Annotated in this window: 108 protein-coding genes, 1 tRNA gene, 4 pseudogenes and 1 riboswitch (2 of these 114 running past the window's edge); of the genes and pseudogenes, 52 read left to right on the forward strand and 61 right to left on the reverse strand. The window is 59.9% G+C overall.

Annotation, left to right across the window (positions count from 1 at the left end; all coding sequences use genetic code 11):
- The 5 genes from ACI2KS_RS03715 to ACI2KS_RS03735 all read right to left on the reverse strand — a co-directional run.
- Positions 1 to 115, reverse strand: the 5' end (the start) of a protein-coding gene (locus tag ACI2KS_RS03715) for a ribose-phosphate pyrophosphokinase (protein WP_404617336.1). It extends 815 nt beyond the left edge of the window; 115 of the gene's 930 nt are visible here — the first part of the coding sequence; its start codon is at positions 113 to 115; the stop codon falls past the left edge of the window.
- 47 nt (positions 116 to 162) lie between these two features.
- Positions 163 to 237: transfer RNA gene (locus ACI2KS_RS03720), tRNA-Gln, on the reverse strand.
- A 35-nt stretch (positions 238 to 272) separates the two neighbouring features.
- Positions 273 to 1124, reverse strand: coding sequence for a 4-(cytidine 5'-diphospho)-2-C-methyl-D-erythritol kinase (ispE, locus tag ACI2KS_RS03725; protein WP_404617338.1), 852 nt, complete (start codon positions 1122 to 1124; stop codon positions 273 to 275).
- Between the two features lie 2 nt (positions 1125 to 1126).
- Positions 1127 to 1744, reverse strand: a complete 618-nt coding sequence (gene lolB / locus ACI2KS_RS03730) for a lipoprotein insertase outer membrane protein LolB (RefSeq protein ID WP_404617340.1) — start codon at positions 1742 to 1744, stop codon at positions 1127 to 1129.
- 3 nt (positions 1745 to 1747) lie between these two features.
- On the reverse strand, positions 1748 to 3475 hold the full coding sequence (locus ACI2KS_RS03735) for a tetratricopeptide repeat protein (RefSeq protein ID WP_404617342.1): 1728 nt from the start codon (positions 3473 to 3475) through the stop codon (positions 1748 to 1750).
- Positions 3476 to 3733: 258 nt separating this feature from the next.
- Here ACI2KS_RS03735 and hemA point away from each other — a divergent pair, with 258 nt between their 5' ends.
- From hemA to ACI2KS_RS03765, 6 genes are all read left to right on the forward strand, one after another.
- On the forward strand, positions 3734 to 5011 hold the full coding sequence (gene hemA, locus ACI2KS_RS03740) for a glutamyl-tRNA reductase (RefSeq protein ID WP_404617344.1): 1278 nt from the start codon (positions 3734 to 3736) through the stop codon (positions 5009 to 5011).
- Positions 5008 to 6090 (forward strand): peptide chain release factor 1, encoded by a 1083-nt coding sequence (gene prfA, locus ACI2KS_RS03745; RefSeq protein WP_404617346.1) that lies wholly within the window; start codon positions 5008 to 5010, stop codon positions 6088 to 6090. Before hemA ends, prfA begins: the two co-directional genes overlap by 4 nt.
- Positions 6091 to 6924, forward strand: coding sequence for a peptide chain release factor N(5)-glutamine methyltransferase (gene prmC, locus ACI2KS_RS03750; protein WP_404617348.1), 834 nt, complete (start codon positions 6091 to 6093; stop codon positions 6922 to 6924).
- Positions 6918 to 7673, forward strand: coding sequence for a molybdopterin-synthase adenylyltransferase MoeB (locus tag ACI2KS_RS03755; RefSeq protein ID WP_404617350.1), 756 nt, complete (start codon positions 6918 to 6920; stop codon positions 7671 to 7673). The genes prmC and ACI2KS_RS03755 overlap by 7 nt, the downstream gene beginning before the upstream one ends.
- 11 nt (positions 7674 to 7684) lie before the next feature.
- Entirely contained in the window at positions 7685 to 8485 is an 801-nt protein-coding gene (gene murI, locus ACI2KS_RS03760; protein ID WP_404617352.1) for a glutamate racemase, read from the forward strand.
- Positions 8486 to 8598: 113 nt separating this feature from the next.
- Positions 8599 to 9117, forward strand: coding sequence for an acyloxyacyl hydrolase (locus tag ACI2KS_RS03765; protein WP_404617354.1), 519 nt, complete (start codon positions 8599 to 8601; stop codon positions 9115 to 9117).
- 94 nt (positions 9118 to 9211) lie between these two features.
- Here ACI2KS_RS03765 and ACI2KS_RS03770 read toward each other — a convergent pair whose 3' ends face one another.
- From ACI2KS_RS03770 to ACI2KS_RS03825, 12 genes are all read right to left on the reverse strand, one after another.
- Complete coding sequence (locus ACI2KS_RS03770; protein WP_404617356.1) at positions 9212 to 9529, reverse strand: YkgJ family cysteine cluster protein; 318 nt, start codon at positions 9527 to 9529, stop codon at positions 9212 to 9214.
- A 58-nt stretch (positions 9530 to 9587) separates the two neighbouring features.
- On the reverse strand, positions 9588 to 10103 hold the full coding sequence (locus tag ACI2KS_RS03775) for a DUF2878 domain-containing protein (RefSeq protein ID WP_404617358.1): 516 nt from the start codon (positions 10101 to 10103) through the stop codon (positions 9588 to 9590).
- Complete coding sequence (locus ACI2KS_RS03780) at positions 10096 to 11358, reverse strand: class I SAM-dependent methyltransferase (RefSeq protein ID WP_404617360.1); 1263 nt, start codon at positions 11356 to 11358, stop codon at positions 10096 to 10098. Before ACI2KS_RS03780 ends, ACI2KS_RS03775 begins: the two co-directional genes overlap by 8 nt.
- Positions 11345 to 12145 carry a DUF1365 domain-containing protein gene (locus ACI2KS_RS03785; protein WP_404617362.1) on the reverse strand — a complete coding sequence of 267 codons (801 nt, stop codon included), beginning with the start codon at positions 12143 to 12145 and terminating at the stop codon, positions 11345 to 11347. The genes ACI2KS_RS03780 and ACI2KS_RS03785 overlap by 14 nt, the downstream gene beginning before the upstream one ends.
- An 11-nt stretch (positions 12146 to 12156) precedes the next feature.
- Positions 12157 to 13404: an NAD(P)/FAD-dependent oxidoreductase gene (locus ACI2KS_RS03790; protein WP_404617364.1), complete on the reverse strand. Its 1248-nt coding sequence runs from the start codon at positions 13402 to 13404 to the stop codon at positions 12157 to 12159.
- Positions 13401 to 14177 carry an SDR family NAD(P)-dependent oxidoreductase gene (locus ACI2KS_RS03795; RefSeq protein ID WP_404617366.1) on the reverse strand — a complete coding sequence of 259 codons (777 nt, stop codon included), beginning with the start codon at positions 14175 to 14177 and terminating at the stop codon, positions 13401 to 13403. Before ACI2KS_RS03795 ends, ACI2KS_RS03790 begins: the two co-directional genes overlap by 4 nt.
- Positions 14174 to 14599, reverse strand: a complete 426-nt coding sequence (locus ACI2KS_RS03800) for a nuclear transport factor 2 family protein (protein ID WP_404617368.1) — start codon at positions 14597 to 14599, stop codon at positions 14174 to 14176. The genes ACI2KS_RS03795 and ACI2KS_RS03800 overlap by 4 nt, the downstream gene beginning before the upstream one ends.
- Positions 14592 to 16037: a deoxyribodipyrimidine photo-lyase gene (phrB, locus tag ACI2KS_RS03805; protein ID WP_404617370.1), complete on the reverse strand. Its 1446-nt coding sequence runs from the start codon at positions 16035 to 16037 to the stop codon at positions 14592 to 14594. The genes ACI2KS_RS03800 and phrB overlap by 8 nt, the downstream gene beginning before the upstream one ends.
- A 9-nt stretch (positions 16038 to 16046) precedes the next feature.
- Positions 16047 to 16985, reverse strand: a complete 939-nt coding sequence (locus tag ACI2KS_RS03810) for a MerR family transcriptional regulator (protein WP_404617372.1) — start codon at positions 16983 to 16985, stop codon at positions 16047 to 16049.
- A 2-nt stretch (positions 16986 to 16987) separates the two neighbouring features.
- Positions 16988 to 17962, reverse strand: coding sequence for a YbgA family protein (locus tag ACI2KS_RS03815; RefSeq protein ID WP_404618456.1), 975 nt, complete (start codon positions 17960 to 17962; stop codon positions 16988 to 16990).
- Positions 17963 to 18207: 245 nt separating this feature from the next.
- Positions 18208 to 18423, reverse strand: a complete 216-nt coding sequence (locus tag ACI2KS_RS03820; protein WP_404617374.1) for a TIGR02450 family Trp-rich protein — start codon at positions 18421 to 18423, stop codon at positions 18208 to 18210.
- Positions 18420 to 19406, reverse strand: a complete 987-nt coding sequence (locus ACI2KS_RS03825; RefSeq protein ID WP_404617376.1) for an NAD(P)/FAD-dependent oxidoreductase — start codon at positions 19404 to 19406, stop codon at positions 18420 to 18422. The genes ACI2KS_RS03820 and ACI2KS_RS03825 overlap by 4 nt, the downstream gene beginning before the upstream one ends.
- Before the next feature lie 299 nt (positions 19407 to 19705).
- Here ACI2KS_RS03825 and ACI2KS_RS03830 point away from each other — a divergent pair, with 299 nt between their 5' ends.
- A complete protein-coding gene (locus ACI2KS_RS03830; RefSeq protein WP_404617378.1) occupies positions 19706 to 20608 on the forward strand; it encodes a TIGR01777 family oxidoreductase in 903 nt (300 codons plus the stop codon).
- A 14-nt stretch (positions 20609 to 20622) separates the two neighbouring features.
- Positions 20623 to 21648, forward strand: coding sequence for a ferrochelatase (hemH, locus tag ACI2KS_RS03835; RefSeq protein WP_404617380.1), 1026 nt, complete (start codon positions 20623 to 20625; stop codon positions 21646 to 21648).
- Positions 21649 to 21739: 91 nt separating this feature from the next.
- On the opposite strand, the gene ACI2KS_RS03840 is transcribed toward hemH, so the two are convergent.
- Together ACI2KS_RS03840 and upp are read right to left on the reverse strand one after the other, a co-directional pair.
- Positions 21740 to 23020, reverse strand: coding sequence for a uracil-xanthine permease family protein (locus ACI2KS_RS03840; RefSeq protein ID WP_404617381.1), 1281 nt, complete (start codon positions 23018 to 23020; stop codon positions 21740 to 21742).
- Positions 23020 to 23658 (reverse strand): uracil phosphoribosyltransferase, encoded by a 639-nt coding sequence (gene upp / locus ACI2KS_RS03845; protein ID WP_404617383.1) that lies wholly within the window; start codon positions 23656 to 23658, stop codon positions 23020 to 23022. The genes ACI2KS_RS03840 and upp overlap by 1 nt, the downstream gene beginning before the upstream one ends.
- A gap of 198 nt (positions 23659 to 23856) precedes the next feature.
- On the opposite strand from upp, the gene ACI2KS_RS03850 reads away from it, so the two are divergent.
- From ACI2KS_RS03850 to ACI2KS_RS03860, 3 genes are all read left to right on the forward strand, one after another.
- Complete coding sequence (locus tag ACI2KS_RS03850; RefSeq protein WP_074753557.1) at positions 23857 to 24414, forward strand: hypoxanthine-guanine phosphoribosyltransferase; 558 nt, start codon at positions 23857 to 23859, stop codon at positions 24412 to 24414.
- A gap of 169 nt (positions 24415 to 24583) precedes the next feature.
- Positions 24584 to 25069: a hypothetical protein gene (locus ACI2KS_RS03855; RefSeq protein WP_404617385.1), complete on the forward strand. Its 486-nt coding sequence runs from the start codon at positions 24584 to 24586 to the stop codon at positions 25067 to 25069.
- A gap of 119 nt (positions 25070 to 25188) precedes the next feature.
- Complete coding sequence (locus tag ACI2KS_RS03860; protein ID WP_404618457.1) at positions 25189 to 25425, forward strand: PA4642 family protein; 237 nt, start codon at positions 25189 to 25191, stop codon at positions 25423 to 25425.
- 113 nt (positions 25426 to 25538) lie between these two features.
- Here ACI2KS_RS03860 and mqo read toward each other — a convergent pair whose 3' ends face one another.
- Together mqo and ACI2KS_RS03870 are read right to left on the reverse strand one after the other, a co-directional pair.
- Entirely contained in the window at positions 25539 to 27044 is a 1506-nt protein-coding gene (mqo, locus tag ACI2KS_RS03865) for a malate dehydrogenase (quinone) (RefSeq protein ID WP_404617387.1), read from the reverse strand.
- 732 nt (positions 27045 to 27776) lie between these two features.
- Positions 27777 to 28010 carry a hypothetical protein gene (locus tag ACI2KS_RS03870; protein WP_404617389.1) on the reverse strand — a complete coding sequence of 78 codons (234 nt, stop codon included), beginning with the start codon at positions 28008 to 28010 and terminating at the stop codon, positions 27777 to 27779.
- Between the two features lie 239 nt (positions 28011 to 28249).
- Here ACI2KS_RS03870 and ACI2KS_RS03875 point away from each other — a divergent pair, with 239 nt between their 5' ends.
- On the forward strand, positions 28250 to 28831 hold the full coding sequence (locus ACI2KS_RS03875) for a YajG family lipoprotein (RefSeq protein ID WP_404617391.1): 582 nt from the start codon (positions 28250 to 28252) through the stop codon (positions 28829 to 28831).
- 127 nt (positions 28832 to 28958) lie between these two features.
- On the opposite strand, the gene ACI2KS_RS03880 is transcribed toward ACI2KS_RS03875, so the two are convergent.
- A complete protein-coding gene (locus tag ACI2KS_RS03880; RefSeq protein WP_404617393.1) occupies positions 28959 to 29162 on the reverse strand; it encodes a hypothetical protein in 204 nt (67 codons plus the stop codon).
- A gap of 141 nt (positions 29163 to 29303) precedes the next feature.
- Here ACI2KS_RS03880 and ACI2KS_RS03885 point away from each other — a divergent pair, with 141 nt between their 5' ends.
- Positions 29304 to 29573 (forward strand): hypothetical protein, encoded by a 270-nt coding sequence (locus ACI2KS_RS03885; protein WP_404617395.1) that lies wholly within the window; start codon positions 29304 to 29306, stop codon positions 29571 to 29573.
- A gap of 257 nt (positions 29574 to 29830) precedes the next feature.
- Here the strand turns inward: ACI2KS_RS03885 and ACI2KS_RS03890 are convergent, their stop codons facing one another.
- Complete coding sequence (locus ACI2KS_RS03890; protein WP_404617397.1) at positions 29831 to 30994, reverse strand: 1-acyl-sn-glycerol-3-phosphate acyltransferase; 1164 nt, start codon at positions 30992 to 30994, stop codon at positions 29831 to 29833.
- Between the two features lie 116 nt (positions 30995 to 31110).
- Here ACI2KS_RS03890 and ACI2KS_RS03895 point away from each other — a divergent pair, with 116 nt between their 5' ends.
- The 3 genes from ACI2KS_RS03895 to ACI2KS_RS03905 are packed head-to-tail and all read left to right on the forward strand — an operon-like array spanning position 31111 to position 32241.
- Complete coding sequence (locus ACI2KS_RS03895; RefSeq protein WP_404617399.1) at positions 31111 to 31302, forward strand: CPXCG motif-containing cysteine-rich protein; 192 nt, start codon at positions 31111 to 31113, stop codon at positions 31300 to 31302.
- Positions 31302 to 31562, forward strand: coding sequence for a DUF2007 domain-containing protein (locus ACI2KS_RS03900; protein ID WP_404617401.1), 261 nt, complete (start codon positions 31302 to 31304; stop codon positions 31560 to 31562). The genes ACI2KS_RS03895 and ACI2KS_RS03900 overlap by 1 nt, the downstream gene beginning before the upstream one ends.
- Positions 31563 to 31611: 49 nt before the next feature.
- Positions 31612 to 32241, forward strand: coding sequence for an SOS response-associated peptidase (locus ACI2KS_RS03905; RefSeq protein WP_404617403.1), 630 nt, complete (start codon positions 31612 to 31614; stop codon positions 32239 to 32241).
- Between the two features lie 125 nt (positions 32242 to 32366).
- On the opposite strand, the gene ACI2KS_RS03910 is transcribed toward ACI2KS_RS03905, so the two are convergent.
- Entirely contained in the window at positions 32367 to 33209 is an 843-nt protein-coding gene (locus ACI2KS_RS03910) for a methyl-accepting chemotaxis protein (RefSeq protein WP_404618458.1), read from the reverse strand.
- Between the two features lie 15 nt (positions 33210 to 33224).
- Positions 33225 to 34508, reverse strand: a pseudogene (locus ACI2KS_RS03915) (HAMP domain-containing protein); the annotation flags it as partial.
- Between the two features lie 293 nt (positions 34509 to 34801).
- Here ACI2KS_RS03915 and ACI2KS_RS03920 point away from each other — a divergent pair.
- The gene (locus ACI2KS_RS03920; RefSeq protein ID WP_404617404.1) at positions 34802 to 35620 is read left to right on the forward strand and encodes a M48 family metallopeptidase; all 819 of its coding nucleotides are present in this window, start codon (positions 34802 to 34804) and stop codon (positions 35618 to 35620) included.
- Between the two features lie 135 nt (positions 35621 to 35755).
- Here the strand turns inward: ACI2KS_RS03920 and ACI2KS_RS03925 are convergent, their stop codons facing one another.
- The 3 genes from ACI2KS_RS03925 to ACI2KS_RS03935 all read right to left on the reverse strand — a co-directional run bounded on the left by ACI2KS_RS03925 (position 35756) and on the right by ACI2KS_RS03935 (position 38811).
- Complete coding sequence (locus ACI2KS_RS03925) at positions 35756 to 36340, reverse strand: TMEM165/GDT1 family protein (RefSeq protein WP_404617406.1); 585 nt, start codon at positions 36338 to 36340, stop codon at positions 35756 to 35758.
- 90 nt (positions 36341 to 36430) lie between these two features.
- A riboswitch (yybP-ykoY riboswitch) is annotated at positions 36431 to 36550 on the reverse strand.
- A gap of 40 nt (positions 36551 to 36590) precedes the next feature.
- A complete protein-coding gene (locus ACI2KS_RS03930) occupies positions 36591 to 37589 on the reverse strand; it encodes a methyltransferase (RefSeq protein WP_404617408.1) in 999 nt (332 codons plus the stop codon).
- A gap of 256 nt (positions 37590 to 37845) precedes the next feature.
- The gene (locus ACI2KS_RS03935) at positions 37846 to 38811 is read right to left on the reverse strand and encodes a 2-hydroxyacid dehydrogenase (RefSeq protein WP_404617410.1); all 966 of its coding nucleotides are present in this window, start codon (positions 38809 to 38811) and stop codon (positions 37846 to 37848) included.
- A gap of 87 nt (positions 38812 to 38898) precedes the next feature.
- Here ACI2KS_RS03935 and ACI2KS_RS03940 point away from each other — a divergent pair, with 87 nt between their 5' ends.
- From ACI2KS_RS03940 to ACI2KS_RS03960, 5 genes are all read left to right on the forward strand, one after another.
- Positions 38899 to 39528, forward strand: coding sequence for a LysE family translocator (locus ACI2KS_RS03940; RefSeq protein WP_404617412.1), 630 nt, complete (start codon positions 38899 to 38901; stop codon positions 39526 to 39528).
- A 244-nt stretch (positions 39529 to 39772) separates the two neighbouring features.
- Positions 39773 to 41449: a fatty acid--CoA ligase gene (locus ACI2KS_RS03945; protein WP_404617414.1), complete on the forward strand. Its 1677-nt coding sequence runs from the start codon at positions 39773 to 39775 to the stop codon at positions 41447 to 41449.
- A 367-nt stretch (positions 41450 to 41816) separates the two neighbouring features.
- Complete coding sequence (locus ACI2KS_RS03950; RefSeq protein WP_404617416.1) at positions 41817 to 43739, forward strand: DUF1302 domain-containing protein; 1923 nt, start codon at positions 41817 to 41819, stop codon at positions 43737 to 43739.
- Positions 43740 to 43754: 15 nt separating this feature from the next.
- Entirely contained in the window at positions 43755 to 45119 is a 1365-nt protein-coding gene (locus ACI2KS_RS03955; RefSeq protein WP_404618459.1) for a DUF1329 domain-containing protein, read from the forward strand.
- Positions 45120 to 45686: 567 nt separating this feature from the next.
- Positions 45687 to 48446: a LuxR C-terminal-related transcriptional regulator gene (locus ACI2KS_RS03960; protein WP_404617418.1), complete on the forward strand. Its 2760-nt coding sequence runs from the start codon at positions 45687 to 45689 to the stop codon at positions 48444 to 48446.
- A 52-nt stretch (positions 48447 to 48498) separates the two neighbouring features.
- Here ACI2KS_RS03960 and ACI2KS_RS03965 read toward each other — a convergent pair whose 3' ends face one another.
- Entirely contained in the window at positions 48499 to 49704 is a 1206-nt protein-coding gene (locus ACI2KS_RS03965) for an HD-GYP domain-containing protein (RefSeq protein ID WP_404617420.1), read from the reverse strand.
- A gap of 846 nt (positions 49705 to 50550) precedes the next feature.
- On the opposite strand from ACI2KS_RS03965, the pseudogene ACI2KS_RS03970 reads away from it, so the two are divergent.
- The 4 genes and pseudogenes from ACI2KS_RS03970 to ACI2KS_RS03985 all read left to right on the forward strand — a co-directional run.
- Positions 50551 to 50889: pseudogene (locus ACI2KS_RS03970) on the forward strand (methyl-accepting chemotaxis protein); the annotation flags it as partial.
- Positions 50890 to 50982: 93 nt separating this feature from the next.
- Complete coding sequence (locus tag ACI2KS_RS03975) at positions 50983 to 51306, forward strand: CZB domain-containing protein (protein ID WP_404618461.1); 324 nt, start codon at positions 50983 to 50985, stop codon at positions 51304 to 51306.
- Between the two features lie 217 nt (positions 51307 to 51523).
- Positions 51524 to 52168, forward strand: a complete 645-nt coding sequence (locus tag ACI2KS_RS03980; protein ID WP_404617422.1) for an MBL fold metallo-hydrolase — start codon at positions 51524 to 51526, stop codon at positions 52166 to 52168.
- A gap of 108 nt (positions 52169 to 52276) precedes the next feature.
- On the forward strand, positions 52277 to 52975 hold the full coding sequence (locus tag ACI2KS_RS03985) for an OmpA family protein (RefSeq protein ID WP_404617424.1): 699 nt from the start codon (positions 52277 to 52279) through the stop codon (positions 52973 to 52975).
- Positions 52976 to 53058: 83 nt separating this feature from the next.
- Here ACI2KS_RS03985 and ACI2KS_RS03990 read toward each other — a convergent pair whose 3' ends face one another.
- From ACI2KS_RS03990 to ACI2KS_RS04000, 3 genes and pseudogenes are all read right to left on the reverse strand, one after another.
- Positions 53059 to 53961, reverse strand: coding sequence for an acyltransferase (locus tag ACI2KS_RS03990; RefSeq protein ID WP_404617426.1), 903 nt, complete (start codon positions 53959 to 53961; stop codon positions 53059 to 53061).
- Positions 53962 to 54044: 83 nt separating this feature from the next.
- Positions 54045 to 56138: a phosphate acetyltransferase gene (pta, locus tag ACI2KS_RS03995; RefSeq protein ID WP_404617428.1), complete on the reverse strand. Its 2094-nt coding sequence runs from the start codon at positions 56136 to 56138 to the stop codon at positions 54045 to 54047.
- Between the two features lie 93 nt (positions 56139 to 56231).
- Positions 56232 to 56565 (reverse strand): annotated as a pseudogene (locus ACI2KS_RS04000) (DUF3565 domain-containing protein).
- Here ACI2KS_RS04000 and ACI2KS_RS04005 point away from each other — a divergent pair.
- The 3 genes from ACI2KS_RS04005 (at position 56564) to ACI2KS_RS04015 (ending at position 58980) form a co-directional block, all read left to right on the forward strand.
- Positions 56564 to 57049 carry a peptidylprolyl isomerase gene (locus tag ACI2KS_RS04005; protein ID WP_404617430.1) on the forward strand — a complete coding sequence of 162 codons (486 nt, stop codon included), beginning with the start codon at positions 56564 to 56566 and terminating at the stop codon, positions 57047 to 57049. The pseudogene ACI2KS_RS04000 and the gene ACI2KS_RS04005 overlap by 2 nt on opposite strands.
- A 119-nt stretch (positions 57050 to 57168) precedes the next feature.
- On the forward strand, positions 57169 to 57651 hold the full coding sequence (locus ACI2KS_RS04010; RefSeq protein WP_404617432.1) for a glutathione peroxidase: 483 nt from the start codon (positions 57169 to 57171) through the stop codon (positions 57649 to 57651).
- Between the two features lie 225 nt (positions 57652 to 57876).
- Entirely contained in the window at positions 57877 to 58980 is a 1104-nt protein-coding gene (locus tag ACI2KS_RS04015) for an NADH:flavin oxidoreductase (RefSeq protein ID WP_404617434.1), read from the forward strand.
- A gap of 164 nt (positions 58981 to 59144) precedes the next feature.
- Here the strand turns inward: ACI2KS_RS04015 and ACI2KS_RS04020 are convergent, their stop codons facing one another.
- Positions 59145 to 60311 (reverse strand): glycosyltransferase family 4 protein, encoded by a 1167-nt coding sequence (locus ACI2KS_RS04020; protein WP_404618463.1) that lies wholly within the window; start codon positions 60309 to 60311, stop codon positions 59145 to 59147.
- Positions 60312 to 60473: 162 nt separating this feature from the next.
- Positions 60474 to 60776, reverse strand: a complete 303-nt coding sequence (locus tag ACI2KS_RS04025) for a hypothetical protein (RefSeq protein WP_404617436.1) — start codon at positions 60774 to 60776, stop codon at positions 60474 to 60476.
- Between the two features lie 445 nt (positions 60777 to 61221).
- Here ACI2KS_RS04025 and ACI2KS_RS04030 point away from each other — a divergent pair, with 445 nt between their 5' ends.
- Positions 61222 to 61674: a hypothetical protein gene (locus tag ACI2KS_RS04030; RefSeq protein WP_404617438.1), complete on the forward strand. Its 453-nt coding sequence runs from the start codon at positions 61222 to 61224 to the stop codon at positions 61672 to 61674.
- A gap of 41 nt (positions 61675 to 61715) precedes the next feature.
- Here ACI2KS_RS04030 and ACI2KS_RS04035 read toward each other — a convergent pair whose 3' ends face one another.
- Entirely contained in the window at positions 61716 to 62225 is a 510-nt protein-coding gene (locus ACI2KS_RS04035) for a hypothetical protein (protein ID WP_404617439.1), read from the reverse strand.
- 266 nt (positions 62226 to 62491) lie between these two features.
- A complete protein-coding gene (gene cysZ / locus ACI2KS_RS04040) occupies positions 62492 to 63238 on the reverse strand; it encodes a sulfate transporter CysZ (RefSeq protein ID WP_404617441.1) in 747 nt (248 codons plus the stop codon).
- Positions 63239 to 63502: 264 nt separating this feature from the next.
- On the opposite strand from cysZ, the gene ACI2KS_RS04045 reads away from it, so the two are divergent.
- Together ACI2KS_RS04045 and trxB are read left to right on the forward strand one after the other, a co-directional pair.
- On the forward strand, positions 63503 to 64102 hold the full coding sequence (locus ACI2KS_RS04045) for a peroxiredoxin (RefSeq protein ID WP_404617443.1): 600 nt from the start codon (positions 63503 to 63505) through the stop codon (positions 64100 to 64102).
- A 156-nt stretch (positions 64103 to 64258) separates the two neighbouring features.
- Positions 64259 to 65221 carry a thioredoxin-disulfide reductase gene (gene trxB / locus ACI2KS_RS04050; RefSeq protein WP_404617445.1) on the forward strand — a complete coding sequence of 321 codons (963 nt, stop codon included), beginning with the start codon at positions 64259 to 64261 and terminating at the stop codon, positions 65219 to 65221.
- Positions 65222 to 65401: 180 nt separating this feature from the next.
- Here trxB and ACI2KS_RS04055 read toward each other — a convergent pair whose 3' ends face one another.
- From ACI2KS_RS04055 to ACI2KS_RS04080, 6 genes are all read right to left on the reverse strand, one after another.
- A complete protein-coding gene (locus ACI2KS_RS04055; RefSeq protein WP_404617447.1) occupies positions 65402 to 65743 on the reverse strand; it encodes a HopJ type III effector protein in 342 nt (113 codons plus the stop codon).
- Positions 65736 to 66032, reverse strand: coding sequence for a DUF1244 domain-containing protein (locus ACI2KS_RS04060; RefSeq protein WP_404617449.1), 297 nt, complete (start codon positions 66030 to 66032; stop codon positions 65736 to 65738). The genes ACI2KS_RS04055 and ACI2KS_RS04060 overlap by 8 nt, the downstream gene beginning before the upstream one ends.
- Before the next feature lie 171 nt (positions 66033 to 66203).
- Positions 66204 to 66575: a dihydroneopterin triphosphate 2'-epimerase gene (gene folX / locus ACI2KS_RS04065; RefSeq protein WP_062386812.1), complete on the reverse strand. Its 372-nt coding sequence runs from the start codon at positions 66573 to 66575 to the stop codon at positions 66204 to 66206.
- A 4-nt stretch (positions 66576 to 66579) separates the two neighbouring features.
- The gene (folE, locus tag ACI2KS_RS04070; protein ID WP_404617451.1) at positions 66580 to 67140 is read right to left on the reverse strand and encodes a GTP cyclohydrolase I FolE; all 561 of its coding nucleotides are present in this window, start codon (positions 67138 to 67140) and stop codon (positions 66580 to 66582) included.
- A 22-nt stretch (positions 67141 to 67162) separates the two neighbouring features.
- Complete coding sequence (gene folM / locus ACI2KS_RS04075) at positions 67163 to 67873, reverse strand: dihydromonapterin reductase (RefSeq protein WP_404617453.1); 711 nt, start codon at positions 67871 to 67873, stop codon at positions 67163 to 67165.
- 295 nt (positions 67874 to 68168) lie between these two features.
- Complete coding sequence (locus tag ACI2KS_RS04080; RefSeq protein WP_404617455.1) at positions 68169 to 68738, reverse strand: antibiotic biosynthesis monooxygenase; 570 nt, start codon at positions 68736 to 68738, stop codon at positions 68169 to 68171.
- A gap of 217 nt (positions 68739 to 68955) precedes the next feature.
- Here ACI2KS_RS04080 and ACI2KS_RS04085 point away from each other — a divergent pair, with 217 nt between their 5' ends.
- Entirely contained in the window at positions 68956 to 69906 is a 951-nt protein-coding gene (locus ACI2KS_RS04085) for a MerR family transcriptional regulator (RefSeq protein WP_404617457.1), read from the forward strand.
- 101 nt (positions 69907 to 70007) lie between these two features.
- On the opposite strand, the gene ACI2KS_RS04090 is transcribed toward ACI2KS_RS04085, so the two are convergent.
- Together ACI2KS_RS04090 and ACI2KS_RS04095 are read right to left on the reverse strand one after the other, a co-directional pair.
- Entirely contained in the window at positions 70008 to 70613 is a 606-nt protein-coding gene (locus tag ACI2KS_RS04090) for a hypothetical protein (RefSeq protein WP_404617459.1), read from the reverse strand.
- A 72-nt stretch (positions 70614 to 70685) separates the two neighbouring features.
- Positions 70686 to 71141: a PAS domain-containing protein gene (locus ACI2KS_RS04095; RefSeq protein WP_404617460.1), complete on the reverse strand. Its 456-nt coding sequence runs from the start codon at positions 71139 to 71141 to the stop codon at positions 70686 to 70688.
- Between the two features lie 99 nt (positions 71142 to 71240).
- Between ACI2KS_RS04095 and ACI2KS_RS04100 the strand changes: the two genes are divergently transcribed.
- Entirely contained in the window at positions 71241 to 71696 is a 456-nt protein-coding gene (locus tag ACI2KS_RS04100; protein ID WP_404617462.1) for a flavodoxin, read from the forward strand.
- A gap of 16 nt (positions 71697 to 71712) precedes the next feature.
- On the opposite strand, the gene ACI2KS_RS04105 is transcribed toward ACI2KS_RS04100, so the two are convergent.
- A complete protein-coding gene (locus tag ACI2KS_RS04105) occupies positions 71713 to 72585 on the reverse strand; it encodes a LysR family transcriptional regulator (RefSeq protein ID WP_404617464.1) in 873 nt (290 codons plus the stop codon).
- 141 nt (positions 72586 to 72726) lie between these two features.
- Between ACI2KS_RS04105 and ACI2KS_RS04110 the strand changes: the two genes are divergently transcribed.
- The 6 genes from ACI2KS_RS04110 (at position 72727) to ACI2KS_RS04135 (ending at position 77462) form a co-directional block, all read left to right on the forward strand.
- Positions 72727 to 73116 carry a CidA/LrgA family protein gene (locus ACI2KS_RS04110; protein WP_404617466.1) on the forward strand — a complete coding sequence of 130 codons (390 nt, stop codon included), beginning with the start codon at positions 72727 to 72729 and terminating at the stop codon, positions 73114 to 73116.
- Entirely contained in the window at positions 73113 to 73799 is a 687-nt protein-coding gene (locus tag ACI2KS_RS04115) for an LrgB family protein (RefSeq protein WP_404617468.1), read from the forward strand. Before ACI2KS_RS04110 ends, ACI2KS_RS04115 begins: the two co-directional genes overlap by 4 nt.
- 177 nt (positions 73800 to 73976) lie before the next feature.
- Positions 73977 to 74738 (forward strand): class II aldolase/adducin family protein, encoded by a 762-nt coding sequence (locus ACI2KS_RS04120; RefSeq protein ID WP_404618464.1) that lies wholly within the window; start codon positions 73977 to 73979, stop codon positions 74736 to 74738.
- Entirely contained in the window at positions 74738 to 75712 is a 975-nt protein-coding gene (locus ACI2KS_RS04125; RefSeq protein WP_404617470.1) for an alpha/beta fold hydrolase, read from the forward strand. Before ACI2KS_RS04120 ends, ACI2KS_RS04125 begins: the two co-directional genes overlap by 1 nt.
- A gap of 125 nt (positions 75713 to 75837) precedes the next feature.
- The gene (locus tag ACI2KS_RS04130; RefSeq protein ID WP_404617472.1) at positions 75838 to 76746 is read left to right on the forward strand and encodes an SDR family oxidoreductase; all 909 of its coding nucleotides are present in this window, start codon (positions 75838 to 75840) and stop codon (positions 76744 to 76746) included.
- A gap of 191 nt (positions 76747 to 76937) precedes the next feature.
- Positions 76938 to 77462 carry a hypothetical protein gene (locus ACI2KS_RS04135; RefSeq protein WP_404617474.1) on the forward strand — a complete coding sequence of 175 codons (525 nt, stop codon included), beginning with the start codon at positions 76938 to 76940 and terminating at the stop codon, positions 77460 to 77462.
- A gap of 58 nt (positions 77463 to 77520) precedes the next feature.
- On the opposite strand, the gene ACI2KS_RS04140 is transcribed toward ACI2KS_RS04135, so the two are convergent.
- Positions 77521 to 77919, reverse strand: a complete 399-nt coding sequence (locus ACI2KS_RS04140) for a hypothetical protein (protein WP_404617476.1) — start codon at positions 77917 to 77919, stop codon at positions 77521 to 77523.
- 862 nt (positions 77920 to 78781) lie between these two features.
- Here ACI2KS_RS04140 and ACI2KS_RS04145 point away from each other — a divergent pair.
- Positions 78782 to 81991: a dermonecrotic toxin domain-containing protein gene (locus ACI2KS_RS04145; protein WP_404617478.1), complete on the forward strand. Its 3210-nt coding sequence runs from the start codon at positions 78782 to 78784 to the stop codon at positions 81989 to 81991.
- Here the strand turns inward: ACI2KS_RS04145 and ACI2KS_RS04150 are convergent.
- Positions 81988 to 82791, reverse strand: a complete 804-nt coding sequence (locus ACI2KS_RS04150) for a SirB1 family protein (protein ID WP_404617480.1) — start codon at positions 82789 to 82791, stop codon at positions 81988 to 81990. The two genes, ACI2KS_RS04145 and ACI2KS_RS04150, sit on opposite strands and share 4 nt — an antisense overlap.
- 205 nt (positions 82792 to 82996) lie before the next feature.
- Between ACI2KS_RS04150 and ACI2KS_RS04155 the strand changes: the two genes are divergently transcribed.
- The 4 genes from ACI2KS_RS04155 to ACI2KS_RS04170 all read left to right on the forward strand — a co-directional run bounded on the left by ACI2KS_RS04155 (position 82997) and on the right by ACI2KS_RS04170 (position 87326).
- The gene (locus ACI2KS_RS04155) at positions 82997 to 84019 is read left to right on the forward strand and encodes a Glu/Leu/Phe/Val dehydrogenase dimerization domain-containing protein (protein ID WP_404617482.1); all 1023 of its coding nucleotides are present in this window, start codon (positions 82997 to 82999) and stop codon (positions 84017 to 84019) included.
- A gap of 90 nt (positions 84020 to 84109) precedes the next feature.
- Positions 84110 to 85210: a pyruvate dehydrogenase (acetyl-transferring) E1 component subunit alpha gene (gene pdhA / locus ACI2KS_RS04160; RefSeq protein WP_404617484.1), complete on the forward strand. Its 1101-nt coding sequence runs from the start codon at positions 84110 to 84112 to the stop codon at positions 85208 to 85210.
- Positions 85200 to 86201: an alpha-ketoacid dehydrogenase subunit beta gene (locus ACI2KS_RS04165; RefSeq protein WP_404617486.1), complete on the forward strand. Its 1002-nt coding sequence runs from the start codon at positions 85200 to 85202 to the stop codon at positions 86199 to 86201. The genes pdhA and ACI2KS_RS04165 overlap by 11 nt, the downstream gene beginning before the upstream one ends.
- 18 nt (positions 86202 to 86219) lie before the next feature.
- Positions 86220 to 87326 (forward strand): dihydrolipoamide acetyltransferase family protein, encoded by a 1107-nt coding sequence (locus ACI2KS_RS04170; protein WP_404617488.1) that lies wholly within the window; start codon positions 86220 to 86222, stop codon positions 87324 to 87326.
- 88 nt (positions 87327 to 87414) lie between these two features.
- On the opposite strand, the gene ACI2KS_RS04175 is transcribed toward ACI2KS_RS04170, so the two are convergent.
- Entirely contained in the window at positions 87415 to 87678 is a 264-nt protein-coding gene (locus ACI2KS_RS04175) for a YebG family protein (protein ID WP_404617490.1), read from the reverse strand.
- 256 nt (positions 87679 to 87934) lie between these two features.
- On the opposite strand from ACI2KS_RS04175, the gene ACI2KS_RS04180 reads away from it, so the two are divergent.
- Positions 87935 to 88423: a phosphate-starvation-inducible protein PsiE gene (locus tag ACI2KS_RS04180; RefSeq protein ID WP_404617492.1), complete on the forward strand. Its 489-nt coding sequence runs from the start codon at positions 87935 to 87937 to the stop codon at positions 88421 to 88423.
- Positions 88424 to 88921: 498 nt separating this feature from the next.
- Here the strand turns inward: ACI2KS_RS04180 and ACI2KS_RS04185 are convergent, their stop codons facing one another.
- The 10 genes and pseudogenes from ACI2KS_RS04185 to ACI2KS_RS04230 form a co-directional block, all read right to left on the reverse strand.
- Positions 88922 to 89272, reverse strand: coding sequence for a hypothetical protein (locus tag ACI2KS_RS04185; protein ID WP_404617494.1), 351 nt, complete (start codon positions 89270 to 89272; stop codon positions 88922 to 88924).
- Complete coding sequence (locus tag ACI2KS_RS04190; RefSeq protein ID WP_404617496.1) at positions 89273 to 93631, reverse strand: RHS repeat-associated core domain-containing protein; 4359 nt, start codon at positions 93629 to 93631, stop codon at positions 89273 to 89275.
- Between the two features lie 165 nt (positions 93632 to 93796).
- Positions 93797 to 94141 (reverse strand): annotated as a pseudogene (locus ACI2KS_RS04195) (YXWGXW repeat-containing protein).
- Positions 94142 to 94411: 270 nt separating this feature from the next.
- Entirely contained in the window at positions 94412 to 95059 is a 648-nt protein-coding gene (dhaL, locus tag ACI2KS_RS04200; RefSeq protein ID WP_404617498.1) for a dihydroxyacetone kinase subunit DhaL, read from the reverse strand.
- Between the two features lie 3 nt (positions 95060 to 95062).
- Positions 95063 to 96064, reverse strand: a complete 1002-nt coding sequence (locus ACI2KS_RS04205) for a dihydroxyacetone kinase subunit DhaK (protein WP_404617500.1) — start codon at positions 96062 to 96064, stop codon at positions 95063 to 95065.
- Positions 96065 to 96108: 44 nt separating this feature from the next.
- Complete coding sequence (locus ACI2KS_RS04210; RefSeq protein WP_404617502.1) at positions 96109 to 97242, reverse strand: alcohol dehydrogenase catalytic domain-containing protein; 1134 nt, start codon at positions 97240 to 97242, stop codon at positions 96109 to 96111.
- A 39-nt stretch (positions 97243 to 97281) separates the two neighbouring features.
- On the reverse strand, positions 97282 to 98040 hold the full coding sequence (locus ACI2KS_RS04215) for an SDR family oxidoreductase (RefSeq protein ID WP_404617504.1): 759 nt from the start codon (positions 98038 to 98040) through the stop codon (positions 97282 to 97284).
- Between the two features lie 61 nt (positions 98041 to 98101).
- Positions 98102 to 99103 carry a substrate-binding domain-containing protein gene (locus ACI2KS_RS04220; RefSeq protein WP_404617506.1) on the reverse strand — a complete coding sequence of 334 codons (1002 nt, stop codon included), beginning with the start codon at positions 99101 to 99103 and terminating at the stop codon, positions 98102 to 98104.
- 50 nt (positions 99104 to 99153) lie between these two features.
- Entirely contained in the window at positions 99154 to 100134 is a 981-nt protein-coding gene (locus ACI2KS_RS04225; protein ID WP_404617508.1) for an ABC transporter permease, read from the reverse strand.
- The gene (locus ACI2KS_RS04230; protein WP_404617510.1) at positions 100131 to 101618 is read right to left on the reverse strand and encodes a sugar ABC transporter ATP-binding protein; all 1488 of its coding nucleotides are present in this window, start codon (positions 101616 to 101618) and stop codon (positions 100131 to 100133) included. Before ACI2KS_RS04230 ends, ACI2KS_RS04225 begins: the two co-directional genes overlap by 4 nt.
- Before the next feature lie 309 nt (positions 101619 to 101927).
- Between ACI2KS_RS04230 and rpiB the strand changes: the two genes are divergently transcribed.
- Together rpiB and ACI2KS_RS04240 are read left to right on the forward strand one after the other, a co-directional pair.
- Positions 101928 to 102386, forward strand: coding sequence for a ribose 5-phosphate isomerase B (rpiB, locus tag ACI2KS_RS04235; protein WP_404617512.1), 459 nt, complete (start codon positions 101928 to 101930; stop codon positions 102384 to 102386).
- An 86-nt stretch (positions 102387 to 102472) separates the two neighbouring features.
- Positions 102473 to 103462 carry a sugar-binding transcriptional regulator gene (locus tag ACI2KS_RS04240; protein ID WP_404617514.1) on the forward strand — a complete coding sequence of 330 codons (990 nt, stop codon included), beginning with the start codon at positions 102473 to 102475 and terminating at the stop codon, positions 103460 to 103462.
- Between the two features lie 57 nt (positions 103463 to 103519).
- Here the strand turns inward: ACI2KS_RS04240 and ACI2KS_RS04245 are convergent, their stop codons facing one another.
- A complete protein-coding gene (locus ACI2KS_RS04245) occupies positions 103520 to 103849 on the reverse strand; it encodes a DUF3509 domain-containing protein (RefSeq protein ID WP_404617516.1) in 330 nt (109 codons plus the stop codon).
- Between the two features lie 606 nt (positions 103850 to 104455).
- Positions 104456 to 104875 carry an HPF/RaiA family ribosome-associated protein gene (locus ACI2KS_RS04250; protein WP_404617518.1) on the reverse strand — a complete coding sequence of 140 codons (420 nt, stop codon included), beginning with the start codon at positions 104873 to 104875 and terminating at the stop codon, positions 104456 to 104458.
- A gap of 554 nt (positions 104876 to 105429) precedes the next feature.
- Between ACI2KS_RS04250 and ACI2KS_RS04255 the strand changes: the two genes are divergently transcribed.
- The 3 genes from ACI2KS_RS04255 (at position 105430) to ACI2KS_RS04265 (ending at position 109472) form a co-directional block, all read left to right on the forward strand.
- A complete protein-coding gene (locus ACI2KS_RS04255; protein ID WP_404617520.1) occupies positions 105430 to 106032 on the forward strand; it encodes an RNA polymerase sigma factor in 603 nt (200 codons plus the stop codon).
- Positions 106032 to 107027, forward strand: a complete 996-nt coding sequence (locus ACI2KS_RS04260) for a FecR family protein (RefSeq protein ID WP_404617522.1) — start codon at positions 106032 to 106034, stop codon at positions 107025 to 107027. The genes ACI2KS_RS04255 and ACI2KS_RS04260 overlap by 1 nt, the downstream gene beginning before the upstream one ends.
- Positions 107028 to 107111: 84 nt before the next feature.
- Complete coding sequence (locus ACI2KS_RS04265) at positions 107112 to 109472, forward strand: TonB-dependent siderophore receptor (protein WP_404617524.1); 2361 nt, start codon at positions 107112 to 107114, stop codon at positions 109470 to 109472.
- Between the two features lie 181 nt (positions 109473 to 109653).
- On the opposite strand, the gene ACI2KS_RS04270 is transcribed toward ACI2KS_RS04265, so the two are convergent.
- Positions 109654 to 110529, reverse strand: coding sequence for a helix-turn-helix domain-containing protein (locus ACI2KS_RS04270; protein ID WP_404617526.1), 876 nt, complete (start codon positions 110527 to 110529; stop codon positions 109654 to 109656).
- 266 nt (positions 110530 to 110795) lie between these two features.
- Between ACI2KS_RS04270 and ACI2KS_RS04275 the strand changes: the two genes are divergently transcribed.
- A protein-coding gene (locus ACI2KS_RS04275) for a DMT family transporter (RefSeq protein ID WP_404617528.1) crosses the window boundary here: on the forward strand, positions 110796 to 111472 show its 5' portion. Its footprint extends 223 nt past the window's final position; 677 of the gene's 900 nt are visible here — the first part of the coding sequence; it begins with the start codon at positions 110796 to 110798; its stop codon lies off the right edge, out of view.

The following is a 111472-nucleotide window of genomic DNA, read 5'->3' on the forward strand; positions in this document are numbered from 1 at the left end:
CGCCGTCGGAGAACTTACCGACAGAGATGTCACCGAGAGGGATATGCAGCTGACGTACGACACGTCGAGCCAGATCGGGGTTGGCGTTCCCCGTAAAGACCATCATCTTGGACACGCGCAGTACCTGGAGGCTTAGGGTATGCCTGGATGACTATAGGAAAATGGCAGGGGCGGCTGGATTCGAACCAACGCATGGCAGGATCAAAACCTGCTGCCTTACCGCTTGGCGACGCCCCTGTATCTGTTGCACGAGTGCCTGGCACTCGGTTCCTTTAGAGCAGTGCTTGTAACTTTCGGTGCAACATCGAGATGTTGCTGCCTTTTGCTACAAACCCTGTAAGGGTCTCTGTAAGAAGGGCCGAGACTTTATCAGCTTCAGCTTTGTTTGGGAAGGCCCCAAACACACAACTTCCAGTTCCGGTTAATTTTGCTTCGGTAAGTTTAGCTAACATATTCAAAGCGTTCCGAACATCTGGATAACGCCTCGCTAGAACCGGTAAGCAGTCATTTCGACTGTTTCCCTTGGGAACGGGGCGCACTTTAATGGGAGGAGTGTCACGTGTCAACAGTGGATCTGAAAAAATTTCTGCTGTACTTACAGATACTTGCGGGACAAGCACGACATACCACGGTTCTTCGGGGGTTACAGGGGTCAGGATTTCGCCCACACCCTCAGCAAAAGCGGCGTGTCCACGCACGAAGACCGGCACGTCAGCCCCCAGCTTGAGCCCTAGCGCAGCAAGGCGATCTTCGTCCCAATCGAGTTTCCAAAGATGATTGAGTCCAAGCAATGTAGTGGCAGCATCCGAGCTTCCGCCGCCGATGCCGCCGCCCATGGGCAGCACTTTCTTCAGCCAGATGTCGACGCCCAATGGGCAGCCGGATTGTTCCTTGAGCGCGCGCGCCGCCCTGACGATCAGATTGCTGTCATGAGGGACGTTGGCGATTTCAGTCTGCAGACGGACTTCTCCGTCTTCGCGAATGGCGAAACTGAGTTCATCGCCGTAGTCGAGAAACTGAAAGAGGGTCTGCAGCTCGTGATAGCCGTCAGCACGACGACCGAGAATATGCAGCATCAGGTTCAGCTTGGCGGGCGCGGGCAGGGTGAGGCGAGGCGCAGACATGTTCATTGCCCCAGCTTGCGCGGTTGCCAGTCCTTGATCACCAGCGTGACGTCGAGGTCCTGGCCGTGCAGTTTCATTCGCTCAGGCAGCCAGTAGCCATTTTGTTGGGTATAGCTCAGGTATTCGATCTGCCAGCCGTCCTGCTCGAGATTGGACAAGCGACTGTCGCTGTCCAGGGTCAGGCTGCTTTTGCTGTCAGGGGCGGGCAGGCCGCGGACCCACCAGACCAGATGCGAAACGGGCAGTTTCCAGCCCAGTTGGTCCTTGAGCAGGGTCTCTGGATCGGCGGCCTCGTAACGGCCCTGGTTGGCGACTTCCAGCGACACCGCGCCCGGACGCCCGGTCAAGCGCGCCGCACCACGGCCCAGCGGCCCGGAGAGGCGGATATCATAGTAATCCTGACGTTGCAGCCAGAACAGCGTGCCGCTGCCCGAATCCTTCGGTGCCCGGATGCCGACCTTGCCGTTGATCTGCCAGCCATCGAGACTGGCGAGTTGTTCCTTGTTGACTCGCCATTTGCTGGCGTCGCCCTTGCCCTGTACGGCTTCGTGAGAAGTGATGCCGGCGCAACCGGCGAGCAGGGCGATGAGGCTGAATGCGAATACGTGGCGCAATAACATAAATCAGAGGGTCTCGGAGCCGGTGAGGCGCTTTAAGGTGCTGCGCAGGACCGGGCTGTCAGGTTGCTGTTCAAGGGCCTTGCCCCACACTTTGCGAGCCTCACGCTGTTGACCCTTGGCCCACAGCACCTCGCCCAGATGCGCGGCGACTTCATGATCGGGGAAACGCTCGAGCGCCTCGCGCAGCAGGCGCTCGGCCTCGTCGAGGTTGCCCAGGCGGTAATTGACCCAGCCCAGGCTGTCGAGCACGGCCGGGTCTTCCGGATTGAGCTGATGCGCGCGCTCGATCAATTCCTTGGCTTCGGCATAGCGCGTGGTGCGGTCAGACAAGGTGTAACCCAAGGCATTGAGGGCCATCGCATTGTCTGGCTCGCGCTTGAGGATGGCCCGCAGATCGGTCTCCATCTGCTTCAGGTCGTCGCGTTTTTCCGCCAGCATGGCGCGGGTGTACAGCAGGTTCAGGTCGTCCGGGTACTGCTTGAGCGCCTGCGTCAGTACCTGCCAGCCACGGTCGCTCTGGTTGTTGTTGGTCAGGGTTTCAGCTTCGATCAGGTACAGCTGGATGGTGTAGTCCGGCTGCTCGGCACGCGCCTTGGCCAAGCGTTTGGAGGCCTCGGCGGTGTTGCCATTGCTCATCAGGATATCGGCCTGGCGCAACTGCGCCGGCAGGTAGTCGGAACCGGGGCCGACCTGCGCGTATTCGGCCAGAGCGTTCTGTGGGTCGCTACGCTCTTCATGGATACGGCCAAGATTCACGTGGGCCGAGTCGACGTGGCTGCCGCGGGCGACCAAGTCTTCAAGGTAACCCTGCGCTTCATCCCAGGCTTTGTTTTCCAGGCAGACCAACGCCAGCGAATAGCGCAATTCGTCGTCGTCCGGGTATTGCTGCACCAGGCTTGAGAACTGCACCTTGGCGTCTTCCATGCGGTTCTGTTCAACCAGCATGCGCGCGTAGGTCAGGCGCAGACGTTTGTCGTCCGGGTATTTCTTGATGCTTTTTTCCAGCAGCGGCAGCGCTTCCTTGCCGCGGTTCATGCTTTGCAGCAGTCGCGCGCGCAGCAGGATCGGGGCGACTTCGCCTTCACCCGGCGGGTTGTCTTCGAGCAGTTTCAGCGAGGCGGCACTGTCGCCTTCCTGTTGCAGCAACAGCGCCTTGCCGAAAATCAGCTGGCCGTTTTTCGGGTACTTGGCAAGCAGGCGGTCGAAACTGGCCAGCAGTCCCTTGCGCGTGCTGGAGTCGGTCTCTGCTGCCGAAAGCGCCAGGAAGTCGAAATGCGTGTCGCCCTGGCCCTGCAGGACCTTCTCCATATAACGCATGGAATCGTCATAGCGCCCGGCGCGTGCCAGCTGGATAGCAGCCGCACGTTGCGCTTCGAGATTGGTCGGGTCGTTCCTGGCCCAGATCATCGAGGTATCCAGTGCTGCCTGATCGGCGCCCAGGTACTCGGCAATCCGGAAAGCACGCTCGGAAATCCCCGGATCCTGGGTCTGGATCGCCTGGGTCACGTAGTTGTCCAGCGCAATGTCGAAGCGGTTGCGTTGCCCGGCAAGCTCGGCAGTCAGCAGGCTGACGACCGTATCCGGGGTGAACGAACCATATACCTGCGGCTTGGCTTCAGGTGCGGGCGTCGCTTCTTTCGCCGGAGCAGCAGGCTCCGTGGAAACGGGGGCCGCAGACTGGCAGCCACCTAGAACGACAAGGGCAAGGAACAACGCGGAGGATTTATTCATATAGAAGAGAGGGCGGCTTACCTGCGGTTTGAAAGCATCATGACACAAGGCAGGGAGCAAACCCACAGCCCGGACGAAAACTACAGAGCCGCCATTTACAGCCTGCGCCCGGACAATTTGTCGCAGGCGTATCGCCGTAAAGCGGATCTCTATAGGGACAATAGCCTGTCCCGGACGTTCTGAATGTATTGCGGTGGTTGTCCTGAATCTATTGAAGTAGGACAATTGCCGGCTTCACGTCACCATCAGCGACCTTGAATGGCCTTTCTTGCACTGGGTATCAACCATAAGACTGCTTCAGTGGATGTCCGCGAGCGCGTGGCATTTACGCCTGAGCAGCTGGTGGAGGCATTGCAGCAGCTATGTCGCCTGACCCAGAGCCGCGAGGCGGCGATCCTTTCGACGTGCAATCGCAGCGAACTCTATATAGAACAGGATCAGCTCACGTCCGAAGCGGTGCTCAGCTGGCTGGCCGGCTATCACCACCTCAACATCGAGGAATTGCGTGCCAGTGCCTACGTGCACGAGGACGATGCAGCCGTGCGCCATATGATGCGTGTGGCATCGGGGCTCGATTCGCTGGTGCTGGGCGAGCCGCAGATTCTGGGTCAGATGAAGTCTGCCTATGCCGTGGCGCGGGAGGCCGGAACCATCGGTCCATTACTGGGACGTCTGTTTCAGGCCACGTTCAGCGCTGCTAAACAGGTGCGTACCGACACCGCGATCGGCGAGAACCCGGTTTCAGTGGCGTTCGCCGCAGTCAGCCTGGCCAAGCAGATCTTCAGCGATCTGCAGCGCAGCCAGGCGTTGCTGATCGGGGCGGGCGAGACCATCACGCTGGTCGCCAGGCACCTGCACGATCTTGGGGTCAAGCGTATCGTTGTCGCCAACCGGACGCTGGAGCGCGCAAGCATCCTGGCTGAACAGTTCGGTGCCCACGCGGTGCTGCTGGCCGATATCCCGGCAGAACTGGTCAACAGTGACATCGTCATCAGTTCCACCGCCAGCCAGTTGCCGATTCTTGGCAAGGGCGCGGTTGAAAGCGCGCTGAAACTGCGCAAGCACAAACCCATCTTCATGGTCGACATCGCCGTACCGCGCGATATCGAACCCGAGGTCGGCGAGCTGGATGACGTCTATCTTTATACCGTCGATGATCTGCACGAAGTCGTCGAGGAAAACCTCAAGAGTCGCCAGGGCGCGGCCCATGCCGCCGAAGAGCTGGTCAGTCTGGGTGTTGACGATTTCATGTCACGCTTGCGCGAACTGGCAGCGGTCGATGTACTCAAGGCGTATCGTCAGCAAAGTGAACGCCTGCGCGATGAAGAGCTGCAAAAGGCTCAGCGCCTGCTCGCCAACGGCGGCAATGCCGAGGATGTATTGATGGCCCTGGCACGTGGCCTGACCAACAAATTGATGCATGCGCCAAGCGTGCAACTGAAAAAGCTGTCCGCCGAAGGCCGCGTCGACGCGCTGGCCATGGCCCAGGAACTCTTTGCCCTCAATGAGGGCTCCACGGATAAACCCCCGCAATGAAAGCTTCACTGCTCAATAAGCTGGACGTGCTCAGCGACCGTTTCGAGGAATTGACCGCGCTGCTTGGCGATGCCGAAGTCATTTCCGATCAGACCCGATTTCGCGCCTACTCCCGCGAGTACGCGGAAGTCGAGCCGGTGATCCAGGCCTACAGGCAACTGCAGAAAGTGCAGAATGATCTTGAAGGCGCCCAGGCACTGCTCAAGGACAGCGATCCGGACATGCGCGAAATGGCCGTCGAGGAAGTGCGTCAGGCCAAGGATCAGCTGGTGGTACTGGAAAGCGATCTGCAAAAGATGCTGCTGCCCAAAGACCCCAACGACGGGCGTAACGTGTTTCTGGAAATACGTGCCGGCACGGGCGGTGACGAAGCGGCGATTTTTTCCGGCGACCTGTTCCGCATGTATTCGCGCTACGCCGAACGTCGTGGCTGGCGGGTGGAAATCCTCTCTGAAAACGAAGGCGAACATGGCGGCTTCAAGGAAGTCATCGCCCGGGTCGAGGGCGATAACGTCTATGGCAAGCTGAAGTTCGAGTCCGGTGCGCACCGGGTGCAGCGTGTCCCTGAGACCGAATCCCAGGGCCGCATTCACACTTCGGCGTGCACGGTCGCCGTGTTGCCTGAACCCGATGAGCAGCAGACCATCGAGATCAACCCGGCGGACCTGCGCGTCGACACCTACCGTTCCTCCGGTGCCGGTGGTCAGCACGTCAACAAGACTGACTCGGCCATTCGTATCACGCACTTGCCCACCGGTATCGTCGTCGAGTGTCAGGAGGAGCGTTCGCAGCACAAGAACCGCGCCCGCGCCATGTCCTGGCTGTCGGCCAAGCTCAACGACCAGCAGACCGCTGCCGCCGCCAATGCGATCGCCAGTGAGCGTAAATTGCTGGTGGGATCGGGTGATCGCTCAGAGCGCATCCGTACCTACAATTTTCCACAGGGACGAGTGACGGACCATCGCGTGAACCTGACGCTCTATTCGCTGGATGAAGTTTTGGCGGGTGGGGTCGATGCAGTGATAGAGCCGTTGCTTGCCGAGTATCAGGCAGATCAACTTGCGGCACTGGGTGAGTAAATGACCATTATCGCCAGCTTGTTAAGAAGCGCTGAACTGCCGGACTCTCCGACAGCCCGTCTGGACGTCGAATTGCTGCTGGCGGCTGCCTTGGGCAAGCCGCGCAGCTTTTTGCACACCTGGCCCGAGCGTATTGTCAGCACCGAAGCCGCGCACACCTTCGATGGCTACCTGCAGCGTCGTCGCACCGGTGAACCGGTGGCCTATATTCTGGGCCAGCAAGGTTTCTGGAACATCGACCTGGAAGTCGCCACGCACACGCTGATTCCTCGTCCGGAAACGGAAATGCTGGTGGAGACCGCGCTGGAGCTGTTGCCTGGCGCAATCGCCCACCGTCTGCTCGATCTGGGCACCGGCACCGGCGCCATCGCCCTGTCGCTGGCCAAGGATCGTCCGCAATGGGCGGTCACGGCGGTGGATCGCGTGGCTGAAGCGGTCGGGCTCGCCGAACGTAACCGCCAGCGCCTGCATCTGGACAACGCCCAAGTGCTGCTCAGCCATTGGTTCAGTGCCGTGGAAGATCAGCGGTTTGACCTGATTCTCAGCAACCCGCCCTATATAGCCTCCAACGACCCGCATCTGGTCGAAGGCGACGTGCGCTTCGAGCCCAGCAGTGCGCTGGTCTCCGGCTCCGATGGCCTGGACGACTTGCGCGTGATCGTTTCCCAGGCGCCTGCCCACCTGGAAACCGGTGGCTGGTTGTTGCTTGAACACGGTTACGATCAGGGGCCGGCGGTGCGTGAGCTGCTCAGTGAGCATGGCTTCGAGCAGATCCAGACCCGCCGCGATCTGGGAGACCACGAGCGCATCACTTTCGGACGTGTACCGTGCTGACGGATGACGAGCTGCTGCGCTACAGCCGGCAGATCCTGGTTCAACAGGTAGACATCGAGGGTCAGTTGCGTCTCAAGCAGAGCCGCGTGCTGATCGTCGGTGTCGGTGGCCTCGGCTCGCCGGTGGCCTTGTATCTGGCCGCTGCCGGAGTTGGCGAGCTGCACCTGGCCGATTTCGACCGCGTTGACCTGACCAACCTGCAACGCCAGATCATCCATGACACCCAGAGCGTTGGCCTGAACAAGGTCGATTCGGCGATCACCCGCCTGACGGCGATCAACCCGCAGGTCAAACTGATCGCCCATCGCGTCGCACTGGACGCCGATTCGCTTGCCGCCGCGGTCGACGCCGTGGATCTGGTGCTCGATTGCTCGGACAACTTCTCCACCCGCGAGGCGGTCAATGCCGCTTGTGTGGCATCAGGCAAACCTCTGGTCAGCGGCGCTGCGATTCGTCTCGAAGGGCAATTGTCGGTTTTTGATCCCCGGCGCGCCGAAAGCCCCTGCTACCACTGCCTGTATGGTCACGGCAGCGAAGCCGAACTGACCTGCAGTGAGGCCGGGGTGATCGGCCCGCTGGTGGGCCTGGTGGGCAGCCTGCAAGCACTTGAAGCGCTGAAATTGTTGGCCGGGTTCGGCGAGCCATTGGTGGGCAGGCTGCTGCTGATCGATGCGCTGGGCACCCGGTTTCGTGAGCTGAAGGTCAAACGGGACCCCGGCTGCAGCGTCTGTGGAGCGGCCCATGAATAGAACGGTCGAGCATGGCTAGAGACAACGATGCGCCGATTGGCGTGTTCGATTCCGGTGTGGGCGGATTGTCGGTGCTGGGCGAGATCAATCGCCTGCTGCCCAATGAATCACTGCTGTATGTGGCCGACTGCGGTCATATTCCCTACGGTGAAAAGACCCCTGAGTTCATCCGCCAGCGCTGCGCGGTGATTGCGCAGTTTTTTCACGATCAGGGGGCCAAGGCGCTGGTTCTGGCCTGCAACACTGCCACCGTTGCCGGGGTGGCGGATCTGCGTGAGCGCTATCCCGACTGGCCGATTGTCGGCATGGAGCCAGCCGTCAAGCCCGCTGCCGCTGCAACCCGAAGCGGTGTAGTGGGCGTACTCGCCACCACCGGCACGTTACAAAGTGCCAAGTTCGCAGCACTGCTCGACCGCTTCGCCGGTGACGTGCAGGTCATCACCCAGCCGTGCCCCGGACTGGTCGAACTGATCGAAACCGGGGATCTGGTCAGCCCTGCCATCCGCCATCTGCTGCAAGGCTATGTCGAGCCGCTGCTGGCAGCGGGGTGCGACACCATCATATTGGGTTGCACTCACTATCCCTTTCTCAAGCCGCTGCTGCGAGAAATGATCCCGGCCTCCATCAGCCTGATTGACACCGGCGCCGCTGTAGCCCGCCAGTTACAGCGATTACTCAGTCACAAAGAGCTGCTCGCCAGTGGCCATCGCGTGAGCGCGCAATTCTGGACCAGCGGCGATCCAGAGAATTTCAGAAACATCCTACCGTTGCTATGGAAAAAATCTGACAGTGTGCGAAGCTTCGTCTCGTGAAAAAAACGTGAATAGCGCTGTTTATTGGCTGAACTAAAGTTCACCAGCAGATTTCTACAGCAGGTCTGTAGCTATAAAAATTTCTAACTGCACTCGAAAATGGGAAGTTTCAGATGAAGCGACTGTTTTGTTTGGCTGCGATTGCGGCCGCGTTAACGGGGCAAAGTGCAATTGCTCAAGCTGATGGAGTCGAATTTTCGGTGGGGCACACTGGCGAATCGACGATGACCTATCGTTTGGGCGCGCAATTTGATTGGGACAAGAGCTGGTGGCAAACCAGTGTCGGCCGTCTGACCGGCTACTGGAGCGGCGCCTACACTTACTGGGAAGGTGACAAGAGCGCCAGCAACAATAGTCTTTCGTTCTCCCCGGTATTCGTTTATGAGTTTTCCGGTGAAAGCGTAAAACCTTACATTGAAGCCGGTATCGGTGGTGCGGTGTTCCAGCGCACGGAAGTCGAAGGCAACAAACTGGGCAGCGCGTTCCAGTTCGAAGACCGTCTGGGATTCGGCCTGCGCTTTGCCGGTGGTCATGAAGTCGGCCTGCGCGCCACTCACTACTCTAACGGCGGCCTGACCAGCACCAACGACGGTATCGAAAGCTACGCGATTCACTACACGATGCCGTTCTAAGCGGACAGTTGTCGGCACCCGTCGGCACCTTCGCGAGCAAACCCGCTCCCACAGGAACCGCTACATGCCTGTGGGAGACTGCCCAATCGCCGAGTCACAGATACGCCGTGGCAATCCCTTCGCGCTCGGTAATGCACTCGGGTGCACCCATCTCGAATTCCCGGCATATCAACGGCCTTCTGTCGTAGATCGTGCACATCATCGTGTCGCGATCCAGCGCCGCGCACCAGCCGTCATCCAGGCGCAACATGACCTCGCCGCCCCAGTCGTCGGTATCGATGAAGCGTTCAGGCACGCCCGTATCGGTGATCAACATCACCTCCAGCTGGCAGCAGCACGCCGCGCAGGTCGTACAGGTGACGGCAGGTTCAGCCGCTTCTACGGGGAGTTGGAGCAGGGGGATGACAGTCATGGGCGGCAGTGTAAAGCAGTGCGAGGGTCGCAGGTGGCCGGGGTGACGGACGCAGCCCTCAGGCCGACGCCTCGCTCACAGGCGCTCGGCGAAAGTACAGGGCCAGCCAGTGCAACAGAGGAAATACCACGGCCCAGATCGCACCGAGCACCAGTACGCTAGGCCACAACCCCAGAGGCAGTTGGACGGAGGCCAGGTGCGATCCGGCGATATAAGACGCCGGTCCGCCGATCGCCCCCACGGCGCTCGCCAGCCACCAGGGCCTGGCCGACCACGCCAGACAGTGACCTAGAGTGGTCGCCAGCAACGGCCACAGCAATGCCAACCAAAGAGGAATGACGCGCCCGGCTTCAGCAAAATCGAAGACGCCGCTTTTGATCAGCGCGCTGTCGAGCACGCAGCCCAGCGCGAACACCGTCAGCAGCAGCTTGCCCTCGGTCTGCCAGGAGCCGATGAAGCGCAGGTGCACGAAAAAGATCGCCAGGCTGACCAGCAGCCAAGCGCTATTGCCGCCCAGCACGCAACTGAACCAGCCGAGCTGGAACAGCGCAGCGTTGGCCAGGTTCCTAAGCATCGAAACGGCCGAGCAATGGTTCAGGCATGGCCTTGGGCTTGGCCAGCAGCAGCTGCGCGGTGCCGATGGTGCGTTCGAGAAATCCCCCCTCGCAGTAGCACAGGTAGAACTCCCACAGGCGCAGAAAATAGTCGTCATAGCCAAGCTCGGTCAGGTAGCCGGTGGCGTGGCGGAAGTTGGCGTGCCACATGCGTAACGTCCGGGCGTAATGCAACCCGAAGTCTTCCATGTGCAGCAGGTTCATGTCGGTGTCGGTGCTGACGATTTCCAGCATCCGCGTCACCGAAGGCAGCGCGCCGCCCGGAAAGATATAGCGCTGGATGAAATCGACATTGTGTCTGGCCTGCTCATACCGTTGCTCGCGGATGGTGATCGCCTGCAGCAGCATCAGCCCGTTGTCCTTGAGCAACTGAGTGCATCGCTTGAAGTAAGTCGGCAGGAAGCGGTGGCCGACGGCTTCGATCATTTCGATGGACACCAGCTTGTCGAATTGCCCGGTCAGGTCGCGGTAGTCGCTGAGCAGCAAGGTGATGCGGTCCTGCAGCCCGAGTTCGGCAATGCGTTTTTCGGTGTAGGCAAACTGCTCTTTGGACAGGGTCGTGGTGGTGACCCGGCAGCCATGATGCTGTGCGGCGTAGATCGCCATACTGCCCCAGCCGGTGCCGATCTCCAGCAGATGATCGCTGGGTTTGAGCGACAGCTTCTGGCAGATGCGCTCCAGTTTGTTCAGCTGCGCCTGCTCCAGGGTGTCCTCAGGGGTGAGGAACTGCGCGGCCGAATACATCATGGTCGGGTCAAGGAACTGCTCGAACAGGTCGTTACCCAGATCATAATGGGCGGCGATGTTTTTCTGCGAGCCCTTGCGCGTATTGCGGTTGAGCCAGTGCAGGCTCTGCACCAATGGTCGACCCAGACGGGCCAGGCCACCTTCAAGCGCATCGAGCACTTGCAGATTGCTGACAAACACGCGGATCACCGCGGTCAGGTCCGGACTGGTCCAGTAGCCGTGAATGAATGCCTCGCCCGCGCCGATCGAGCCGTTGCTGGCCACCAGGCCCCAGATCGCAGGGTCCTGCACATGAATCTCGCCCTGGATCGTCGCGCCCGCTGCGCCAAAGATGTGTCGATCATCGCCTTCGTAGACAATCAGCTGGCCGTGCCGCAGGTGCGCCAGTTGCCGCAGCACGCCCTTTCGCAGCATGTTCGAGGTCAGGCTGTTGGTGCTCAGGCCGGCGGTGAAGCTACTGCTTTTCATGGCGTCGATCCTTGGGTTGGGCGTCGGCAACGCGGTAGGAGCCTTCGGCAGCCTGATGGGAAAAAATCGGAATACGTTTGGCGAAAAGCCGCAATGCTTGCCAATAGATCGCCAGGCAGGTCTTGGCGGTCATCCACGGAAAACTCAACAGGTGACGATGCAGGGCGGGGCGGCTCAACGGCTGGCGTTGCAGGTTGAGCGTGGCGTCGAAGACTTTCTCATCACCCTGCCAATCGGCCATGTGCACGCCCAGGCGCTCGCCCGGCTGGCTGAAACTCATCCGGTACTCCAGGTCCCTGGGCAGGAACGGCGACACGTGAAAGGCCTTGGCCACCGCGTAATGCTGATGGCCTTGGGCAGTGGCGGGCAGGACGTAGTGGTACCGTTCGCGCCACGGGGTGTTGGTGACTTCGCAAACGATCGCCGCCAGGCTGCCGTCGCGCTCGAAGCAGTAAAAGAAGCTCGCCGGGTTGAACGACAGGCCCCAGCTGCGCGCTTGCGTCAGCAGGCAGACGCGGCCCAGCGGCGCTCGGCCCAGCGACTTGCGGACGATGTCGCGTACCGCGCCGGTCAGGGAGATGCCGCGCCCTGTGTACTCGCGCAGGTAGTCTTGCGGACGAAACGAAAACGCTGCCAGACGGCTCGTCCCGGCAAAGGGCGAGAGGCTCATGACCGCGTCCTGCTCTTCCAGGTCCAGGTACAGCATGCCGATGCGATAGGTGAACGCATGGCCTTTGGGGGCGAAGCGCCGGTGGCTCACCCAGCCGCTGTACAGGGCGCTGTTCATGAGCGGGCGGTTCACAGGGACTCACCGAACGCCGAGGCCACACGCAAGGCGCTGACCACTCCGTCTTCGTGAAAGCCGTTGGCCCAGTAGGCGCCGCAGTAGTACGTGTGCCGGGCGCCGGCCAGTTCCTCCCAGCGCGCCTGGGCGGCAATCCCCTGAAGGCTGTATTGCGGATGGGCGTAGCGATAGCGCGCAAGAATCTTCGCCGGGTCGATGGCCGCTGTCTGGTTCAGACTGACGCAAAACGTCGTGTCGCTCTCGATTCCCTGCAGGATGTTCATCGCGTAGGTGACGGCGGCCGGTTGATCGCCCGCACCGCCAAGCCGGTAGTTCCAGCTGGCCCAGGCCAGGGGCCGTCTGGGCAACAGGCCTGTGTCGGTGTGCAGCACCACATCGTTATCGGCGTAGGGCAGGGCGCCGAGGATCTCCCGCTCATTGGCGCTCGGCTCGGCCAGCATGGCCAGGGCCTGATCGCTGTGACAGGCAAACACCACTTTGTCGAAGCGTTCACTGCCGCTGGCGCTGTGAACGGTCACGCCGTGCTCGTCACGTTCGACCCGGCTGACCGGGCACTGCAGGCGGATCTTGTCGCGAAACGAGGCAATCAGGGGTTCGATGTACTGGCTTGAGCCGCCCTCGATCACGCACCATTGTGGGCGGTTACTGACTGAGAGCAGGCCGTGATTCTTGAAGAAACGCACGAACAATTGCAGCGGGAAACCCAGCATGTCGGCCAGCGACATCGACCAGATCGCCGCGCCCATGGGCACGATGTAGTGATCGGTGAAGCGCCGCCCGTAACCTTCGGATTCGAGGTACGCGCCCAGGGTGGTATCAGCGGCGATGCGCTGGCTTTGCAGGTCGATCAACGCCTGTTTGTTGAAGCGCAGAATGTCCCGCAGCATGCCCCAGAAGGTCGGCGACAGCAGATTGCTGCGCTGCGCGAACAGGCTGTTGAGGTTGTTGCCGTTGTACTCGGTGCGGCTGTGCGGATCACACACTGAAAAGCTCATTTCAGTGGGCTTGAACGTTACCCCCAGCTGGCCCAGCAGCTTGATGAAATTGGGGTAGGTCCAGTCGTTGAAGACGATGAAGCCGGTGTCGATGGCGTGGCGTTTGCCGTTGACCGAGACATTGACGGTATGGGTATGGCCGCCGATACGCTGGTCGGCCTCGAACAGCGTGATGTCATGTGCTCGATTGAGCAGCCATGCGCTGGTGAGTCCGGAAATACCGCTGCCGATGATGGCGATTTTCATTGTGCGTCCCCGGTCTGGCCCGGGGCGCGCACCATCCGTTTGCCCAGCGCCAGTTGCAGCCGCTCAGGCAGCAAGGCGACGAGTTTCAGGGTCAGGATCAACGGCAGCGGAAAGCTGATGTCCAGAGGTCGCCGGGACTTGTGCAGGCGTTCGGCGATATGCAGCGCCGCTTTCGGCGCCGACCAGCGCATCGGCATGGCGAAGTCATTTTTGGCCGTCAGCGGCGTGTCGACGAAGCCTGGGCTGACCAATGTGACGTCGATGCCTTCGCGCGCCAGATCGATGCGCAGGGAGCGAAACAGGTAGCGCACCCCGGCCTTCGAGGCGCCGTAGGCTTCAGATCGCGTCAGCGGCAGAAACGCCACCGAACTGGCAACCCCCACCAAGTGCGGGCGCTGGCCCAGGCGCAAGAGGATCAGCGCCTCCTGAATGCAATAGGAAGTGGCGATCAGGTTGGTCCTGACCACCCGCTCGACCATGAGCGCATCGAACCGGCTGGCGTCGATGTATTCGCAGGTGCCGGCGTTGAGGATCGCCGTATCCAGTGCGCCCCAGACCTGAGCAATGCGCTCGCCGATGGCGGTCACCTGTTCAAGGTCGGTAATGTCTCCCGGGGCGAGCAGCACCTGGCGCGGGTAACGCAGGTCCAACGCTTCCAGAGGCTCGATGTTGCGTGCGGTCAGCGCAACCTGATGCCCGGCCTTGAGCAGCTCTTCGGCCAAGGCCAGACCTATTCCGCTGCTGGCGCCCGTCAGCCATATGCGTCGCCTCATGCCAGTCGCCCCTTGAGCCAGCGAATCAGCCTGCCGATCAACGGCAGGTGCTCATACAGCAGCGCCCCGGCATCGAAGAAATCCCGATGCTGGAACACTTTGTCTTCCCTCCACAGGAGGTGCGAGCAACCTTGCACCACAATCGGTTCACCCTGATTCAGCCGCGGATGCCGGTAAGTCATGGTCCAGCGCAAATAGCCCTTGCCCTCGCGCACCTGGTCGTAGGCGTCAAACTCGAACCGCAACTCGCGAACGTTGGCGTACAGCTGGGCGAAATATTGGCGCAGCGCCGGCAGGCCGTGGACTTCGTGCAGCGGGTCGGCGAAGGCGATGTCGTCGCTGTACAGCTCACCGAGAAGGTGCAGGTTGTGTTTGTCCAGGGCGGCGAAGCGCCGGGCATAGTCGCGCAGGAATTCACTCATGAGCCTGAGTCTCTGCTTGTCGATGTGGCAGGGATTTGAAAGCCGTCAGGGCGCGCTCACGGCTGGACTTGAGGTCGACGATCGGCGCCGGATAACCCTCGACAGCGAACAGCCCGCGCAACGCCGAGGGATTGTGGATATCACGCTTGTTCAGTTCGGCAAGTTCCGGAATCCAGGCCTTGATGAAGCGACCATCGGGATCGAAGCGCTCGGACTGACTGAGCGGGTTGAAAATCCGAAAGTAGGGTGATGAGTCGGTGCCGGTGGATGAGCTCCACTGCCAGCCGCCGTTGTTGGCCGACAAGTCACCGTCAATCAGGTGCTGCATGAAAAAGCGTTCGCCTTCACGCCAGTCGATCAGCAGATTCTTGGTCAAGTACATCGCCACGACCATGCGCAGGCGATTGTGCATCCAGCCGGTTTCCAGCAGTTGGCGCATGGCCGCGTCAATGATCGGCAACCCGGTACGACCTTGCTGCCAGGCCTTCAGGTCTTCGGGCGCGTGGCGCCATTTCAGTGCTTCGGTTTCCGGACGGAACGCCCGGTGCCGCGAAACCCTGGGGAAACCCACCAGTACGTGCTTGTAGAACTCGCGCCAGAGCAACTCGTTGATCCAGGTCACCGAACCGTTGTTGCCGGTTTCGAATTCGCCGTTGTTGCTGCGCAGTGCGGCGTGCAGGCATTGGCGCGGCGATACCACGCCAGCGGCCAGATAAGCCGACAGCTGGCTGGTCCCGGGCTTTGCCGGAAAGTCGCGCTCATCCAGGTAATAGTGAACCTGCTCGTCGGTGAACGACTCGAGGCGCCGACGGGCTTCGTCCTCACCTGCGGGCCAGAGCTTGCGCAGCGCGTCGGGCGGTGTGGCGAAGCCCGGCACGCTGTCGGGCACTTCATCGCTGTTGATACCCAGCGCCGATTGCTTGTGTGGCAAACGCACCAGCGCAGGCACCGAATAGTGCAGGCGCGCATAGCAGACCTTGCGAAACTGGGTGAATACCTTGAAATAGCCGCCGCTTTTGGTCAGCACACTGCCCGGCGTGAAAAACAGCTGGTCGAGATGGCGCTGCAAGCCGATGCCGTGCTTGTCCAGGGCAGCTTCAACGTCGCGGTCGCGGCGCTCTTCGTTGACGCCATATTCTTCGTTGACGTGGACCTGCTCGATCGAGTGGGTCTGGCACAGCTGCAGCAACGCCTTTGGCGCCGTGTCCCAAGTGTTGGCGTGGACAATCAACAGCGGCACGTTCAGGGCTTTGAGTTCGGCTTTGAGCTCGGCCAGGTTGCGCAGCCAGAAATCGACCTTGCAGGGCGCGTCGTCATGACTGTGCCACTGCGCAGGGCTGATCATGTACACGGCCAGCGTCGGTCCCTGCTCCATCGCGGCACTCAACGCGGTGTTGTCGTGGACGCGTAAATCGCTGCGCAGCCATATCAATTGCATGTTCATTCCTTAGATGAGGCCCAGCTGTTGCAGAGCGATCTGGGCGGTCAAAGGGTCTTCGGCCAGGGTGAGTCGGGCGATCTCACTGACAGATACGGATAACTCGGCCGAATGGATGCGCACCGTGGGACCAATAATCAGTTTCGGGCAGTCAATGTTGTTCAGCAGGCGTGGCAACTGGCTCAGATTCAGCGACTTGCTGGAGTACAACAGCACCGCTCGGGGCTTGAGGTATTCACAAGCCAGCGTCAGCTCACCCGGCGGCAGCGGCCAGTCGAAGACTTCCACCGGGCAATCGGCACTGCTGACCAGCCAGGCTGTCAGCCACAGATGCGGCTCCAACGGCACATCGGACTGGTTGATCAACAGCAGTGGCGCGCCGCTGACCTGCCGATTGTTGTGATACAGACGGGCGCCGAACTTGCTGCGCAGCCACGAATAGAAGAACACCCGCTCCAGCTGGGCGCCGAATTGCCCCTGCCAGCGTTGCTCCAGCGCGGCCAGCAGTGGCAGCAACAATTGCTCGCACAAGGTGCGTGGCGGGTAGAGCGACATGGCCTGATTGAGCGTCTCGTCCAGGCGTCGCTCGGCCAGGGTACTGATGGCGTGCTGCAGCGTCTGGCGCAGTTGATCCCAGTCGCTCTGCATGTCCGGCGGCGGTGCCTGTTGGTCATCGATCAACTGCTTGACCTGACTGACAGCCACCCCGCGATTGAGCCAGGTCAGGATCGTCAGCACCCGATCGACATGCGCGGTGCTGTACAGACGATGGCCCTTGGGCGTGCGGTGCGGGACGATCAGGCCGTAGCGGCGCTCCCAGGCACGCAAGGTGACAGCGTTGACACCGGTCAGGCGGGCGATCTCGCGGATGGGCAACCAGCCCTCTTCAAGCGCCTGGGCATACGCCTGCGGATCGTCGTCGAGCGGTTCAGGGGTAATGTTTTTCATGATTAGATCGCGTTGCGCAGGCTGAGGTTTTCCGGATGCGGTTGCAGGTAAACCTGTAACGCAATGTAGGGGTCCGGATGTTGGCGAAAGTGATGCTTGAGCAGGGTCAGCGGCACGACCAGGGGCACGATGCCCTGGTGGTACTGATGGATAACGTCCTGGATTTCCTGCTTGTCCGACGCGCTGAGGGTGTCGCGCAGGTAACCGCAGATATGCTGCAGGACGTTGGTGTGGGTGCGGCGAGTGGCGGGTTTCTTCAGCGCGCTCATCAGCTCGCTGAAATAGCGTGCGGCGATGTCGGCCGGATCGCTGCGGCCCATATTGCCCAATAGATTGCCTAGCGCCTTGTATTGCACCGGATCATTGGCCATCACCTGGTACTTGTAGCGCGAGTGGAACTCGGTCAGCGACCGGCGTGTGATGCCGCCCTTGAGCAATTGCTGCCAGGCGGCATAGGCATAAACCCGGGTAATGAAATTTTCCCGCAGCACCGGATCGTTCAAGCGGCCGTCTTCTTCCACCGGCAGGTCAGGGTGATGGGCGCAGAACGCCTGCGCGTAAATGCCGCGCCCGCCGCCGTCGAACGGAGCGCCGTTGTCGCGGTAGACCTTGACCCGCTCCAAGCCGCAGGAAGGCGATTTCTGCATGAAGATGTAGCCGCAGATGTCGTCCATTTGCCTGGCCATGTGCTCGCCATATTCGGCCAGTGGCTGGGTGACATTCATGTCGGTGTGTACAGTCCCCACCGCCTGAGGTTGCGCGGGATCGCCCACCAGGCGGATCGCCTCGCGGGGGATACCCATGCCGATGGCGACTTCCGGGCAGGCAGGGACGAAATCAAAATATTCGCTCAGCGCGCGGGTCAGCAGATGCGATTCCTTGTGCCCGCCGTTGTATCGAACCTCAACCCCCATCAGGCAGGCACTGACCCCTAGTTTGGGCTTGGGCGTTTGTTCCGTGGTGGGTGCCAGGGACATGGACATGGCAAATAACCTCGATGAACTTCTTGTACAGATTCGGGTGGCTGTACAACATTGGGTTCATCATAGGTTTGCAGTTGTACAAGTCAAATTATTTGTACAGCTTCTGATGGAGTGCGGAGCCTTTGTAGGCGTGAGCTGGCTCGCGATGGAGCGGGACAAGCGACAGGTTTCCATCGACTGACACGACCCATCGCGAGCAAGCTCACGCCTACAGGTGGGTGGGGCAATGGGGCAGGGGTTTATTTCCAGCCCATCGTCCAGATCTGCGCGTCCTGAAGCGTCTGCCAGGCCATTCGCTGAGCACGCTTGGTCAGCACCGCCTGCAATTCGATTTGCAGCACGGTGCCTTCCTCGTCGCAGAACAGCTCAGTCACCAGGAAGTGTTTTTCGCGATTCAGGGGGTGGGCTGCTGTCCATTTCGACAGCAGCAATTTGCGCGGATTCAAGCGGTTCACTTGAGGTGTTCGAGCAGGCGGCGTGCTGCCTCCTGGCCGCTGAGCCATGCGCCTTCGACCCGCCCCGAGAGGCACCAGTCGCCGCAGACGTACAAGCCCAGATCTGGATCGGACAAGGCGCCCACTTCACGCCCCCCTGCCGGTCGCGCATACAGCCAGCGGTGGGCAAGGGCGAACGCTGGCGCGGGCATTGCGCAGTTGATCATCTCGGCGAATGCGCCATGCAGATGATCGATCACCTGCTCTTTGGGCATATCCAGGTGCTGGCGACTCCAGGCGCTGGTGGCGTGCAGAATCCAGGTGTCCAGCTTGTCGTCGCGCCCTGGTTTGCTGCGGTTGCGGGCCAGCCAGTCGATGTCGCTGTCTTGCACGAAGCAGCCTTGCAGGGGCGTGTCCAGCGGCGTATCGAAAGCCAGGGCGACGGCCCAGGTCGGCTCCATTTTCACTCCGGCTACCACGCTTGCCAGCTTCGGCGCGGCTGCCAGCAACGCGGTCGCCTGCGGCGCGGGGATGGCGATCACCACCTGGCTGAACGGGCCATGATTACGGCCGTCGGCGTCGAGCAGATTCCAGTGCTGTTCGCCGTGGAAAACCTCGGTGATGCGGCACGAGAAAGTGACCGGCATGTCGCCCAGCATGGCGCGAGTGATGGCGCTCATGCGTGGCGTGCCAACCCAGCGTACCTGCTCGTCAGGCGACAGGCTCAATTGCCCGCCATGAAAGTTGTAGAGCTGCGGCGTCCATTCGGCGACGTGGCCGTCAGCCTGCCATTGCTGGACAGCAGAGGCGAATCGGCGATCGCGCGCGGTGAAATACTGCGCGCCCATGTCCAGAGCCCCCGCATCGCTGCGTTTGCTCGACATGCGCCCGCCGCTGCCGCGGCTCTTGTCGAAAAGGTGAATGCTATGCCCGGCCGCTTGCAACGCTCGAGCCGCTGAGAGTCCGGCGATACCGGTACCGATGATTGCGATGGGTACAGTCATAGGGGCCTCGTTACCTTGTCTGCACAGACTACGCCGTAGTTAAAACCTGTACAATGTTGTTTTTCGGTATAACTTATCGTCCCTCGACGTTCAGGACGCTGGCCTTTCTCCAAGGCTCAATATTGAGTCTGACGCTTCGCCCGAATCGTTCAACTGTCCGAACGGATAAATCAAGCCTGCATCAAAAACCTTTCTCTACAGCGTGGCCTATGGTTCAACTGTGCGCTTGGTGCACAAGCCGATTGTTGTGAAGAAATAGACTACCGATTTGCAACGAACGCTACGCGAGGAGCTTCCCCATGCATATCTTGCTGACCGGCGGTACAGGATTGATAGGCCGTCGCTTGTGCCAGTACTGGCTCAGCCAGGGCCATCAATTGACGGTCTGGAGTCGCCAGCCTGAGCAGGTTTCGCGCCTGTGCGGCGCCAGTGTTCGCGGTATCGCCCACCCGGATGACATGGGCAGTCAGCAGGTCGATGCCGTGATTAATCTGGCAGGCGCACCGATCGCCGACCGCCCCTGGACACGCAAGCGCAAGATGCTCCTGTGGGACAGTCGCATCACCCTCACCGAACAACTGATCACCTGGCTTGAACGGCGCGAGCAGAAGCCCGGCGTGTTGATCTCGGGGTCTGCGGTCGGCTGGTATGGTGACGGCGGTCAGCGCGAGCTGGACGAAGGCTCGGCACCGGTCAGCGAAGACTTCGCCAGCCGCCTGTGCATCGCCTGGGAAGAGACCGCGCAGCGAGCCGAGGCCTCGGGGATTCGTGTGGTCTTGCTGCGCACCGGGCTGGTGCTGGCCCGCGACGGCGGCATGATGCAGCGCCTGCTGCCACCCTTCAAACTGGGCATGGGTGGCCCCATCGGCAACGGACGCCAATGGATGCCGTGGGTTCACATCGATGATCAAATCGCTGCGATTGATTTTCTGTTGCGCCGGGAAGACGCCCGGGGTCCTTATAATCTCTGCGCGCCATCACCGGTGCATAATCGTGATTTCGCTAAAACCCTGGCCGCGATCCTTCATCGCCCGGCGTTCATGCCCATGCCTGCGGTCGCCTTGCGCCTGTTGATGGGCGAGTTGTCGATTCTGCTGCTGGGCGGCCAGCGCGCCCGACCGAGCCGATTGCTGGAAGCCGGTTTCACTTTCCGATTCACCGATCTGCACGCGGCCCTGGAAAATCTTCTGGGCCGCCACTGACATCAAGGTGTTGCATGACCGATCACGCGTTGCTGCTGGTAAACCTCGGTTCGCCGGCCTCCACCGAAGTTGCGGATGTACGCCGCTACCTCAATCAGTTTCTGATGGACCCTTACGTTATCGACTTGCCGTGGCCGGTGCGGCGCTTGCTGGTCTCACTGATCCTGATCAAGCGGCCGGAACAATCCGCTCACGCCTATGCGTCGATCTGGTGGGATGAAGGTTCACCGCTGGTGGTATTGAGCAAGCGTCTGCAGCAAGCGATGACGCGCGAGTGGACGCAGGGGCCGGTCGAGCTGGCGATGCGCTATGGCGAACCGTCCCTTGAAACCGTACTGACGCGACTGGCTGCTCAGGGCATCGACAAAGTCACCTTGGCACCGCTTTATCCACAGTTCGCCGACAGCACCGTGACCACGGTCATAGAAGAGGCCAAGCGAGTCGTCCGGGAGAAAAAGCTGGATCTGGACTTCGCCTTGCTGCCGCCTTTTTTCAATCAGCCGGAATACCTTCAGGCGCTGGTGGAAAATGTGCGGCCACATCTGGCGCAGGAGCATGACCATGTATTGTTGAGCTTCCATGGCCTGCCGGAACGCCACATCACAAAGCTCGATCCTACGGGCCAACATTGCTTCAAGAATGGCAACTGCTGTGAGCATGCGACGCCTGAAGTACTTGCCGTCTGCTACCGCGCTCAGTGCATGCGCTCGTCCGCCGAGTTCGCCAAGCTGATGGGCATACCCGACGGCAAATGGTCGGTGTCGTTTCAATCGCGTCTGGGTCGGGCCAAGTGGATCGAACCCTACACCGAAGCGCACCTGGCCGAACTGGCAGGGCAAGGCGTGAAGAAGCTGCTGGTGATGTGCCCGGCCTTCGTCGCCGACTGCATCGAGACCCTGGAGGAGATCGGGGATCGCGGAGCCGAGCAGTTCAAGGAGGCGGGCGGCGAGGAGCTGGTGCTGATTCCGTGCCTCAATGACGACCCGAACTGGGCGAAGGCGTTGAATACGCTGTGTGAGCGAGCGCCGGCGATGGTCTGAAAGATCATGGATAAAGCGTGAGGGCATGTCTTTTACGCGGACACAAAAAAGGGGGCCTGATGATGAGGCCCCCTTTTTCATGACGCTGCCATTACGGCAACTGATCATCCAGATGCTTGTTCTTCCAGGCATCGTTGCCCGGCAGGATCAGGTTCAGCACGATGGCGGTCACGGCACACAGTGCGATGCCCTTCATGCCGAAGTCGTCCGGGCCGTTGCCGGTGCCGATCAACACACCGCCGATGCCAAATACCAATGTCACCGAGACAATCACCAGGTTACGCGCCTCGGCCAGATCGACCTTGTGACGTATCAGGGTGTTCATACCTACGGCGGCGATCGAGCCGAACAGCAGGCACAGAATCCCGCCCATTACCGGCACGGGAATGCTCTGCAGCAGCGCACCGAACTTGCCGATGAAGGCCAGGGTGATGGCGAAGATCGCCGCCCAGGTCATGATCTTCGGGTTGTAGTTCTTGGTCAGCATTACCGCGCCGGTCACCTCGGCGTACGTGGTGTTGGGCGGGCCACCGAACGCGCCGGCAATGGTGGTCGCGATGCCGTCGCCGAGCAGGGTGCGGTGCAGGCCAGGCTTCTTCAGGTAGTCACGTCCGGTGACGCTGCCCACGGCAATCACACCACCGATGTGTTCGATGGCCGGTGCCAGCGCGACCGGGACGATGAACAGAATCGCCTGCCAGTTGAACTCCGGCGCGGTGAAGTGCGGAATGTCCAGCCAGGGCGCCGCCGCGATCTTCGCCACATCCACCACGCCAAAGTAGAACGACAGGGCAAAGCCCACCAGCACGCCGGAAATGATCGGCACCAGCCGGAAAATGCCTTTGCCGAACACGGCGACGATCAGGGTGGTCAGCAGCGCTGCCATCGAGATAATGATCGCGGTGTGGTAAGGAATCAGTTCCGCCGCGCCGTCACCGGTTCGGCCCATGGCCATGTTGGCGGCAATCGGCGCCATCGCCAGGCCGATGGAAATGATCACCGGGCCGATCACCACAGGTGGCAACAGGCGATCGATGAAACCGGTGCCCTTGATCTTCACCGCCAGGCCCAGGAAGGTGTAGACAAAACCTGCCGCCATCACGCCGCCCATGGTCGCGGCCAGGCCGAACTGGCCTTTGGCGAGAATGATCGGGGTAATGAAGGCAAAGCTCGATGCCAGGAATACCGGGACCTGACGGCCCGTTACCACCTGGAAGCACAAGGTGCCCAGACCTGCGGTAAACAGCGCGACGTTTGGATCGAGCCCGGTGATCAGCGGCATCAGCACCAACGCGCCGAAGGCCACGAACAGCATCTGCGCGCCCGAAAGGATGGTGCGCCACAGTGGATCGTTGAACTCATCCTGCTTCATCAGGCGTCCTTTTGCTTGGTGCCGAAAATCTTGTCACCGGCGTCGCCCAGACCCGGAATGATGTAGCCATGTTCGTTCAGGCGCTGGTCAATGGACGCGGTGTAGATATTCACGTCCGGGTGGGCCTTTTCGACGATGGCGATGCCTTCCGGCGCAGCCACCAGAACCATGGCGCGGATGTCGCGGCAACCGGCTTTTTTCAGCAGATCGATCGTGGCGACCATCGAGGCGCCGGTGGCCAGCATCGGGTCAATGATCAGCGCCAGGCGCTGGTCGATTTCCGGCGCGAGCTTTTCCAGGTAGGTGTGCGCCTCAAGGGTTTCCTCGTTGCGCGCAACGCCCACCGCACTCACTTTGGCGCCCGGGATCAGACTGAGCACGCCTTCGAGCATGCCGATGCCCGCGCGCAGGATCGGCACCACGGTAATTTTCTTGCCGGCGATTTTCTCGACTTGAACGGTACCGGCCCACCCTTGAATGTCGTAGGTCTCAAGTGGCAGGTCTTTGGTCGCTTCGTAGGTCAGCAATGCGCCGACTTCCTGAGCCAGTTCGCGAAAGTTCTTGGTGCTGATATCGGCTCGGCGCATGAGGCCGAGTTTGTGACGGATCAGCGGATGGCGGATCTCACGGATGGGCATAGGGGGACGGCTCCAGCGGGCGGGCAAAAAAAACGGCTTAGATTAATCTATTCAGCTGTAACTTGTCTTACCGGTTAGGTTCGGGTTTCTTACATTAATGGGACGCCAGTGCAACGTTAGTCCAGAAAAGCTTGCCCTGAGGTGGCCCGAAGCGTACCTTCGCCCGCTTTTCCTTACACAGCCCCCCTGGAGAGCGTCATGTCCGCTGATCTCGAGCATATCCGTCAAATCATGCGCGAGGCTGACTGCCTGTACACCGAGGCCGAAGTCGAGGCATCGATTGCCCGCGTCGGTCAGCAAATCAACAGCGTGCTGGCCGAACGCAACCCGGTCGTGTTTTGCGTAATGAATGGCGGGCTGATTTTCGCCGGCAAGCTGCTGACGCATCTGAACTTCCCGCTGGAAGCTTCCTACCTGCACGCCACCCGTTATCGCAACGAAACCAGCGGCGGCGAGCTGTTCTGGAAGGCCAAGCCGGAAGTGTCGTTCATCGACCGCGACGTGCTGATCATCGACGACATCCTCGATGAAGGTCATACCCTGGGCGCGATCATTGATTTCTGCAAACACGCCGGTGCCAGCGCCGTCCACACTGCAGTGCTGATCGACAAGGATCACGACCGCAAGGCACGCCCGGACCTGAAGGCCGATTTCGTCGGCTTGCCGTGCATCGACCGTTACATCTTCGGTTATGGCATGGATTACAAAGGTTACTGGCGCAACGCTGCCGGGATCTACGCCGTTAAAGGCATGTAAGCATTATCAGGAATCTGTTGTAGGAGTGAGCTTGCTCGCGATGATTAGTCAGCCGACCTGGTGTGTCGGATGTACCTGCCCTATGGCGAGCAAGCTCACTCCTGCAGTTTCTGCATGGAGACCGCATTGCACATGCTAGAGTGCCTTCCACTTTTTTCGGGAGGCATCCATGACGTTATCGTTTCGTAGTAAAGCGGCGCTGATGTTGCTCTTGAGCTTGCCGCTTCCCGCCCTCGCTGAACCCATGCACGCCCAATATCTGCCACCTGACGAATTGTCGGTGCGTGAGGGTGAGCCCGAGCAGCAGCAATTGCTGCAGATCACCGAGTATTGGGTGGTGGTCGGCAGTCAGCGTCAGTCCAATCAGCAACCGATTCCGGTCACCTCTCCTGTGACGCTGCGGCTCAAGGGCAAGCCGATGAACAAAGGCGCGACGATTTCCGACGTGCTGATTCATTTTGACGGCGAAAGCAAAAGCCTGAAAAAACCCACCTACGACGCAGCGAGTCGCACCTTGACGCTGTATTACCCCGCCACCCAATACCGCGTGGTGGTCGATCTGCTGCGCACCGAGAAGGTCTATTGTCAGTTTCTCAGTTACGCCAACGGCCATGTATGGGCCGACCTGCACACCGGCAGCGTACGTGCGCGTTGAGCCTGTGACCGGGGCAGGGGTAAACTGCCCGCCCGTGAAAATGTCCCGCAAGTCAGTTGGAGTCAGCAATGCGTAAAGATAAGAAGCAGGTGATTGGCGATGAGATCGGCGACGCTTAGATCAAACTGTTCCTGGATTTCGAACCGGTCGATGCCACCTCGCCGTCGCTGCATAAGCTGATCAAGGCCTATCGTGGTCTGCGAATCGACGATTTCAGCCGTTTTCTGGGCTTCTTCAAGGAAGCGGGTTACGACCTTGACGCAAAGGACGCGCACGGCAACGACTTCATCGCGGTGATCAAGGATCAGCGCAATGCCGAGGACTACATCGAGTTGATCAACAAGGCCCGAGGCTGATCGCAGGCGAACTGCGCAGTCGGTGGAGGGGGTCCGAGGGGTCGGCAAAACTGAAAACCCCGCTGCGTGGGCGGGGCTTTCAGTGATCTCACTGACTCAGAGCAGGCTCTGAATCAAGCGAAGCTTGCCGCCTGACTGCTTGGGACCAGATCCAGGCTCTCGTCGCTCTGGGCGCTGACACGCTGATACAGCTGCGCGTCGGTTTCCAGAACCTTTTCCCGAGCCGGGAAGATCTCATTGAGCTTGGCGGCCCATTCGGTCCGGGTCTTCTCCGGGAAACAACGTTCGATCAGGTCAAGCATGATCGACACCGTCACCGAAGCACCTGGCGAGGCACCCAGCAGCGCTGCAAGGGAACCATCCTTGGCCGAAACCAGTTCGGTACCAAATTGCAGGACACCGCCTTTCTTCGGATCTTTCTTGATGATCTGCACCCGCTGGCCGGCCACTTCCAGGCGCCAGTCTTCGGCCTTGGCCTGCGGATAGAAGCGACGCAGCGCATCGAGGCGCTGTTCCATGGACTGCCGCACTTCGCTGATCAAGTATTTGGTCAGGTCCATGTTGTCGCGGGCCACGGCCAGCATCGGTGCGATGTTGGCGGCGCGGATCGACAGTGGCAGGTCCATGAGCGAACCGTGCTTGAGGAACTTGGTGGTGAAGCCGGCATATGGGCCGAACAGCAGGGATGTCTTGCCGTCGACGACGCGGGTGTCCAGGTGCGGAACCGACATCGGCGGCGAACCCACGGCGGCCTGGCTGTAGACCTTGGCCTGGTGGTGCTTGACCACTTCAGGGTTGTCGCAACGCAGCCACTGGCCGCTCACCGGGAAGCCGCCGAAACCCTTGCCTTCCTCGATGCCCGACATCTGCAGCAGCGGCAAGGCCGCGCCACCGGCGCCGAGGAACACGAATTTGGCGTCGATCTCGCGCGTGCCGCCGCTGTTGACGTCCTTGATGGTCACGCTCCAGCCATTGCCTTTGCGGCTCAAACCGGTGACGCGCTTGCAATACTTGACCTGCGCATCGGGTGCGCTCGACAGGTGCTTGAGCAGCTGGTTGGTCAGGTTGCCGAAGTTGACGTCGGTACCGTGCATGACGCGGGTGGCGGCGATGGGCTCGTCGGCCGGGCGGCCGGGCATCATCAGCGGCATCCACTCGGCCAGTTTGGCTTTGTCCTCGGTGTACTCCATGGACGCAAAAGCGTGGTGCTTGCGCAGTGCCTCATAGCGTTTTTTCAGGTACGCCATGCCCTTTTCACCCTGTACGAAGCTCAGGTGCGGAACCGGCGTGATGAACGAACGCGAGGAACCGAAGGTGCCTTTGCGGGCCAGGTAGGCCCAGAACTGTTTCGAAACTTCGAACTGGGTATTGATGTGAATCGCTTTTTTGGTGTCGATGGAGCCATCGGCCGCTTCCGGCGTGTAATTCAGCTCGCACAGGCCCGCATGGCCGGTACCTGCGTTGTTCCATGGGTTGGAACTCTCCGCAGCACCGGAGTCCATCAGTTCGACGACCTCAAGCTTGAGGTTGGGGTCGAGCTCCTTGAGCAGCACGGCCAGGGTGGCACTCATGATGCCGGCCCCTACCAGTACTACATCGACTGCTTCGTTATGCGCCATTTAACGCGTCTCCAAAATCTGCAGCACCAAATTGACGGCATGCGTTCCCGAGGTCAGTTGCCAGGTGCGGGCGGCGCGGATTGCGCGCAGTGCCTCATGCCACCTGGCCGGGATCGCCATGTCCGATTCTTCGCAGTTTTTTGCATTTCAGCACACGTCTTGAACGGGCCGGGTCGATGCTTTTATAAGACAAGCATGAACGCATTTTTCGGCCCGGACAGCCATTCGACTATGGTCAAGACGTCCGGTCATGCAACCAAATCCGTAGTGGACAGGCCTCAGGCTCCGGTTGTGGAGGCTGCGCTGCAGTCGGTCCTTTGCAAGGGGGCTGGGTCAGACGCTAATGGTGTATTTACAAACGCGTAACTATTCATTTGCTCGCCACACTCTTGTGAAGTTGTGAAAACCCGTTTTTTTCACGCTCTTTTGAAGACGTGAACCTCAAAAAGGGCTGCGCGATGGCAGCTCTGGCAGATCAGGTTCAAGCACAGTGTGGGCATCGGGCGGCGGGAAAGGTTCGAGAGATTCGAGTTTTCGCGCCTGCACAAGCGGTCACACCGGACTGTACATGTCTGTGTGGAAGGCTCTCTGTGGGCGATACGGAGGAGCTAATACTGGGTATCAGCGATGCTGCGAGGCCCGATCAGGAGACGTCCTTATAATCGGGGGGAGATTATAGCGATGAAACGTGCAGAATTGATCCAGAAAAAATGACTTTTATTCGCCGCTCGGTCAGATGCTGAGCAATTGTCGGGCGGTAATCGCACGCGGCCGAGCGTTGACCCGGGCCGTGGCAGGCAGCGGCTGGTGCAGCCAGCTCAGTTTGGCTTCGTGAATTTCCACCCAGTCATGACCTTCGGGTGCCGAGGCACAGTGTCGGAACGACAGACAGACCCCCTGCGAGTCGAGGCGGGCGTAGTGGCGGTGACGGCTTTGCTGCGAGAACAGGGACCAGAGAAAGTCCATGGCAGAACTCCGGGTTGGGCGTTTGTGAAAAGTATCTCGTGCAGCGATGACAGGCCTGTGACGGTGTCGTTGCGCAACCGTGTCGCTGCCCGGCGAACAGGCTCTGGCAAGCTGCGCGACGCAAGCTGCGCAGGGGAACCGGGGCGATGGCACTTTGTCGTATCTTTACGCTAGTGAGCGACCTCGCGAGGTCGTTATACTGCGGCACAATTTGTGCCTTGGCCCATGGAGAAATGAGCATGTTGCGTCGTGTTTTGTTCGGTTTGCTTGCTGTAGGCAGTCTGACGCTGGTGGGATGCGCCCACAGCCCGCAATCACTTAGCCCGCAACCCAAGCTGAACAGCCAGCTGGCAGCCGTTGGGCATGGTCAGCAGGTGGTGGTGCGTGTGGTCGATGGTCGTCCATCACAGACCCTGGGAACCCGTGGCGGCCTGTACCCGGAAACCAGCTCGATCACCGTCAATGGTCAACAAGTGGTACCACAGCTCCAGGCTCAGGCCGAAGCGGCTGTACGCCTGTTGGGCTTCACCCCGGTGCAGGGCGGCAACGGTCCTCAGCTGACCGTCACCCTGGCGGAACTCAAGTATCAATCGCCCAAGGAAGGCCTCTATGTAACTGAGGCCAACATCAGCTCGACCTTCCGCGCCGATGTACAGAACAACGGTCACAGCTACAGCGGTCGCTACGCCGCTTCCCTGGACCAGCGCTTCGGCATGGCCCCGAACGAAGAAACCAACACCAAGCTGATCAGCGATGTGCTCAGCGACGCGCTGACCCGCTTGTTCCAGGATCAGACCATCGGCCGCGTGCTGGGTCAGTAACCCGCCCGATTGCCATGCAAAAGCCCCCGGTTTCGCGAGAAGCCGGGGGCTTTTTGTTTGATTGCTTTGCCTGACACGACGTCAACGCGAGCAAGCTCATTCCTACAGGTGAAGCGGCTGGCGAGCCTCAGGCCGCCTGGTAAAAATCCAGAAAGCTGAAGCCCGTCACCATGTCGACCTCGGGCAGGTCGTGATGCTGATGGCCTCCCAGCGCGCAGTAAACCAGCCAGTGGCGATCCTGGACGTTGAACGCGAAGCCATCGATCAAGGCTTGTTGCTCGTCGCTCTGGGCGATGAGGTAGAGGCGATCCTGATTGTGGGCATGCAGCATGACGGGCTCCGGCTCTGATTGGCACCTTTGAGGGGCTACACAGTGACCGGTTCAGGTGACGTTAAGGTGACAGACGATACCGTGTGCAGCAGATCCCACAGAATTCGCGGCGCCCCCTGATCTGGTGCCATCGAGGCCTCCATGTCGCTCCTTCAGCAATCCCCCGGGATCGTCCTCAATTTCTTTGCCTTGCTGGCGGCGGGTCCAGGCGCCTGGCTGTTGCAGACCACGCGTCGCCGTGAGCAGCGAGAGACCGCCCACCTGGACACCCTCACCGAGCAGGCCCCCATCGACGAGCCCATGCATCTGATGGACGTGCCGACCTTGCGCATGATTCGACTGAGCTATCGGATCGGCGCGGCATGCCTGGGGTTTGCCCTGCTGCTGTCGTGGGTGAGTACCCAGTACTGACTGCGAGGGTGCCTATCGCCTGGGTTTGCTGGCGCTTGGCGCTAGATCGTTGGCAAGGTGGAGCGTTATCCCGGCGGACTCCCACGCCCTCCGGGCAGAAGCGATCGACTTCTGTTGCGCCGCCTGCTTTTGATTCTGGCCAGAGGCCGTGGGAACCGGCTTGCTGACGAATGCAGCGGGTCAGTCAGCCTGTTCACCACTGACCGACCGCGTTCGCCAGCAAGCCGGCTGCCACAGGTAATACGTCGGCGGCCGGGTTACAGCGCCATACCCGCCTTGACCCGGTATTGATTGCGCACTGGGGTGGCGTATTGCAGCACCAGGTATGGACGATGCTCCTCGGGGCAACCTTGCAGACGACGTTGCCATTCTTCCTTCGCCCGCTCCAGCTCTTCAGCCGGGAAAACCTGCGCCGCGTCCGGCACGTTCAGCGCAGGGTCGGCGTCTGCCCATTGCGCGTACGCCAGGTAGTGCACGGGGAACAGGCGATAACCGGTGAGGATCTGCCTGTCCATCTCGATGGCCAACTGCTTGGTGTCTTCGAACAGCTGCGTGATCGGCGGGGCAAAGTTGACGTGTACCCGGCCCTTGTAGCCGGTGATGCCCAGGGCGATGCTGACGTCATCTTCGCCCGAGACCTTGGCGTAGCTGCCGGTCGTGGCGCGGATGTACAGCTCGCGAGCCTTGGCGTGATCGCAGGGGTCGTATTCGTAGCTGATCGACACCGGGGTCAGGTTCAGGGACTGGATGACTTCGCCAAATGGCTCATCCTTGCGGCTCATGTGGAACATCTTCAGGATCGCCGACTCGGTACGGTCGTCGCCGTCCTTGGCGCGACCTTCGGCCTGGGCGATCCAGATCGACTGGCAGTCATTGCGGATCGAGTGATTGATATAGGCCGACAGCAGCTGATAAGCCGCCATCTTCTCCCGACGTCCGGTTATGGAGCGGTGCACGATGAAGCTCTTGTTGAGGCGCATCAGGTCGCTGACGAAGGGCTTTTGCAACAGGTTGTCGCCAATGGCAATCCGCGGCGTCGGCAGGCCTGCGTGGTACACCGCATAGTTGACGAATGCCGGGTCCATCACGATATCGCGGTGGTTGGCCAGGAACAGATAAGCCACCCCGGACTTGAACTGCTCTACGCCGGTGTAGGTCACACCATCGGTGGCGCGTTCGATTGTATGGTCGACGTAATGCTCGACCTTGTCCTGCAAGGCGGCCACCGTATCGATACCGGCGAACTGACGACGCAGCTTGCGCGCGATGGCAGGCTGCAGGATCCAGCCAAGGGAGCCGGCCAGACGTGGAAAACGGAAATGCGTGAGGATCGCCAGGAACGCCTTGTCACCCAGCAGCCGGTTGAGTACGGCTTTTACTTCGGTATCGTCGTACGGTCGGATGGCATCGAATTCGCCCATCATGCTCTCTTGTTGGAAACGGCTAGGGTAAAGGTAGGTCGAGTCCAGATGCTGAGAAAAAGCTCGGCCTGCAAACAAGTCGGCGATTATACGCAAAACTGCCCCCGGAGACTGTGATGCACGAAATACAACCCGCGGCCCCTTATGAGTGCCCCTATTGCGGCGAGCCAGGAGAGACGACCCTGGATCTGTCCGAAGGCGATAATAATTTCATCGAAGATTGTCATGTGTGCTGCAGGCCCATCGAATTTCACCTGGAAACCGATGGCGAACAATGGGATCTGGACGTCCGTGCCGAGAACGATTGATGCGCAAAATCTATGAGCCGGAAAACATGATGGAAGGGGAGCTGTTGCAGGCCATGCTGGCCAGCGAGGGCATCGAATCGCACATTACCGGGCGGCATCTGCTGGGCGCTATTGGCGAGCTGCCGGTGTCCGGCCTGCTGGGGCTTGCGGTCGAGGATGGTCGGGCCGAGCAGGCGCGGCAGTTGATCACTGAGTACAATGGCGCCTTTCTCCTGGCAGGTGATGAACCTGACAGCTACCCCGATGTGTTGTTGTGCTGAGACCAGTCGACTGCGCTTGATCCGCTTTCAAAAGAGTTGCCCAAAGCCCATGTGTGGACGTTATGCGCTGTTTCGTTGGACGCCGGCCTTTGCCGCCTTGCCGGGGTTCCCGGCGGACCAGCAGGCGCAGTGGAACATTTCCCCGGCCGATACCGTGCTGATGGTGCGCGCCGGGCAAGGCGAGGAGGGGGCACGTGAAGTGGCCCGGGCACGCTGGGGGCTGACTCCGCCGTGGCTGACCGACATGTCGCGCACCCCGGCTCATGCTCGCGCCGAGACCGTGGCCGAGCAGCCGATGTTTCGCCAGGCCTTTCGCGAGCGCCGCTGTCTGCTGCCGGCCAATGGGTTTTACGAATGGCGCGGTACGGTGCGCAAACGACCGTTCTGGCTGACCCCGGGGGAAGGTTCAGCGCTGTATTTTGCGGCTATCTGGGAAGCATATCCGGTGCACGGCCACACCTATCTGAGTGTGGCCGTGGTGACGCAGTCAGCGATGAACCAGCGCCGGCCGCTGATCCTCGACGCTGAAGGCCAGGCTGCCTGGCTTGCCGCCGACAGCTCCCAGACCACCTTGCAATCGCTGCTCGCCGCGCCGCAGAAACAGCTGCGTGAGCGGCCGTTGGCCAACCTGGTGAATGATCCCAAGCTCAATGCGCCGGAGTGCCTGACACCGCTCTGAACTGTAGGAGTGAGCTTGCTCGCGATCTGCGGTATGCCTGACACCTTGGCGGTGCCTGACACTCTGCAATCGCGAGCAAGCTCGCTCCTACAAGGGTGACGAGGTGGGTCGGGCGCACCGCATGATCAAACCCTGAACTGGTTGATCAGTCGACGCTGCTGTTCGGCCAGTTTGGTCAGTTCGGCGCTGGCCTGGCTCGACTCATCGGCGCCTTCTGCCACCTCGTTGGCAACCTGGCCGATGTTGATCACGTTGCGGTTGATGTCCTCGGCAACCGCGCTTTGCTCTTCGGCGGCGCTGGCGATCTGGTTGTTCATGTCGTTGATCACCGACACCGCTCTGGTAATGCTTTCCAGCGCCTGAGCCGCTTGTGCCGCATGACCCACGCTTTCATCGGTCTTGGTCTGGCTGTCCTCCATGACCTTGACCACTTGCCGCGTGCCGGTCTGCAATTGCTGGATCATGCTCTGGATTTCTTCCGTCGCCTGCTGAGTCTTTTGCGCCAGGTTGCGCACTTCATCGGCGACCACCGCGAAGCCACGGCCCTGCTCTCCGGCGCGAGCGGCTTCAATCGCCGCGTTCAGCGCCAACAGATTGGTCTGTTCGGCAATCCCGCGAATGGCGGTCAGAATCGCGTTGATGTTTTCGCTGTCCTTGGCCAGGGTCTGCACCACGCCCACCGCGCGGCCGATCTCCACCGCCAGCGCACTGATGGAGTCCGACGTGTTGTGAACGATGCGCATGCCCTTGTTGGCGGCGTCATCTGCGTGGCTCGCAGCCTGGGCCGCCTGAGTTGCGTTGCGCGCTACGTCTTGCGCGGTGGCGGTCATTTCATGCACGGCGGTGGCGACCAGATCGATCTCGGCCATCTGCTTGTGCACGCCCTTGTTGGTGCGGATGGCGATGTCGGCCGTGTGCTCGGAGGAGTCGCTGACCTTCTGCACCGACGTCACCACCTGGCTGATCATGACCTGCAGTTTGCCCAGGAAGGTGTTGAACCCCGTGGCGATCGCGCCCAGTTCGTCGGCGCGATCGGTGTTCAAGCGGCGTGTCAGGTCGCCTTCGCCCTTGGCGATGTCGTCGAGCATGGTGACCATCTGCTTGAGCGGGCGAGCGATGCCGCGACCGACGAACCAGACGATCAGCAGCCCCAGTGCGGCAATCAGCAGGCCGACCATGGTCATGCCGAAGATGTCGGTCTCGCGCTGGTGAGCCAGATCGCTCTGCAGTTTCTGCAAATCAGCCATCACTGCGTTGACCGGCATGCGGATCATCAGGGTCCAGCGCGCATCGGTGTTGCCGATGCCGAAGGGCAGATACAACTCGATGTGGCCGTGCTCCTGGTCGATGTCGTAACGCACTTGGCCCTTGGTGATGTTGTTCAGATTGGCGATTTCATTGGCATCGAGGATGTCGCTGGCTTTTTCACCCAGCTTGCCGGCGTCCTTGGTATACGCCACCAGGCGGCCATTGGTGGCGATCAGGGCCAGGTCGCCGGCACCGTCATAGAGTTTTTTGTCGGCGCTTTCGAGCATGTCCTGAATGAAGTTCACCGACAGGTCGGCACCGACGATGCCCTGGAACTGCCCATCGAGCAGAATCGGTTCGATGAACGACGAGAGCATGACCATCTTGCCGCCAACCTTGTAGGGCGCCGGGTCGATCACGCAGGGTTTGCGGGTTTCCCGCGAGCACAGGTAGTACTCGCTGGAGCGAATGCCGGTGGAGAGCAGCTTCTGGTCCTCCAGACTCTCGAGCTTCTCCAGGTTGAGCGTGCCGTCTGGCTTGCGGTACCACCAAGGCATGAAGCGACCGTCTTTTGGATCGACGCCAGCAATCGGCGCCTCGGCATAGGCTGCATCGTTGTGATCCAGAGCGTTATGTTCCCAGCCGATGTAGGCACCGAGGATTTTCGGGTTGCGCGCCACCGTTTCACGCAGCACGTTGAGCAAGTGTTCACGGCTGATCTTTAACAGCGGCTCGCCCTTGGTGTCCTTCATGCCCAGTACGGCGTTGGTCGTGGCCAAACCTGCAGCGGTCTGCAGCGGCGCTTCCAGTTCGCGCTGAATCTCGCTGGCCTGAGTCCGGGCGATGGCGCTCAGGCGTTGCTCGATGGCTTGCTCGAATTGCGCGGTGGTGCGTTGCTCCACCAGTGCCTGGGTCCGTGCTCCGGAGAACAGCGCATAAAGAACGAGGGCTGCCACGACGCTGAGCACGATGGCACCGGCCAGCGCTGCAACGGAAAACTGGATCGACTTGAACTTCATAGGGGCTCCGGACGTGGAATTACGCCTAGAGGGGATATCGCCTCGACCCGGACTTGCATGAGATGAATGCGACGAAATGGCCGTTTTTGATCTGCATGGGTCGTTAATGGATACGTTGACGGCTACCCCGTTTCAAAAGCACGGTGGGCGTCTCGAAAGAGAGATGGGGATTGTTTCGTTTCTGTTACGCAGGTGCGGATTTCACCCGGCCGTCCGCATGGCAAACGGCTGCTATCTGGCACTGAGGCAGCGTAACGCCTAGGATGAGCGGCTTGTTTCCATGGAGATACAAAATGCGTCAGACCTTTGCTCTTTGTGCCATGAGCGCAGCTTTGCTGGTCGCAGGCTGTCAGGCCGTCAACACCACCAGCGGAGACTCGGTGGGCGTCGAGCGCAAGCAATATATGTTCAGCATGCTGTCGACCGACCAGGTCAATCAGATGTACGCCCAGTCCTACCAGCAGACGGTCACTGAAGCCACAACCAAAGGCGTGCTGGATAAAGACAGCGCCGAAGCCAAGCGCGTGCAGAACGTGGCCAGGCGTCTGATCGCCCAGGCGCCGAAATTACGGCCAGACGCTGCGCAGTGGCAGTGGGAAGTGAACCTGATCAAGAGCGATGAGCTCAACGCCAACTGCGGTCCTGGTGGCAAGATCATTGTCTATAGCGGGCTGATCGACACGTTGAAACTCAGTGACGACGAACTGGCGGCGGTCATGGGCCATGAAATTGCCCACGCCTTGCGTGAGCACGGGCGTGAGGCCATGTCCAAAGCGTATGGCATTCAAATGGCCAAGCAGGGTGCAGGGTCGTTATTGGGGTTGGGGCAGGACAGCCTGGCGCTGGCCGATACTGTGGTCAATTACAGCCTGACCCTGCCCAACAGCCGCGCCAACGAAAACGAGGCGGACCTGCTGGGCCTGGAACTGTCGGCCCGTGCCGGCTACAACCCCAATGCCGCCATCACGCTGTGGCAGAAGATGCAGGCGCAAGCCGGGGCTTCGCAGCCTGAGTTCATGAGCACTCACCCGGCTTCGACCAACCGGATCGCCTCGTTGCAGGCGGCGATTCCCAAGGTGATGCCGCTGTATGAGCAGGCGCCAAAATCCTGAGGTTGCAGCCAGAATTGACGGGGCTGCGCTGAGCCCCTGTGGCAGTCCGGCTTGCCTGCGGTAGCGATTTCGAGATCGTCACCGCCGGCAAGCCGGCCTGCTACAGGGGGGTGTGCGCTAGGTTCAGATGCGGATTTAAACCCAGCCGCTGACCTGCATTGCCTTGTACACCGCGACGATTGCCAGGATGAAGAACGCGCCCGCCGCCAGGCGTCGAATCAGCGTCAAGGGCAGTTTTTCCGCCGCGAAGTTACCCGCCAGGACCACCGGGACGTTGGCCAGCAGCATGCCCAGCGTCGTGCCGAGGATTACCAGCCACAGGTAGGAATACTGCGCTGCGAGCATCACCGTGGCGATCTGCGTCTTGTCACCGATTTCGGCGATGAAGAAGGCGATCAGGGTGGTCAGGAAAGGCCCGAACTTGCGTCCGGTGTTCGCTTCATCGTCGTCCATCTTGTCCGGCACCAGGGTCCACAGGGCCGTCGCCGTGAAACTTGCGGCGAGAATCCAGTGCAGCGTGGCGTCGGACAGGTAGCTGCTGAACCATGCGCCTACGGCACCGGCCGCCGCGTGGTTGGCCAAGGTGGCCGCGACAATACCGGCGATGATCGGCCAGGGCTTGCGAAAGCGGGCTGCGAGGATGAGCGCGAGGAGTTGGGTCTTGTCACCGATTTCGGCCAGAGCGACGACAGCGGTGGGGACCAACAGGGATTCCAGCATCAGGATTTTCCTAAGGGGCGGGTCAACACGGCTATGACACGTACAACCTCCCCGCCCCGGGTCAGGATGTTCGTGTCATAGGTCTTGTCAAACCACCGATCCGTCTGAGCGGATCTGGGGTCGCACGCACCATGGTCTGAGGACCAAGTATGTTGATACGTGCCGGACGAGCATGGCGCTCGTGGGAGACTACTCCCCTAGGACGGAGCGGATTCTGCCTAGCCCGATCGTGTTCGGCAAGCGTTTATTTTCAGGCACGTTTGGCCCGGTAAATTCGAAAGCCTTGTCCCTCTGCCATGACGGCACATACGCCAAGGTGGGTTTCGATGATCGGTTGATAGCGTAGGAAGCTATTGGCGACCAGCCGTAGTTCGCCGCTTTTTTTCAGATGTTCGCGGGCTTTTCGCAGCAGGGTTTCCGTGGCTGCATAGTCGGTATGCACGCCGGTATGGAAGGGCGGATTGGTCAGAATCACGTCCAGATGTTTGGGCGCGGCATCAATGCCGTTGCCGGTCAGCACCTCGGCTTCAAGTCCGTTGGCCGCCAGCGTCAGACGACTGCTGGCGGTGGCGAAGGCATCGACATCCAGCATCGTCACGTGGTTGTCGGGATAGCGACGTTTGACGGCCGCACCGAGCACGCCGGCTCCGCAGCCAAAGTCGAGCAAGTGACCCGACGGCAACCTGTCGAGATTGTCGAGCAGCAGGGCAGAGCCGCGGTCGAGTCGGCCATGGCTGAAGACCCCTGGCAGGCTGACGACTTTCAGCGGTCCGCCATCAATGTCGATTTCAAAGTGCTTGGCCAGGCTGGACAGCTCGACCGCCTGGGGAGCCTCTTCCACAGTCACCTGCCACAGCTGGCAATGGCGGGCGCTGTCGAGTTTGCGTGCGTGGCCCAGCGGACTCAGCTGGCGTGCGGCAGCCTCGATACCGGCACGTTTCTCGCCGACCAGAAACAGCTCGCGTCCCGCCAGACGCGATGCCAGAGCGTTGATCAGGTAGTCAGTCAGGTCGCGGGCCTTGGGTAAGAACAGCACGGCCGCATCGAACGGTTCGCCAGGCGCCTCGGTGCCAAAGTGAACCCGCCCTTCGAAGCGAGCGTCCAGCGCGGCAAAATCCCCCGCATGCCAGCTCCAGCCCCGCGCATTGGGCAGCGTGCCCAGCAAGTCATCGGCAGGCAGGCCGGTCAGCAGCAATGAGCCCTGGAACAGCTCGGCCTGACGGAGTAACACTTCACTGCGCGGGTCCATCTTGGGCTCCTGCAAAAAAGGGCGAAGTTTAACAGGGATGTGTCGTCGATGATTCGTGGCGCTGGCTTTCGATTCTGGCCGCGGGTCGTGGGAGCGAGGCTTGCCCGCGATCTGCCGGGAACCGGCAGTCAACCCTGAGCATGCGGTGCGTCTGATGCACCGAGTCGCCTGGTTTTGCTGCCGCTTCGCGACAGCTCGCGAGTAAGTTTGCTCCCACGCCCTCCGGGCAAAAGCAGATCGAGCTACGCCTGCGGGTTCACCCCACCACGCGAATCGGCGCGCCGGCATAGAACGCTTTGGCATTGTCATTGACCTGCCCGACGATCCGTTGCCGTGCCTCCTGACTGCCCCAGGCGCTGTGCGGGGTGATGATCAGCCGAGGAATGTCGCCTGACAGCAGCGGATTGCCGTTGACCGGAGGCTCGACGGTCAGCACGTCGGTAGCAGCGCCTCCCAGATGACCATTGCGCAGGGCGTCGGCCAGGGCTTGTTCGTTGATCAGACCGCCGCGCGCGGTATTGACGATGAACGCCTTGGGCTTGAACAGGCTCAATTCATGGGCGCCGATCATGTCGCGGGTGTGTTCGTTCAGCGGGCAGTGCAGGGTCAGGGCGTCGACTTGTGGCAACAACTCGTGCAGCGGGACGCGGTCGGGACGGGCAGGACGGCCGGGAATCTGCCCTAGCAAGACACGCATGCCGAACGCTTGGGCAAGTTTCGCCACCGCGCCGCCCAGTTCGCCATGGCCCAGCAGGCCCAGGGTTTTGCCTTCCAGCTCGACGATGGGAAAGTCCAGCAGGCAAAACTGTCTGGACTTCTGCCACAGGCCTTGATGAATGGCCTGTTGGTAGTCGGGCAGACGGGTGGCCATCGCCAGCAGCAGCATCAGTGTGTGCTGCGCCACGGATGGCGTCCCGTAACCCTGGCAGTTGCTCACTACCACGCCATGTCTGCGTGCTGCTTCCAGGTCCACGTTATTAACGCCGGTGGCGGTCACCAGGATCAGTTTCAGCTCAGGGCAGGCGGCGAGCGCGGCGGCATCGATCATGATCTTGTTGGAAATCGCCACGTCGGCACCCTGCAGCCTTTCGATGACCTGATCAGCTGTCGTACTGGCGTGCAGCACCAGTTCGCCGAAGGTCTCACGCCATGGGGTCAGGTCCAGGTCGCCCAGATCCAAAGAAGTGTGATCCAGGAAAACTGCTCTGTGTTGACTGGCCATCAGCTGTACCTTTTGCTCGGATGGTGGGAGGCGTAAGGTGCGAGCCTACCAGAGCATGCCGCTCGCAAAACAGCCTGGAGACCATTGATGTACTGGACGGAATTTTTCACCGTAGCCCTGATCCACCTGCTCGCCGTCGCCAGCCCCGGCCCGGACTTCGCAGTGGTGGTGCGTGAAAGCGTGACCCATGGTCGCAAGGCCGGCACCTACACCGCCATGGGCGTCGGCACGGCAATCTTTCTGCACGTCGGTTATTCGCTGCTGGGCATCGGTCTGATCGTTTCGCAATCCATCGTGCTGTTCAACGCGCTCAAATGGGCGGCCGCGGCGTACCTGCTGTATATCGGCTTCAAGGCCCTGCGCGCCAAGCCAGCCAGTGCATCGGACGCTCCGGTGAACATCGCTCAGGGTGAGCGCACGGCACGTGGCGCCTTCACCGCAGGGTTCGTCACCAACGGTCTGAACCCCAAGGCCACGCTGTTCTTCCTGTCGCTGTTCACTGTGGTGATCAATCCCCACACGCCGCTACTGGTTCAAGCCGGCTACGGTGTGTACCTGGCGGCGGCGACCGGTCTCTGGTTTTGCCTGGTGGCACGGCTGTTCAGCCAGGCCCGTGTCCGCGCAGGTTTTGCCCGCATGGGGCACTGGTTCGATCGCGCCATGGGTGGTGTGCTGGTAGCCCTGGGCCTGAAGCTTGCGTTGACCGAGATGCATTGATCGGCCCGTCGCGGTCTACCTGCACGAGAGAACCTGCTCGCGATCACAGCCTGCACGGTGCATCACCGGCAGGCTGAAAATGCCACCAAGCGAGCGACGCAGGACCGTTTTGCCCTCTAAAATGGCGCAATGCCTGCATGGTCACTCGTCATTCGAATCATCCCTTTGGCTGATTTGACTGGCGGGTGAAGGCCCTAGAGTGCATATTTTCAGCACCGCCAATGCATCTTGAAAAGGGATTCCTATGCTGCAGACACGCGTGATTCCGCCAGCTGATGGCGCGTACCAGTACCCCCTGTTGATCAAACGCTTGTTGATGTCTGGCAGCCGCTATGAAAAAACGCGGGAAATCGTCTACCGGGACCAATCACGCTATTCGTACCTGACGCTCAACGAGCGGATTTGCCGACTGGCGAATGTGTTGACTGAGGCGGGGGTAAAAGCGGGCGACACCGTGGCGGTCATGGATTGGGACAGCCATCGTTATCTGGAATGCATGTTTGCCATTCCAATGATCGGCGCCGTGATCCACACCATCAACGTGCGTTTGTCGCCGGACCAGATCCTGTTCACCATGAACCACGCTGAAGACAAGTTCGTGCTGGTCAACAGCGAGTTCGTGCCGCTCTATAACTGCTTCGCCAGCAAGCTGACCACTGTCGAGAAGACGCTGCTGCTCACTGACACGGCGGACAAGACCGCCGACTTGCCCAACCTCATGGGCGAGTACGAAACCCTGCTGGCGGCAGCGAGTGCTCAGTATCGCTTCGAGGATTTCGACGAGAACTCGGTCGCGACCACCTTCTACACCACCGGCACCACCGGCAACCCCAAAGGCGTGTACTTCACCCATCGCCAACTGGTGCTGCACACCCTGGCAGTGGCGACGATCATGGGCAGTGTCGAAGGGCTGCTGGGCACCGACAAGGTCTACATGCCGATCACCCCGATGTTCCATGTGCATGCCTGGGGGGTGCCGTATGCCGCGACCATGCTGGGCGTCAAGCAGGTCTATCCCGGCCGTTACGACCCTGAGCTGCTGGTGGAGTTGTGGCGCAAGGAAAAGGTCAATTTCTCTCATTGCGTGCCGACCATCATGCAGATGGTGCTCAATGCCAAGGCCGCCAAAGACGTGGACTTCACCGGCTGGAACATCATCATCGGCGGCAGCTCGCTCAACCGTTCGCTGTATGAGGCGGCCAAGGCCAAAGGCATTCAGCTGACCGCGGCCTACGGCATGTCCGAGACCGGGCCGTTGGTATCAGTGGCCCACCTGGATGATGAATTGATGGCCGGCAGCGAAGACGAGCGCACCTCATACCGGATCAAGGCCGGTGCGCCGGGCGTCCTGGTCGAGGCGGCCATTGTCGACAGCGAGGGCAACTTCCTGCCCTCCGATGGCGAGACCCAGGGCGAATTGGTCCTGCGCGCGCCATGGCTGACCGAAGGCTACTACCGCGAACCTGAAAAAGGCGCCGAGCTGTGGGCCGGCGGCTGGCTGCACACAGGCGATGTGGCGACGCTGGACAGCATGGGTGGCATCGATATTCGTGACCGCATCAAGGACGTGATCAAGACCGGCGGTGAATGGGTGTCGTCGCTGGAACTCGAAGACCTGTGCAGTCGTCACCCCGGGGTGCGCGAAGTGGCCGTGGTCGGGATTGCCGATCCGCAGTGGGGCGAGCGGCCGTTTGCACTGCTGGTAGTCCATGAAGGGCACGTCATCGATGCCAAGGCGTTGAAGGAACACCTCAAGCCATTCGTGGAGCAGGGGCATATCAACAAGTGGGCGATTCCGAGCCAGATCGCCCTTGTTACCGAAATTCCCAAGACCAGTGTCGGCAAGCTCGACAAGAAGCGAATCCGCCTGGACATCGTCGAATGGCAGAGTACTAACAGCGCATTCCTCTCCACCCTCTGACCCCTCTTTTTTCGCGTTCATTGCCATGACTTTGGTCATGGCAATGTGCCGCGAGCGCTCTCGCCCGGCGTCTCCCTTGCCAAATCCCGAAATTCAGCCATTCTCCCTCTGCCATACCGGCAGGCACGTCGAAATCGGCGTGCCAGAGGCTTTGACGCTGTAAATCACACTTTAGAGGGATCAAGCAGTAGCACCTGCTGGCTATAGTCGGCAGTAGGTAGGAACCGGAGAAAAACGCCTTTTCGTTTAGCAGCTTTACATGGGCTGCCCGATACGCGTTGACACCCAGGCACTGCGGATCAGTCCACCTGAGTCGTTTCTGGAAGCACCCACTGCCATAAAAATAAAAGCACATGGAGTAGCGTCGATGACATCAGCAAACCTGTTCTGGCGCCGGGCAAGATTGCCTCTGGCCGTCAGCCTCGCTTCCACGCTCGCCGGTCCTGCATTCGGCGTCAGTTTCAACATCGGTGAAATCGAAGGTAACTTCGACTCCTCGCTCTCCGTAGGCGCAAGCTGGTCTACACAGAACGCCAACAAGAACCTGATCGGCTCCAACAACGGCGGGCACGGCCTTTCGCAGACCTCCGATGACGGCCACCTGAACTTCAAAAGCGGGGAAACCTTTTCGAAGATCTTCAAGGGCATTCACGATCTGGAATTGAAGTACGGCGACACCGGGGTGTTCCTGCGCGGCAAGTACTGGTACGACTTCGAACTCAAGGATGAAGGCCGCGAGTTCAAGGACATCAGCGACTCTGGCCGCAAGGAGGCCGCAAAGTCTTCAGGTTTCGAATTGCTCGACGCGTTCGTCTACCACAACTACTCCATTGCCGATGAACCGGGTTCGGTGCGTCTGGGCAAGCAGGTGGTCAACTGGGGTGAAAGCACGTTCATCGGCGGCGGCATCAACAGCATCAACCCGATCGACGTCTCGGCGTTCCGCCGCCCTGGCTCGGAAATCAAGGAAGGCCTGATTCCGGTCAACATGTTCTACCTGTCCCAGAGCCTGACCGAAAACCTCTCGGCCGAAGGCTTCTATCAGCTGGAATGGGACCAGACCGTCGTCGACAACTGCGGGACCTTCTTCTCCCAGCCTGACGTGATCGCCGATGGTTGCTCGAACAACCTGGCCGTATTGCGCACGCGCAACAGCTTGAACGCAGCCTTGCCAGCGTCACTGCGAGCGCCGGTCCAGGCAACCCTGGCTGCGCGCGGGGTCAACTTCGGCAACCCCGACGAGGGTGCCATCGTCGCCCGTGGTCCTGACCGTGACGCCCGCGACAGCGGTCAATATGGCCTGGCCATGCACTATAACTTCGAGCCGCTGGACACCGAGTTCGGCGCTTATTACATGAACTACCACAGCCGTTTGCCGATCTTCAGTGGCAAAGGCGGGCCAGCCAGTGCCTATAGCGCCGCCGGCCTGGTCGGTGGTCTGGTGGGCCGGGGCGTGCCGCTGGGTGTCGCCACCAGTTTGGCGCCGACCCTGCTGCCGGTGGTCGTTGCGGCCAACTCCAGCTACTACGTCGAATACCCGGAAGACATTCACCTGTTCGGCCTGAGCTTCTCCACCACCCTGCCCACCGGCACGGCGTGGAGTGGCGAGGTCAGTTACCGTCCGAATGCCCCGGTACAGCTCAATACCACCGATATCCTGTATTCGGGCCTGTCGCCGCTGAACCCGAGCGTTTCGCTGTTGCAAGGCGCTCCCAATACCGATCAGAAAGGCTATCGCCGCAAGGAGATCAGCCAGGCGCAGACCACCTTCACGCACTTCTTCGATCAGGTGATGGGTGCCGAGCGTCTGACCGTAGTCGGCGAGGTAGGCTGGACCCACGTCGGCGGTCTGGAGAGCACCTCCAAACTGCGCTATGGCCGTGACCCCAGCTACGGTCCGGGCCCGCTGCCCAATGGCCAATGTACTGCCCTCAACGTCAGCACCTTGGCCGGCGCACCGCTCAATAACGTCAGCCGCTATTGCGAAAACGATGGCTTCACCACCACGGATTCATGGGGTTATCGCGCTCGCGCCATCTGGGATTACAACAGCGTGTTTGCCGGTGTGAACCTCAAGCCAAGCGTGGCCTGGTCTCACGACGTCGACGGTTATTCGCCAGGTCCTGGCGGCAACTTTGAAGAGGGTCGCAAGGCGGTCAGCCTGGGTCTGGAAGCGGAGTATCAGAACACCTACACCGCCAACCTTTCCTACACCAACTTCTTCGACGGTAAGTACACCACAGTGGATGACCGCGACTTCGTGGCCCTCAGCTTCGGTATGAACTTCTAAGGAACGACCATGAACATGAAAATCACCAAGGGCCTGTTGCACGTCGGAGTACTGGGCCTGTCATTGCTGGCTACCGGTGTAATGGCTGCGGTCTCTGCCGATGAAGTGGCCAAGCTGGGCACCACCCTGACGCCCATGGGCGCGGAAAAGGCCGGCAACGCGGCCAACACCATTCCTGCCTGGAGCCCGATGGCGACCAACGCCGGCGCTGTCGATGACAAAGGCTTTCTGGCCAACCCGTACGCCAGCGAAAAACCGCTGTTCACCATCACCGCGCAAAACGTGGAACAGTACAAGAACAACCTGGCGCCGGGCCAATACGCGATGTTCAAGCGTTACCCGGACACCTTCAAGATGCTGGTCTACCCATCACACCGTGGCGCGACCGTGCCGGCTGATGTGTTCGCTTCCATCAAGAAGAACGCCGCCAACACCAAGCTGGTCAGCGGCGGCAACGGCCTGGAAAACTTCGAGACCGCCGTGCCGTTCCCGATTCCGCAAAGCGGGCTGGAAGTCATCTGGAACCACATCACCCGTTACCGCGGCGGCAGCGTCACGCGTCTGGTGATTCAGGCGACGCCGCAAACCAACGGCTCGTTCAGCCCGGTTTATTTCAAGGACCAGTTCGTCTTCCGTGACAAGATGAAAGACTACGATCCGAAGAACCCTGGCAACGTGCTGTTCTACTTCAAGCAGGAAGTGACAGCGCCAGCGCGCCTGGCCGGCTCCGTGTTGTTGGTCCATGAAACCCTCGATCAGGTAAAAGAACCACGCTCGGCGTGGGTCTACAACGCCGGCCAACGTCGCGTGCGCCGGGCGCCGCAAGTGTCCTACGACGGACCAGGCACCGCCGCCGACGGTCTGCGTACCTCCGACAACCTGGACATGTACAACGGCGCGCCTGACCGTTACGACTGGAAGCTGATCGGCAAGCAAGAAATGTACATCGCCTCCGACAGCTACAAGCTTGACGATCCCAAGCTCAAATATGCCGACATCATCAAGGCCGGGCACATCAATCAGGACCTGGCGCGCTATGAGCTGCGTCGCGTCTGGCACGTGACGGCGACCCTCAAGGAAGGTCAACGCCATATCTACGCCAAGCGCGATTTCTTCATCGACGAAGATACCTGGCAGGCAGCGGTGATCGATCACTACGACGGTCGCGGCCAACTGTGGCGCGTCGCCGAGGCGCATGCCGAAAACTACTACGACAAACAAGTGCCGTGGTATGCCGTAGAGACCCTGTACGACCTGCAATCGGGCCGGTATCTGGCGTTGGGCATGAAGAACGAAGAGAAGCGCGCCTACGACTTCGGCTTCACCGCCAGCACCAGCGACTTCCAGCCTAACGCGCTGCGTCAGGACGGTGTGCGCTGATCGTGTGACCGAATGGGCGCAACGTCGTGCACCGTTGATCACAGCTACAGCGCACGGTCGTCTTGCGCCGCTTTATCCTATGGTTGAACCCCATAGTGGCAAGAAGAAAGCACCCCGATTCGTCGGGGTGTTTTTTTTAGGCTTTTGATTCTGGGCGCAGCCCGTGGGAGCGTGGCTTGTCTCTGGGCCGCATCCGGACGATCTGCCGGGCACCGGCGGAGAATCAGACAACTCGTTGGGTCAGGTCTATACCATTCACAGGATTAGCTGGCGCTTCGCGCCAGATCGTCGGCAAGGTGGAGCGCCACTCCGGCGGACTCCCACGCCCTCCGGGCAGAAGCAGTCGACATCTATCGCCGCGTGCTGTTGATTCTGACCGAACCCTGCGGGCAGAAGCCTTGACAGACGCCTCATCCCCTCCCCAAACATATAAAGCAACATTCGCCTTGTTGATTGGATATGTTTTCTTACAGTCTTTCGTCGAACAATCTTCAAAAGCGCTGACATAGCCGCTAGTCTCCCGACATCTGAACGCCGAATAACAAGCACTTCCAACAAGAGCCGGCCATGACTGATCTGTCGCGTTTGCAAGGATTCGCAAATCACGCAGTCACTGCGTTGGAAGGACGTTTCTTCCGCCCCCCATTGCCCGAAGGTTACGTGCCCCGGCCGCGCCTCTGCGAACGCCTGAGTGCAGGTCTGTCCGGGCGCCTGTTGCTGGTCAGCGCCCCTGCCGGCTTTGGCAAAAGCTCGCTGGCGGTAGAGTTCTGTCAGAGCCTGCCCGGCCAGTGGCAAAACCTGTGGCTGGGCCTGAGCCAGCGCGACAGCGATCCCGGGCGTTTCCTTGAACGTCTTTTATCTGGTCTTCAGCAGTTCTTCCCCCAGCTGGGAAGTCAGGCGCTTGGTCTGCTGAAAATGCGTCAGCGTCACCAACCGTTCGCATTCGAAGAGTGGCTCGACGGTCTGCTGGACGAATTGACCATGCATCTGATGTTGAGCAAGCCGCTGCTGCTGGTGCTCGACGACTACCATCTGGTGCAAGGCCCGGTACTGGATCGCTGCCTGCAGTTTCTGCTCAATCATCTGCCTGCCGGCCTGATCGTCATGGTCACCAGTCGACAGCGTCCGGATTGGCATCTGGCGCGTCTGCGGCTGTCGCGGCAATTGCTTGAATTGTCCGAGCAGGACTTGCGCCTGACCGATGACGAGTCGCTGGCGGTGCTGGATCAACACAGTAATTCACTGACTGAAGAAGCGTTGCACACGCTGCTGCAGCGCAGTGAGGGCTGGGTTGCCGGTTTGCGGTTCTGGCTGTTGGCGGCCACCGAAGCGGGCAGCAACACCCTGACCCAGGAGCTTAACGGCGGCGAAGGGCTGATCCGTGACTACCTGCTGGAGGAGGTCATCGACTGCCTGCCTGCGCACGTTCAGGCCTTCCTTTATGAAACCGCCTGCCTTGAGCGGTTCTGCAGTGCGTTGTGCAATGCCGCCCGAGACAGCCACGACAGCGCAGAGATGCTCGGCTTTCTGCAAGCGCACCAGGTGTTTCTGGTGCCGCTGGACGAACATGGGCGCTGGTTTCGCTACCATCATTTATTCTCCGATCTGCTCCGGGCGCGTGCCGGCAACACCGTGGCGCCGCAGCAGACACGACTGCACCTCAATGCCTGTCGCTGGTTTAGTGAGCAGGGACTGCTGGACGAAGCGATCGAACAGGCGCTGCGCGCCGGCCACCCCGATGTCGCCGCCAATCTGGTGCAGAACCTTTCCGAAGAACAACTGCTGGCCGAACAGAACGTCGGCATGTTGTTGCGCTGGAAGATGGACTTACCTGACAGCCTGCTGATCAGCACGCCTCGCCTGATCGTGCTGTACGCCTGGGCGTTGGGCCTGGCCTGCCAGCTGGATGCGGCCGAAGAACTGGGCAATCACCTGAGCCGGTTTCTGCCTGCGCCGTCGGCAACCGCACAGAAGTCCATGCTCGCCCAGTGGCTGGCGCTCAGCGGCATCATTGCCCGAGGCCGCGGTGACAGCGATACGGCACGTCGCTATTGCAGCGAGGCGTTGACCAGCCTTCCGCAAAAGCGCTACGGCCAGCGCCTGCTGTGCTTGTCGACCCTGGCCAATCTGGCGATTGCCGAAGGGGATCTATGGCGCGCTCGAGCACTCAATCGTGACGCACTGGAGCTGGCGCAACGGGTCGCCAATCCGTTGTTCGAAGCACTGGCGCACTACGACCGTGCTCGTACCCTGCAAGCGCGGGGTGAAACGTTACGCGCGCTGGAACAAGTGCGACAGGGCTTGAGTCGGTTGACGGCGCTATCCTCGCAACGGCTGTACGCGGTGCGGGCCCGATTGACGCTGTACGAAGGGTACCTGCTGGTCCAGTGTCTGCAGCCCGACGCCGGACGGGCGCGGCTGGTCGCGGGCCTGGCCGAGGCGCGCGCCTGTCGCGATATCAGCGTGTTGATCGGTCATTGCGTGATTGCCGGCCTTGAAGGCAGGGAAGGGCGGTTCGCCCAGGCGTTTGCCGAACTTGCCGAAGCCGAGCGGCTGATGCACATATGGGATGTGCCGCCGGTCTACTACCTGGCGATGATCACCCTGGCCAAATGCGAACTGTGGCTGGCTCAGGGGCGAATCGACCTGGCCGACGCCTGGTTGCTGCGTCTGGGCCAGACCTATGGCGGCGATCATCCGGCTGCCGCGCCGGAGTGCATGCCGCAGATGCCGCAACACATCGAACTGTTGCGCGCCATGCTCGACCAGATTCAGGACCGGGTGGAACAGTCGTCTGAGCGCCTGGCCGAGCTGGAAGAATACGCGCGGCAGACAGGCGCCGGCCTGCTATGCCTGAACGCCATGAGCCAACACATGCTGTTGCTGCTGAATACGCCTGATCGTGCCCGCGCCGACCCTCTGCTTGATCGCAGCCTTCAGGCTGCGGCGGGTGGCGCCTTGCTGCCCCTTCAGGGGCTGATCCGCAAGCACCCTGACTGGCTGCGGGAGCGGCTGCTCAAACGCCCCCTGTGCAGACTGGTCGAGTACTTGCTCGACCATTTGCCGCCCAGCCCTGGCAAAGAATCGCCAAGCGTGCGCGACCCGCTCGAGCCCGCTGGCTGTCATGGCAGCGATTCACTCAGCGCACGCGAACTCGGCGTGCTGCAACTGATCGCTCAAGGCTGCTCCAATCAGGAAATCAGTGAGCGACTCTTCATTTCGCTGCACACCGTGAAAACCCATGCCAGCCACATCAACAGCAAGCTGGGGGTCGAACGCAGGACACAGGCGGTTGCGCGAGCGCAGGAGTTGGGCTTGTTGGGGTAACACCTGATCGGCGCAACGCGGCACGGCGAATTCAAGGCCGATCGTGCCGGGCCTATACGGGGGTCGCCGCGTCTGCGGCCCACATCCTGTCCACATCCTCGATACCCCAATCGGCTGCCAGCTCGAACTTGACGATGGCGTCCTGTTCCAGCGGATGGGTGAGGTCGACGACTTTCGGCTCCAAGGATGCGCGGCTGTGGGTGGACAGGAAGACCTTGACCTTGGGGCGCAGCAGTGATTGCTCGCTCTGCTCGATGACCACGCCCAAACGCTCGCTTTTCAGGCGTACCAAGGTGCCGACCGGGTAGATGCCGATCGTTTTGACGAAGTGCTGAAAAATCTGTTCATCGAAGTGGCCCCTCCAGGACGCCATCTCGCGGATCGAACTGGCAGCGTCCCAGCCTTTTTTGTATGGGCGGTCCGAGGTCACCGCATCATAAACGTCGCAGATGGCACTCATCCTGGCGAACATACTGATCTCTTCACCCTTCAGGCCATGTGGGTACCCGCTGCCGTCCATTTTTTCATGGTGGTGCAGGCACACATCCTTTACTACGGCGGTGACTTGCTGGCTCCCCTTGAGAATCTTGTGCCCGGCCTGCGGGTGATATTTCATGGCCTGGTATTCTTCGGCCGTCAGACGATCAGGTTTGTTGAGGATCGCCGGCGCAATCATCATCTTGCCCACGTCGTGCATCAGTCCGGCAACGCCCGCCTCGCGTACCTGATCGTCACTCAAGCCCATCTGCCGCGCCAGTGCCACCATGAGCGCGCAGACCGCGACCGAATGCATGTAGGTGTACTCGTCGGAGGTTTTCAGTCGCGACAGGCTGATCAGCGCATGGGGATGACGCATTACCGAGTTGGAGATTTCTTCGACCAGCAGATCGACATCTTCTGTATTCATCGAACGGCCCATACGGGCATCGCTGAACATGGTCATGACGGCGGCCTTGGCGCGGCCGCAGATCAGTCGGGCGCGAGCCAGTTCCTCGTCCATGCTGGCCGGCGCGGTGTCGCCGAGAGCGACTGTTGTCGGCGCTTGTACCTGCGGCGGATTCGGCTCATCGGGGCTGTTCCCCCGACCTGTGTCAATCCACACTTCGCGGCTCGACTGCTGGATGCGTTGCAGCACCGCTTCATCACGCAGTTCGCGCTCGACATGCAAGGTCCAGAACGGATCGTTTGCCCGCGGACGGCAGAATTCGTGGATGTACATACCCAGCGTGAGATCAGCGACAGCGATTTTTCTTAGCATCAAACCTGCTCTTTGCGCATTGGGTCTGGGCTACCTTGCAAGGTCATCGAATAGATGTTTCATCAGCTCGAACGCCACACATCCCTATGATTGCGCATTGCCAGTATAGGAGGGGATTTTTGAAAAATACATCAACGAAAAGTGTGGCCCCAAATGCCCGGATTTCCACCTTGTGCATGAAAAACAGAGGCTTATCGCACTGTGGTCTGCGCAACACACGGATAAATCAGAGAAATAAAATAATCAGCGCTGTTCGCTGGAGGTGATATCCATCCGCCTGAAGGCTTTTGCAGACGCATTGACGGTCGTTTGCTCGGGCGGCGATTACTGAGGTGCCCATCAGTTCCCGTTGGTGACCGCTATGGGTGGGCAACCGGTCGGGTGGCGGAGCACCTTGGCTGTCCACACCTGTTGGCGGGCCGCGGTCTTGGGGTTTTTCGCACAATTGGCGCTTTCCCTGTGGCTGTCCCCAGCCGTATTTTCCGCGCTTTCACCCGCGTCTGCCGGGTGCTGGGGGGAAGGATGAATTTCGTTTGGCGTAAAAAGGCGGTCACGCCGCAGCCCGTTCATGCGTCGTCAATGCCGTGCGGGCCAACGGCGGATGAGATTGAAGCGTCGATCCGAGAGCTCGGCGAACTGCGCAAGGACGATCGGCGCCAGCGTGATTTCTACCGTGGCCTGTCGGAGAACCTGCTGACTTGCGGCAACTCACTGGCCCACGTCAGTGAGTCCTTCTCCAGCCTCAACCACCAGCTGCAGATCAATCACCAGCGGGCGGATAAGGTCGCCCGTTCGGCCGTCGACAATCGTGAGCAGATTCTGCACCTGCAGGAACAATCGAAGGTCATGGAGGCGGGGGTCGATGCGCTGGAACAGGTGATCAACCATCTGGTCGGCCGCGCTGGCGAGATCGACCGCATCGTCGTCCTGATCAGCGACATCGCCCGCCAGACCAACTTGCTGGCGCTCAATGCGGCCATCGAAGCGGCGCGGGCAGGCGAATCGGGACGCGGGTTTGCTGTGGTGGCCGGGGAAGTGCGCCATCTCGCGGAGAAAACCGCTCAGGCAACCCAGGAAATCGTCAAGGAAACCACCGCGATCCAGCAGGACATCAGCGTTGCCAAACAAGCGATCGGCGAACAGAGCCGAGCGTCAGGCGCATTCGCCACCGTCATCGACCAAACCGCGCAAGCGATGGCTGGCATGTATGGCGAAGCCCAGACCATGCAACGTGAAATCGACCAATCGCACCTGCTGTCCAGGGTCGAACTTGCCAACATGCAGGAACTCACCCTTAAAGTCGCCGTTTATGACCGCCTGCTCAACCCCCGGGCCGAGCCCTTGGTCCTGCCCGACGAAACCCAGTGTCTGTTCGGTAAGTGGTACTACGAACAACAGGACATCCAGCACCAGCGCACTGCCGAATTCCGTCGCCTTGAGATCCCGCACCAACAGGTCCACACCAGCGGCCAGGCGGCCATTGATGCTCACGCACAAGGAGAGCTCGAACAGACCCTTGAGCATGTCGCAAAAATGGAAGCCGCCAACGTGACGGTGATGCAGGCGGTGAAGGTGTTATTGAAGTCGCGGTTGGCTGGGTGAGTAGAGGTTGAAGACCGGGCAAGCGCGGTTCCCACCTTGTAACCAAGCGAATCGAAAGCTTGCTGCTTGCGCGCGGTTGTCATGCTAAAACGCAGTCAATGCACATTGCTTGGGCGCTGGCCGAGCGTAGGAGCTTGCTGAATTTCTCCACCTCATTGGCACGGCGCAGCAGGGCTACATGTGCCGATCTCAGGTTTAGTTGACTTACAGGAACGCCATGCAAACCCCCAAACCCACCCTCATCCGCGAAACCTTCCCCGTCGGCCCGTTGCAGTGCAACTGCACGATCATCGGCGATCCGTTGACCAAGCAGGCGATCGTGGTCGATCCCGGCGGTAATCACGAGTTGATTCTGGCCAAGCTCGAAGCACATGGTCTGAAAGTGGTCAGCATCATTCATACCCATGCGCATCTGGACCATTTCCTGGCGTCGGGGCAGTTGAAGGAGAAGACCGGCGCGACGTTGCACCTGCATAAGGAGGATCAGTTCCTGTGGGACAACCTTGAAACGCAGTGTCAGGTGTTTCGTGTGCCCTATGTGCCGGTGCCGCCACCGGATCGCTGGTTGGCGGACGATGAGGAACTGGCCTGTGGCTGCGGTGTGGCATTGCATACCCCCGGGCATACGCCGGGGTCGATGAGTTTCTGGTTCGAGGATGCCGGGCTGCTGATCGCAGGCGATACCTTATTCAAGCGTGGGGTGGGGCGCACTGATTTGTGGGGCGGTGATCAGGCGACGATCGTGCGCTCGATCAAGCAGCGGCTGTACACGCTGGACGAGGACGCGACGGTGGTGACTGGCCACGGACCGGACACCCGGCTGGGTGATGAGATGCGCGAGAACCCTTTCGTCAGGGCCTGAAATCGTTCAGGCGCGGTTAAGGAATTTTTAACGGTCTGCATGCTCTAATCGCGCATATCGTTCGGTCTGGACGTTGACCGTAGAAAAGCAAAACAGGAGCTTTCCCTGATGTTTACCTTTCGCCGTTTGATCATCGCCGCTACGGCCTTTGCCGTGCTCTCCGGCTGCGCAACGCAAAACCCTTACGATAACCAGGGGCAGGCGCAGAACTCTGGCGGCGTGAGCAAGACCGCCAAATACGGTGGGCTGGGTGCGCTGGCCGGCGCTGTCGCCGGTGCTGCCATCGACCATAACAACCGTGGCAAGGGCGCGCTGATCGGCGCCGCGGTGGTGGGCGCGGGTGCTGCCGGTTATGGTTACTACGCCGACAAACAGGAAGCTGCGCTGCGTGCCAGCATGGCCAACACCGGTGTCGAAGTGCAGCGCCAGGGCGACACCATCAAGCTGGTGATGCCAGGTAACATCACGTTCGCCACCGACTCTTCGGCCATCGCCAGCAGCTTCTACTCGCCGCTGAACAATCTGGCGGGTTCGTTGAAGCAGTACAACCAGAACATGATCGAGATCGTCGGTTACACCGACAGCACCGGCAGCCGCCAGCACAACATGGATCTGTCGCAGCAGCGGGCCCAGAGCGTGGCGACTTACCTGACTTCCCAGGGTGTGGATGCTGCGCACCTTTCGGTCCGTGGTGCCGGCCCGGATTCGCCAATTGCCAGCAACGCCGATGTCAATGGCCGTGCCCAGAACCGTCGCGTAGAGGTCAACCTCAAGCCGATTCCTGGTCAGCAGTATCAGCAGCAGTAAGGTGTTTCAGTGACATCCACAACCCCGGCCCTGGTGCCGGGGTTTTGTTTGAATGCAATTGCTGCAACACAATGTTCCGATGTTCAGTGCCACGGATATCGTTCGTGCATCTGCCCGAGCAGGGCGTCCTTCTCTTCCCATAGCCGGTTGATCCACTGCTGAAACTCCACGCGGTAGACCTCGTCCTGGTCGTAGCTCTTGCCTATGAACTGCGCCGGGATCTGCACTTCTTCAAAATGCGCGACCACTTCACGGACCCTGCCGCAGAGCAGGTCCCAGTAGCCCGGCTGGCCGTCCGGATAATGGATGGTCACGTTGACGATCGATTCCAGCTGCTCGCCCATGGCATCTAGCACAAAGGCGATGCCGCCTGCCTTGGGTTTCAACAGGTAACGAAACGGCGAATTCTGCTGCGCGTGTTTTGCCTTGGTGAAACGTGTGCCTTCGACAAAGTTGAAAATACCTACAGAGCTGTTGCGAAACTTCGCACAAGTGCGGCGGGTGGTCTGCAGATCCTTGCCTTTCTTCTCCGGGTGTTTGGCCAGGTAGGCCTTGCTGTAGCGCTTCATGAACGGGAAGCCCAGTGCCCACCATGCAAGGCCGATCACCGGCACCCAGATCAACTCCTGCTTGAGGAAGAACTTGAGCGGACGAATGCGCCGGTTGAGCACGTATTGCAAGACCATGATATCGACCCAGCTCTGGTGGTTACTGGTCACCAGGTAGGAGTGTTGGTAATCCAGGCCTTCCAGCCCGCTGAGGTGCCAGCGGGTATGGTCGAGCAGGTTCATCCAGGCTTTGTTGTTGCTGATCCACGCCTCGTGGATGTGGCTCATCAGCCAGTCGGTGGCTTTCTGCGCGCTCGGGAAAGGCAGGCACAGCTTGAAGATGGCGACGACGAACAATGGCGCACAGCAGACAATCGTGTTGAGCGCCAACAGCAGCGAGGCAATGACGCCGCGCAAAGGGGCGGGCAAGAAATCCATGAGGGACCGAACTCCGAGGTAAGACTGCCGCCGGTGGATGCCCGTGCGGCATTATTGTGAGTGAATGATAGGGCGGGACAGGGTTACCGAGGCAACGTCGCCGCCTGAATCGCCGTCAGGGCGATGGTGTAGACAATGTCGTCGACCTGGGCACCTCGCGGCAGATCGTTCACCGGTTTGCGCAGGCCTTGCAGCATCGGGCCCAGGCTCACGCAGTCGGCACTGCGCTGCACCGCTTTATAGGTGGTGTTGCCGGTGTTGAGGTCGGGGAACACGAACACATTGGCGCGACCGGCGACGGGGCTGTCGGGTGCCAGTTGCCGGGCGACATGTTCGTTGGCGGCGGCATCGTATTGCAGCGGGCCGTCGATCAACAGGGTGCGTTGGGTTTCCCGAGCCAGCTGCGTGGCTTCACGAACCTTTTCCACCTCCTCGCCACTGGCAGAGTTGCCGCTGGAATAGCTGATCATCGCCACCCGCGGCGACAGACCGAAGGCCACCGCCGAATCGGCGCTCTGCACGGCAATTTCCGCCAGCTCATGGGCGGTCGGATGCGGGTTCATGATGCAGTCGCCGTAGACCAGCACCTGCTCGGGGAACAACATGAAAAACACCGAGGACACAAGCGTGCAACCCGGCGCGGTCTTGATCAGTTGCAAGGCCGGACGGATGGTATTGGCGGTCGAATGGATGACCCCGGAAACCAGACCGTCGACCTCATCGAGCGCCAGCATCATGGTGCCGATCACCACCGGATCCTCCAGCTGTTGCTCGGCCATCGGCGCGTTGAGGCTTTTGCTTCTGCGCAGATCGACCATCGGCGCCACATAGCGCTCGCGGATCTGATCCGGGTCGAGAATTTCCAGGCCCGGCGGAAGCTCGATGCCTTGGGCGCGGGCCACCGCCTGAACGTCTTCGGGTTTGGCCAGCAGCACACACCGCGCGATACCACGCGCTTGACAGATGGCAGCGGCCTGCACGGTCAGCGGCTCAGCGCCCTCGGGCAAAACGATGCGCTTGTTGGCGGCTTGCGCACGCTGGATCAACTGATAGCGGAACACCGCCGGCGACAGGCGCATCTCGCGGGGAGTGCCGCAACGCTGATGCAGCCAGTTGGCGTCCAGATGACTGGCAACGAAGTCGGTGATGATTTCCGCACGCTCGCGGTCGTCGATCGGAATTTCCTTGTTCAGCTGATTAAGCTGGTTCGCGGTGTCGTACGAGCCGGTGCTGACCGAGAGCACCGGCAAACCCGCCTGCAGCGCGCCGCGGCACAGGTCCATGATGCGGGGATCGGGCAGGGTGTCGCTGGTCAGCAGCAGGCCGGCCAGGGGCACGCCGTTCATGGTCGCAAGGCTCACCGCGAGGATGATGTCGTCGCGGTCGCCCGGCGTCACCACCAACACCCCCGGTTTGAGCAGTTGCAGGGTATTGAGCACGGTCCGCGCGCAAATGATGATCTTGGACATGCGGCGCTGTTCGTAGTCGCCGGCGTTGATTACCTGAGCGCCCAGCAATTCTGCCACGTCACGGGTGCGCGGCGCATTCAGGTCGGCCTGGAAGGGAATGCAGCCCAGCAGGCGGAAATCTCCGCTGCGCAGCAGTGGCGAGTGCTCTTTGAGCCGCGCGGAAAACGCTTCCATGCTTTCGTCGGTGCGCACCTTGTTGAGGATCACGCCCAATACTTTCGGGTCTTTCGGCCCGCCGAACATCTGCGCCTGCAGTTCGACGCGCCCGGAAAGCTCGGTCAGCACCTCGTTTTCCGGGGCCGAGACCAGGATCACTTCGGCGTCCAGCGCTTTGGCCATGTGCAGGTTGACCCGCGCGGCGTAGCTGGCTGTGCGGGTCGGCACCATGCCTTCGACGATCAACACGTCGCGGCCGATGGACGCCTCTTGGTAGAGGTTGATGATTTCTTCCAGCAGCTCGTCCAGCTGACCTTCGCCAAGCATGCGTTCGACATGCGCAAGCGCCAGCGGTTTTGGCGGCTTGAGCCCATGGGTGCGGGCGATCAGCTCAGTCGAGCGCTCCGGTCCCAGGTCGCCGGGATGCGGTTGGGCGATGGGTTTGAAAAAGCCGACCTTGAGTCCGGCGCGCTCCAGGGTGCGCACCAGCCCCAGGCTGATGGACGTCAAACCCACACCGAAGTCTGTGGGTGCGATAAAGAAAGTCTGCATGCGGGCTTCTCGAAGGTGAGCGTGCAAAGGCCGTGGCGTCGTAAGGTCTGCCAGTGGACCGGATAAAACAGGACGCTGTTCAGTCGCAGCGTCTCAACGGGGCACAAGGTTATCGTTATCTGACCCTTGCGCGCACCAGCCGCAGCGAAAGGATTGACCTATTTTTTCCTGTCGCTTGACTGCATCCAGTACCCAGGCCCGTGACTGCCATGGCGGCTGATGACGCAAATGCTGGGTATGGCCACAGGACAGCTCGACCACCCAGTGACCGTCCGGGTCTTGGTGGAAGCCGGTAATGATGGTGTCGCTCTGGGGTATTGAGGTGTCGTGCAATCGGGGCCGTCCGTCCGAGTTGCGTTCGCTTTCGCGCGAGCGCTTGGTTAGACTTGTTCGCTCATATCTCTATTTGCAAAAGGTCTCGCCCCATGCCGATCGCCGCCAACAAGGCTGTCTCCATTGACTATACCCTGACCAATGACGCTGGTGAGGTCATCGACAGTTCTGCCGGCGGCGCGCCGCTGGTTTACCTGCAAGGCGCAGGTAACATCATTCCGGGTCTGGAAAAGGCACTGGAAGGCAAGAATGTTGGCGACGAAATGAAGGTCGCTATCGAGCCTGAAGACGCCTACGGCGAATACTCGGCCGAACTGGTCAGCACCCTGAGCCGCAGCATGTTCGAAGGTGTCGACGAACTGGAAGTCGGCATGCAGTTCCACGCGTCTGCGCCAGACGGCCAGATGCAGATCGTGACCATCCGCGATCTGGACGGCGACGATGTGACCGTAGACGGCAATCACCCGTTGGCCGGTCAGCGCCTGCATTTCCAAGTCAAGATTGTTGATATTCGTGACGCCAGCGAAGAAGAAATCGCTCACGGTCACGTGCATGGCGAAGGCGGTCATCACCACTGATTTGTCCTGCTAAGCTCAAATAGCTGGCCAGGCGTCCTCGCGGGCTTTGCGGAAACCTTGTTGTTTTCGCGGCCTGACAGGGCGCCTTTTTCGGCCGACGTTTTTTAGGGGAGTTCGTCATGAGTATATTTCACGACCTGAAATTAAAAGCTCTGGATGGCCAGGAACTGCCTCTCGCGGCAATGAAGGGCAAAGTGGTGCTGGTGGTCAACGTCGCCTCCAAATGCGGCCTTACGCCACAATACGCGGCACTTGAGAATCTTTATCAGAAATACAAGGACAAAGGCTTCAGCGTGTTGGGCCTGCCGTGCAATCAATTTGCCGGTCAAGAGCCCGGAACCCAGGACGAAATCCAGGAATTCTGCTCGCTGAACTACGGCGTGACCTTTCCGCTGGGTGACAAGCTTGAAGTCAACGGCCCTCATCGTCACCGGCTGTATCAGATGCTCGCAGGTGAAGGCGCCGAGTTCCCCGGGGAGATCACCTGGAACTTCGAAAAGTTTCTCGTAGGCCAGGATGGGCGAGTGCTGGCGCGCTTCTCGCCACGCACGACACCGGACGATCCTGCGGTGATCCAGGCGATCGAAAAAGCGCTGCATTGATTGTCGACCGATAAATTCCCTGTGGAGTGAGTTCGCTCGCGATTGCAGCGCCTGCCGCCAGCTGTTCTGACTGACGATCTGCCGGCGCCAGCCAGCTCGCTCCTGCCATTGTTTGATTTTTCCTTCTAAACCTTAATCACTCCAGTCAATAGTGCTTCGCAGCGCGTCTCGATCAGGTCATGATTTATGACCTTCATAATATTTCATGTTGCCGAGGACGCTTGCATGCCAGTCAAAGCCTTGTTCAGACCCTTTCATCTGGGCTCTCTGCAATTACCGACCCGCGTAGTCATGGCGCCGATGACCCGTTCTTTCTCTCCGGGCGGGGTGCCCAATGCCAAAGTCATCGAGTACTACCGCCGCCGCGCCGCTGCCGGGGTGGGCCTGATCATCACCGAAGGCACGACTGTCGGCCATAAGGCGTCCAACGGCTATCCGAACGTCCCGCAGTTCTTTGGCGAGGCTGCGCTGGCAGGCTGGAAGCAGGTCGTGGACGCGGTTCATGCCGAGGGCGGCAAGATTGTCCCGCAACTCTGGCATGTTGGCGCGGTTCGCCGACTCGGGACGGAGCCGGATGGCACGGTGCCGGCTTACGGCCCCACCGAAAAGCTCAAGGATGGCACGGTCGTCGTCCACGGCATGAGCAAGCAGGACATCGCCGACGTCATCGGCGCCTTTGCCCAGGCTGCGAAAGATGCTCAGGAAATCGGCATGGATGGCATAGAGATCCATGGCGCACACGGCTACCTCGTCGATCAGTTTTTCTGGGAGGGGACCAATCAGCGCACCGATGAATATGGCGGCGACCTGGCTCAGCGCTCACGTTTCGCCATCGAGTTGATCCGAGCCGTACGTGCTGCTGTAGGGCCTGACTTTCCGATCATCTTGCGCTACTCGCAGTGGAAACAGCAGGACTATACCGCGCGTCTGGTGCAGACGCCGGAAGCGCTGGGTGCATTTCTCAAGCCGTTGTCTGACGCAGGGGTGGACATTTTCCACTGCTCGACGCGTCGGTTCTGGGAGCCTGAATTCGAAGGTTCTGACCTCAACCTGGCTGGCTGGACGCGCAAACTCACCGGCAAGCCGACCATCACCGTGGGTAGCGTCGGACTGGATGGCGAGTTCCTGCAGTTCATGGTCAACACCGACAAGGTCGCACAACCGGCCAGCCTGGAAAACCTGCTCAAGCGTCTGGGCGACGATGAATTCGATCTGGTGGCCGTGGGCCGTGCGCTGCTGGTCGACCCGGATTGGGCCGTGAAGGTGCGCGATGGCCGCGAGGAGGACATCCTGCCCTTCAGCCGGGATGCGCTGGGTAAGTTGGAGTAAGCGCTTAGCGCCCAATGGATCATTGTGCGCACTGCCCATGACCCAGGTAGCGAGCAATCCCTGGCGCAGCACGGCGTGTCGGCGGTGGCGTTTTCGAAATCGCTGCCGCCGGCAAGCCATGCTGCTACATGGGTGTCGTGCGCTACAGGATGGAGGTCAACCGTTCACATCCCCACCACCACCCCGTCCCGCGTCTCACTGGCAGTGCGCAGATAACACTCGAACGCCTCGATAATCCCCGTCCAGCCTTGGCGACTGGCGTGTTGCCGGGCATTGAGCCTCACACGCCGCAGCGTCTCGTCGTCCTCCAGCATCCAGCAGGCAGAATCGATAAAACCCTCCTCATCGCCCGGCATCGCCACAGCACCGTTATGACCATGACGAATATGCTGGGCGGCGGCCGCTTCGTCATACGCCACTACCCCCAACCCGGATGCCAAGGCCTCGAGCACCACATTGCCGAAGGTCTCAGTCAGGCTTGGAAAGAGAAACAAATCCCCCGACGCATAGTGGGTCGCCAGCGCTTCCCCACGCTGGGCACCGCAGAAAATCGCGTCCGGCAGTTGCTGTTGCAGGGTCGTACGCACTGGCCCGTCGCCGACGATAACAAGCTTCAGCTTTTTATCGGGATAAGCGCTGACCAGAGCGTCAAAGCTGGTTTTCAGCACGCCGAGGTTCTTTTCCAGCGCCAGACGGCCTATATGCAAGATCGCCGTGTCGCCGGGCTCCAGTCCCCAGGATTCACGAAGAAAGTTCGAGCGTTTGGAGGGATGAAACAGTTGGCAGTCCACGCCCCGGGCAAGCAACTCCAGGCGCTCGAAACCACGCCGCTCAAGCTCCGTCTTCTGGCTGACGCTGGGCACCAGCGTCGCGTTTGAACGGTTATGAAACCAGCGCAGGTAGGAAGTGATCAGCCGGGTGATGAACCCAAGGCCGTATTGGCGCGTGTACTGCTGAAAATTGGTATGAAAGCCGCTGACCACCGCGATGTGTAACCGTCGTGCAGCCCTTAACGCCGACAGGCCCAATGGGCCTTCGGTGGCGATATACAGCACATCCGGGCGATTGCGCTGCCAGCGGCGCAGCAGCTTGTGCATTGACGACTGCCCCCACTGCAATCCGGGATAGCCCGGAATCGGCCAGCCGCGGCACAGCATCAGATCCTCCCCGACAGCGCGCAATTGATCTTCATTTTGCCGCGGGCGAACCACCTCGACCCTGTGGCCGCGCGAACGCAGCCCGTCACACAGCCGGCTCAGGGTATTGGCCACGCCGTTGATTTCGGGTGCGTAGGTTTCAGTAATAAGGGTGATATGCAGGGATTTACTCATGCCAGCAGTTTCGAAGGCTGGCATTGCGCTGGTGTGGCGATTGGGTGATGGATTTGTGACCTTGAACAAGAAACCTGCCCATCCTCTTTCTGAAGAGTGCTTACATCGGCATGTCGGCGTGCAAGCCTTGGCCGCCGACATGGCCTAGATGAGGCTGTCCCGCTAGCTGATCGAAAACGGCAAAATCCGCCACTTTCCGATCCTTTCAAGTGCAGCGGCTTCTGGCGTGTAACTAGTCTGGACGGGATTAAGGCTGGTCAACTGCATATGAGAGCGAGGTTTCACGAGCCTGGCGAGGTTGGCGAGCTCGGCTTTTATTGTCTTCGATGTAGTTGTTTCCACAGCTTCGGCCAACACCTGCATGAACTTGGGAGCGTTGGGTTCGGATTTAGGTCTCTTCGCCAGCAGGGCAGAGCTACGAAGTGCGTCGTTCTGGTTTGAAGCGTTTATACGACTCGATTCCATGATATGTAACTCCCGCTGATGAAAACGCCCGGAACTGGGCATGCCTATGGTCTAGCGGTCCGGTTGTAAGATGTACGGAAGATTTCAGTAGGAACGCTCTCGATTTTTAAAGTGTCGCCTAAGCTCTCAGATGACTCAGGCGGCAGCTGAAGCCTCGCGAGCCAATGAATGCGAAAATTGGACGGTGCTTTAAAAAGTCGATGGGATCACAGCTAATGTGGTATTTGCAATGTGACGCATTGGCTATGTGTTCACTGGTGTGTTTTTGGAATTAATATTTGTGGGGTGTAGTAGGACGAATCCGATTTTCCTTTAGGTTTTTAATAATGCGTTGACGCAGACTGTTTTTTGAATAACGTCAAATTGTCGAGCCAGATTGTTCTACGAACTGGAGCGAGGATTGGATGAAGTCGTTCTATGAAAAAATAAAACAGGATGCAAAAAAATGAAATTTTATAATAAACAGTTCCACCTCAGAGCTTGGGTGGCACTGGCTTTGATTTCGCTCTCGGTGAGTTCGACGGGCGTTTTGGCTGGTCAATATCAATCTGAGGTTGACTTCCCATACACTTATTCTGCAGGGCAAACACATAGGATCTACATTCCTTATAATGTGGTGGCTGCCGATGGAGTGAAAATACAAAATGTGAGTTGGAGTTGGGGTGGCCGATCTAACCACCAGAGTTATAGTGTTCAGCTATGTCAGGTAGCGACGAACATCTGTAAGAATATTTCTTATCAGAAAAACGGTACCAGTACCGCATTTAACCGCACCAGTGCTGCAGTGCCGTTTTACTTTCTTGTGACCGGTGTGGGGCGCCCGTTCAACCCTGGGTGGGGATTGTCGGGGAGCCTCACGGTGAACTGGTGGGGCAAAAGCGGGCTCAGGGCGGTGTGAGCAAATTTGCTCATGCCGCTTCTGCCTCAATACAGGAAAAATTACAGCCAGCCCGACATTCTTTGAAAATCCTCGGGTAGAGTTTCGTTGTAATTAAATATTTTATCGATGATTTCCAACGGTGGAGTACCTTTGGATAATTCATTTTTATAAAGCTCTACGCGTCTTTCATGGAAAAGGTCTGTTATCTGCTTGAAATAGGCTGCTTTCTCTGGTGTATATATTTCGCCGGATGCCGCAATCCGTATGGTTGGCCACTCGCTGACATTCAACAGCGGGCTTTCGATGTATTCGCATCCGTATAAAAAAGCCGCTTTTTCAGCCCATATAGGATCATCGCTACAGCCCTCGACCAACCATTCATAGAGCTCAGTTAATTTAACGGTGCGGGTTGGCGGTATGTTGGGCACCTCAGCCGTCAACCCGTTTAACGTTTTTGAAAAACTGATACCCATTTTGATGTCCGGTTTCGAGTTCACAGAGCTATCGGCTACAGACGCCTGTACAGGGCTGTAAGCAAGGGTAGAGATTTCATTCACACTGTTGCGCATGGCTATGCCTCTTCATAGTTGTGGCATGGGAGGCGATTGCAAGGGAGATGCCAGCTGTTGATTGTGCGATTGTTACTGGATATTAAGCCCGTAAATATGGGTGAAACATACGCGAACATTCTTAGGGACTATACGATTGAGCAGTGTCTGCCAAAAAAAATCTCGAGAATAAAGGCGGCAAAGATTTGCCGTGATCGGAAAGTTGTAGCCTCGCGTTTATAAATAATGGCCCCGAGTGACCGGGGCTTCGCACTGATTTCAATGTTTTACTGCAGCGCTGTCTGCGCCCCACGCTCCCTGACCCAGAACAACGTCGCCCCAGCCACCGCCGCAGGCATCATCAGCAGGTTGACCACCGGGATCAGCAGCACCAGGTAAACAATCGCGCCAAAGCTCATGCTCTGCCAGCGTTTGGCGCGCAGCCAGGCGAGCATGTCCTGCCAGCTCATCTTGTGGTTGTCGGCAGGGTAGTCGATGTACTGGATGGCCATCATCCATACGCCGAACAGCAGCCAAAGAGGGGCGGCGATGAGGTTGACCACTGGAATCCACGAGAGGATGAACAGCCCGATGGCGCGTGGCAGGAAATAACCCAGCTTGCGCATTTCGCGGCTCAGGGTGCGCGGGATCATTTCGATCAGCTCGCCCCAGCTGAACGCCGGGAAGTCATCGGTACCCCGCAGGACCACTTCGACTTTTTCCGAGAGGAAGCCATTGAAAGGGGCGGCAATGACGTTGGCGATCATGGTGAAAGTGAAAAACACCATCAGCACCACCAGCACCACGAACAGCGGCCAGAGGATGTAGTTGAGGAAGCTCAGCCAGGCGGGGAGTGCCGGCATGAATGAGTCGACCCACAGGCTGAACTCGTGGCCGGCGAAATAGATCAGGGCGCTGAACAGCACCAGGTTGATGGTCAGAGGCAGCAGGACAAACAAACGCAGGCCTGGGCTGAGGACCAGTTTCAGGCCTTCGCGCAGGTATTGCGGGCCGGACAGGGCGGGTGCAGGCATGTGGGCCTCCGAATGTTGAAATCGCGCCGACCTTACCGGCTTTGCGGCGAGGGCGGAAGCTGGATCGATCCCTGGGACATTCGCCGAAACAATCCGGCGCGGTTAAAGTCTATCGACAGGTTGCGGCTCGATTGCATTGTGAGGATAGGTGAGGTCTATGAGGTGGATTGTGAAACGATATTTCCTTAATCTTCGCCGCCCCGATAAGCTTGCGGGCATCTTTTAGACCTATTCCCATTCACTTTGAACCTCGAAGGAGTCGCAATGAGCGTTCTGGTCAACAAACAAGCCCCTGATTTCACAGCAGCGGCGGTCCTGGGTGACGGTTCGATCGTCGACAGCTTCCAGCTGTCCTCGCTGCGTGGCAAGTATGTCGTGCTGTTCTTCTGGCCGCTGGACTTCACCTTCGTGTGCCCATCGGAAATCATCGCGCACGACAACCGCATCGCCAAGTTCCGCGACCTGGGCGTTGAAGTGGTTGGCGTTTCCGTCGACTCGCACTTCACTCACGCTGCCTGGCGCAACACCCCGGTTGAAAAGGGCGGCATCGGCCAGGTGCAGTTCACCATGGTTGCCGACATCAAGCACGAAATCACTCGCGCATACGGGATCGAACACGATGACGGCGTCGCGCTGCGCGGATCGTTCCTGATCGACCAGGCTGGCGTCGTCCAGCATCAGGTTGTGAACAACCTGCCGCTGGGCCGGGATGTGGATGACATGGTGCGTCTGGTTGAAGCACTGCAGTTCACTGAACAGCACGGTGAAGTCTGCCCGGCGGGCTGGCGTCCGGGCCAGAAAGGCATGAAGGCTGACGCTTCAGGTGTCGCCGACTACCTGGCCGATCACGCCAAGAGCTTGTAACAGCGTTGCTGCGGCCTGGGTCGCAGCTTCAAGTTTTCAGGGTTGGCGAGCTCGTTCTCACGCGCTTGGCCAATCCTTTTATTCCAGCCACTGCGCTGGTCTAGACCTCAGTAACTCCGACCACACGTAACGATGGCCGGTCGATAGGAGTGTGTCATGTCCGATGTACGTCATTCCCGAGTGATTATTCTCGGCTCCGGCCCTGCCGGTTATAGCGCTGCGGTCTATGCGGCACGCGCCAACCTCAAGCCGCTGCTGATCACTGGCATGCAGGCGGGTGGTCAGTTGACCACCACTACCGAAGTCGACAACTGGCCGGGCGACCCCCATGGCCTGACCGGCCCGGTGCTGATGGAGCGTATGCGCGAGCACGCCGAGCGTTTTGAAACCGAGATCGTCTTTGATCACATCAACGCTGTCGATCTGGCCGGTAAACCGTTCAGCCTCAAGGGCGATAACGGCACCTACACCTGCGACGCACTGATCATCGCCACCGGCGCCAGCGCTCGTTACCTGGGCCTGCCGTCCGAAGAAGCGTTCATGGGCAAAGGCGTTTCGGCCTGCGCGACCTGTGACGGTTTCTTCTACCGCAACAAGCCGGTCGCTGTGGTCGGTGGTGGCAACACGGCCGTCGAGGAGGCGCTGTACCTGGCCAATATCGCCAGCAAGGTCACGCTGGTTCACCGCCGCGAGACCTTCCGTGCCGAAAAGATCCTGATCGACAAGCTTCACGCTCGGGTGGCCGAAGGCAAGATCGAGCTCAAGCTCAACGCCACTCTGGACGAAGTGCTGGGTGATGACATGGGTGTGACCGGTGCGCGCCTGAAGAACAACGACGGCAGCTTCTCGGAGCTGAAAGTCGACGGTGTGTTCATCGCCATTGGCCACACGCCGAACACCTCGCTGTTCGACGGCCAGTTGGCGTTGAAAGACGGCTACATGGTGGTGCAGGGCGGTCGCGAAGGTAATGCCACGGCGACCAGCGTCAACGGTGTGTTCGCTGCTGGCGACGTGGCTGACCACGTCTACCGTCAGGCGATCACCTCGGCCGGTGCCGGCTGCATGGCCGCGCTGGACGTAGAGCGTTATCTGGATGGCCTGGCGAACGCTTCGTTCTGATCAGGTGTTGTACAACGAAAAAACCGGCCGAGGCCGGTTTTTTTGTGTCTGCATCGACCCTGCGCCCTCCCCATTCATTGCAGGAGTGAGCTTGCTCGCGATTGCAATGGGTCGGTCATCGCGCCCTTCACAGGTGGATAGGTGTCGAGAGCAAGCTCACTCTGCAGGGCTAGCGGCAGTTCAGGCTTTGCGGCTCAACGGCTGCGTGGTGAATTTCACACCGGCCAGACCGTGGGAGATCAACGCACGGATGTTGCCGTGGTCGCTGCCTTCTGGCGTCGCCAGCACCGAGCGGTAGTGCTCACCGAAGGCCAGCAGCGCTTGTTCATCGCTCAGACCTTCCAGCAACGCCAGACCCAGGGTCTTGCACGAACCTTCGTTCTGGCCCGCCGCATTCTCCACTGGCCCGTTGCTGAACGGCTGAGGCTGATAGTCGTAGTGCGCGGCGATGAACGACAAGGTGTCGGCGAATACATGCTCGCCGCTGTTCAGGCTGGCGCGCAGGGCGTTCAGGTCAGTCATGCTTTTTTTCCTTGGCGAACGCGGCTTGCTGCTCAGCGCTGGCTTCTTTCTGGTATTGGGATTTCCACTCGCTGTATGGCATGCCGTAGACCACTTCGCGGGCGTCATCCAGGGTGATGTCGATCTGTTTCTCGTCGGCGGCGGCCTTGTACCACTTGGACAGGCAGTTGCGGCAGAAGCCTGAGAGGTTCATCAGGTCAATGTTCTGCACATCCTTGCGGCTGTCGAGATGGGCGACCAGACGACGAAAGGCGGCGGCTTCGAGTTCGAGACGTTGTTGCTCGGTCATGACAGGCTCTGTGCGGATAAATAGATGGGCGGATGATAAGAGTGCAGGGCGGGGTGGGCAATGCCTGCGCCTCTTATCCGACCTGTAGCAGTGCCGCTTGCCGGCGCTGGCGTATTCAGATGCGTCCCCGCCGGCAAGCCGGACTGCTAGAGGCGATGCGTCACGTCCGGATCAGCGTTCCGCCGCCAGGGTAATCGACACCGATTCGGCAAAGCGCAGCGCGTGCGGCTTATCGACTTCGACCTCTGCGTATTGCACCGCGTCGTGGCTCATCACCAGATCCAGCACTTCCTGGGTCAAGCGCTCGAGCAGGGCAAAGCGGTTGCTCTCCACGTGCTGAATGATCGCCTTGGTGATGGTCCGGTAGTTGAGCGCGTGATCTATATCGTTGTCCCGCACCGCTTCCTGGGCCGCGTACAGGATCGTCAGATTGATCAGCACGTCTTGTTTGTTGAGGATTTCGTCTTCGTTGATACCGATATAGGTGCGCAGGCACAGGTCCTTGACCCGGATGCGTGCGGTGCCTGGTTCGAGTCTTGCCATGGGACTACTTGCTCCGTCCGATCAGTTGCAGGAATTCCATCCGTGTCGTGGTCGAATCGCGAAAGGCGCCGAGCATCACTGAGGTGTTCATGGTCGAGTTCTGCTTTTCGACGCCACGCATCATCATGCACATGTGCTGTGCTTCGATCACCACCGCCACCCCGGCAGCGCTGGTCACGCCTTGAATGGCGTCGGCGATCTGGCGGGTCAGGTTTTCCTGGATCTGCAGGCGCCGCGCGTACATGTCGACAATCCGTGCAATCTTCGACAGACCCAGCACCTTGCCCGTCGGAATATAAGCCACGTGCGCCTTGCCGATGAAGGGCAGCAGGTGATGCTCGCACAGCGAATACAGCTCGATGTCCTTGACGATGACCATCTCGTCATTGTCGGAAACGAACAGCGCGCCGTTGACGATCTCCTTCAGCGTCTGGTCATAACCATGACACAGATACTGCATGGCCTTGGCCGCGCGCTTGGGGGTGTCCAGCAAGCCTTCGCGCTCCGGGTCTTCGCCCAGGCCCAGAAGGATTTCGCGATAGTGCTGTGGCAGTGACAGAGTCATCAAAAGGGTTCCTCGGGGCGGCTTACTTGACGTGCCGTCCACCGTTTACGGTCAGAGTGGTGCCGGTGACGTAGGGGTTGTCCAGCAGATAACGCAGGCTCTGATATATCACTTCGGGACCGGGCTCGATCCCCACTGCCGATTTGGCCAGGGTGCGTGCGCGATACTGTTCATCGTCGTCGGGTTGAAACATCAGCATGGCCGGGGCGATGCCGTTGACCTTGATTTTCGGGGCGAATCTGGCGGCGAACGACAGGGTCAGATTGTCCATCCCCGCTTTGCTCGCGCAGTAGGCGATGTGCTTGCTGCTGCCCTTGCGCGTGACATCGTCGCCGATATGGATGATGTCGGCCTTGTCCGAACGCAGCAGCAGGTCGGCGCAATGCAGATTGATCAGGTAAGGCGCAAGCATGTGCACGTTGAACATGCGCATGAACACGTCACCTTCATCGCCCCGGGTTTCGGCCAGCCATTCCGAGGCATTGTGGACGATGGCGCGCAGGCTGTCAGTGTGTGCCTTGAGCTGGCTGATGAACGCCATCACGCTTGCTTGCGATGAAAAGTCCGCCTTCAGGGTGATTGCGCCCAGTTGTTCAAGGCGTTGCACGCCCGGACGCTCGGAACGGTAGCTGATAATCACCGGTTGACCTTCGGCCAGCAGCTGCTCCGCGCAATACAGGCCGATGCGCTGGCTGGCGCCAGTGATCAGAACAGGGGCAGGGGAGGAGGCCATGGCTACTCACGCGTCATCAAGGAAAAGAAACGGGAAGGTCGCGGGCGTATCGGCTCAGGCATCGGGCAGCAATTGGTCTCATTGCGCCATCAGAGAACGACCGTCTGGGGCAAAGTTAACCCAATGGTCAGTGGTGTACAACATATCGGGTCGTTTACCCATTAGGGAAACGACACAATCGTGTTAGCAGACGTCGAAGGCTATGACACCAGCGACAGCGGTGTGTCAGACGATTCATTTCTCATAGACACACCACGTTCGATCGCAAGCCGGCGCCTGCAATCAGTTCGCGGCGTCAGCGGCTCGGTGCCGATTCGGCGGGCGCGGCAGGCACCTGGATGTTGTTGTTCAGCCAGCCTGACAATAGGTGCGTGGACAGGGGAATGAACCAGAACACCATCAACGGCGTGAGCATCAATGTGCTGAGCATGATCCGCGGCAGCAACTCCAGCTGACCGAGCAAAGGGCCCAGCACGTAGTTGAAGATCAGCGAGACCGGGAAGAACGCCAGCCAGATGGCCACGGCCTGTTTCCAGCGTGGCGGGCGCTGGCCGACCGCACCGAACCAGCCATCCATGCCGCGTACGCGATGCACGGAGTTCTTGGCGAACAAACCGCTACCACGCACCAGCCAGGAGCGCCGGGACGCAGAATGCTCCCAGGCGTGCATGGTGGCTTCATCGGCGAAGCGGAAAATAATCTGGAATTCGTCGTCTCCCGGGGGCGGTGCGAGCACGCCTGAACCCAGGTAGCCGGGGAAGTCGGTAGCCAGTTGTTCGCCTTCATGCAGCCAGGCAATCAGCTCCTGATAGCGGCCGTGGGCGACGCGACGGGCAACCATCAGCGTGACGGGTGAGGTAGACATTGTGTATCTCCGATAGACGAGTGAGCTTCCCGGGTAGGGAAATCACATGGCGTAACGCCGGGGTGGTGGCGCTGCGTCAGCTTCGTTGGAAAAAGCAAGCAAGGATTATTCCTGAATCGGCGCATAAAGCCAGCAGTCTTTGGCTATCCGGGCGGGGCAGGCGCTCAACGGCAGATGTACAATCGGCATCCTTTACGGCCTGGTGATCGACATTCCAATGAATCAATTGATCTGCGCCCCGTCGGGCAGTGACGGCTTGCAACAGGAAGATCTGTTTCCCATACGCGAGGTCGCGCGACTCACAGGCGTCAACCCGGTCACCCTTCGGGCCTGGGAACGTCGTTATGGCTTGATCGTGCCGACCCGTACTGAAGGCGGCCATCGTCTGTACTCCCAGACCGATGTCGACACGGTGCGCAGCATCACCGGCTGGATCGAGCGTGGGGTTGCCGTGAGCAAGGTCGGGCAGATTCTTGCGCGGGCGCGAGATCAGGATGCAAAAGCACGAGGACCGCGCAGCCTGGCCAGCAGCGACGGCCAACAGGCCTGGCAGGCGCACCTGCGCCAGGCGGTCAACGAATTCAATGAGCATCGGTTGCAGCAGGTCTGTGACGAAATCTTTTCCAGCTGTGATTTGACCGAGGTGTTCGAGGACGTGCTGATGCCCGTCTGGCGGGACTTCGCCGCACGCCGTGATGCTTTCGGGCAAATCAGCGAATGGTTGTTTCTAGACAGTTTCCTGCGCGTACGTACGCTTGAGCGTGCACGCCAGATGCGGCGCGACACTCGCCAGCATGTGCTGCTGGCGGCGCTGCCGGGCGCATGTCGTGAGTTGGAGTTATGGGTTGCCGGTCTGCTGCTGAGCACCGAGCAGACCCGTCTGAGCGTCTTGGCGCCGGGGCAGCCGCTGGAGGAGTTGAGCCTGGTATGCGGCAAGATGCAGCCCGATGCGCTGGTGCTTTTTTCCAACGATGTGCCGATCGCGGATTTGCCCAAAAGGTTGCTGCGTCTCGGGCTGGGCCTGAACTGTCCGTTATTGTTGGCCGGAGAAACGGCCGATCTGGCGCAGGACAGCTTGCAGGGCTCGCCAATCGCTTGCCTTGGCGCTCAGGGTCACGTCATGCAGCGGCGCCTGGAGCAGTTTCTGGCGGGGCGACTGGATACCTGAGGGCAGCGCTGGTCAGGCCTTTGCTAGCAGTCCGGTTTGTCGGCGGCAGCGTTCCTTGAGATCGCTAGTGCTGGCAAGTTGCGCTGTTGCTAGAGCGGGCTTCAGAGGTGCATCGAGGGATGAATCTTGCGGTGTTCCTGAAGGATGTACTGGCGCAGGCGCTCGGTGTCTTCCTTGCTGTTCTGGCTCAAGCGATACGCTGCCAGGCCTTGCTCGGTCAGGCGCTCGAAGGTCCCGCGCAGAGCAATGGGTGCCAGTCCGACAGGCGTGAACCAGGCGGAGAAATATTTCGGTGGTTTGGTCTGCTTGCGGATTTCCAGGAGGATGCCCTTGAACGAAATCTCGTGCACCCATAACGCCGTCAGCGAACCCTTTTCGGTCTCGAGAGCGACAGGTTCAGGCAGCGTCAGGCGCCAGGGGCGAATGCGCGGACCTTCTTCAAAGATGCTGGGAGCGCCCAGTTCCAGATGTAGCGCGTGGAATTCGTCTTCGACCAGGTGCAGCGGAAAGGTCATCTGCTGATTGTCGAACTGGGCCTGAATCGTCACTTGTTCATGAGCCGCCAGGCGCGTCAACAGGTCCTGAATTTGCACACCACCATTGACCAGCAGACTGCGGGAGTTGTCGCGCAGGTTCAGCTTGGGGTTGTGCTGCATGTTCTGGATGAATTCCAGTTCATCCTGCGTGAGGATATTGTCGCGCTGCATGGCCAAGCTCGATTAACCGGTTATTGGAAAAGCAGACAAAAAATTCGCCGATTGGTTGCCGCCGTTCGTCAGTTACTGAATGTTGCGCTTCAACGCCTCTAACGCCAGATGAGCTTGCGCCAGTTCGGCCTGCAATTCGACAACTTTCTGTTGCGCCAGGATCTGTTCAGTGACGTCCTTCTGGATGCCGATGAAATACATGAGCTTTTCCTCCTCGTTGAACACCGGGGTGATCGACAGCTCATTCCAGAAAGACGTCCCGTCCTTTCGATAGTTGCGCAGAATCTGACGGCAGGGCTGACCATTGTTCAGCGCCTCGCGGATGACCTTGCGGGCCAGTTGGTCGCGGTTGTCGCCCTGAAGGAAGCGGCAATCCTGATAAAGAATCTCTTCGGCGCTGAAACCGGTCAGTCGCTCGAATGCCTTGTTGGCGTAAATGAGAATGTTATCGTTACCCTCATGCTCGGCGACCACGATGCCGTCGTTGGATGCGTCGACAACCAACTGCAGCAGTTTTGCGTTGATCATGTACGGCTCCCTAGTGACATCGCAAAGCCAGCATTCTAAGACATTGCGTCTGCCTGGGGCATAATGCCGCACGATTTTACTCAGTCACAGGATCACTCCATGAAAGTCGCCATTGTTTCGGGCTCGGTGTACGGCTCGGCCGAAGAAGTCGCCCGGCACGCTCAGCAGATCATCAAGGACGCCGGCCACGAGGTCTTGTTCAACCCACGGGCAACCCTCGCCGACTTGCAAGCCTTCGCTCCAGAGGCGTTGTTGGCCGTGACCTCGACCACCGGCCTGGGCGAACTGCCGGACAACCTGCAGCCGTTGTATTCGCAGATACGCGATGCGCTGCCCGCGGCATGGCGCGGCTTGCCCGGGGGCGTCATCGCATTGGGTGATGCCAGTTATGGCGATACCTTCTGCGGCGGTGGTGAGCAGATGCGCGAGTTGTTCGTGGAGCTGGGCATTCGTGAAGTCCACGACATGCTGCGTCTGGATGCCAGCGAAACCGTGACTCCGGAAAGCGACGCCGAGCCGTGGTTGGCCGAGTTCGTCGGAAAGCTCGGCGCCTGACACGGTGACGGCGCTGTTATTGACGTAGCAGCGCCAGCCAGGCCTGGGCTGCCTTGGACAAATAGGCACCTTCGCGCCAGATGAAAGCGATGTCCCAACGCAGGCTCTGAGGGGCCTTCAAACTGACATGCACCACCCCAGGCCTGACCAGCGCCCGCGCCACGATCTGCGGCAACAGCACCACGCCTTGGCCGGCCGCGACCAGCGCCGCCAGAAAGTCCGCCTGACCGCTGCGGCCTCCCTCCCTGGGTGTGAACCCCACCTGCTGGCAGGCCTGCAACAGTCGGTCGTTGAGTACGAAGCTGCGTTGATAGAGCAGAAACGGCGTGTCTGCCAGCTGGCTCAATTCCACCTCCTGCAGGTGAGCCAGGGGATGATCGGCCGGCAACAGCGCGTCCAGCGGTTCATCGCAGAACGGCTGGCAGGCGAAGGCGGGATCGTCCGGCGTCAGGCTCGCTCCCAATTCCAGCTCGCCACTCATCACCGCCTGTTCGATGGCTCGGCTGCCACCTTCGAGCAGGTGAATGGTGACGTTCGGGTACAGCCGTCGATACTCGGCGAAGGCCTTGGCGAACAAAGTGTCGCTGCCCAGCATCGGCAACCCCAGGTGCAGCTCCCCTCGCGCCAGATTGCTCAGGTCATCCAGCTCGCGGAGCAGCCCGTTACGCAGGATGAGCATTTCTTCGGCGCGCTGCAGGACGACCCTGCCGGCGGCAGTGAGGTTGATCTGCGAACCATGGCGATCGAGTAAGGACACACCCAGGTTTTCCTCAAGTTGGGCCACCTGCTTGCTGACGGCCGACTGACTGATGAATAGCGTTCTGGCAGCCTGGGTGAACCCGCCTTCACGCACGACCTCGATAAAACTGCGCAGCTGTTTGAATTCCATGACCACCGATAACCACTGATGACGAGTATGGCGCCATATTGAACGCAAAGATTCCGTATTGGAATAGAACTAAGTCGTTTAATTCGTTTTTGGGATGATCGTCAGGTCGATAGACTGCAGTCCTCTGAGGACTGAAAGCCCATGAAGCATTTAACCCACGTCGCGCGCCTGGTTATCGAGTTGCTCGTCCTGCTGGCGATCTATCAGGTGGGCTGTCAAATCGCCTTGTGGTTGAACTGGCCGATTCCCGGTGGTGTGATCGGCCTGGCGCTGTTGTTGCTGACCTTTGCCAGTGGCCTGCTGAAACCGGCGACGCTGCAAATGGGCGCCGGGCTGTTATTGGCCGAGATGCTGTTGTTCTTCATCCCTCCACTGATGAGCCTGCTCGACTACGGCACGCTGCTGCGCAATGAAGGCTGGCGAATCATGCTGGTGATCGGTTGCAGCACACTGATGGTCATGCTGGTGACGGCATTCACCGTCGAGATGGTTTGCCGCCTCAAGGACCGGTCACTGGAGCGCCAGGGATGAAGTTCGAGCTGATGCCGGTTTTCTGGTTGCTTGTCACCGTGGTGGCGTATGTCAGCAGTCGCTGGCTGTATCGCCGAACCGGCGTGTATCTGCTATCGCCATTGATCCTGGTGCCCACGGTGCTGTTGGCCATCGCGGTGCCGATGCACACCGCCTACGCGGAGTACTCCACCAATACCCATTGGCTGATGTTGGTGCTGGGGCCGGTCACGGTGGCGTTCGCTGTGCCGATCTGGCAACAGCGTGCCCTGCTGGCGCGTCACTGGCCTGCGCTGTTGATCGGCATGCTGGCAGGCAGCGCGGCGTCGATCGCCAGTTCCTTCGGGCTGTCCCGGGCGCTGTCGCTGGACACTTCGGTGGCGATGTCATTGGTGCCGCGCTCCATCACCACGCCGTTTGCCATGCCCCTGGCGCATGATCTGGGCGGTGTTCCCGAGCTGACCGCGGTGTTTGTCATGTGCACCGGTGTGTTCGGCGCAGCGCTTGGCGGTGTGTTGCTCAAATGGCTGCCGTTACGCACGGCGCTGGCCCGCGGCGCGCTGTTCGGCGTCGGCGCCCATGGGGCCGGCGTCAGTCGGGCACGCGAGGTGGGCGGCGAAGAGGGTTCGGTGGCCGGATTGGTCATGGTCCTGACCGGTCTGCTCAATCTGTTTGCCGCGCCGCTACTGGTCTGGATGCTCTGAAAAGGCCGGGCCAGAGCGCTGGCAGTGGCACTGACTCGCCGGGTCATTAAGGTGGCTGCCAAGGCAAGTACCGCTTTGCTGACTGCTGGCTAGACTGCTGATCCATTAGAGCAGGTCAACCCGCCGAGGAAGTGGATCGTGAAAGTCGCCCAAGTGCATAGCGAAGCCGTCAGTCCCATGAGTCCCACCGTCGAAGATCTCGTCAGCGCCGCTGAATGGCAGGCACGAGTCGATCTGGCGGCCTGTTATCGACTGGTCGCCATGCACGGCTGGGATGATCTGATTTTCACCCACATCTCGGCCAAGGTGCCGGGCACCGAAGATTTCCTGATCAATCCCTATGGTCTGATGTTCCATGAGATCACTGCGTCGAGCCTGGTCAAGGTCGACCAGACCGGCAAAAAACTCATGGACAGCCCTTACGACATCAACCCTGCTGGCTACACCATTCACAGTGCCGTGCACGAAGTGCGTCACGATGTGGTCTGCGTGATGCATACCCACACGGCTGCCGGCGTGGCGGTTTCAGCGCAGAGGCAAGGCGTGCTGCCAATCAGTCAGCAATCGCTGTTTGTGCTGTCCAGCCTCGGGTATCACGGCTACGAGGGCGTGGCGTTGAACCCTGAAGAGAAGGCACGGTTGCAGGCGGACCTGGGGGATTGCAATTTTCTCATGCTGCACAATCACGGCCTGCTGACGTGCGGCTCGAGCATCGCTGATACCTTCCTGATGATGTTCACCTTCCAGCGCGCCTGTGAAATCCAGGTCCTGGCCCAGGGCGGCGGCGCTGAGTTGATCCCCATCGACGGGCAGATCCTGGCGGGCGCCAAAGCCATGATCGCCGGCGTAACGCGCAGCGCCCAAGGCATGGGCGGGCAACTGGCCTGGCCGGCGCTGTTGCGCAAACTCGATCAGTTCGCGCCGGGGTATGCGCAGTAATGAGCCTGGCGGAAATTCCTCTGAGCGTCTGGCGCACCCGCGGCCACGATTTCATGTTCCGCGGTCAGAGAATTCGCTATTGGACTGCAGGCCAGGGTGAACCGCTGCTATTGATTCACGGCTTTCCTACCGCCAGCTGGGATTGGCATTACCTCTGGCAGCCACTGTCGCGTCAATACCGGGTGATCGCCTGCGATATGCTTGGCTTCGGCGATTCAGACAAACCTCGTGATCACGCCTACAGCCTGGTGGAACAGGCCGACCTTCAGCAAGCGTTGCTCGCCCATTTGCAGGTGGAGCAGTCGGTGCATGTCCTGGCTCACGACTATGGCGACAGCGTCGCCCAGGAGTTGCTGGCCCGGCACGGGGAGGGCAGTTTCGACATGGCCAGTTGTGTGTTTCTCAACGGCGGGTTGTTTCCGGAAACCCATCGCCCACTGTTGATCCAGAAACTGCTGCTCAGCCCCGTCGGCTGGCTGGTGGGACGGATCTTCAACCGCGACAACCTGGACCGGGACTTCAGCCGCATTTTCGGACCCGACACACGGCCCAGCGAAAGCGAACTGGACGATTTCTGGAGCCTGATTGCGGTCAATAACGGCCATCACATCATGTACCGGCTGATCAGCTACATTCCCGAGCGCATCGTGCAGCGCGCGCGGTGGGTGCAGGCGATGCAGCACAGTCGTGTGCCCATGCGCTTCATCAATGGCGCCGCCGATCCGGTTTCCGGCCAGCATATGGTGGAGCGCTATCGGGAGCTGGTTCCTCATCCCGATACCGTGCTGATCCCACGTATCGGTCGTTACCCGCACACCGAGGCCCCCGCCACGGTGCTTGGAGCCTATGAAGAGTTTCGTGCGGCGATGGGGCGGTTTCGAGCCGAGCCCATCGCGCCCTCTGCGACGGTCAAAAGCATGATCGCCGATCATCCCCCTGCGTTATCGAGCACTATTCAGAGTGTGTCGTGTTGATTGTGACCACCCAATGACTGGTTGACACTCGATGACTGTTTCGCGCGTTCTCGAATCTTCTGCCAAGCCAGAATGTGCCGCTGTGCCAGCGTGTAGAACGGGCATCATCATCGGGGGAAAGGGACATGGCTGAATCGATACGTTTCGAAGATAAAGTAGTGATCGTCACGGGCGCCGGTGGCGGGCTGGGGCGTGCGCACGCGTTGCTGTTCGCCCGCCACGGGGCACGCGTAGTGGTCAACGACCTCGGTGGTTCGGCCCACGGTGAGGGCGCCAATGCTTCAGCGGCGGACCGAGTGGTGGCGCAAATCCGCGAGGAGGGTGGGCAGGCGGTGGCCAATCACGACTCGGTCACTGACGGCGACAAGATCGTTCAAAATGCCCTCGACGTCTTTGGGCGGGTCGACGTGGTGGTCAACAACGCCGGCATTCTGCGCGACAAGAGCTTCGCCAAGATGGAAGACACTGACTGGGATCTGATTTACCGGGTCCATGTCGAAGGCGCCTATAAAGTCACTCGCGCCGCCTGGCCGCATCTTCGTGAACAAAACTATGGTCGCGTGATCTTCACCTCTTCGACGTCCGGTATCTACGGCAACTTCGGACAGTCCAATTACGGTATGGCCAAGTTGGGCCTTTACGGTCTGACTCGCACGCTGGCGCTCGAGGGGCGCAAGAACAATATCCTGGTCAATGCCATCGCTCCCACCGGCGGCACGCGGATGACCGAAGGCCTGATTCCGGCCAGCGTGTTCGAACTGCTCAAGCCTGAGCTGGTCAGCCCTTTGGTGGTGTATCTGGGCAGCGAGCAATGCGAGGACAGCGCGGGTCTGTATGAAGTTGGCGGCGGCTGGATCGGCAAAGTACGTTGGGAGCGTAGCCTGGGCGCAGGGTTTGACCCGCGCACCGGGTTCAGCCCTGAAGACGTGGCAGCACAATGGGCCACTATCGGCGATTTCAGCGACGCAGCGCATCCGGCGGACAACGTCGAAGCGTTGAAGGAAATGATGGCCAATTTGCAAAAAATGACCTGATAAATACTCGGGTTTGATTGGGAACGGCCAGTTCGGGCGACCTAACTGGCCGTTTTTGTAAGAGGATTATTTTACTCGTTGTAGGAGTTGTCTCTATATAAGGCAATGATTCCGTCTTCACTGTTTTCGCCTCAACATCGTCCGTTCACACCCGACACCCCGGCAGATGAATTCATTCTCTGGGAGGCAATATGATCGGGAATTTGAGCAAGGTTCAGGAACGACTGAGGGTGTATGCCGCCCCTCCTGATCAACGCTTCAATGTGAAGTCGGGGTTGAGTCCGCAGGAAGAGGCAGTGAAAGAAAAAGTCAGGCAGTACTGGGCGGACCAGAGTGTGCCGAATGTCAAGAAGCTGGAGGGGTTGAATATTGATTTGAAGGGATTCGATCCCCGACACACTACGCCTAAGGAGTTGCGGTCGATAGGTTTTATCTTGGAGGATCTTGGGATAATCGATAGTGACCTCATAGGTGCGATGTCCAGCATCGATATTCAATTCGACAGCCAGGGCAATGAAATAAATATGGATCGACAAGTCGATGCATATGCCTTTATGGAGCGACATTTAGAGTTCTTGGGCAAGCACATTGCCCAAGGCAATGATTACGCGAAAGGTGCTCTGGTCGACACAACTGCATCGATCGCTATTCTGATGGCACTTGAGGAACGTGCTAAAACCCCGCGACTGAAGTCTCTCGTAAATATTCGAGTATAGTGCGAAAAAACCTGTCACTTGGGCATATGTAGGTGCCCAAGTGAACCTGGCTCAACGATTACATTGGTACTGTGAAGCTACCCCGATAACTGGCCGAGCGCTCGTTCCGCAGATTGTCGATTACCAGCCTGAATGTGCCCGACCCATAACGACCAGAAGGATCGTAGGTGGGTGATGTGACCGAGTTCCAGTTTCCGTTAACGTATTTCTGTACTTTTACCGGAATCTGTCCCGATGCCCCCCTGACAGTGAAATGATGATTGGTCGTACCGCACGTCACGGTATAGGGTCCATAAATAACCTTCTCCTGCCGGGGCGCTACGGTGCCCGGAGAAATGGACCCTGACCGTTTGGTGCAAAAGTTCAGGTTGTTCGCCACGGGTTCAGCAAGCGCTGAACCGGTCAGCGATGCCAAGCTTATTGCAAGTAGCGCAGCCGCTATATTTTTCTTGTTCATGATGAAACTCCGTTAGTCAGATCGATATTTATCGTCGCCGGGTAAACCCCGTTTTGCTCCGATAACTAACGTTTAAACATATGATCTGTAGGACCGGGGCTGATAATTGCGTAGGAGGCCTCCGATCAATTTTTTGAAGTCACCAACAAGAGTGCAAGCTTTGATTGCAATACGCCATCATCTACAGGTAAAAAAAAAGCCGCTGCAAGGGCAGCGGCTAAACAAGACGTCAGATCCAGGAGCTTCAAAATCCACGTCGGAAACTCGGTAAAGAGCCGGATAGACATTACGGATCAGATCACGAAAGACTTTCCTGTTCGCGGCGAGGGCAGCCGCGAAGTGAGTAAATACTAAATAATAGTGGCGGTTTTAAACATAGCCGTTTGCGACATGCAGTTTTACCAGAGCGGCAACAATACCAGGAAGATTTCGCCGTGTGTCGTTATCGCTTTCCTACCGATCACGTCGTACAGGTTGCCGCACGCAATAAATACATACCGCAGAGCAAGCACGAAAAGCGCATTTTATAACAGCTCATCTCATCGCTCGTCTGTTACCCCGCCCGGCTGGATGCCGGAAAGGGATGAGCGATTCAACTGGAGCTGTACCCATGAATACGTCACCTGTTTCCGCCTCCCCGGCGGCCGAAAGATTCGACCACATCACCCAACACCTGGCCGGGCTCACCGAAGCCTGTGCCGGATGCCAGCAGGTTCTGACCCAAAGCCTGACCCTCCGTGAACTCGCACTGGAACTGCTGCGAAGCCGCGTCAATGACCTGCGGACCGAGGTCGGGCTGGTCGTGTCCAACCCCGACGCGCTGTTTCTCAATTACCGCCACAAGGACGGAACCCTGGGCTCCATGGCAATGACCGATGTGCTGATAGACGCCATGCGCCAGGGCGCATCGGTCATGACGGCAGCGGACGCGGCGTTCTATACCCGTCATGATTCTCTTGACCCGGCACATGCGCTGACTGCCGTGCAAAATCAGAAACTCAAGGAGTTGCTGGAGGACTTTGCGCGGATCCTGGCGGGTTCCTATCAGGGCCATCTCAAGGTGTTCTGGCGAAAAACACTCGCCAGCCCGGCCAATCCCGGGCATTTCGATTCTGCCAGGCAGATCCTGATCGAGCAGCACCGCGTGGCGCTGCACAGTGAAATCGCCTTGCGCGCAATTTCCCGAGACGCGTCAGCCGATGACAAGACCCGCTTGTCCACGGTCATCGACAGTAACGCTCCAGAAGGGGTTTTTACCTTGTCCTGGGTGGCCAAAGACGGAATGCCGGTTCGCCTGCCGTTCGCTTACGTCGTCAACGAAATGCCCGGAGGTGGCGACCAGCCTTCTGGCGCTGTGTACCTGGTCAGGCCTGGTCGCGGGATCGAGCATATTGAATCGGTCGCACTTGTGCGTGAACTGTTGAGCGAACGTCTGGCCGATATACACGCCGAAGAGTGTCTGCGCGACTCCCTGTTGTTGTCCGATCAGGCCCGACTGGAGGCTGGTGAAGTGGTCGAGCCGGGCGCCTGGGTATTCGAATCGCTGAGCGGCCCGTTGCTGAGCGCACATGTGCGTTCCCTGCAACACAAGCAATTGGAGGATTTGAAATTCCTCCTACAAGGTATCGGGGAGAACGCTGATACCGAATTGTTTCATTCCGAGCTGGACCGTGTGCGGGTGTGCGGTCATCTGGACGACGCCATGGGCCGCCGCTTCAACTCCCTGGCAGTCGAGATGGGTGAAATCGTTCAACCCGACTGGCGTAAGTACGGCGACCAGGGGCAAAAAGATCACTTGGATAAACTCGAGAGTCTTTATCACCAAAGCAAACAGACGCTCGAAGGTTTGCTGGAGGGCGTTTCTTCGCTGGAAAATTTTGCCCGTGACGAAATCAGTACTTACGTGCGCCAGCACCTGGGTTGCTTCATCGATCCGGATAAAGTTCAGATCACGTTGCAGGACGCAATCGAACTGGGCGCCGGTGAAGAGCTGCAAATGCGTTATCAGAAATCGCTGCTGGAGTTCGCCATCCAGGGCTTGCCGGAGGGTGAAATACTTATCTCGCCGGCACCCAACGATCTTCATGCCGAGTTCTCCGATCGATTCGTCATGACCATGATCAACGACCTGAACCTGCACTTTCGTTATGAGGATAAACTTCGACGCTGTTACGCGGACGAAACCACGCTGCGGGCGATGACCCATCATCGCGACAGCGCGATTGAATTGGGTGCCTGGGCCGCGTCCATGCAAGGCCATATGGTTCAGCCCCGCAGCCATGACCTGCTTCATTTGATCCGCGGCGACACCAGCAAGCAGGGCTCGGACTTTGCAATCGGCAGTCTGTATCTGAAGCAGCCAGAGACACGCTTCAGGGACCTGATTGTCTTTTCGGAAAAAATCGATTCCGACGAGCATTTTGTGCTGTATGCGCCGGGGGCTCCGGGCGGCCAGGATTTCTTCGAGTTTGGTTCGTGGCGACAGCTGTGCATCAGGGTGGGGGAATGGCTTGCTCTTGAGGCAGGTCGCTCCTACGTCCGCGATCAATTGGCCAGCCGCGCGGGAGGCGGGGTCAATGCGGTGCTGAGTCATGTTGAACTCAAGCCGACGGAGTGGGGAGAGGACAGTTGTGTGTTCGTGCGCTGTACAGGCGAAAACTTCGAGACCAATCTTTCTGACCTGGTGCGGCAGAAAACGGCACGAACGATAGATGCCATGACGACCGCGGCAACGCAGGCCATCGATCAACGTTCACGGATACGTCCCTCGAACCTGGCCCTTGTTGAGGCACGCATTACCGCGCTCAATGCCGAGTTTGCCCGACTGAGCCCAGGGCTGGTCTCGCTCAGGGAATACGTCCACCAGCATACGAAAAAATTGCTCAACAACTTCCTGCGCAGCCAGGGCTACACCCGTGAAATCGATCCTGACACCTTGTATGTGGGCCTGGATTCCGATCGTTTGGCGAGCCCCGACTTCAGCGAACATTCGGATCTGAAAACCTTCACTGAACTCATGCTGCAAGGCGCTGTGGATATCCTCAGTTACAAGCCTGATATCCATTTATATTCCTCGACGGGCCTGAACGTGAGGACACTGCCTCAAGGCCTTATCCAGTTCATGGACATACAAATCCGCGAGGCCGATTTGGCCGCTGATTACATGAAAGATCTGTCGCGCTCGTATCTCAGTCGTTCTAGCCGTGACTATTTGCGCCGCAAAGCCGTGATGGGGAAGCGGATCCAGTACGATATGCAGCGTGCTGCGCTCAAGGCGTTTATCAACGGCCGTCTGGATGAGCGTCAGCACGCCTGGTTGACCCGCACCATCGATACTCTGGGCCCTGAAGCGCAAGTGTCCGCGGCCGACGGCGAGAGCAGCGTTGCCTACTTCAGGATCCAGGGGGTGCTGGTTGAAGGCGTGTATATATTTGAAGACTCCACGGTAGATGATCCCGATTACAAGCTGCTCTATACCCCGGACTCGCCGGACGGTATTGCCTTCAGGGCGCTGACCCACTATGCCGACCTGTTGGGATCTGGCGACATGCGCAGTTACTTCAGCAGTCGTATCTCCTACTCGGGTCAACATTGGTACCGTGATTTCCTTGAAGAGTTCGATCGCAGCAAGAAGCACCACGCGAACGTTATCAATGCCGAAAATCGGATTAGAAGCGCTCAGCAACTGTACGTCGATATGATCGAGCGAATGATCGCCAACGCCGATGCCGAAGTTCAAACTACCGCAGAGAAACGTCTTGCCCTGGCCTGGACCATCATCCAATGGTCCGGGACCATTCTGCTGTTGCCTTTCCCTAACTTGAGTTTCAGCTGGGGCCTGTTGACCACCACTGTCACGCTTTCACGGGGCATCGATGCATATGCCGCCGGTGACCGCGCTACGGCCTTGCCACTGCTGATCTTCGGGGTTTTGGGGGTTGTGTCAAGCGGGGATACGGCGCGGGCGCTTATTCAAGGAACGTCTACCGTACTGAAAGGAGGCGTCTCTCATGCCGCGGGCTGGGCGGCCAGCAAGCTTGAACTGGGGCGCATTGTGCGAGAGGTCGTCTAGTGCACAGCCTTTCCTGACGGAAGCTGTACCAGTCGCTGAGTCAACCTGATCCGCTGCACCGGATCATCACTGAGCAGCAACGCATGCTCCAGGTCGTGACGTTCGGCCTGTGGGCATTCGAGGGTCTGATACAGGCTGGCACGAGCGAGGTAGTCGCTGGTGTTGGCCTGTCCCAATTCCAGAACACGATTGGCATCCTTGAGCGAGGCGAGCAGATCGTCGTTGATCTGATGCAAATGACGCAGGTTGCGCGACAGCCGCTGGAGCATGGCCTGTGGCGTCGCCGTTTGCATGTGTTCAGCCTTGAGCGGCATGTTTGGCCCGAATTGGCGCAACAAGAGTTCGCGGCAATCCTTGGGGTACAGCCTGCGTCCGTCGCAAGGATCGAGCGTGTGATCGGCACCGGGCACTCGCAGCAGGAAATGCCCCGGAAAATTCACGCCCTCCAGCGGGATCTCCATGCGTCGGGCAAGCTCCAGGGCGATCATTGCCAATCCCAAAGGCTGGCCACGACGGCGTTCGACCACCTTATGCAGCAGTGCCACCTGAGGTTTGGGCTGGGCGACGTCATCCTGTTGGAAGCCGATCGTCGCCATCTGTCGCAACAGCGGTTGAGCAAGTTCGGCCGCTGGAAGCATGGGCAGCGCAGCGCTGATTCGGCGCTGCAGTTGCTCGATCAGCTCAAGGCTCTGGAGTGGCTCGGCCAGGGCGTCGTGCTCGACAGATATCCACAGCGCTGCCTCGAACATTGCAGAGGGCGTGCGTTGCAGACAGTCCAGGCATTGTTGGCGTGGATTCATCGACTTCTCCAAATGGATCAGGCATGCGCAACCCTGTCCCGGGATGCTCCGTTGTAGCCCCGGCGACGGAGTTCGTCCAGTGCCGATTGCTCGGCAGTGCGCCCTTTAAAGAATCAACTGACATCTTGTCCAGATATGTCCTACAGAACCTCCGTTTTTTCCGCCAGCGCCTATACTCGCAATACAAAAAAAGGGAGCACTGCCTATGTTCGCTCTCATGCAAAGCTCACGTGTTCAATCGCTGCATATGATTGTCGATGCACACACTTGTCTGAAAGCTGTGGTCGCGATTCATAGCAGCCGCAAGGGCCCTGCTCTTGGCGGTTGTCGCTATCTCTCATATCCAAATGAAGAGAGCGCAATTGAAGATGCCATTCAATTGGCCAGAAACATGAGCTACAAGGCTGTCCTGGCTGGCTTGTCTCTGGGTGGAGGGACGGCGGTCATCCTCCGTCCTGCCCACGTGCCTGATCGCGCGGCGCTGTTCGAGGCGTTCGGGCGCTTCATACAGACCCTGGATGGCCGTTACATCACGGCCATGGACAGTGGCACGTCCAGTGAAGACATGGACTGCATCGCCCAATACACCCAGCACGTGACCAGCACCACCGAATCGGGCGACCCCTCGGCCTACACCGCCATGGGGCTCTATGCCGGCATCCGTACGACGGCCATGGCGCGTCTTGGCAGCGACAATCTGGAAGGGTTGCGGGTGGCGATCCAGGGATTGGGGCATGTGGGTTATGCCCTCGCCGAGCAGCTGCACGCCGCCGGCGCCGAGCTGCTGGTGGCTGATCTGGACAGCGGCAAGGTGCAGCTGGCTATGGAGCAAATGGGCGCCAAGCCGATTTCCAGCGAAGCGTTGCTCAGCACGCCGTGCGACATCCTTGCGCCGTGCGGGCTGGGGGGCGTGCTCAACAGTCACAGCGTGACCAAGTTGCGTTGCGCCGCCGTGGCCGGTGGTGCCAACAATCAACTGAGCTGTCCGGCCATTGCCGATCAGCTCGAAGCCCGCGGCATCCTCTACGCCCCCGACTACGTGATCAACTCCGGTGGTTTGATCTACGTCGCGCTGCAACATCAGGGAGAAAACCAGAACACCATTACTGCTCATCTGTCGCAGATAGGAACCCGGCTGACTGAAGTATTTGCCCATGCCCAGGCCGAGAAGCGCTCACCCGCGCGGGTAGCCGATGCACTGGCAGAACGCCTGTTGAACCTTGAATAGCGCCTTACCGGCACTGTTCAAACAAGGCTCGCGATCACGAGTGGCGAGCCCTGACCATCACGCGTGACTGACGCGTGTCAGGAGTGTGCAATGCCTCATAACAAGATCGATCTTGCCTATACCCGTTATCTGTCCCCTGACGGTCGATTGACCGGACAACTCCCACCCTGGGCCGATGACTTCAATCTGCTCACCCGTCTCTATCGGCAAATGGTCCTGACCCGGCTCTTCGACCAGAAGGCTGTCGCCCTCCAGCGCACCGGCCGCATCGGCACGTACGCGCCAACCCTGGGTCAGGAAGCTATGGGCGTTGCCATCGGCAGCCTGATGCACCCCGAAGACGTGCTGATCCCCTATTACCGGGATACCGCTGTGCAGCTGATGCGCGGCGTACGCATGGAGGAGATTCTGCTCTACTGGGGCGGCGACGAACGCGGCAGCGACTACGCCGAGCCTGCCGTGGCCCAGGACTTTGCGCTGTGTGTACCGATTGCCACGCAAGCGCTGCATGCCTGTGGCGTGGCCAGCGCATTCAAGATTCGTGGTGAGCATCGCGTTGCCGTCACCACCTGCGGCGATGGCGCCACCAGCAAGGGCGATTTTCTCGAAGCGCTGAACGTGGCAGGCGCCTGGCAGCTGCCAGTGGTGTTCGTGATCAACAACAATCAGTGGGCGATTTCCGTGCCGCGGCGCATCCAGTGCGGCGCACCGACTCTGGCGCAAAAGGCTATCGGCGCGGGCTTTCATGGGGAGCAGGTCGACGGCAATGACATGCTCGCCGTTTACGACCGCATGCAGATCGCGCTGGAGCGTGCGCGCAATGGTAAAGGGCCGGTGTTACTCGAGTGCCTGAGCTACCGGCTGGGCGATCACACTACCGCCGACGACGCCACCCGTTACCGCGCCGCCGAAGAGGTGAAACAGGCCTGGCTGGAAGAGCCGATCAAGCGCCTGCAATCGTTCATGGCCAGTCAGGGGGTGTGGGATGAAACGCGCGAACAGGCGCTGATTGCTGAGTGTCAGGGCCTTGTTCAGCAGTCTGTGGATAACTTCGAACGCGCAGGCAATCAGCCCCCGGAATCGGTGCTCGATCACGTTTACGCGAAGTGGCCTGCGGCCCTCGCCGATCAGCGAGAGTGGTTCCTTGAGCGCGTGGCGCGTCGTAATGGAGGGGCCGACCATGTTGAATGATCCGTCCGTGGACAAGAAAGTCAGCCTGCTCGAAGCGGTCAACCTGGCGATGCACCGGGCCATGAGCGAAGACGAGAACGTTGTAGTGCTGGGTGAGGACGTAGGGGTCAACGGCGGGGTGTTTCGTGCGACCCAGGGCTTGCGCGACACCTTTGGTTTCAAGCGCGTGATCGACTCGCCGCTGGCGGAAACCATGCTCGGTGGGCTGGCGGTCGGAATGGCCGCACAAGGGCTCAAGCCTGTGGTGGAAATCCAGTTCATGGGGTTTATCTATGCCGCCATGGAACATCTGGTTTCCCACGCCGCACGCATGCGCAACCGCACGCGCGGGCGGCTGAGCTGCCCGATGGTCATGCGCTCGCCCATGGGCGCCGGCATTCGTGCCCCGGAGCATCACAGCGAAAGCACCGAGGCGATATTCGCCCACATACCAGGATTGCGCGTGGTGATTCCTTCCTCGCCTGCGCGAGCATATGGGTTGCTGCTGGCGGCCATCGACGACCCGGATCCGGTGATCTTTCTGGAGCCGACCAGGCTTTACCGGATGAATCCGCAACCGTTGATTGATGACGGCAAACGCCTGCCGCTGGATACCTGCTTCACCCTGCGCGAGGGCGGCGATATCACGCTGATCACCTGGGGCGCCAGCGTCCACGAAACCCTGCAGGCTGCGAGCGTGCTGGCCGGGCAGGGCGTGTCGGCGGAGGTGATTGATGTCGCCTGCGTCAAACCGCTGGACCTCGACACGCTTGAGGCTTCAGTGCGCAAGACCGGGCGTTGCGTGATCATTCATGAGGCGCCGCGGTCCGGCGGGCTGGGCGGGGAAATCGCCGCCAGTCTGTACGAACGTGTGTTTCTTGATCTGCAGGCGCCGATCCAGCGCGTGACCGCGCCGGACATTCCGCCACCGCTCTACCGCCTGGAGCAGCTGTACATTCCCAGCATCGAAGACATCCTGCACGCGTGTGACAGCGCCCTGAATTTCGCCTGACGGCCGAGGAGGCTTGCGATGAAATATTTCAAATTGCCCGATCTGGGCGAAGGTTTGCAGGAAGCGGAAATCGTCGAGTGGCATGTGAAGGCCGGGGACACGGTCAAGGCTGACCAGCTTGTGGTCTCGGTGGAAACCGCCAAAGCCATTGTCGATATTCCCGCGCCCTATGATGGCGTGGTCGCGAAAGTGTATGGCGGCGACGGTGACATTCTGCATGTCGGGGAGCCCTTGATGGCGTTCGAAGGCGAGGGCGATGCAGGCACTGTGGTCGGTCGTCTCGAAGGCGGCGGCAGCAGTCAGGATGATCAGTTTTTCGTCGGCGCTGCACCCTCGACCCGCGAACACATGTCGACTCGCGCAACCCCTGCGGTTCGACAATTGGCGCGGCAATTGGCGGTGGACTTGAGCGCCCTGACCGGCTCCGGTAGCGATGGTCTGATCACTCGCACTGATGTCGAGGCTGCGGCCCAGGCTGAACGAGACAGGTTCGGCGGGGAAAAACTGCGTGGTGTTCGCCGCAGCATGGCACTGAACATGGCCAAGTCCCACGCCGAAGTGGTGCCGGTAACGATTTTCGGTGACGCCGACCTGCATCGTTGGGGCTCGGCGCGCGACCCGCTGATCCGCATCGGTAAAGCCATGGCAGCGGCATGCAAGGCCGAGCCCGTGCTCAACAGCTGGTTCGACGGTAAGTCGCTATCGATCAGGCAGCATGACAATCTTGATCTGGGTATCGCGGTGGACACGCCAGATGGTCTGTTTGTGCCCGTGCTGCGCGATGTCGGCAATCGTCAATCTGCCGATCTGAAAGAAGGCATGAATCGCTTGCGTGCAGACGTCAAGGCTCGCTCGATACCGCCACGGGAAATGATGGGCGCGACCCTCACACTGTCCAATTTCGGCACGCTGTTCGGCCGATACGCAAGCCCTGTCGTGGTGCCGCCGCAAGTCGCAATCATCGGCGCCGGGGGCATTCGCGAGGAGCCCGTGGCCGTCGACGGGCAAGTGGTGGTTCACCCCATCCTGCCGTTGTCACTGACATTTGACCACCGTGCGGTCACCGGAGGCGAGGCAGCGCGGTTCTTCAAGGCGTTGGTCCAGGAACTGGAACAGCCAGAATAGTGCTGAGGCTGCAGCCCTCCTGGAGCAGTACGGCTTGCCGGCGGCAGCGATCTGAAGACCGCTGCCTGACCAGGCCGCTACAGCGATGTCACTGCTCCGCCGCATCACTCAATAGTTCGTTCAAGGCATCAGGCTGATTCTTGAACGCGCGAGCGAAGACGTCGCGGTTCTTCGCCATGAAGATGCCAGCTTCCTCAACCTGTGCTTCAGACAAGGAGGGCACGGCCTTGCTCAATACGCTGGACAACAGCTCGGCGAGTTCGAGCATCTTGTCATGACGGTCAGCTTCGGCTTTATCCATGAACAAGCGCTCCAGATCTCGGCTGCTGCGGTATACCACTTCGACGGCCATTTACCACCTCATATGCCTTCACGATAGTTATCTTTATCGAGTACTGTGTTTTTATACAGTGCGCAGCATAAGGGAATCGATGCTGCTTGGGTAGTGGCAATTCACACGCTTTTTACCGCCGCGCATGTGCCTTGCGACAACCGGTCACGTTCTCAACCATAGCTAATGGCCCTTTAAATGCTTGGCTAATCACGCAAGCAAAAGTGTCACGCGCGCGCGGCATCATCCGTTTTCGAGTCATTCAAGGAAGTTCATCGTGAAAATCAATTGGGCCGAGTCCCTCCGTCAGTCCTTGCACAGCTGTGCCGAGTCGCTGGGCAATCTGTTCGTCGAGGCCTTCCATTACATGGCGTTGTTTGCCATCGGGGCGGTCACCGCATGGGCTGCCGTCATGGCCTTCCTGGGAATGCTCGACAAAGGCCACATCGCCGTCGATGACATCCTGCTGCTGTTCATCTACCTGGAATTGGGCGCGATGGTGGGGATCTACTTCAAGACCAACCACATGCCGGTGCGCTTTCTCATCTACGTGGCGATCACCGCACTGACGCGGCTGCTCATTTCCGACGTTTCGCACCACGCGCCACCAGACCTGGGCGTCGTGTACCTCAGCGGTGCAATTTTGCTGCTGGCTTTTGCGATCCTGGTGGTCAGATACGCATCCTCGCAATTTCCTTCCGCCAAAGTGCCCGATCCCCATGGCAAGACCAAAGGGGCGGTGATTGAGGAGAAGGGGGAGGTTTGATGTTGAGTTGATGCGGCTCATCCAGAGAGATGGGCTGCGTTTGGCATTAGCTTCATCAGTCTGCAGGTTTTTCGCCAATAGCTTACGGTTTCCAGCTTCCGCTCTATATCGTCCAAAGGATCTGCTCGACGTTCATCATCCAAAGGCTCAGAAATGATCTCTCGAATGCTGGCTGATTTATACACAATGTTATTTTCGTCAATGACTCTTGTTGTTTCGACAGCGTAGCAATTGGGTCAATTTCCGCCTCGTCATCCACATTGTCATAGTAGTGACGAGCAATATTTTTTGGGTTAGGTGTTAGCAGGTTCGACATACACAGATTATTGTCGCGGGCCTTGATTGATCTACGCGCAGCGGCAGCGAATCCGGGGAGCTAGGTGAGCCAGGGAGAAGGGCGCTCAGACTTTGCTGCCGGGACCCGGTGGATCACGGGACAAGCCATGGTCCGAATCTCATTCGGGCCATGGCGATGAAGGTGACTTTGTCAAATTTTACTCAAGAACAAAAGCTTTCTAACTTTCCCGTCAGATCAAATACGTGATCGTAGGTAGACAGGATATAGCGGTCGTTTGTTTTGTTGTTAGTTACCTTGTCAAAGCTTGATGAAGTGTATTTTTCTTCCGGATACTCATCAATCTTATAAATGCAGAGGTTCTTAAGTTCTGTGAAAGCCAGCGTTATTTCTATGCTTTGGACATTCAATATTTCAGGTTTGCATGCTGCTAGCGAAAGCGAACATTTAATCCTGATTGAAAATGGGCTGAGAACAATTTCATAACTCCGCATGATCAAGGCGTTTCTGCCATAAATAATTCCATACGGAGTATTGACTGGGGTAGTGTTCATTTAAGCGCAGCCTCTTACTTTTATCGATTTCCCACCATTTTTTGTAGAGAATCTTCGATCTAGGTTTATGCCGTCAAGTTCTGCCCGAGTCGCCCAGCGTGAAGGGATTTCCGATATGCCGGATTGTTTTGCGACGTAAAGTCTTCGGTTGTCGAGGCTGAAAACAGAGTGTTTATGAGCACCTTGAGTGATCAATCGCTCCTGCGTCTCTCTTGGAAGTTGACTCATCCTGACTTTCCTGATCGGCTCTACTTGGTTTATATATTCGGGGTTGTTCACAAGTTTGTGTTTGAGACCATTCACATTTCGGCCATCCTCAAAAACCGGATTTATGTCGTCCTGAGAATACAAGACGGTTTTCGGGCTTACTGGCGCCCAACCCCACGGATCTACCCACCCAACCGGATTCACCGCGTACTGATATAAATTCAGCCCGCCCGCCAACCCGATCGGATCCGGTGTAGTAAACCGTCCTACATCCGGGTCGTAGAACCTGAAGGTGTTGTAGTGCAGTCCGGTCTCGCGATCAAGGTATTGGCCTTGAAATCTGAGGTTTTGTTCTTCGATGAAATGCGGTTTGCGGTGCTCCTCGAGGGTGTTGCCCCACACCTGGTAGCGTGCCTGCCAGACCGGTTGGCCGTCGGGGTCGGTGAGTTGTTCGGGCAGGCCGTTGAGGTCGTTGTGGTAGTAGCGGATGTGTTGAAAGTCGCCGCTGCCATCGACGCGGGCGAGGGGTTCGTGGCCGTCGGCGTAGAGGTAAAGGCTGGTTTGTGAACTGCGCTGTTCCTGCAAGAGGCGCAGGCCGTCCCAGGTGAAGCGGGTTTCGCCGAGGAGTAAACCTTGCGCACTGTGTTCGGTTTTGCCGATGCGCCGTCCCAGTGGGTCGTAGGTCATGCGCACCACGTTGCCGTTGGCGTTGTGCACTGCAATCAGGCGGCTTTCAGCGTTGTAGGCAAATTGCTGGGTGCCGTGGCGGGCGCTGCGTTTTTCGCTCATTCGGCCGAAGGCGTCGTAGCGATAACGCTTGTCCTGGTAGGTCAGCAGTCGGTTATGGCGGACCCGCCCCGCCCCGGTTTGCGAGCTGTCCAGCAGGTTGGCGGCGGCGTCGTAGGTAAAGGTTTCGGGGTGGCCTTGTAGGGAGTCCTGGTTGGCGACGATGCGGGCGGTGGCATCGTAGTGGAGCAGGGATCGCGCTTCACGTGAGCCGTTACGACTGAAGCGACTGATCAGGTTGTCGGACGGGTCGTAGTCGTACGCTTTGCTGCTTTGGGCCGGCAGGTGTGGCGGCTGCTGGGTAAGCCGGCGCGATCGTGTGTGCAGCCGGCCACTGCGGTCGTACTGGCTGCGGGTGCTGATCTGGCCTTGGCTGCGCAGCACTTCGCGGTGCAATTGATCGCGTTCCAAATCGCTGATCACCTGGCCGTCGAGGTTGATCTGGTGCAGATGGCCGCTGCCGTAGTGCAGGCGGTTGAGCCAGCGGCCGTCGGGCAGTCGGGTCTGGATCAGATGGCCGAGTTCATCGTAGTGATGTTGCAAGGTGCCGGAGGCGGTATGTTCGGCGGTCAGCTGGCCCAGGGCGTCATAGGTCAACCCGACGCTCTGTTGCTCGCCCTTGAGGTCCGTGAAAGCGACTTCGGTGAGTTGGTCGAGCGCGTCGTAGCGATATTCGGTGCGCCCGTCGGCGCTGGTCTTGGCGATGAGGCGGCCCATTGCATCGCGTTCGAGCGAATGCGCGATTGACTCCCAAGCTTGCTCAGGATCCTGCGGGGAGGGCAATTGCTCGACATGAAGCGGATTACCCAGCACGTCATAGCCATAGCGCCACTGGCTGCCATCCAGATCCTGCTGGGCGATGAGGCGGTCACCGGCATCCCAGGCAAAGCAATAGCTTTCGCCATTCTCGTTGGTCAGCGCCTGCAGCCGACCGTAGGCGTCGTAGCTGAACTGCACCTGTCGCTGATGCGCATCAAGGCGCTGTCGCACCTGGCCGCGTCGATCGTATTGGTAGGTCGTGGTGTAACCCGCCGGGTCGGTATAGCCCGTGAGCAAACCGCCCGAATCGCGCAGGTAACGTTCGATGCGACCATCGGGCAGCTGGCTTTGCAGCAGGCGACCCTGGACGTCGTGTTGATAAAGCGTGCGCTCGCCGAGGGCGTCGGTGACGCTGTGCAGATGACCGCGCCGGTCGTAGCTGAATCGGGTCCGATAGCCTGAACAGTCGATGTGCTCGGTCAGCTGACCGGCGTCATTCCAGTGCTGTCTCCTGCTTTTGCCGGTGGCGTCGATAATCTCGATCACCTGCCCACGCTCGTCGTGCCGATAGCGGGTGACATGGCCCAAAGGGTCGAGGGCATGAGTGCGGTTGCCGCGAGGGTCGTAGCGGTAATGCCAGCTGTTGCCTGCCGCATCGGTCTCCACCCGTGGCAGCGACCAGTGCGCCAGCCATAGCGTCGAATCCGTACGCCCCAACGGATCCTCGGTCACGCTCAGATTGCCCGCCTCGTCGTAGCTGTACTGCCATCGCCCGCCTTGCGGATCGAGCGCGCCGAGCAGCTGGCGCTCCTCGTTCCAGGAGAACTGCCAGGTCTGACCCAGGTTATCGGTGTATTCGGTAATCTGCTGCTGGGCGTTCCAGCGTCGCTGGCTGACGCGGTTCAGGCCATCGGTGATCTGTGTGCTGCGCGCATTCAGGTCGTAGTCGAAACGGTACTCTTCGCCGTCATCGGTCCAGTGGCGGACCACGCGCCATTCGCGGCGTTCGACCAGCGCCCAGTCGTAGAAACAGCGCAGGCCGGTGGGCAGTTGATGCTCGACCATGCGTTGACCACTGTCATAGGCAAAACGTCGTTGCACCTGGCCCAGCGCATCGCGAACCTGGGCCAAGTCACCGCAGGCGTCGTAGGCATAGCTCGCCAGGACTTCGCGCTTCTCATCGGCAAACAGGCGCTCGATACGTTCTACCCGGCGCGGCCACGACAACGAATACGTCAGCACCACCCGCAGCCACTGGGAGGTATCGCGCAGCTGAAGCAATCGCCCCTCGTCGTCGTAATCGAGGTAGATCCGGTTGTCGTTGCGGTCGCCCAGCTGCATCAGGCGCAGAGACGCCGGGTCGCCGGAAACCGGCTCGAATAGCCGATAAACCCCGTCCTCGCTCTCGATCAACAGCTGACCGTTGCCATGACGCCGCACCGCCAGCCCTTCGCCTGCGCTGAACAGCGCACTGCCCAACGGGATCGAACCCATGTCGATGCGCCGCGCCTGCTCGTCGGTGTAGATCAGCCGTTCGCCGCCCTCGGGATGGGGCTCGATAACCACGCAAACTTCATACGCCACGCTCCAGCCTGCGCCAAACAGGCCGTCGTGCCGTTCATCGCGGCTGTTGTAAAAGCGTTGCCAGTCGATGGGCAGGATGCCCGGCAGGACGAAATCCAGCTCTGCAACGCCACCCAGGACCTTGGCGCCCGTTGCCGCGTGCACCGGGTTGGGCGAACCGGAAATCGCCCGGGTCAGAGCACCAGTCGCCTGACCGCTGACGTAGGCACTGGCGCCACCGACCAGCATGCAGGGCAGGTTGCTGACGAACTTGCCAGCACCGCCCTTGAGCAACATCAGCGCGGACACTGCCAACCCCACGCCCGGCGTCTTGCCGCTGCGAATCTCGCGCACTACCAGCTTGTCGCCGCCGATACGCACGTTGGCCGAGATCAAACCCGATGACACCACCGTTGCATCGCAGGTGCTGCGATCGCCGCTGCGCACCGCCGGTTGGCCGTTGATGAATACCCGGTCCGAGCCTTCGGCGATGTATTGCACCGGCATCGGCGCGTGTCGGCTACACGTCACCTGATCCATTTGCCTGGGCAAGGTAAACGGCGCTGGCGTCGCGACCGTGGGCCGCCACAGCTGGGAGAAAAAGCCCTTGGCCATGTCAAGGAAGGTGGATTCAGGAGCGGGCTGCTCGGGCAAATCGCCAGCGGTCGCCGACATTGCACCCGCCGCACGCGCCGCCGGCAGGCCGTTGATGAAGACGTTGGAGGAGCCGCTGCTGATGTGCGCGTGCACGGTCGGCGCAAACACCGCGGTGGCCAGGCTTTCACAGAACTGACTGATGCCGGCATCAGCGCCGCTGAGACTCATGCCCGCACCTACCGCCACGCCCACCACGGCGCCCAGCACGCAGGCGCCAAGCCCGCCGGTGGCGACGGTAAGGCCGGCTGCGCCAATGACAGCAGCTCCCACGAGCCCGCCCACGATGACCCCGGCGGCGACTTCCAGTACGCCACCGAGGACATCGGCCATCATCGAGCTGTGGGCAAGGGCGTCACCCTGGCGGGCGGCCCAGAGGGCGTCAGACATTGCGTGTAATCCGCGCTGAGAAAGCGCTGGAATCTAAGGGCTTTGCGCAGTGCTGTCTGAGCGCGGAAACACAAAAAGCGCGGACTGCGCGCTTTTCAGAAGGGGACTACAAGTCTCGGGTCAAGCGTCCTAAATAAGAGGTTGAAACGCCTGACGTGCAGGCGATCAGTTCACCCAAACGCCAACGTGGTAGTGCCAGCCATCGCCGCGGCTTTCCCAGTAAGGATGCTGATAGCGATAACCCGGCCGCAGGGCTTCCCAGTGACCATGAACAGGGACATAGCGATTGCCGTTCCAGTGCCAGTAGCCACGGGCCTAGACGTAGCCGGGACGCGGCGCCGGTTCTTCCTCGATGATGCGTTCGGGCGGCGCCTGCGGGGCGACGACTTCGACGTATTCGGCGCGCGGGCCGGGACGTTCGACGACGCGACGCTCATGCACCACCCTTTCCTGGACACAGCCGGTAGCCATCAGCAGCGCGCCTGTCAGCGCGATGTAACGTAAAGACATGTCGTCACCTCGGACATTTGAAAACCTGTCATCACCGGTTCGAATAACCGGGTGATCCGCTTGCTAGAGGTTTGTTGTAACAGGTCGTTTCTGTCTGCGGGCTGAACCGCCGGGGCGTCGTCGGCTTGAGGTGATCGCCGGTCTGGTCCGCAACCATCCTCGTGGGCACGGACCGGACAGATGAATGGGTAGCAGTGCCTTGCCGACGGGGACGTTGGTGAACTCGCTGCCGCCGGCAAAGCGGGTAACCGCCGAGGTGAACAGATGCATTCAGCGTTGCAGGCGCGGTTCCACGGAATCGGCGAGTCGCGTGAGGATCAGACAGCATGACACCGCACCGGCATCCAGCACGCCAACCGAACGTTCGCCCAGGCGGCTGGCTCGACCGATCTTTGCCACCAGATCCCGAGTCGAGTCCCGGCCTTGGGATGCGGCGGCCTTGACCTGCATCAGCAGCTCATCGAATGACACCCCTTCACGGCTGGCTTTTTCGGCGGCCTCGACGGCGGGAATCAGCGTGTCCATCAGGCATTTGTCGCCGACGCCGGCTTCGGTAATGTCCTGCAGCGAGGTCAGCCCGCCACGCAGCAGGCGGGCGAACTGCGCGGCGTCTATGGTTTGAGTGTCGCGCACCTCGTTGGCCATGCCGATGAACAGACTGCCGTAAAGCGGCCCCATCGAGCCGCCAATGCCTTCCATCAAGCTCAGGGTCAATTCATCCAGTGCTTCGGCCAGGCTCAGTTGGCGGCCTTCGATGGTCCGGCCGCAATGCGCGAACCCCTTGGCCATGTTGATACCGTGGTCGCCGTCACCGATGGCGCCGTCCACTTCGCTGAGGTATTCGCGGTTGGCGACGATCACGCTGACCAGATCACCGACGATGGCGCTGCCGTCAGCGCTGGAAAAATGCTGGTTCATGGTTCACTCCGTCTGGGTCATGCCGATGGACTGGCAGGGTTGATCGATCAAGGTTTTCAGTTCGTCATCCAGTCCCAGCAGGGTCAGGGTCACCCCCATCATTTCCAGCGACGTGAAGTAGTTGCCGACATAGCAGCGATGGACCTTCAGGCCTTTGTCGGTCAGCAGTCGCTCGACCTCGGCGTAGAAAATGTACAGCTCCATCACAGGTGTGGCGCCCAGGCCCGAAACCAGCACCACGACGCTCTCGTCCTGGGTGAAATCACGGTCGGCGAGGATTGGCTTGAGCATCCGCTCGGCCATTGCCGCGGCAGGTTCGATGGGTACCACCTCGATACCCGGCTCACCGTGGTGACCGATGCCCAGCTCCATTTGTCCGTCGGGAATCTGGAAGTTCGGTTTACCGACTGCGGCAATGGTGCAGGGCGTCAGGCCCACGCCGATGGAACGGCAGTGATCCACGGCCTTCTGCGCGACACGGATCACACCGCTCAGGTCATAACCTTTGGCCGCGGCGGCACCGCCAATCTTCCACATGAAGATCTCACCGGCCACGCCGCGGCGTTTGCCGATGTCCTCGCGCGGCGCGGATGCCACGTCATCGTTGGCGACCACGGTGCGCACTTCGAGGTCTTTGCTGGCGGCCATCTTCATCGCCAGCTTCACGTTCATGTTATCGCCGGCGTAGTTGCCGTAGAGACAGGCAATGCCAGCGCTCTGGTCGGCAGCGCGGAAGGCGTCGAAAAAGCTTTTGGCAGTAGGCGAGGAAAAGATTTCACCCACCGCCACTGCGTCCACCAGGCCCGGTCCGACGTAGCCCAGAAACGCCGGCTCATGCCCCGAGCCGCCGCCGGTGACGATGCCGACCTGTCCGGCATTCGACGCCTTGGCCTTGCTGATGACCCGTGGATTGGTTTCGTGCTGACGCAATTGCGGGTGGGCGAGGAGGATGCCGCGCAGCATGTCCTCGACCACCAGATCCGCATCATTAATGACTCGATTCATGACCCGTTTTCCTTGTTCTTTTTCTTGTTCAGTCGGCGTAACAATTAAGGCTCAAGCACCACTTTCAAGGAACGGTCTCCGCGCTCCATGACTGCGAATGCTTCTTTGAAATCGGCCAGTGCGAATTTGTGCGTGACCACATCGCGCATGTCAATCTTGCGATTGCCGATGAAGTCGATGGCCCGCGGATACATGTACGGGCCCAAGTGCGAACCGAGCACGTCCAGCTCCTTGCGATCGCCGATGATCGACCAATCCACGGTGGCTTCGTCGTTGAACACGCTGAACTCGACGAAGCGCCCCAGTTTGCGCAGCATCGCCAGTCCCTGATTGACCGCCTTGTGATGCCCGGTGGCTTCTATATAGATGTCGCAGCCATAGCCTTCGGTGATGTCGCGGATTTTTTGCAGGACATTTTCCTGCGCCGGATTCCACACCTCGTCAGCGCCCATGCGCAGGGCCAGTTCGGCGCGCTCGGGCTTCATGTCGAGCACGATCAGGCGTTTGGGATTACGCAGACGCACCGCGCCGATGATGCCAAGGCCCAATGTGCCGGCGCCAGCGACCACGACAATGTCGTCCAGCCCGACATCAGCACGGTCAGCGGCGTGCAGCGAGCAGGCCAGTGGCTCGATGAGGATCGCTTCGTCCGGCGCGATATCGTCCGGTACCTGGTGCACGATGCCTTCTTTGGTGAAGATCATGTACTGCGCCATCGCGCCCTGGACGTTGTTCTGAAAGCCATAGAGATCGTGTTTCTGGCACATCCAGTACTGACCGTGGTTGCAGAAGCGACATCCCCAGCATGGCACGATCTGCTCGGAAATCACCCGATCACCGACCTTGACCCCGCGCTTCTCGGCGCCCGGTCCCAACGCCACCACCCGGCAGACGAATTCATGGCCGGGGATCATTGGCGGTTTCACGTAGCGCGGCTGCTCGTCGTCGCCCCAGAAGGAGGGGGCGCCTCGGTAGGTCTTGATGTCGCCCATGCAGATGCCGCACAGCTCGACCTTGGTCAGGATTTCGTCTGGGCCCGGCGTCGGCACGGCGACTTGTTCCAGGCGGTAGTCTTCAGGCCCGTAGCAGACCACAGCCTGCATGGTGGCCGGGATCACCGGGTTGAGGTGGTCACTGGAGGTATTGCTGGCGGGGCTGCGTTCAATCACGGCGGACATAAACAAACCTCATTGAAAGGGCGTAAATGGAGAGGCGACTCACTGAATGCTGTAGCCGCCGTCGATCACCACGTTCTCGCCGGTGACCATCTGTGCGGCGTCGCTGAGCAGGTAAAGAGCCAGTGCGGCGACTTCTTCGGGCTGCGCGAAGCGGCCCACGGGAATCTGTTTTTTGGCCAGTTCACCGCGCTCGCCGGCCCAGGCTTTGCGGCCCAGCGCGGTTTCGACGATGGTCGGCGATATGGCGTTGACGGTGATGCCGTGGGGTGCCCATTCCATGGCCAGCACCCGGGTCATGCCGACCACAGCGGCCTTGCTCGCGCAGTAGGCAACGTGCTGGTCCAGGCCCACCACGGCAGCTTGCGAGGCCAGGTTGACGATGCGTCCCTTGCCCTGGTCGATCATGTGCCGGGCGCAGGCCTGGGCCACGAAGAAGCTCGCCTTCAGATTGATATCCAGCGTGGTGTCCCAGGCGTCTTCGGTCACATCAAGGGCTTTGTCGAGAAACACCACACCGGCACTGTTGATCAAAAAATCGATGCGACCAAAGCGGGTCGCGACGCTGTCGATGGCGCGTTGTATCTGGTCAAGCTGGCGCAAGTCAGCGACCACACCGAGGTGTTCGCTGCCAAGGCTTGCTGCGACGCCTTCCACGGCGGGGTCGCGGTCGAGCAGCACCACTCGTGCGCCGCATTCGGCGAGCAGAGTGGCGCACGCCAGGCCGATCCCGGCACCGCCGCCGGTGATCACGGCGCAGCGTCCCTTGAAATCGAAGGCGCGGTTGATGAATCCGGACATGACTTGGCTCCTGGAATGGCGGGCCATAACGGCCCGCGCACATTGCTAATGCTCGAAGGCGTTACTTGGCGGCGGTGACTTGCTGGTACAGCGCGTCAGCGTTGCTATGCACCACTGGAACCCAGGGCAGGATGTACAGCTGATCCTTGCCGTCGGCCCATTTCACGTCTTTGGCGTAACGCTCCCAGATCACCGACCGCGGTTTGTAATCAGCGCCGATGAGTTTTTTCAGGGCCACATCGAGGGCGCCCTGGGACTGCGCCTGAGCGTCCTGAAGAAAGGTGGTGACTTCGCCTTTTTTCGCCGCCTGAATGGCGTCGGGCATGCCGTCGATGGAGGTGATCGGCACGTCTTTGGGCGACAGGCCATGGGATTTCACGGCCTGCAATGCGCCCAGCGCCATGTCGTCGTTTTGCGCGATTATTCCCGAAATTCCGCCGTTCGGATGCGCATTCAGCCAGTCCTCGGTCAGGGTCAGGGATTCAGCGCGCGACCAGTTGGCGGTCTTCATCTCGATGACTTTGATGTTGGGGTTTTTCTTGAGGATTTCCATCTCGCCTTTTTCGCGATCGATCTGTGCCGACTGGCCGATCGGGCCCTGAATGATCACCACGTTGCCCTTGCCGCCGATCTTGTCGACCATTGCCTGGGCTTGCAGGCGACCGCCTTCCACATCGTCGTTGCCGACATAAGGCACCTTGTCACCAGCGACCTTGGTGTTGGAGGCGATCACCGGCACCCCTGCTTCTTCGGCGCGGGCCACGGCGCCGACGCCGGCCTTGGTGTCGATCGGCACGAAAATGATCGCGTCGTAGTGCTGGGTGACCATGGTTTCGATCTGGTTGTTCTGGGTCAGGGCATCGTAGTTACCGTCGAATACGGTGATTTGCACGGTGCCGTCCTTGACCGCCGGGTGCTCCTTGATTTCGCGCACCCAGTTCTGCATGAACTGGCCCTTGAGGCCATAGACGGCGGCACCGATCTTGTAGGTCTGGGCCTGGGCGATGCCGCTGGCGAGGGCGGAAAGTGCCAGGACTGCGATTAATGTCTTGCCTGCTTTCATGAAAGAACTCCTTATTGTTGTAATGGTTCTGTTGCAATGGATTTCAGGTTTCAACGTTTCTTCTTTCGCCAGACATCGATCAGCACCGCCAGGACGATGATCAGACCCTTGGCCACTTGTTGGTAATACGAGGAGACGCCAAGCAGGTTCAAGCCGTTGTTGATCACACCGATCAACAAGGCGCCAAACAACGTGCCGACGATGCTGCCAGTCCCGCCCGAGAGGCTGGTGCCGCCAATCACCACGGCGGCAATCGCGTCCAGTTCATAGGACATGCCTGCTTGGGGCAGCGCTGAAGTGGTCCGGGCTGACAGCACCACGCCCGCCAGTCCTGCGAGCAAGCCGGACACCACGTACACCGAGAACATCACCTTGCGCACGCCGATGCCCGAGGTGCGCGCGCTTTTCTCGTTACCACCGACGGCGTACACGTAGCGGCCATACGTGGTGTAACGCAGGACCATCCAGAAGATCAGCGCGACCACGGCGAAGATCACGATGGGTATGCCGATCGGGCCGAACTTGCCGATGCCCATTGCCAGGTAGGCGTCTGGCAGGTCGGTCACCGGGCTGCCATCGTTGAGTATGAAAGTCATGCCTCTGGCGATGCTGAGCATGCCCAGGGTGGCGACGAAGGGCGGGATCGACAGGTTAGCCACCATGAATCCGTTGACCACGCCGAGCATGGCCCCGGCGAACATTCCCGCGCTGACCGCCGCCAGCAGGCCGTAGCCTTGCGTTGCGACCAGCGCGCTGCACAGCCCGGCGAAGGCCAGGATCGAGCCTACGGAAAGGTCGATGCCCTTGGTCAGGATCACGTAGGTCATGCCGACGGCGAGAATGCCGTTGATCGAGGTCTGGCGCAGGATGTCCATCCAGTTGCGCCAGGTCACGAAGTACTCGCTGGCGAACGCCATGACGATGCACAGCAGGATGAACACCAGCGGCAGGCCGAAACGGTCGAGGGTCAGGCGCAGACGACGCTTGGGAGCAGACTGGGTGAGCGGGGCGGACAAGGTCTTGGTGTTCATGAGGCGAGACTCAGCAAGGCTTCCTGGGAAAGAGCGGTGTCGGTACTGATGGTGACCAGGCGGCCCCCTTTGAACACCGCAATGCGGTCACTCAGATGCAGCAGCTCCGGAGCTTCGGACGAGACCACGATGGCTGCACCTCCGGCCCGTACGAACTCGTCGAGCAACTGATAGATCTCCTGCTTGGCGCCTTCGTCGATGCCACGGGTAGGCTCATCACACAGCAGGCAAATGGGTTGGGTCGACAGGCACTTGGCAAGCACCACCTTCTGCTGATTGCCGCCGCTCATGGACTCGACCGGCAGGTCCAGCGAGGCGGTCTTGATGTGCAGGCGCTTGACCATTCGCTGCGCCAGCTCGTTCTCTTTGCGCGCATTGATCAGCGACCAGCTGGACAGATCCTTGTAGGCCGACAAGGCAATGTTTGCCATCACGCTGCCATTGAGCACCAGCCCGCTTTCCTTGCGGTCTTCGGTGACCAGCGACATGCCTGCGGCGATGGTCGAGGCCGGTACGCCGCCGGGCAGCGCCTTGCCCTGTAGGGTGATGCTCCCCGAATCCGGCAGGGTCAGACCGTAGATGCAGTTGAGGAACTCGCTGCGCCCCGAGCCCATCAGTCCGTAGATGCCAAGGATTTCGCCGGGGCGCACTTGCAGGCTGATGTCCTGGAACTCACCGTCGCGACTCAGATGCTCGACGTCCAGACATGTCTGGACCTGACATTGGCGACCGACCTTGTGATCGATACGCTGCAGTTCCTGACCAACAATACCGCGCACCAGGTGCGTACGATCGATATCGGCCATGCGCCCGCTTTCAACGAACGCGCCGTCGCGAAAGATCGTGTATTGGTCGGCGATCTGCGCCAGTTCACTGAGCCGGTGAGAGACGTAGATGATCCCGGCGCCACGTGCCGTCAGCCGTCGTATGGCCTTGAACAGGGTTTCGGCTTCGCGCTCGCCGATGGCCGAGGTCGGTTCGTCCATGATCATCACCTGGCAGTCATGGCTGAATGCCTTGGCGATTTCTACCAACTGAATCTGCGCCACGCTCAGGCGATGCATGGGGCTGGTGGCCTCGACATCGAACTCCAGTTCCTCAAGCAACGCCCGGGTGCGCCGGTTGAGCTCTTTGTAATCGACGATGCAGCCCATGTGACGCGGTTCGCGGCCCAGCCAGATGTTCTCGGCGACGGTCATGAACGGGATCGGCTCAAGCTCCTGAGTGATCATCGCGATTCCGGCGGCCAGCGCATCACCGGGACGATTGAAGTGGACTGCCTGGCCGTTGAGGAAGATATCGCCGGCGTCACGTTGAGTGATGCCCATGAGAATGCCGAGAAACGTTGATTTACCCGCGCCGTTGCCGCCACACAGCGCATGGACGCTGCCGGCATGCAGCGAGAGTCGGCCGTCACGCAGCGCTGGAATGCCGGCGTAAGCCTTGGCGACGTGTTCAGCCTGGAGCATTAATGGCGGGGCCATTGGCGTGTCCTCGTGCTGTGATTCTTATTAGGGATTCGCAGATGCCAGCGACTGATCGCTCTGCAAGTGAGCATATGTTTATCAAATGAAATTCTGATCAGTCAACCGATTTTATGTAATCAGCTCTTAAATAGGCGTTCTTGAGGGGTTGGCCCGATTCTTAGGCAAGCACTGACGCTATTTCTCGTCCTTCCAGCCAGATCAGACTTGACAGATACCTGCTATTCACTGCGAAATGTATGAACATATTTTCACGCAGTGATCATTTGATCGATTCTGCGTTTCTTTCGGCAACGGAGTGAAAACGCCATGAACACGCCTTTTTCGGTGGCTATCGGTTGTGACGAAGCGGGGTTGGAGCTCAAGGAGCTGTTGAAGCGGCATATCCAGTCACTGGGCCATCCGGTCGAGGATTTCGGGACCCATAGCCTGGAGCCGGTGCTTTATCCGGACATCGCACTGGCGGTCGCCAATGCGATCAATGACGGGCATCACCGCCTCGGCGTGCTGGTCTGCGGTACAGGGATCGGCATGGCGATTTCAGCCAACAAGGTGCTTGGCATTCGCGCAGCCCAGGCCCATGACACTTATTCGGCCGAGCGCGCACGCAAGAGCAACGACGCGCAGATATTGTCTATTGGCGCGCGGGTGATCGGTCCTGAGCTGGCCAAGAGCGTTGTCAGCTCGTTTTTGCAGTCTGAATTCGAAGCGGCACGCTCCGGGGCCAAGGTCGAGCGCATCAGCGCCATCGAGCGTGACAATCATTAATTGCCGCCAGCACGCGTCGTGGCTGGACGCCAGCGCCAAGGTATAGCGAGAATGGGCCTTTGAAGTTGAAGCGGAAGCCAGTCCACATGAGTGACAGTACTCAAGCCGGGGTCAGCGACATCGATCTGATGACCGACGTCGCGATGCTCTATTACCTGGAGAACGTCACGCAGGAGGCCATCGCCAAGCGCTTCGACCTGTCGCGGGCTAAGGTCAGTCGCCTGCTCAAGCGCGCGCGGGACGAAGGCATCGTCGAGGTGAGGGTCCTGCAGCATCCGACCATGAACAACGAGCTGGAGCAAGCGCTGGTCCAGCGTTTCAAGCTGGATCGGGCGCTGATCGCCGTCGACCACGGTGACGCCGATACCCAGCGTTCGGCGGTCGCCAGCCTGGTCGCCAACTATCTCAACAAGACCCTGAGCGACGGAATGATCGTTGCGGTGGGGATGGGACGAAATGTCGGTGCGGTGGCGGATAACGTCTTTCTGCCCGTCAGCCGCAATTGCACGTTTGTCTGCGCCATTGGCGGCTCGTTGAAAGCTGGCGAATACATGAATCCGGACCACATCTGTCGCCGTCTGGCGCTGCGCTTCGGCGCGGAGAGCGAAACCCTCTATGCGCCGGCACTGGTAGCCAATCCTGAATTGCGCAGTGTCCTGATCAGCAACGACACGGTGCGCTCGACGCTGGACCGCGCGCGTCGTGCCGATATCGCCCTGATCGGCATCGGCGACATGAGCGAGAACAGCAATATGGTGCGCATGGGTTGGTTCTCACCGCAGGAAGTCGCGCAGGCGCGGCTCTCCGGTACGGTTGGCGACATGATGGGTTATGACTTCATCGACATTCACGGGCAGCCGGCAATCACGGCCATGCAAGGGCGGATCATCGGTCTGAATGTGCAAGAGCTGGCGCGAATTCCGGATGTCGTGGCGATTGCCAGTGAAAACACCAAGGCGGCGGCGACGTTGGGGGCTCTGCGGTCGGGGGTGATCAATACGCTGGCGACTACGGTCACCAATGCGCACACCATCCTGGCGCTGGACGATGCGACGCGCAAGGCGCCAGTCGGATAAACAGGGTGCGAAAGGGGAGGCGGGTTGCAAACGCCTCCGTCAGATTCGCATCATTGTTCAGATGCCCACGTTCAATTGCGCACGGTTGAGAAAAGGGTTGCGGGCCGGGGGCGGTGCCAGTTGCTTGAGGTCGCCATCGGTCATTGCTGCGAGGATTTTGATTGCGCTGTGGCCTTGTTCGATGGCGATGCCGAATTGCACGCTCTCGATCAAGCGGCGCAGGCGCTTGGGTGAATTGCGTTGCTCGGCGCTGATCAAGCGTTTTGCGACCACCCCTGACTCGTTGGAGAGCGTCAGCATGATGGTTCCGTCGAGGCCCTGGATACTCAGGTTGACCCGATAATCGGGATGAAAAGCATCAGTGATCTGTTGAAAAGGATTGTCCATGGCCTATTACCTGATTATCGATCTGCATAAGTTGACTGGGGGTTAGTCCCTTTAGTTCTTGACGCTGGATCAACGGTAGAAAAATCTGCCTGGCCGCTACCGATTGAGTAGGGAGTTGGCCTGAGCACTGCGTTGATGCGGCATCCGGGTTAGCGGGTTGATTGCCCGTCGAGCCAATCGGGGCAAGGGTTCATGAAGTAAGGCTCCGACGATTGGACGCTTGCATGGTTTGGGCCATTCAGGACGAATGAGGCGACAGGCATGAGCGTGAATGCATTCAGCGCTCAAACTGTGACGCAATTTACCCTTTTTAATTAATCACTTAGTAATAGCTAAGTGCCGCTTCAATAGGTTGCAAGCACCAATGCCGTGCTGCATGCCTGCTTTGTGTGCGCAATAGCGCAACGAGTGTGCGACCACTGCGCTTCCCGCGAAGTTGATACGCCAGGCACTGTTAGCGTGTTTTCTCCGATCACTGACGCCGAGTTGCACGCTCTTCAATTCTCGGTTCCACAAAAAAGGGCGGCCCTGTCTCCACAGGTCCGCCCTTGATGTACTTCAGTTGTCTGAATCAGCGGTGATCAGCCGATCCTCGAAGCCGCCGGATCAACCGTGCAAGGCTTCGTCTTTCTCCAGAAACTCTTCCTGTAGCAGGGCATCGGGGTTTTCCGACTCTGCGCCCGAAACGCTGCTGATGGCCGAAACGCCACCGCGTTTGCTGCGCAATTTGCCGAACAGGTGTTCCAGTGCGTGATCAAGTTTCACGGCTGCGCCGTCCACGGCCTGATCCAGTGTCTCGGCCTTGTGGGTAACGGAAATGGGTTGGTGTCCTTTGGGCCGGGCTTCCATCTGGCAACGGATGTCGTGCGGGCCGGGTTTGTCGCCGTTCTCGTCGCGGATGTGAACTTCAACGCGGGTGAGATCTTCTTCGTAACGGTTGAGCGTGCTTTCAACGGTGGTTCGTACCCACTCCTCCAGTCGGATGCTGCCTTCGATGTGGTTATCACTATTGACCTGGATTTGCATAGTTCTTCCCTTACTTTGGCTTGCTCGGGAGAGTCTCGACGAGATGGAAAATTCGTCTGCCCTCACTCACAGTGTTGGCGCCGATGGAGAAACAATTCAACCCCCCAGAGCAGAGAAAATATTTCACGAGGGGATTGAACCTTTGTAGGGGGCCGCATTCCCCGGTAGCAGTCCGGCTTGCCGGCGGCAGCGAGCTTCAAGTCCTTACCGCAGACAAGCCGGACTGCGACAGAACTTGGGGAGTCAGCGAGTTCTCCTGGATCGAAACTGACGTATTGACCCTTGTTGTCAGGTAACCCGCAGGCGAAATACCCCTGGTTGAGGACAGATAATTGCCGAGACTGCGTCAGAGTCTTTTGCATATGAGAATATTTATCATTAGTATTGCGATCTTTTGTAAAATGCGCGCCAAGCCATGACTCTGGTTGGCTTGATGTCAGGAAGATCAGATCAATGCTCAATCCGCCGATCAGCCGCCAAAACGCCCGCATTTCACACAGGCTTGCTTGCTGATGGAGGGGGTTTCGGACAGCTCACTCCAGCCTGAGTCCTTGATGATCGACCTCACCCCGGCCACGCCGAATGCTCCCGTGCCTGAGCTGGATCAAGACGCGCCTAAAGCGGCGCGGGCCCGTTTCCTCAAGGTGTTTTTGTCTCAGCGTGCGCAAATGGAGGCGCTGGTCAGCCGGCGTGTGGGTTGCCGGGCGACAGCGGCGGATCTGGTCCAGGATCTGTTCGTCAGGTTCTGGCGGCGGCCCTTGGTGCAGGTCGAAGAACTCAACACCTATCTGCTGCGGTGCGCGGGCAACATTGCCATCGACCATCTGCGCAATGAAGGTACGCGCGCACGGCTGAACGAGGGTTTGATGGCGGATCAACCCTTGGCAGGCGACGAACCTCAGGCGGCGCTGGAAGCGAGCAACGACTTGCGTCACATCGAAGCAGCGCTGCGCGGGTTGCCGGAAAAAACCCGGCAGATCTTCCTGCTCAACCGCATCCACGGGCGCAAATACGGCGAGATCGCCAAGGCCATGGGCCTTTCGCAAAGCGCGGTGGAAAAACATATGATGCGCGCCCTGCAAGCCTGCAAGGCGAGTCTGGATCAGGACGCGGCGCCGTCACTGCGCCTTCGCATGAAGTCCGGGGACGCTCGTTGATGAAAGCGCCTTCGGAACCGACCTTGATGATTACCGCCGAACAACACACTGCGGCCCTGAGTTGGCTGGGGCTGCTGCACGATCAGCCGAGCGCTGCCGACCAGGCGCGTTTCAGTCGCTGGCTGCAGGCCGACCCTGCGCATGCCGAGGCCTACGCCCAGGCGCAGGTCATGTGGGAAATGAGTGAGGAGCCTGCCAGTAAACTCGCTGGCGAAGACGCCTTGGCATTGCAGGCGTTGCTTGACGCCATGGAGGCGCCGAGGCATCGGTCTTTGCCGCGCTGGACAGCGGGTCTGGCGATGGCGGCGTGTCTGCTGTTGATGGTCGGCGTCGGACTGGGTTGGCAGCCGCAGCGCTGGGTCGACGACCTGGGCGCTGATTACGTGACCGCGCCGGGTCAGGTGCGCACCGTGACGCTGGCCGATCAATCACAGGTGACGCTGGACGCCGACAGTGCCATCGCCGTGCGTTTTACCGACGACGAGCGCCACGTGCAATTGCGCCGTGGCGCGGCATTCTTTCAGGTCACCCACACCGGCCAGCCGTTCGTGGTCGACGGCGGACGCGGCGAAACCCGGGTGCTGGGAACGCAATTCGAAGTGCGCCTGCAGCCAGACGGGGCGAGCGTTACGGTGCTGTCCGGGCGCGTAGGGGTCAAGGCGGGCGCCGACTCGCCGCAGCAGATTCTCACTGCGGGCCAGCGGGCCAGTTACGACGGCGCCCGCACCAGCGACCCCCTGCCCGCGGACAGCGAAAGCCAGCTGGCCTGGCGTCACGGCTGGCTCAACTACTACCGCACTCCGCTGGCCGAAGTGATCAGTGACCTGAACCGCTATTACCCCGGCCGGATCATCGTGCTCAACGATGAACTGGCGGCAAGAAAAGTCAGTGGCAGCTTTCCCAGCAATGACCCACAGGCGGTCCTGGCGGCGTTGAAGTCGGTGGTCGGGTTCGACCAATACCAGGCGTTGGGGCGGGTGATTGTGATCAGGTGATCGGCGACATGGCGGTCAATAGTCAGGTCAGCAACTTTGTCCAGTTTGGGGGGCAATCCATTGAAATTCAGGCTTGGCATTTCGATGCTTACCGTCTGCAGCGCATGCGTTGCGGCGGCGGAGCCTGCCTATGAATTTTCAATTACCGCCAAACCACTGCCCCAGGCGCTCAGCGATTTCAGCCGGGTGACCGGGCAGGGCGTGATCTACACCCAGGACGCGCCTTACAGCGTCGACGCCCCGGCGCTCAGCGGCTCCTTTACCGCGGAGCAGGCATTGCGCCAGTTGTTGGGCAAATCGGGCCTGGGCTTTCGTCGCGCCACGCTGGATACCTTCACCCTTGAACCTGCTGCGTCGAGCGACGGCACGATCTCCCTGGGCCTGACCCAGATCGATTCGCAGCGTGACAGGCGGGAGAGCTACCAACCGCCTGACACAACCTCGGTGATGCGCTCCTCGACACCATCACTGGAAATCCCCCAGGCCGTGAGCGTGGTGCCCGCCCAAGTGCTGCGCGATCAGGCGCCACGCAATCTGGACGATGCGCTGAGCAACGTCAGCGGCGTGACTCAGGGCAATACGCTGGGCAGCACCCAGGACACCTTGATCAAGCGCGGCTTTGGCGATAACCGCGATGGCTCGATCATGCGCGACGGCATGCCGGTGGTGCAGGGGCGCAGTCTCAACGCCACGGCCGAGCGCGTTGAAGTGCTCAAGGGTCCGGCGTCGCTGCTGTACGGTATTCAGGATCCGGGTGGCGTGATCAACGTCGTCAGCAAGCGCCCGCAGCTGCAGGCCTACACCGCGCTGACCGCACGCGGATCGGGCTATGGCGCCGGCAAGAACGGCAGCGGCGGCACACTGGACAGCACCGGCGCGCTCGGCGGCTCGACAGGGGAAGGGCAGGGGCTGGCTTACCGCATGGTGCTGGACCACGAAGATGAGGATTACTGGCGCAACTACGGCGTGCATCGGGAAACCCTGATCGCGCCGTCGCTGGCCTGGTACGGGGACGACACTCAGTTAACGGCGGCCTACGAGCATCGCGAATTCCTCTCGCCGTTCGATCGGGGGACCGCCATCGACCCACGCACCCGTCGCCCGCTGGATATTACGCCGACGCGTCGTCTGGATGAGCCGTTCAACAGCATGGAAGGCCGCTCCGACCTGTACCGCCTGGAAGCCGATCATCAGTTCGGTGACAACTGGAAGGGCCATCTGGGCTACAGCTACAACCGCGAAACCTACGACGCAAGCCAGGTCCGGGTGACTGCGGTCAATTCGGCCGACGGCACCCTCACGCGATCCATGGACGGCACCGGCAACGCACTGAGCACCGACCGGTTCACCACAGCGACCATGAACGGCAGCGTCCAATTGCTCGGCCTGCAACATGACCTGCTGTTGGGTATCGACGATGAATATCGCAAGATTTATCGCGGCGAACTGGTCCGGCAGAAGAGCAGCACCCCCTTCAGCTACCTCAACCCGGTCTATGGCCAGGACGTCGAGGGCAGCCTGGTCAGCGCACCGGACAGTCACCAGCTGGATATCCTGCGCACCGACTCGCTGTTTTTTCAGGATTCGCTTCACCTCACCGATCAGTGGATTCTGGTCGCTGGCGCACGCTATCAGGTGTTCGATCAGCAAGCAGGCAAGGGCACTCCGTTCACCCGTAACACCGATCTGAACGGTGAAAAATGGATTCCTCGTGCCGGCCTGGTGTATCGCTACACCGATGAGCTGTCGTTCTATGGCAGCTATACCGAGTCGTTCAAACCCAACTCCAGCATCGCTTCGCTGGCCGGGGGAATGGTGCTGGGCCCGGCCACCTTGCCTGAACGATCGAAGGCCTGGGAAGTGGGCGCCAAGTGGGACGTGGATGACCGTATCAGCGGCACGCTGGCGTTGTTCGACATCAACAAGCGCAACGTGCTGGTGGCCAATTTCGATTCGCTGACCGCCAGCACGGTCTATACCACCGCAGGCGAAGTGCGTTCGCGCGGCGTCGAGCTGGACCTGAGCGGGCAACTGTCCGAGCGCTGGAGCCTGATTGGCGGCTACGCCTTCACCGACGCCTGGGTGGTGCAGGATGCGACGCTCAAGGGCAATCGCCTGCAGAACGTCCCCCGGCACAGCGGCTCGCTGTCTGCGGTATATGACGCCGGCAGCCTGCCGGGCGGTGACCGATTGCGCGTAGGTGCGGGCGGCCACGCTGTCGGCAAGCGAGCCGGCAACCCGGATAACGACTTCGACCTGCCCGGTTATACCGTGGCCGACGCCTTCGCCAGCTATGAAACGCAGCTGGACGGGCAAAAGGTGAAGTTTCAGCTCAACGTCAAAAACCTGTTCAATCGCACCTACTACAGCTCGGCGGTGAGCCGGTATTTCGTGTCGATGGGGGATTCGCGGCAGGTGGTGGTAGCGACGACGCTGGAGTTTTGAGGTCTGTTAAGGCCGGATACGGTTCTTGCATTTGATTGTGCCGAAGGCGTGGGAGCTCGGCTTGCCAGCGATCGGGTGCGCAGCACCCGTAAAATCAGCCCTCTCCAATGTCAGGCAGATCGCTGGTAAGCCGAACTCCAACGCCCTCCGGGCAGAATCAAAAACCGAGTGCGTCAGTCGCTCAGGATCGAAACACCCGCCGATACTCCCCGGCTGTCGCGCCCATCGCCTGTCTGAAGCGATTGCTGAAGTGACTGGCGCTGGCAAACCCGCACTCCAGAGCGATTTCGCCGAAGGCCATGCGGGTACTGCGTAACAGCTCCCGTGCGCGGTTCAGCCGGCGGGCCAGCAGGTATTGATGCGGTGGCAACCCGAAGCTTTCGCGGAACATCCGGGCGAAATGGTAGTGCGACAGTGCACACAGCCCTGCCAATTGCCCCAGGCTCAGCGGCTCGGCCAGGTTGTCCTCGATGAACTCCACCAAGTGCCGGCGCAGGTGTGGCGCCAGCCCGCCCGTAAGACGCAGGCCGTCGCGCAGGCCGACTTGGCTCAGGATCATGTGATCGAGCAACTCATGGGCCAGGCTGCTGGTCTGCAGGCGTTCCCCGGGCTCGTTCCATTTCAGGCCGATCAGGCGATGAAAGCGCTCGGCCTGCTGCGGGTCATCGATGAAGGTGTTTTCTCGCAGCATCAGCTCGCGCGGTTCGCGATCAAGCAAGGTGACGCAGCTCAGAGAGAACTGTTCCGGACTGATGTAGATATGCGCCAGACGGATATCGCCATTGACCACCCAGGAGGATTGATGCCCGGCCGGCAGCACGCAGAGTTTGTCCGGCGCACCCTTTTTGTCGGGCTGGTCACGGCGATAGGTTTCGGTGCCCCCGGCGATGTAGCACGACAAGGTGTGATGGCTCGGGGCGTGGTAGTCCTGGGAGTCGTGCCGGTTGTTCCACAACGCCGCAACCACCCCGTCACCCAGAGACGCGCTCTGCTCCAGCTGCGCATGGGGCGAGCTGCTCAGGGACTGGAAGACTTGAATGGTTTCAAGTGATGACATGGTGGCTCTCGTGGAACGACGATCTTGATCGCTGGTTCTGTAGCGGCCCGGCCGGGCGGCGTTCCGGTTGCCGGCGGTGGCGACCTTGAACACGCCACCGCCGACAAGCCGGACTGCAAGAGGGCTCTGTACAAGACAGATTTTCTCTTTGCGCATACTACCCGCTAGCGCCCTTGCCGCCAGCCGTATGGCGATCAAATGCGCAAGTTTTCGCAAGTGCGGCCATGAGGCGACGCGCAGACTGAGGCCTCATTGAGGAGGCTGTCATGAACATCTCGCTGTATCTGCTGACCGTTTTGATCTGGGGCACCACCTGGATCGCCCTCAAACTGCAACTGGGTGAAGTGGCGATTCCAGTGTCGATCGTTTACCGCTTTGGCCTGGCAGCGCTGATCCTGTTCGCGGTGCTGCTGGTCAGTGGCAAGCTGCAGAAGGTCAATCGCCGTGGACAACTCATCTGCCTGGCGCAGGGCTTGTGCCTGTTCTGCGTCAACTTCATGTGCTTTCTGCACGCCAGTCAGTGGATTCCCAGCGGTCTGGTCGCGGTGGTGTTTTCCACCTCGACCCTGTGGAACGCGCTCAACGCACGGGTATTTTTCAAACAGAAGATCGCCCGCAACGTGCTGACGGGTGGGGCGTTGGGGTTGATGGGCCTGGGGTGCCTGTTCTGGCCAGAGTTGTCCGGGCACAGCGCCAGCCGTGAAACCCTGATTGGCCTGGGGCTGGCCCTGCTTGGCACGCTGTGCTTCTCGGCCGGCAACATGCTCTCCAGCCTGCAACAGAAAGCCGGCCTGCGCCCGCTGACCACCAACGCCTACGGCATGCTCTACGGTGCGGCGATGCTCAGTGTGTATTGCCTGATCAGCGGCACGCCATTTGGCTTTGAGTGGAATGCGCGTTACGTCGGCTCGTTGCTGTACCTGGTGATTCCAGGTTCGGTGAT

The organism is Pseudomonas sp. NPDC087358, from assembly GCF_044900785.1.
Taxonomy (GTDB): Bacteria; Pseudomonadota; Gammaproteobacteria; order Pseudomonadales; family Pseudomonadaceae; genus Aquipseudomonas.

Bases quoted from the DNA above. Each gene is read 5' to 3' on its own strand.
- ispE (WP_404617338.1), bottom strand. From the start codon at position 1,124: ATGTCTGCGCCTCGCCTCACCCTGCCCGCGCCCGCCAAGCTGAACCTG.
- lolB (WP_404617340.1), bottom strand. From the start codon at position 1,744: ATGTTATTGCGCCACGTATTCGCATTCAGCCTCATCGCCCTGCTCGCC.
- ACI2KS_RS03735 (WP_404617342.1), bottom strand. From the start codon at position 3,475: ATGAATAAATCCTCCGCGTTGTTCCTTGCCCTTGTCGTTCTAGGTGGC.
- hemA (WP_404617344.1), top strand. From the start codon at position 3,734: ATGGCCTTTCTTGCACTGGGTATCAACCATAAGACTGCTTCAGTGGAT.
- prfA (WP_404617346.1), top strand. From the start codon at position 5,008: ATGAAAGCTTCACTGCTCAATAAGCTGGACGTGCTCAGCGACCGTTTC.
- prmC (WP_404617348.1), top strand. From the start codon at position 6,091: ATGACCATTATCGCCAGCTTGTTAAGAAGCGCTGAACTGCCGGACTCT.
- murI (WP_404617352.1), top strand. From the start codon at position 7,685: ATGGCTAGAGACAACGATGCGCCGATTGGCGTGTTCGATTCCGGTGTG.
- ACI2KS_RS03765 (WP_404617354.1), top strand. From the start codon at position 8,599: ATGAAGCGACTGTTTTGTTTGGCTGCGATTGCGGCCGCGTTAACGGGG.
- ACI2KS_RS03770 (WP_404617356.1), bottom strand. From the start codon at position 9,529: ATGACTGTCATCCCCCTGCTCCAACTCCCCGTAGAAGCGGCTGAACCT.
- ACI2KS_RS03775 (WP_404617358.1), bottom strand. From the start codon at position 10,103: ATGCTTAGGAACCTGGCCAACGCTGCGCTGTTCCAGCTCGGCTGGTTC.
- ACI2KS_RS03780 (WP_404617360.1), bottom strand. From the start codon at position 11,358: ATGAAAAGCAGTAGCTTCACCGCCGGCCTGAGCACCAACAGCCTGACC.
- ACI2KS_RS03785 (WP_404617362.1), bottom strand. From the start codon at position 12,145: ATGAACAGCGCCCTGTACAGCGGCTGGGTGAGCCACCGGCGCTTCGCC.
- ACI2KS_RS03790 (WP_404617364.1), bottom strand. From the start codon at position 13,404: ATGAAAATCGCCATCATCGGCAGCGGTATTTCCGGACTCACCAGCGCA.
- ACI2KS_RS03795 (WP_404617366.1), bottom strand. From the start codon at position 14,177: ATGAGGCGACGCATATGGCTGACGGGCGCCAGCAGCGGAATAGGTCTG.
- ACI2KS_RS03800 (WP_404617368.1), bottom strand. From the start codon at position 14,599: ATGAGTGAATTCCTGCGCGACTATGCCCGGCGCTTCGCCGCCCTGGAC.
- phrB (WP_404617370.1), bottom strand. From the start codon at position 16,037: ATGCAATTGATATGGCTGCGCAGCGATTTACGCGTCCACGACAACACC.
- ACI2KS_RS03810 (WP_404617372.1), bottom strand. From the start codon at position 16,985: ATGAAAAACATTACCCCTGAACCGCTCGACGACGATCCGCAGGCGTAT.
- ACI2KS_RS03815 (WP_404618456.1), bottom strand. From the start codon at position 17,962: ATGTCCCTGGCACCCACCACGGAACAAACGCCCAAGCCCAAACTAGGG.
- ACI2KS_RS03825 (WP_404617376.1), bottom strand. From the start codon at position 19,406: ATGACTGTACCCATCGCAATCATCGGTACCGGTATCGCCGGACTCTCA.
- ACI2KS_RS03830 (WP_404617378.1), top strand. From the start codon at position 19,706: ATGCATATCTTGCTGACCGGCGGTACAGGATTGATAGGCCGTCGCTTG.
- hemH (WP_404617380.1), top strand. From the start codon at position 20,623: ATGACCGATCACGCGTTGCTGCTGGTAAACCTCGGTTCGCCGGCCTCC.
- ACI2KS_RS03840 (WP_404617381.1), bottom strand. From the start codon at position 23,020: ATGAAGCAGGATGAGTTCAACGATCCACTGTGGCGCACCATCCTTTCG.
- upp (WP_404617383.1), bottom strand. From the start codon at position 23,658: ATGCCCATCCGTGAGATCCGCCATCCGCTGATCCGTCACAAACTCGGC.
- ACI2KS_RS03850 (WP_074753557.1), top strand. From the start codon at position 23,857: ATGTCCGCTGATCTCGAGCATATCCGTCAAATCATGCGCGAGGCTGAC.
- ACI2KS_RS03855 (WP_404617385.1), top strand. From the start codon at position 24,584: ATGACGTTATCGTTTCGTAGTAAAGCGGCGCTGATGTTGCTCTTGAGC.
- mqo (WP_404617387.1), bottom strand. From the start codon at position 27,044: ATGGCGCATAACGAAGCAGTCGATGTAGTACTGGTAGGGGCCGGCATC.
- ACI2KS_RS03870 (WP_404617389.1), bottom strand. From the start codon at position 28,010: ATGGACTTTCTCTGGTCCCTGTTCTCGCAGCAAAGCCGTCACCGCCAC.
- ACI2KS_RS03875 (WP_404617391.1), top strand. From the start codon at position 28,250: ATGTTGCGTCGTGTTTTGTTCGGTTTGCTTGCTGTAGGCAGTCTGACG.
- ACI2KS_RS03880 (WP_404617393.1), bottom strand. From the start codon at position 29,162: ATGCTGCATGCCCACAATCAGGATCGCCTCTACCTCATCGCCCAGAGC.
- ACI2KS_RS03885 (WP_404617395.1), top strand. From the start codon at position 29,304: ATGTCGCTCCTTCAGCAATCCCCCGGGATCGTCCTCAATTTCTTTGCC.
- ACI2KS_RS03890 (WP_404617397.1), bottom strand. From the start codon at position 30,994: ATGGGCGAATTCGATGCCATCCGACCGTACGACGATACCGAAGTAAAA.
- ACI2KS_RS03895 (WP_404617399.1), top strand. From the start codon at position 31,111: ATGCACGAAATACAACCCGCGGCCCCTTATGAGTGCCCCTATTGCGGC.
- ACI2KS_RS03900 (WP_404617401.1), top strand. From the start codon at position 31,302: ATGCGCAAAATCTATGAGCCGGAAAACATGATGGAAGGGGAGCTGTTG.
- ACI2KS_RS03905 (WP_404617403.1), top strand. From the start codon at position 31,612: ATGTGTGGACGTTATGCGCTGTTTCGTTGGACGCCGGCCTTTGCCGCC.
- ACI2KS_RS03910 (WP_404618458.1), bottom strand. From the start codon at position 33,209: ATGATCAGCCAGGTGGTGACGTCGGTGCAGAAGGTCAGCGACTCCTCC.
- ACI2KS_RS03920 (WP_404617404.1), top strand. From the start codon at position 34,802: ATGCGTCAGACCTTTGCTCTTTGTGCCATGAGCGCAGCTTTGCTGGTC.
- ACI2KS_RS03925 (WP_404617406.1), bottom strand. From the start codon at position 36,340: ATGCTGGAATCCCTGTTGGTCCCCACCGCTGTCGTCGCTCTGGCCGAA.
- ACI2KS_RS03930 (WP_404617408.1), bottom strand. From the start codon at position 37,589: ATGGACCCGCGCAGTGAAGTGTTACTCCGTCAGGCCGAGCTGTTCCAG.
- ACI2KS_RS03935 (WP_404617410.1), bottom strand. From the start codon at position 38,811: ATGGCCAGTCAACACAGAGCAGTTTTCCTGGATCACACTTCTTTGGAT.
- ACI2KS_RS03940 (WP_404617412.1), top strand. From the start codon at position 38,899: ATGTACTGGACGGAATTTTTCACCGTAGCCCTGATCCACCTGCTCGCC.
- ACI2KS_RS03945 (WP_404617414.1), top strand. From the start codon at position 39,773: ATGCTGCAGACACGCGTGATTCCGCCAGCTGATGGCGCGTACCAGTAC.
- ACI2KS_RS03950 (WP_404617416.1), top strand. From the start codon at position 41,817: ATGACATCAGCAAACCTGTTCTGGCGCCGGGCAAGATTGCCTCTGGCC.
- ACI2KS_RS03955 (WP_404618459.1), top strand. From the start codon at position 43,755: ATGAAAATCACCAAGGGCCTGTTGCACGTCGGAGTACTGGGCCTGTCA.
- ACI2KS_RS03960 (WP_404617418.1), top strand. From the start codon at position 45,687: ATGACTGATCTGTCGCGTTTGCAAGGATTCGCAAATCACGCAGTCACT.
- ACI2KS_RS03965 (WP_404617420.1), bottom strand. From the start codon at position 49,704: ATGCTAAGAAAAATCGCTGTCGCTGATCTCACGCTGGGTATGTACATC.
- ACI2KS_RS03975 (WP_404618461.1), top strand. From the start codon at position 50,983: ATGCAGGAACTCACCCTTAAAGTCGCCGTTTATGACCGCCTGCTCAAC.
- ACI2KS_RS03980 (WP_404617422.1), top strand. From the start codon at position 51,524: ATGCAAACCCCCAAACCCACCCTCATCCGCGAAACCTTCCCCGTCGGC.
- ACI2KS_RS03985 (WP_404617424.1), top strand. From the start codon at position 52,277: ATGTTTACCTTTCGCCGTTTGATCATCGCCGCTACGGCCTTTGCCGTG.
- ACI2KS_RS03990 (WP_404617426.1), bottom strand. From the start codon at position 53,961: ATGGATTTCTTGCCCGCCCCTTTGCGCGGCGTCATTGCCTCGCTGCTG.
- pta (WP_404617428.1), bottom strand. From the start codon at position 56,138: ATGCAGACTTTCTTTATCGCACCCACAGACTTCGGTGTGGGTTTGACG.
- ACI2KS_RS04005 (WP_404617430.1), top strand. From the start codon at position 56,564: ATGCCGATCGCCGCCAACAAGGCTGTCTCCATTGACTATACCCTGACC.
- ACI2KS_RS04010 (WP_404617432.1), top strand. From the start codon at position 57,169: ATGAGTATATTTCACGACCTGAAATTAAAAGCTCTGGATGGCCAGGAA.
- ACI2KS_RS04015 (WP_404617434.1), top strand. From the start codon at position 57,877: ATGCCAGTCAAAGCCTTGTTCAGACCCTTTCATCTGGGCTCTCTGCAA.
- ACI2KS_RS04020 (WP_404618463.1), bottom strand. From the start codon at position 60,311: ATGAGTAAATCCCTGCATATCACCCTTATTACTGAAACCTACGCACCC.
- ACI2KS_RS04025 (WP_404617436.1), bottom strand. From the start codon at position 60,776: ATGGAATCGAGTCGTATAAACGCTTCAAACCAGAACGACGCACTTCGT.
- ACI2KS_RS04030 (WP_404617438.1), top strand. From the start codon at position 61,222: ATGAAATTTTATAATAAACAGTTCCACCTCAGAGCTTGGGTGGCACTG.
- ACI2KS_RS04035 (WP_404617439.1), bottom strand. From the start codon at position 62,225: ATGCGCAACAGTGTGAATGAAATCTCTACCCTTGCTTACAGCCCTGTA.
- cysZ (WP_404617441.1), bottom strand. From the start codon at position 63,238: ATGCCTGCACCCGCCCTGTCCGGCCCGCAATACCTGCGCGAAGGCCTG.
- ACI2KS_RS04045 (WP_404617443.1), top strand. From the start codon at position 63,503: ATGAGCGTTCTGGTCAACAAACAAGCCCCTGATTTCACAGCAGCGGCG.
- trxB (WP_404617445.1), top strand. From the start codon at position 64,259: ATGTCCGATGTACGTCATTCCCGAGTGATTATTCTCGGCTCCGGCCCT.
- ACI2KS_RS04055 (WP_404617447.1), bottom strand. From the start codon at position 65,743: ATGACTGACCTGAACGCCCTGCGCGCCAGCCTGAACAGCGGCGAGCAT.
- ACI2KS_RS04060 (WP_404617449.1), bottom strand. From the start codon at position 66,032: ATGACCGAGCAACAACGTCTCGAACTCGAAGCCGCCGCCTTTCGTCGT.
- folX (WP_062386812.1), bottom strand. From the start codon at position 66,575: ATGGCAAGACTCGAACCAGGCACCGCACGCATCCGGGTCAAGGACCTG.
- folE (WP_404617451.1), bottom strand. From the start codon at position 67,140: ATGACTCTGTCACTGCCACAGCACTATCGCGAAATCCTTCTGGGCCTG.
- folM (WP_404617453.1), bottom strand. From the start codon at position 67,873: ATGGCCTCCTCCCCTGCCCCTGTTCTGATCACTGGCGCCAGCCAGCGC.
- ACI2KS_RS04080 (WP_404617455.1), bottom strand. From the start codon at position 68,738: ATGTCTACCTCACCCGTCACGCTGATGGTTGCCCGTCGCGTCGCCCAC.
- ACI2KS_RS04085 (WP_404617457.1), top strand. From the start codon at position 68,956: ATGAATCAATTGATCTGCGCCCCGTCGGGCAGTGACGGCTTGCAACAG.
- ACI2KS_RS04090 (WP_404617459.1), bottom strand. From the start codon at position 70,613: ATGCAGCGCGACAATATCCTCACGCAGGATGAACTGGAATTCATCCAG.
- ACI2KS_RS04095 (WP_404617460.1), bottom strand. From the start codon at position 71,141: ATGATCAACGCAAAACTGCTGCAGTTGGTTGTCGACGCATCCAACGAC.
- ACI2KS_RS04100 (WP_404617462.1), top strand. From the start codon at position 71,241: ATGAAAGTCGCCATTGTTTCGGGCTCGGTGTACGGCTCGGCCGAAGAA.
- ACI2KS_RS04105 (WP_404617464.1), bottom strand. From the start codon at position 72,585: ATGGAATTCAAACAGCTGCGCAGTTTTATCGAGGTCGTGCGTGAAGGC.
- ACI2KS_RS04110 (WP_404617466.1), top strand. From the start codon at position 72,727: ATGAAGCATTTAACCCACGTCGCGCGCCTGGTTATCGAGTTGCTCGTC.
- ACI2KS_RS04115 (WP_404617468.1), top strand. From the start codon at position 73,113: ATGAAGTTCGAGCTGATGCCGGTTTTCTGGTTGCTTGTCACCGTGGTG.
- ACI2KS_RS04120 (WP_404618464.1), top strand. From the start codon at position 73,977: ATGAGTCCCACCGTCGAAGATCTCGTCAGCGCCGCTGAATGGCAGGCA.
- ACI2KS_RS04125 (WP_404617470.1), top strand. From the start codon at position 74,738: ATGAGCCTGGCGGAAATTCCTCTGAGCGTCTGGCGCACCCGCGGCCAC.
- ACI2KS_RS04130 (WP_404617472.1), top strand. From the start codon at position 75,838: ATGGCTGAATCGATACGTTTCGAAGATAAAGTAGTGATCGTCACGGGC.
- ACI2KS_RS04135 (WP_404617474.1), top strand. From the start codon at position 76,938: ATGATCGGGAATTTGAGCAAGGTTCAGGAACGACTGAGGGTGTATGCC.
- ACI2KS_RS04140 (WP_404617476.1), bottom strand. From the start codon at position 77,919: ATGAACAAGAAAAATATAGCGGCTGCGCTACTTGCAATAAGCTTGGCA.
- ACI2KS_RS04145 (WP_404617478.1), top strand. From the start codon at position 78,782: ATGGCAATGACCGATGTGCTGATAGACGCCATGCGCCAGGGCGCATCG.
- ACI2KS_RS04150 (WP_404617480.1), bottom strand. From the start codon at position 82,791: ATGAATCCACGCCAACAATGCCTGGACTGTCTGCAACGCACGCCCTCT.
- ACI2KS_RS04155 (WP_404617482.1), top strand. From the start codon at position 82,997: ATGTTCGCTCTCATGCAAAGCTCACGTGTTCAATCGCTGCATATGATT.
- pdhA (WP_404617484.1), top strand. From the start codon at position 84,110: ATGCCTCATAACAAGATCGATCTTGCCTATACCCGTTATCTGTCCCCT.
- ACI2KS_RS04165 (WP_404617486.1), top strand. From the start codon at position 85,200: ATGTTGAATGATCCGTCCGTGGACAAGAAAGTCAGCCTGCTCGAAGCG.
- ACI2KS_RS04170 (WP_404617488.1), top strand. From the start codon at position 86,220: ATGAAATATTTCAAATTGCCCGATCTGGGCGAAGGTTTGCAGGAAGCG.
- ACI2KS_RS04175 (WP_404617490.1), bottom strand. From the start codon at position 87,678: ATGGCCGTCGAAGTGGTATACCGCAGCAGCCGAGATCTGGAGCGCTTG.
- ACI2KS_RS04185 (WP_404617494.1), bottom strand. From the start codon at position 89,272: ATGAACACTACCCCAGTCAATACTCCGTATGGAATTATTTATGGCAGA.
- ACI2KS_RS04190 (WP_404617496.1), bottom strand. From the start codon at position 93,631: ATGTCTGACGCCCTCTGGGCCGCCCGCCAGGGTGACGCCCTTGCCCAC.
- dhaL (WP_404617498.1), bottom strand. From the start codon at position 95,059: ATGAACCAGCATTTTTCCAGCGCTGACGGCAGCGCCATCGTCGGTGAT.
- ACI2KS_RS04205 (WP_404617500.1), bottom strand. From the start codon at position 96,064: ATGAATCGAGTCATTAATGATGCGGATCTGGTGGTCGAGGACATGCTG.
- ACI2KS_RS04210 (WP_404617502.1), bottom strand. From the start codon at position 97,242: ATGTCCGCCGTGATTGAACGCAGCCCCGCCAGCAATACCTCCAGTGAC.
- ACI2KS_RS04215 (WP_404617504.1), bottom strand. From the start codon at position 98,040: ATGTCCGGATTCATCAACCGCGCCTTCGATTTCAAGGGACGCTGCGCC.
- ACI2KS_RS04220 (WP_404617506.1), bottom strand. From the start codon at position 99,103: ATGAAAGCAGGCAAGACATTAATCGCAGTCCTGGCACTTTCCGCCCTC.
- ACI2KS_RS04225 (WP_404617508.1), bottom strand. From the start codon at position 100,134: ATGAACACCAAGACCTTGTCCGCCCCGCTCACCCAGTCTGCTCCCAAG.
- ACI2KS_RS04230 (WP_404617510.1), bottom strand. From the start codon at position 101,618: ATGGCCCCGCCATTAATGCTCCAGGCTGAACACGTCGCCAAGGCTTAC.
- rpiB (WP_404617512.1), top strand. From the start codon at position 101,928: ATGAACACGCCTTTTTCGGTGGCTATCGGTTGTGACGAAGCGGGGTTG.
- ACI2KS_RS04240 (WP_404617514.1), top strand. From the start codon at position 102,473: ATGAGTGACAGTACTCAAGCCGGGGTCAGCGACATCGATCTGATGACC.
- ACI2KS_RS04245 (WP_404617516.1), bottom strand. From the start codon at position 103,849: ATGGACAATCCTTTTCAACAGATCACTGATGCTTTTCATCCCGATTAT.
- ACI2KS_RS04250 (WP_404617518.1), bottom strand. From the start codon at position 104,875: ATGCAAATCCAGGTCAATAGTGATAACCACATCGAAGGCAGCATCCGA.
- ACI2KS_RS04255 (WP_404617520.1), top strand. From the start codon at position 105,430: ATGATCGACCTCACCCCGGCCACGCCGAATGCTCCCGTGCCTGAGCTG.
- ACI2KS_RS04260 (WP_404617522.1), top strand. From the start codon at position 106,032: ATGAAAGCGCCTTCGGAACCGACCTTGATGATTACCGCCGAACAACAC.
- ACI2KS_RS04265 (WP_404617524.1), top strand. From the start codon at position 107,112: ATGCTTACCGTCTGCAGCGCATGCGTTGCGGCGGCGGAGCCTGCCTAT.
- ACI2KS_RS04270 (WP_404617526.1), bottom strand. From the start codon at position 110,529: ATGTCATCACTTGAAACCATTCAAGTCTTCCAGTCCCTGAGCAGCTCG.